The 113,240-nt window shown below is 62.0% G+C and carries 109 protein-coding genes and 2 tRNA genes (2 of these 111 running past the window's edge); 68 read left to right on the top strand and 43 right to left on the bottom strand.

Annotation, left to right across the window (positions count from 1 at the left end; translation table 11 throughout):
- On the top strand, positions 1–1,985 hold the 3' portion of the coding sequence (locus tag C5J24_RS05325) for an AsmA-like C-terminal domain-containing protein (protein ID WP_105416107.1). It extends 1,417 nt beyond the left edge of the window; only the last 1,985 of its 3,402 coding nucleotides appear in the window; its start codon lies beyond the left edge, outside the window; the stop codon is at positions 1,983–1,985.
- A 49-nt stretch (positions 1,986–2,034) separates the two neighbouring features.
- On the opposite strand, the gene tyrS is transcribed toward C5J24_RS05325, so the two are convergent.
- Entirely contained in the window at positions 2,035–3,288 is a 1,254-nt protein-coding gene (tyrS, locus tag C5J24_RS05320; RefSeq protein ID WP_105416105.1) for a tyrosine--tRNA ligase, read from the bottom strand.
- 267 nt (positions 3,289–3,555) lie between these two features.
- Between tyrS and C5J24_RS05315 the strand changes: the two genes are divergently transcribed.
- Positions 3,556–4,743: a diguanylate cyclase gene (locus C5J24_RS05315; protein WP_105416103.1), complete on the top strand. Its 1,188-nt coding sequence runs from the start codon at positions 3,556–3,558 to the stop codon at positions 4,741–4,743.
- A gap of 56 nt (positions 4,744–4,799) precedes the next feature.
- Here C5J24_RS05315 and C5J24_RS05310 read toward each other — a convergent pair whose 3' ends face one another.
- A complete protein-coding gene (locus tag C5J24_RS05310; RefSeq protein WP_105401381.1) occupies positions 4,800–5,477 on the bottom strand; it encodes an alpha/beta hydrolase in 678 nt (225 codons plus the stop codon).
- 242 nt (positions 5,478–5,719) lie between these two features.
- On the opposite strand from C5J24_RS05310, the gene C5J24_RS05305 reads away from it, so the two are divergent.
- The 7 genes from C5J24_RS05305 (at position 5,720) to sufA (ending at position 12,737) form a co-directional block, all read left to right on the top strand.
- Positions 5,720–6,886 (top strand): cysteine desulfurase family protein, encoded by a 1,167-nt coding sequence (locus C5J24_RS05305; RefSeq protein ID WP_105416101.1) that lies wholly within the window; start codon positions 5,720–5,722, stop codon positions 6,884–6,886.
- A 148-nt stretch (positions 6,887–7,034) separates the two neighbouring features.
- Entirely contained in the window at positions 7,035–8,504 is a 1,470-nt protein-coding gene (gene sufB, locus C5J24_RS05300) for a Fe-S cluster assembly protein SufB (RefSeq protein WP_105401464.1), read from the top strand.
- Positions 8,505–8,567: 63 nt separating this feature from the next.
- The gene (gene sufC / locus C5J24_RS05295) at positions 8,568–9,323 is read left to right on the top strand and encodes a Fe-S cluster assembly ATPase SufC (protein WP_105416098.1); all 756 of its coding nucleotides are present in this window, start codon (positions 8,568–8,570) and stop codon (positions 9,321–9,323) included.
- 25 nt (positions 9,324–9,348) lie between these two features.
- Complete coding sequence (sufD, locus tag C5J24_RS05290; RefSeq protein ID WP_105416096.1) at positions 9,349–10,623, top strand: Fe-S cluster assembly protein SufD; 1,275 nt, start codon at positions 9,349–9,351, stop codon at positions 10,621–10,623.
- Between the two features lie 13 nt (positions 10,624–10,636).
- Positions 10,637–11,878: a cysteine desulfurase gene (locus C5J24_RS05285; RefSeq protein ID WP_105416094.1), complete on the top strand. Its 1,242-nt coding sequence runs from the start codon at positions 10,637–10,639 to the stop codon at positions 11,876–11,878.
- Positions 11,879–11,889: 11 nt separating this feature from the next.
- Positions 11,890–12,270, top strand: a complete 381-nt coding sequence (locus tag C5J24_RS05280) for an SUF system Fe-S cluster assembly protein (RefSeq protein WP_038586774.1) — start codon at positions 11,890–11,892, stop codon at positions 12,268–12,270.
- Between the two features lie 77 nt (positions 12,271–12,347).
- Complete coding sequence (gene sufA / locus C5J24_RS05275; protein ID WP_105416092.1) at positions 12,348–12,737, top strand: Fe-S cluster assembly scaffold SufA; 390 nt, start codon at positions 12,348–12,350, stop codon at positions 12,735–12,737.
- A gap of 5 nt (positions 12,738–12,742) precedes the next feature.
- Here sufA and C5J24_RS05270 read toward each other — a convergent pair whose 3' ends face one another.
- The 4 genes from C5J24_RS05270 to C5J24_RS05255 all read right to left on the bottom strand — a co-directional run bounded on the left by C5J24_RS05270 (position 12,743) and on the right by C5J24_RS05255 (position 16,699).
- Positions 12,743–13,366 carry a GntR family transcriptional regulator gene (locus C5J24_RS05270; RefSeq protein WP_105416090.1) on the bottom strand — a complete coding sequence of 208 codons (624 nt, stop codon included), beginning with the start codon at positions 13,364–13,366 and terminating at the stop codon, positions 12,743–12,745.
- A 123-nt stretch (positions 13,367–13,489) separates the two neighbouring features.
- Complete coding sequence (locus C5J24_RS05265; protein WP_105416088.1) at positions 13,490–14,695, bottom strand: ABC transporter permease; 1,206 nt, start codon at positions 14,693–14,695, stop codon at positions 13,490–13,492.
- The gene (locus C5J24_RS05260; protein WP_105416086.1) at positions 14,685–15,401 is read right to left on the bottom strand and encodes an ABC transporter ATP-binding protein; all 717 of its coding nucleotides are present in this window, start codon (positions 15,399–15,401) and stop codon (positions 14,685–14,687) included. Before C5J24_RS05260 ends, C5J24_RS05265 begins: the two co-directional genes overlap by 11 nt.
- Positions 15,402–15,412: 11 nt before the next feature.
- Positions 15,413–16,699, bottom strand: coding sequence for an efflux RND transporter periplasmic adaptor subunit (locus tag C5J24_RS05255; RefSeq protein ID WP_371673736.1), 1,287 nt, complete (start codon positions 16,697–16,699; stop codon positions 15,413–15,415).
- A 503-nt stretch (positions 16,700–17,202) separates the two neighbouring features.
- Between C5J24_RS05255 and C5J24_RS05250 the strand changes: the two genes are divergently transcribed.
- Positions 17,203–17,463 carry a DUF2171 domain-containing protein gene (locus C5J24_RS05250; protein WP_046636368.1) on the top strand — a complete coding sequence of 87 codons (261 nt, stop codon included), beginning with the start codon at positions 17,203–17,205 and terminating at the stop codon, positions 17,461–17,463.
- Positions 17,464–17,545: 82 nt separating this feature from the next.
- On the opposite strand, the gene C5J24_RS05245 is transcribed toward C5J24_RS05250, so the two are convergent.
- The 4 genes from C5J24_RS05245 to C5J24_RS05230 all read right to left on the bottom strand — a co-directional run bounded on the left by C5J24_RS05245 (position 17,546) and on the right by C5J24_RS05230 (position 20,626).
- A complete protein-coding gene (locus C5J24_RS05245) occupies positions 17,546–17,725 on the bottom strand; it encodes a hypothetical protein (protein WP_105416084.1) in 180 nt (59 codons plus the stop codon).
- A gap of 67 nt (positions 17,726–17,792) precedes the next feature.
- A complete protein-coding gene (locus C5J24_RS32545) occupies positions 17,793–17,918 on the bottom strand; it encodes a hypothetical protein (RefSeq protein WP_255394352.1) in 126 nt (41 codons plus the stop codon).
- A 157-nt stretch (positions 17,919–18,075) separates the two neighbouring features.
- Positions 18,076–19,617 (bottom strand): DegQ family serine endoprotease, encoded by a 1,542-nt coding sequence (locus C5J24_RS05240; RefSeq protein ID WP_105416082.1) that lies wholly within the window; start codon positions 19,615–19,617, stop codon positions 18,076–18,078.
- A gap of 933 nt (positions 19,618–20,550) precedes the next feature.
- Positions 20,551–20,626 (bottom strand) — tRNA-Lys (locus C5J24_RS05230).
- Between the two features lie 204 nt (positions 20,627–20,830).
- Here C5J24_RS05230 and C5J24_RS05225 point away from each other — a divergent pair.
- Both C5J24_RS05225 and C5J24_RS05220 read left to right on the top strand, forming a co-directional pair.
- Positions 20,831–21,589 (top strand): cytochrome c biogenesis CcdA family protein, encoded by a 759-nt coding sequence (locus C5J24_RS05225; protein ID WP_105416078.1) that lies wholly within the window; start codon positions 20,831–20,833, stop codon positions 21,587–21,589.
- A 47-nt stretch (positions 21,590–21,636) separates the two neighbouring features.
- On the top strand, positions 21,637–22,599 hold the full coding sequence (locus C5J24_RS05220) for an AEC family transporter (RefSeq protein WP_105416076.1): 963 nt from the start codon (positions 21,637–21,639) through the stop codon (positions 22,597–22,599).
- Here the strand turns inward: C5J24_RS05220 and C5J24_RS05215 are convergent.
- Positions 22,576–23,778 carry a UbiH/UbiF family hydroxylase gene (locus tag C5J24_RS05215; protein WP_105416074.1) on the bottom strand — a complete coding sequence of 401 codons (1,203 nt, stop codon included), beginning with the start codon at positions 23,776–23,778 and terminating at the stop codon, positions 22,576–22,578. The two genes, C5J24_RS05220 and C5J24_RS05215, sit on opposite strands and share 24 nt — an antisense overlap.
- Before the next feature lie 186 nt (positions 23,779–23,964).
- Between C5J24_RS05215 and pcsA the strand changes: the two genes are divergently transcribed.
- The 5 genes from pcsA to C5J24_RS05190 all read left to right on the top strand — a co-directional run bounded on the left by pcsA (position 23,965) and on the right by C5J24_RS05190 (position 29,561).
- Entirely contained in the window at positions 23,965–24,693 is a 729-nt protein-coding gene (pcsA, locus tag C5J24_RS05210; protein ID WP_046667090.1) for a phosphatidylcholine synthase, read from the top strand.
- Between the two features lie 168 nt (positions 24,694–24,861).
- A complete protein-coding gene (locus C5J24_RS05205; protein ID WP_105416072.1) occupies positions 24,862–26,436 on the top strand; it encodes an ABC transporter ATP-binding protein in 1,575 nt (524 codons plus the stop codon).
- Positions 26,426–27,514, top strand: coding sequence for an ABC transporter permease (locus C5J24_RS05200; protein ID WP_105416070.1), 1,089 nt, complete (start codon positions 26,426–26,428; stop codon positions 27,512–27,514). The genes C5J24_RS05205 and C5J24_RS05200 overlap by 11 nt, the downstream gene beginning before the upstream one ends.
- Positions 27,514–28,440, top strand: coding sequence for an ABC transporter permease (locus C5J24_RS05195; protein ID WP_105416068.1), 927 nt, complete (start codon positions 27,514–27,516; stop codon positions 28,438–28,440). Before C5J24_RS05200 ends, C5J24_RS05195 begins: the two co-directional genes overlap by 1 nt.
- Before the next feature lie 47 nt (positions 28,441–28,487).
- The gene (locus tag C5J24_RS05190) at positions 28,488–29,561 is read left to right on the top strand and encodes a BMP family ABC transporter substrate-binding protein (RefSeq protein WP_105416066.1); all 1,074 of its coding nucleotides are present in this window, start codon (positions 28,488–28,490) and stop codon (positions 29,559–29,561) included.
- A 128-nt stretch (positions 29,562–29,689) separates the two neighbouring features.
- Here the strand turns inward: C5J24_RS05190 and C5J24_RS05185 are convergent, their stop codons facing one another.
- Positions 29,690–30,736, bottom strand: coding sequence for an NAD(P)-dependent alcohol dehydrogenase (locus C5J24_RS05185; protein WP_105416064.1), 1,047 nt, complete (start codon positions 30,734–30,736; stop codon positions 29,690–29,692).
- A gap of 188 nt (positions 30,737–30,924) precedes the next feature.
- Between C5J24_RS05185 and C5J24_RS05180 the strand changes: the two genes are divergently transcribed.
- Positions 30,925–31,827, top strand: a complete 903-nt coding sequence (locus C5J24_RS05180) for an AraC family transcriptional regulator (protein WP_046636353.1) — start codon at positions 30,925–30,927, stop codon at positions 31,825–31,827.
- Positions 31,828–31,849: 22 nt separating this feature from the next.
- On the opposite strand, the gene C5J24_RS05175 is transcribed toward C5J24_RS05180, so the two are convergent.
- Entirely contained in the window at positions 31,850–32,212 is a 363-nt protein-coding gene (locus C5J24_RS05175) for a DUF4087 domain-containing protein (RefSeq protein WP_105403458.1), read from the bottom strand.
- A 186-nt stretch (positions 32,213–32,398) separates the two neighbouring features.
- On the opposite strand from C5J24_RS05175, the gene C5J24_RS05170 reads away from it, so the two are divergent.
- Together C5J24_RS05170 and ilvC are read left to right on the top strand one after the other, a co-directional pair.
- The gene (locus tag C5J24_RS05170) at positions 32,399–33,037 is read left to right on the top strand and encodes a TetR/AcrR family transcriptional regulator (RefSeq protein ID WP_105403459.1); all 639 of its coding nucleotides are present in this window, start codon (positions 32,399–32,401) and stop codon (positions 33,035–33,037) included.
- A 40-nt stretch (positions 33,038–33,077) separates the two neighbouring features.
- Entirely contained in the window at positions 33,078–34,097 is a 1,020-nt protein-coding gene (gene ilvC, locus C5J24_RS05165; protein ID WP_037082110.1) for a ketol-acid reductoisomerase, read from the top strand.
- A 24-nt stretch (positions 34,098–34,121) separates the two neighbouring features.
- Here ilvC and C5J24_RS05160 read toward each other — a convergent pair whose 3' ends face one another.
- Entirely contained in the window at positions 34,122–34,508 is a 387-nt protein-coding gene (locus tag C5J24_RS05160) for a type II toxin-antitoxin system VapC family toxin (RefSeq protein WP_105416062.1), read from the bottom strand.
- Positions 34,508–34,717, bottom strand: a complete 210-nt coding sequence (locus tag C5J24_RS05155; protein WP_105403461.1) for an AbrB/MazE/SpoVT family DNA-binding domain-containing protein — start codon at positions 34,715–34,717, stop codon at positions 34,508–34,510. Before C5J24_RS05155 ends, C5J24_RS05160 begins: the two co-directional genes overlap by 1 nt.
- 167 nt (positions 34,718–34,884) lie before the next feature.
- On the opposite strand from C5J24_RS05155, the gene C5J24_RS05150 reads away from it, so the two are divergent.
- A complete protein-coding gene (locus tag C5J24_RS05150) occupies positions 34,885–36,111 on the top strand; it encodes a PLP-dependent aminotransferase family protein (RefSeq protein ID WP_105416060.1) in 1,227 nt (408 codons plus the stop codon).
- Between the two features lie 82 nt (positions 36,112–36,193).
- Here C5J24_RS05150 and C5J24_RS05145 read toward each other — a convergent pair whose 3' ends face one another.
- Positions 36,194–38,095: a hypothetical protein gene (locus C5J24_RS05145; protein WP_105403463.1), complete on the bottom strand. Its 1,902-nt coding sequence runs from the start codon at positions 38,093–38,095 to the stop codon at positions 36,194–36,196.
- A gap of 243 nt (positions 38,096–38,338) precedes the next feature.
- On the opposite strand from C5J24_RS05145, the gene C5J24_RS05140 reads away from it, so the two are divergent.
- The 9 genes from C5J24_RS05140 to C5J24_RS32260 all read left to right on the top strand — a co-directional run bounded on the left by C5J24_RS05140 (position 38,339) and on the right by C5J24_RS32260 (position 46,753).
- On the top strand, positions 38,339–39,322 hold the full coding sequence (locus C5J24_RS05140) for an ABC transporter substrate-binding protein (protein ID WP_046636347.1): 984 nt from the start codon (positions 38,339–38,341) through the stop codon (positions 39,320–39,322).
- A gap of 12 nt (positions 39,323–39,334) precedes the next feature.
- Positions 39,335–41,029: an iron ABC transporter permease gene (locus C5J24_RS05135; protein WP_105416058.1), complete on the top strand. Its 1,695-nt coding sequence runs from the start codon at positions 39,335–39,337 to the stop codon at positions 41,027–41,029.
- A complete protein-coding gene (locus tag C5J24_RS05130) occupies positions 41,017–42,045 on the top strand; it encodes an ABC transporter ATP-binding protein (RefSeq protein WP_105416056.1) in 1,029 nt (342 codons plus the stop codon). Before C5J24_RS05135 ends, C5J24_RS05130 begins: the two co-directional genes overlap by 13 nt.
- A gap of 49 nt (positions 42,046–42,094) precedes the next feature.
- Entirely contained in the window at positions 42,095–43,204 is a 1,110-nt protein-coding gene (locus tag C5J24_RS05125; RefSeq protein ID WP_105416054.1) for an endonuclease/exonuclease/phosphatase family protein, read from the top strand.
- On the top strand, positions 43,201–43,935 hold the full coding sequence (locus tag C5J24_RS05120) for a DNA mismatch repair protein MutT (protein WP_105416052.1): 735 nt from the start codon (positions 43,201–43,203) through the stop codon (positions 43,933–43,935). The genes C5J24_RS05125 and C5J24_RS05120 overlap by 4 nt, the downstream gene beginning before the upstream one ends.
- Positions 43,936–43,998: 63 nt before the next feature.
- Positions 43,999–44,928, top strand: a complete 930-nt coding sequence (locus tag C5J24_RS05115) for a PhzF family phenazine biosynthesis protein (protein ID WP_105403469.1) — start codon at positions 43,999–44,001, stop codon at positions 44,926–44,928.
- Between the two features lie 232 nt (positions 44,929–45,160).
- Positions 45,161–45,236, top strand: a tRNA-Lys gene (locus tag C5J24_RS05110).
- Between the two features lie 296 nt (positions 45,237–45,532).
- A complete protein-coding gene (locus tag C5J24_RS31745; protein WP_105425878.1) occupies positions 45,533–45,907 on the top strand; it encodes a VOC family protein in 375 nt (124 codons plus the stop codon).
- 69 nt (positions 45,908–45,976) lie between these two features.
- Positions 45,977–46,753 (top strand): BA14K family protein, encoded by a 777-nt coding sequence (locus tag C5J24_RS32260; RefSeq protein ID WP_105416671.1) that lies wholly within the window; start codon positions 45,977–45,979, stop codon positions 46,751–46,753.
- Between the two features lie 8 nt (positions 46,754–46,761).
- On the opposite strand, the gene C5J24_RS05095 is transcribed toward C5J24_RS32260, so the two are convergent.
- From C5J24_RS05095 to C5J24_RS05085, 3 genes are all read right to left on the bottom strand, one after another.
- Positions 46,762–47,703 (bottom strand): acetamidase/formamidase family protein, encoded by a 942-nt coding sequence (locus tag C5J24_RS05095; RefSeq protein ID WP_105416048.1) that lies wholly within the window; start codon positions 47,701–47,703, stop codon positions 46,762–46,764.
- Between the two features lie 124 nt (positions 47,704–47,827).
- A complete protein-coding gene (locus C5J24_RS05090) occupies positions 47,828–49,033 on the bottom strand; it encodes a CynX/NimT family MFS transporter (protein WP_172723847.1) in 1,206 nt (401 codons plus the stop codon).
- A 218-nt stretch (positions 49,034–49,251) separates the two neighbouring features.
- Positions 49,252–50,187 (bottom strand): LysR family transcriptional regulator, encoded by a 936-nt coding sequence (locus C5J24_RS05085; protein WP_105403474.1) that lies wholly within the window; start codon positions 50,185–50,187, stop codon positions 49,252–49,254.
- A gap of 157 nt (positions 50,188–50,344) precedes the next feature.
- Here C5J24_RS05085 and C5J24_RS05080 point away from each other — a divergent pair, with 157 nt between their 5' ends.
- From C5J24_RS05080 to C5J24_RS05070, 3 genes are all read left to right on the top strand, one after another.
- Complete coding sequence (locus C5J24_RS05080; protein WP_105416045.1) at positions 50,345–51,139, top strand: alpha/beta hydrolase fold domain-containing protein; 795 nt, start codon at positions 50,345–50,347, stop codon at positions 51,137–51,139.
- A 61-nt stretch (positions 51,140–51,200) separates the two neighbouring features.
- Positions 51,201–52,382 carry an efflux RND transporter periplasmic adaptor subunit gene (locus tag C5J24_RS05075; protein ID WP_105403476.1) on the top strand — a complete coding sequence of 394 codons (1,182 nt, stop codon included), beginning with the start codon at positions 51,201–51,203 and terminating at the stop codon, positions 52,380–52,382.
- Positions 52,383–52,512: 130 nt separating this feature from the next.
- Positions 52,513–55,692: an efflux RND transporter permease subunit gene (locus tag C5J24_RS05070; RefSeq protein WP_105403477.1), complete on the top strand. Its 3,180-nt coding sequence runs from the start codon at positions 52,513–52,515 to the stop codon at positions 55,690–55,692.
- A gap of 60 nt (positions 55,693–55,752) precedes the next feature.
- On the opposite strand, the gene C5J24_RS05065 is transcribed toward C5J24_RS05070, so the two are convergent.
- Entirely contained in the window at positions 55,753–56,523 is a 771-nt protein-coding gene (locus C5J24_RS05065) for an SDR family NAD(P)-dependent oxidoreductase (RefSeq protein WP_105416669.1), read from the bottom strand.
- A gap of 104 nt (positions 56,524–56,627) precedes the next feature.
- On the opposite strand from C5J24_RS05065, the gene C5J24_RS05060 reads away from it, so the two are divergent.
- Both C5J24_RS05060 and C5J24_RS05055 read left to right on the top strand, forming a co-directional pair.
- Positions 56,628–56,774 carry a hypothetical protein gene (locus C5J24_RS05060; RefSeq protein ID WP_172717028.1) on the top strand — a complete coding sequence of 49 codons (147 nt, stop codon included), beginning with the start codon at positions 56,628–56,630 and terminating at the stop codon, positions 56,772–56,774.
- A 118-nt stretch (positions 56,775–56,892) separates the two neighbouring features.
- Positions 56,893–57,573: an HAD family hydrolase gene (locus C5J24_RS05055; RefSeq protein ID WP_105416043.1), complete on the top strand. Its 681-nt coding sequence runs from the start codon at positions 56,893–56,895 to the stop codon at positions 57,571–57,573.
- A 3-nt stretch (positions 57,574–57,576) separates the two neighbouring features.
- Here C5J24_RS05055 and C5J24_RS05050 read toward each other — a convergent pair whose 3' ends face one another.
- Positions 57,577–58,938, bottom strand: coding sequence for an APC family permease (locus C5J24_RS05050; protein ID WP_105416041.1), 1,362 nt, complete (start codon positions 58,936–58,938; stop codon positions 57,577–57,579).
- Between the two features lie 312 nt (positions 58,939–59,250).
- Between C5J24_RS05050 and C5J24_RS05045 the strand changes: the two genes are divergently transcribed.
- Positions 59,251–59,916: a class I SAM-dependent methyltransferase gene (locus tag C5J24_RS05045; RefSeq protein WP_105416667.1), complete on the top strand. Its 666-nt coding sequence runs from the start codon at positions 59,251–59,253 to the stop codon at positions 59,914–59,916.
- A 15-nt stretch (positions 59,917–59,931) separates the two neighbouring features.
- Positions 59,932–60,558: a TetR family transcriptional regulator gene (locus tag C5J24_RS05040; RefSeq protein WP_046636332.1), complete on the top strand. Its 627-nt coding sequence runs from the start codon at positions 59,932–59,934 to the stop codon at positions 60,556–60,558.
- Here C5J24_RS05040 and C5J24_RS05035 read toward each other — a convergent pair whose 3' ends face one another.
- The 5 genes from C5J24_RS05035 to C5J24_RS05015 form a co-directional block, all read right to left on the bottom strand.
- Positions 60,559–60,996 (bottom strand): YqaA family protein, encoded by a 438-nt coding sequence (locus C5J24_RS05035; RefSeq protein ID WP_105416039.1) that lies wholly within the window; start codon positions 60,994–60,996, stop codon positions 60,559–60,561.
- A 73-nt stretch (positions 60,997–61,069) separates the two neighbouring features.
- Positions 61,070–63,607, bottom strand: a complete 2,538-nt coding sequence (gene secD / locus C5J24_RS05030) for a protein translocase subunit SecD (protein ID WP_105416036.1) — start codon at positions 63,605–63,607, stop codon at positions 61,070–61,072.
- An 88-nt stretch (positions 63,608–63,695) separates the two neighbouring features.
- Positions 63,696–64,103, bottom strand: coding sequence for a hypothetical protein (locus C5J24_RS05025; protein WP_105416034.1), 408 nt, complete (start codon positions 64,101–64,103; stop codon positions 63,696–63,698).
- 209 nt (positions 64,104–64,312) lie between these two features.
- Positions 64,313–64,822 (bottom strand): cupin domain-containing protein, encoded by a 510-nt coding sequence (locus C5J24_RS05020; RefSeq protein WP_245282787.1) that lies wholly within the window; start codon positions 64,820–64,822, stop codon positions 64,313–64,315.
- A 304-nt stretch (positions 64,823–65,126) separates the two neighbouring features.
- Positions 65,127–65,744: a YjbE family putative metal transport protein gene (locus C5J24_RS05015; RefSeq protein WP_105416665.1), complete on the bottom strand. Its 618-nt coding sequence runs from the start codon at positions 65,742–65,744 to the stop codon at positions 65,127–65,129.
- Positions 65,745–66,091: 347 nt separating this feature from the next.
- Here C5J24_RS05015 and C5J24_RS05010 point away from each other — a divergent pair, with 347 nt between their 5' ends.
- The 6 genes from C5J24_RS05010 (at position 66,092) to C5J24_RS04985 (ending at position 70,153) form a co-directional block, all read left to right on the top strand.
- Positions 66,092–66,457, top strand: a complete 366-nt coding sequence (locus tag C5J24_RS05010; protein WP_105403596.1) for a response regulator — start codon at positions 66,092–66,094, stop codon at positions 66,455–66,457.
- A 68-nt stretch (positions 66,458–66,525) separates the two neighbouring features.
- Positions 66,526–66,828, top strand: coding sequence for a hypothetical protein (locus C5J24_RS05005; RefSeq protein WP_105416032.1), 303 nt, complete (start codon positions 66,526–66,528; stop codon positions 66,826–66,828).
- Positions 66,829–66,976: 148 nt separating this feature from the next.
- Positions 66,977–68,362: an FAD/NAD(P)-binding protein gene (locus C5J24_RS05000; protein ID WP_105416029.1), complete on the top strand. Its 1,386-nt coding sequence runs from the start codon at positions 66,977–66,979 to the stop codon at positions 68,360–68,362.
- Positions 68,363–68,479: 117 nt separating this feature from the next.
- Positions 68,480–69,031, top strand: a complete 552-nt coding sequence (msuE, locus tag C5J24_RS04995) for an FMN reductase (RefSeq protein ID WP_105416027.1) — start codon at positions 68,480–68,482, stop codon at positions 69,029–69,031.
- Between the two features lie 61 nt (positions 69,032–69,092).
- Positions 69,093–69,584, top strand: coding sequence for a heme-degrading domain-containing protein (locus C5J24_RS04990; protein WP_105416025.1), 492 nt, complete (start codon positions 69,093–69,095; stop codon positions 69,582–69,584).
- An 11-nt stretch (positions 69,585–69,595) separates the two neighbouring features.
- Positions 69,596–70,153 (top strand): DUF924 family protein, encoded by a 558-nt coding sequence (locus tag C5J24_RS04985; protein ID WP_046667006.1) that lies wholly within the window; start codon positions 69,596–69,598, stop codon positions 70,151–70,153.
- 11 nt (positions 70,154–70,164) lie between these two features.
- Here the strand turns inward: C5J24_RS04985 and C5J24_RS04980 are convergent, their stop codons facing one another.
- Positions 70,165–70,416 (bottom strand): GlsB/YeaQ/YmgE family stress response membrane protein, encoded by a 252-nt coding sequence (locus C5J24_RS04980; protein WP_046599797.1) that lies wholly within the window; start codon positions 70,414–70,416, stop codon positions 70,165–70,167.
- Positions 70,417–70,580: 164 nt separating this feature from the next.
- Here C5J24_RS04980 and C5J24_RS04975 point away from each other — a divergent pair, with 164 nt between their 5' ends.
- From C5J24_RS04975 to C5J24_RS04960, 4 genes are all read left to right on the top strand, one after another.
- Positions 70,581–73,061: a mechanosensitive ion channel domain-containing protein gene (locus C5J24_RS04975; RefSeq protein ID WP_245446516.1), complete on the top strand. Its 2,481-nt coding sequence runs from the start codon at positions 70,581–70,583 to the stop codon at positions 73,059–73,061.
- Between the two features lie 154 nt (positions 73,062–73,215).
- Positions 73,216–75,729 (top strand): FAD-dependent oxidoreductase, encoded by a 2,514-nt coding sequence (locus C5J24_RS04970; RefSeq protein WP_105416023.1) that lies wholly within the window; start codon positions 73,216–73,218, stop codon positions 75,727–75,729.
- A gap of 158 nt (positions 75,730–75,887) precedes the next feature.
- Positions 75,888–76,736 (top strand): response regulator, encoded by an 849-nt coding sequence (locus C5J24_RS04965; protein ID WP_105403490.1) that lies wholly within the window; start codon positions 75,888–75,890, stop codon positions 76,734–76,736.
- A gap of 17 nt (positions 76,737–76,753) precedes the next feature.
- Complete coding sequence (locus tag C5J24_RS04960; RefSeq protein ID WP_105416021.1) at positions 76,754–77,362, top strand: GGDEF domain-containing protein; 609 nt, start codon at positions 76,754–76,756, stop codon at positions 77,360–77,362.
- 20 nt (positions 77,363–77,382) lie between these two features.
- Here the strand turns inward: C5J24_RS04960 and C5J24_RS04955 are convergent, their stop codons facing one another.
- Together C5J24_RS04955 and C5J24_RS04950 are read right to left on the bottom strand one after the other, a co-directional pair.
- On the bottom strand, positions 77,383–78,402 hold the full coding sequence (locus C5J24_RS04955) for a GlxA family transcriptional regulator (protein WP_046667158.1): 1,020 nt from the start codon (positions 78,400–78,402) through the stop codon (positions 77,383–77,385).
- 236 nt (positions 78,403–78,638) lie between these two features.
- Positions 78,639–78,848 (bottom strand): hypothetical protein, encoded by a 210-nt coding sequence (locus C5J24_RS04950; RefSeq protein WP_105403492.1) that lies wholly within the window; start codon positions 78,846–78,848, stop codon positions 78,639–78,641.
- Positions 78,849–79,061: 213 nt separating this feature from the next.
- Here C5J24_RS04950 and C5J24_RS04945 point away from each other — a divergent pair, with 213 nt between their 5' ends.
- Positions 79,062–79,958, top strand: coding sequence for a LysR family transcriptional regulator (locus tag C5J24_RS04945; protein WP_046611350.1), 897 nt, complete (start codon positions 79,062–79,064; stop codon positions 79,956–79,958).
- Between the two features lie 2 nt (positions 79,959–79,960).
- On the opposite strand, the gene C5J24_RS04940 is transcribed toward C5J24_RS04945, so the two are convergent.
- From C5J24_RS04940 to C5J24_RS04920, 5 genes are all read right to left on the bottom strand, one after another.
- Positions 79,961–81,997, bottom strand: coding sequence for an ASKHA domain-containing protein (locus C5J24_RS04940; RefSeq protein WP_105416019.1), 2,037 nt, complete (start codon positions 81,995–81,997; stop codon positions 79,961–79,963).
- 11 nt (positions 81,998–82,008) lie between these two features.
- Positions 82,009–82,971: a methyltetrahydrofolate cobalamin methyltransferase gene (locus C5J24_RS04935; protein WP_105416017.1), complete on the bottom strand. Its 963-nt coding sequence runs from the start codon at positions 82,969–82,971 to the stop codon at positions 82,009–82,011.
- 52 nt (positions 82,972–83,023) lie between these two features.
- Positions 83,024–83,326, bottom strand: coding sequence for a virulence factor (locus tag C5J24_RS04930; RefSeq protein ID WP_105416661.1), 303 nt, complete (start codon positions 83,324–83,326; stop codon positions 83,024–83,026).
- Positions 83,327–83,455: 129 nt separating this feature from the next.
- Positions 83,456–84,229, bottom strand: a complete 774-nt coding sequence (locus tag C5J24_RS04925) for a formyl transferase (protein WP_105416015.1) — start codon at positions 84,227–84,229, stop codon at positions 83,456–83,458.
- Positions 84,230–84,287: 58 nt separating this feature from the next.
- Positions 84,288–84,929 (bottom strand): DUF1638 domain-containing protein, encoded by a 642-nt coding sequence (locus C5J24_RS04920; protein WP_245446514.1) that lies wholly within the window; start codon positions 84,927–84,929, stop codon positions 84,288–84,290.
- A gap of 14 nt (positions 84,930–84,943) precedes the next feature.
- Between C5J24_RS04920 and C5J24_RS04915 the strand changes: the two genes are divergently transcribed.
- Positions 84,944–85,102 carry an entericidin A/B family lipoprotein gene (locus C5J24_RS04915; protein ID WP_105416011.1) on the top strand — a complete coding sequence of 53 codons (159 nt, stop codon included), beginning with the start codon at positions 84,944–84,946 and terminating at the stop codon, positions 85,100–85,102.
- A gap of 30 nt (positions 85,103–85,132) precedes the next feature.
- Here C5J24_RS04915 and C5J24_RS04910 read toward each other — a convergent pair whose 3' ends face one another.
- Positions 85,133–85,834 carry a B12-binding domain-containing protein gene (locus C5J24_RS04910; RefSeq protein WP_105416009.1) on the bottom strand — a complete coding sequence of 234 codons (702 nt, stop codon included), beginning with the start codon at positions 85,832–85,834 and terminating at the stop codon, positions 85,133–85,135.
- Positions 85,835–86,098: 264 nt separating this feature from the next.
- On the opposite strand from C5J24_RS04910, the gene C5J24_RS04905 reads away from it, so the two are divergent.
- From C5J24_RS04905 to C5J24_RS04890, 4 genes are all read left to right on the top strand, one after another.
- Positions 86,099–87,673 (top strand): trimethylamine methyltransferase family protein, encoded by a 1,575-nt coding sequence (locus tag C5J24_RS04905; RefSeq protein WP_105416007.1) that lies wholly within the window; start codon positions 86,099–86,101, stop codon positions 87,671–87,673.
- Positions 87,674–87,774: 101 nt separating this feature from the next.
- A complete protein-coding gene (locus tag C5J24_RS04900) occupies positions 87,775–88,452 on the top strand; it encodes a ferredoxin (RefSeq protein WP_105416005.1) in 678 nt (225 codons plus the stop codon).
- An 84-nt stretch (positions 88,453–88,536) separates the two neighbouring features.
- Positions 88,537–89,064: an RNA polymerase sigma factor gene (locus tag C5J24_RS04895; protein WP_105416003.1), complete on the top strand. Its 528-nt coding sequence runs from the start codon at positions 88,537–88,539 to the stop codon at positions 89,062–89,064.
- 2 nt (positions 89,065–89,066) lie between these two features.
- Complete coding sequence (locus C5J24_RS04890) at positions 89,067–91,145, top strand: von Willebrand factor type A domain-containing protein (RefSeq protein WP_371673716.1); 2,079 nt, start codon at positions 89,067–89,069, stop codon at positions 91,143–91,145.
- 7 nt (positions 91,146–91,152) lie between these two features.
- On the opposite strand, the gene C5J24_RS04885 is transcribed toward C5J24_RS04890, so the two are convergent.
- From C5J24_RS04885 to C5J24_RS04875, 3 genes are all read right to left on the bottom strand, one after another.
- Complete coding sequence (locus C5J24_RS04885) at positions 91,153–91,497, bottom strand: hypothetical protein (protein ID WP_105415999.1); 345 nt, start codon at positions 91,495–91,497, stop codon at positions 91,153–91,155.
- 23 nt (positions 91,498–91,520) lie between these two features.
- Complete coding sequence (gene bmt, locus C5J24_RS04880) at positions 91,521–92,534, bottom strand: betaine--homocysteine S-methyltransferase (protein ID WP_105415997.1); 1,014 nt, start codon at positions 92,532–92,534, stop codon at positions 91,521–91,523.
- Positions 92,535–92,652: 118 nt separating this feature from the next.
- Positions 92,653–93,648, bottom strand: coding sequence for an ABC transporter substrate-binding protein (locus C5J24_RS04875; protein WP_105415995.1), 996 nt, complete (start codon positions 93,646–93,648; stop codon positions 92,653–92,655).
- A 742-nt stretch (positions 93,649–94,390) separates the two neighbouring features.
- Here C5J24_RS04875 and cobU point away from each other — a divergent pair.
- Positions 94,391–94,912 (top strand): bifunctional adenosylcobinamide kinase/adenosylcobinamide-phosphate guanylyltransferase, encoded by a 522-nt coding sequence (cobU, locus tag C5J24_RS04870; protein ID WP_105415993.1) that lies wholly within the window; start codon positions 94,391–94,393, stop codon positions 94,910–94,912.
- Here cobU and C5J24_RS04865 read toward each other — a convergent pair.
- A complete protein-coding gene (locus tag C5J24_RS04865) occupies positions 94,909–95,694 on the bottom strand; it encodes a TSUP family transporter (RefSeq protein WP_172723846.1) in 786 nt (261 codons plus the stop codon). The genes cobU and C5J24_RS04865 overlap by 4 nt on opposite strands.
- A 178-nt stretch (positions 95,695–95,872) precedes the next feature.
- On the opposite strand from C5J24_RS04865, the gene C5J24_RS04860 reads away from it, so the two are divergent.
- The 8 genes from C5J24_RS04860 (at position 95,873) to C5J24_RS04825 (ending at position 103,201) form a co-directional block, all read left to right on the top strand.
- Complete coding sequence (locus C5J24_RS04860) at positions 95,873–96,844, top strand: nucleoside hydrolase (RefSeq protein WP_105415991.1); 972 nt, start codon at positions 95,873–95,875, stop codon at positions 96,842–96,844.
- Between the two features lie 117 nt (positions 96,845–96,961).
- Positions 96,962–97,246, top strand: a complete 285-nt coding sequence (locus C5J24_RS04855) for an acyl carrier protein (protein WP_092662234.1) — start codon at positions 96,962–96,964, stop codon at positions 97,244–97,246.
- A 31-nt stretch (positions 97,247–97,277) separates the two neighbouring features.
- Entirely contained in the window at positions 97,278–97,751 is a 474-nt protein-coding gene (locus C5J24_RS04850) for a 3-hydroxyacyl-ACP dehydratase FabZ family protein (RefSeq protein ID WP_037082199.1), read from the top strand.
- 39 nt (positions 97,752–97,790) lie between these two features.
- Positions 97,791–98,990 (top strand): beta-ketoacyl-ACP synthase, encoded by a 1,200-nt coding sequence (locus C5J24_RS04845; protein ID WP_105415989.1) that lies wholly within the window; start codon positions 97,791–97,793, stop codon positions 98,988–98,990.
- Positions 98,991–99,001: 11 nt separating this feature from the next.
- Positions 99,002–100,288, top strand: a complete 1,287-nt coding sequence (locus C5J24_RS04840; protein WP_105415987.1) for a beta-ketoacyl-ACP synthase — start codon at positions 99,002–99,004, stop codon at positions 100,286–100,288.
- Positions 100,289–100,347: 59 nt separating this feature from the next.
- Positions 100,348–101,376, top strand: coding sequence for a zinc-binding dehydrogenase (locus C5J24_RS04835; RefSeq protein WP_007760295.1), 1,029 nt, complete (start codon positions 100,348–100,350; stop codon positions 101,374–101,376).
- 10 nt (positions 101,377–101,386) lie between these two features.
- Positions 101,387–102,316 (top strand): lipid A biosynthesis lauroyl acyltransferase, encoded by a 930-nt coding sequence (locus C5J24_RS04830; RefSeq protein WP_105415985.1) that lies wholly within the window; start codon positions 101,387–101,389, stop codon positions 102,314–102,316.
- Positions 102,317–102,487: 171 nt separating this feature from the next.
- Complete coding sequence (locus C5J24_RS04825; RefSeq protein WP_105415983.1) at positions 102,488–103,201, top strand: PAS domain-containing protein; 714 nt, start codon at positions 102,488–102,490, stop codon at positions 103,199–103,201.
- A gap of 3 nt (positions 103,202–103,204) precedes the next feature.
- Here the strand turns inward: C5J24_RS04825 and C5J24_RS04820 are convergent, their stop codons facing one another.
- The 3 genes from C5J24_RS04820 to C5J24_RS04810 form a co-directional block, all read right to left on the bottom strand.
- Positions 103,205–103,561, bottom strand: coding sequence for a VOC family protein (locus C5J24_RS04820; RefSeq protein WP_105415981.1), 357 nt, complete (start codon positions 103,559–103,561; stop codon positions 103,205–103,207).
- A 9-nt stretch (positions 103,562–103,570) separates the two neighbouring features.
- Entirely contained in the window at positions 103,571–103,978 is a 408-nt protein-coding gene (locus tag C5J24_RS04815; RefSeq protein WP_105415979.1) for a polyketide cyclase, read from the bottom strand.
- A gap of 68 nt (positions 103,979–104,046) precedes the next feature.
- Positions 104,047–104,805, bottom strand: coding sequence for a helix-turn-helix domain-containing protein (locus C5J24_RS04810; protein WP_172723845.1), 759 nt, complete (start codon positions 104,803–104,805; stop codon positions 104,047–104,049).
- Between the two features lie 203 nt (positions 104,806–105,008).
- Between C5J24_RS04810 and gndA the strand changes: the two genes are divergently transcribed.
- Positions 105,009–106,442, top strand: coding sequence for an NADP-dependent phosphogluconate dehydrogenase (gene gndA / locus C5J24_RS04805; protein ID WP_105415975.1), 1,434 nt, complete (start codon positions 105,009–105,011; stop codon positions 106,440–106,442).
- A gap of 68 nt (positions 106,443–106,510) precedes the next feature.
- On the opposite strand, the gene C5J24_RS04800 is transcribed toward gndA, so the two are convergent.
- Entirely contained in the window at positions 106,511–107,563 is a 1,053-nt protein-coding gene (locus C5J24_RS04800; protein WP_105403514.1) for a LacI family transcriptional regulator, read from the bottom strand.
- A 417-nt stretch (positions 107,564–107,980) separates the two neighbouring features.
- Between C5J24_RS04800 and C5J24_RS04795 the strand changes: the two genes are divergently transcribed.
- The 5 genes from C5J24_RS04795 to C5J24_RS04775 all read left to right on the top strand — a co-directional run.
- Positions 107,981–109,216, top strand: a complete 1,236-nt coding sequence (locus C5J24_RS04795) for an ABC transporter substrate-binding protein (protein ID WP_105415973.1) — start codon at positions 107,981–107,983, stop codon at positions 109,214–109,216.
- Between the two features lie 99 nt (positions 109,217–109,315).
- Entirely contained in the window at positions 109,316–110,218 is a 903-nt protein-coding gene (locus tag C5J24_RS04790; protein WP_007760323.1) for a carbohydrate ABC transporter permease, read from the top strand.
- A gap of 10 nt (positions 110,219–110,228) precedes the next feature.
- Positions 110,229–111,170 carry a carbohydrate ABC transporter permease gene (locus C5J24_RS04785; protein ID WP_105416656.1) on the top strand — a complete coding sequence of 314 codons (942 nt, stop codon included), beginning with the start codon at positions 110,229–110,231 and terminating at the stop codon, positions 111,168–111,170.
- A gap of 5 nt (positions 111,171–111,175) precedes the next feature.
- The gene (locus C5J24_RS04780) at positions 111,176–112,288 is read left to right on the top strand and encodes an ABC transporter ATP-binding protein (protein ID WP_205836918.1); all 1,113 of its coding nucleotides are present in this window, start codon (positions 111,176–111,178) and stop codon (positions 112,286–112,288) included.
- Between the two features lie 250 nt (positions 112,289–112,538).
- Positions 112,539–113,240, top strand: partial view of a glycoside hydrolase family 2 protein gene (locus tag C5J24_RS04775; RefSeq protein WP_105415971.1) — the 5' portion only. 1,758 nt of this gene lie beyond the right edge of the window; the window shows 702 of its 2,460 coding nt (coding positions 1–702); the start codon lies at positions 112,539–112,541; its stop codon lies off the right edge, out of view.

The following is a 113,240-nucleotide window of genomic DNA, read 5'->3' as shown; positions in this document are numbered from 1 at the left end:
GGCCGTTCTGGATGGCGCGGAAACCGCGCGACTGGGTGATGGACAATATGTTCGGCGGCACCATTACCAACGGTTCGATCGCCGTCTTCATTCCGGCCGGCCGGATGAAGGGGCCTGGCATTCCGATGGAGCTCGACAAGAACGAGCTGCAGATCGGCTTTGATCTCGCCAATGCCCGGATCAACCTGCCAGGCGACGTGCCCCCGCTGCGCGATATCGACGGCCGCTTTGATTTGAAGGGCGAGGTGATGCAGGTCGATGTCGCGCGCGCCTCCTCCTTCTTCCCGTCCGGTCGTTTCGTCGCCGTCGAAGGCGGCCGGTTCTCGATCCCGTCCACCTATGCCAAGCCTTTGATGGCCGACCTTTCGCTCAAGATTGCCGGACCTGCCGACGCGATGACCGAGCTTGCGAATTTCCGGCCGATCAACGCGTTGAAGGGGACCGAATTCAAGCCGGAGGATTTTACCGGCCATGCGCGCGTCGATCTCAAGGCCCACATGGGGTTGATCCTGGCGCACAACCCGCCGAAGCCCACCTGGAACGCCCATGTCGCTCTCGAAGGCGTCGATCTCGGCCCGCAATTTTCAGGTCGCAAGATCGGCGATCTGGATGGCATGCTCGACATCGACAACCTGACGGCACGGCTCAGCGCCAAAGGAAAGATCGATGATGTGCCGGCCGATATCACGCTGGTCGAACCCGTCGGTCCGGGCTCTCCGACGAAGCGCGAGCGGATCATCAAGACCGTTCTCAACAACGATCAGCGAGAAAAACTCGCTCCCGGCCTCTCCGACGTCATTGATGGGACGGTGACGGCTCAGCTGACGCGGATCGACGAAAACCGTCAGACAGTCTCGCTCGATCTCAGCCGGGCGACGCTTTCCATCCCGTGGCTCGGCTGGACCAAGGGCGGCGGCATTCCAGCAAAGGCGCAGTTCGAGCTGTCTGACACCGGAGGGCGTTCCGATATCCGCAACTTCGAACTCTCCGGCGACGGTTTTGGCGCACGCGGCAGCTTCGTGCTCAATGGCGGGAGCCTGACGTCGGCGGACTTCTCGCATATGCAGCTCTCGCCGTCCGACAATTATGCGGTGAGCGTCAAACGCGCCAAGGGTAATTTCGACGTCTCGATCAGCGGCTCCGTCGTCGATATGCGACCTGTCGTCACCAAGATCCGCGGAGGCGGAAAGAGCGGCAGCGGCGCCAAGCGCGGTGACGACGATACGAGCAACGCCACCGTGCGCGGCAAGCTCGACCGCATGATCGGCTTCAACGACCAGACCCTCTCGAACGTGTCGTTCCTGTTTTCAAGCCGCGGCGGCAATATCTCGACGGCCGATTTTTCCGGCTCGACGGAAAGCGGTCAGGCGGTCGTCAGCGAGATGAATGCAGGCGACACGATCTCGATCACCAGCGGCGATGCGGGCGCTATCATCCGCTTCATGAACCTCTACGACAACATGCGCGGCGGGCTCCTGAACCTGCGCCTGAAGGCGCAGGGCGATGCCTGGACCGGTGCGATCGACCTGCGCAATTTCGCGCTGGTCAACGAAACCAAGCTCCAGTCTCTCGTGGCGACGCCGGATCAGGAAGGCCGCAGCCTGAATACGGCCACGAAAAAGAACATCGATGTCAATTCGGCAAAATTCCAACGCGGTTTTGCAAGCCTGCTTTATCGGAATGGCTCGTTCGCCATAGAAAACGGCGTGGTGCGCGGCGAGCAGATCGGTGCGACCTTCCAGGGCCTGGTGCGCGATTCCAAGGGCAATATGGAGATGACCGGGACGTTCATGCCGGCTTACGGCCTGAACCGACTTTTCGGCGAGCTGCCGCTGATCGGCGCCATTCTCGGCAACGGCCGCGATCGCGGCCTGCTCGGCATCACCTTCAAGCTCGAAGGCCCGTTCGAGAAGCCGAGGCTGACCGTCAACCCGCTGTCGCTGATCGCCCCCGGCATTTTCCGCCAGATCTTTGAATTCCAATGAAAAGGGCCGCGAAAGCGGCCCGTTTCAATTCATTGCCGAGGAGAGCGGTTCAGGCTGGGCGCACCAGGATGTGCTTCTTCTTGCCGAGCGAGAGCTTGATGACGCCGTCGCCGGTGATTTCGCCGGTGCCGATGGTCATGCGTTCGTCGCTGACGGCCTGGTCGTTGATGCGCACCGCGCCGCCCTGGACGTGACGGCGTGCTTCACCGTTCGAACCGGCAAGACCGGCGCGCACGATCAGCGACAGGAGGCCGATCCCGGCTTCGAGATCGGCAGTGGGAACCTCGACCGACGGCAGATTTTCGGAAAGCCCGCCTTCCTCGAACGTCTTGCGGGCGGTCTCCGCTGCTTCTTCCGCCGCCGGGCGACCGTGCAGGATGGCCGTGATCTCAGTTGCGAGGATCTTCTTGACCTCGTTGATCTCCGAGCCGCCGAGCGCTGAAAGCCGCGCGATCTCGTCCATCGGCAGCGTCGTGTAAAGCTTCAGGAAGCGCGGGACGTCGGCATCCTCGGTGTTGCGCCAGTACTGCCAGAAATCATAGGCCGACAGCATGTCCGGGTTGAGCCAGATGGCGCCAGTCGCCGACTTGCCCATCTTGGCGCCGGAAGACGTGGTCAGGAGCGGCGAAGTCAGCGCGAAAAGCTGCTGCGTCCCCATGCGGTGACCGAGGTCGATACCGTTGACGATATTGCCCCACTGGTCCGAGCCGCCCATCTGCAGCCGGCAGCCGGTCCGCTTGGCCAGTTCCACGAAGTCATAGGCTTGGAGGATCATGTAGTTGAATTCCAGGAAGGACAGCGACTGTTCGCGATCGAGGCGCGTCTTGACGCTCTCGAAAGACAGCATCCGGTTGACGGAGAAGTGCCGGCCGACGTCGCGCAGGAACTCGAGGTAGTTGAGGCTGCGCAGCCAGTCGGCATTGTTGATCATCAGCCCGTCCTTCGGACCTCCGCCATAGGCGAGATAGTTCGAGAAGACGCGCTTGATCGAAGCGATATTGCCTTCGATCGTGTCGATGGTCATCAGCTGGCGGGCTTCGTCCTTGAACGAGGGGTCGCCGACCATGCCGGTGCCGCCTCCCATCAGCGAGATCGGCCGGTGGCCGGTCTTCTGCATCCAGTGCAGCATCATGATCTGGATCAGGCTGCCGGCGTGCAGGCTCGGCGCCGTGGGGTCGAAGCCGATATAGCCGGTGACGATTTCCTTGGAAAACAGTTCGTCGAGCCCGGTCTCGTCGGAGACCTGGTGGATGAAACCGCGCTCGTCGAGCGTGCGGAGGAAATCGGACTTGAACCTGGACATGATCTAACTCTGGCAGGGTGGGGTTTTGGGATATGTGGCCGCGCCTCTAGCACTGTTTTTGCCGGTAATCACTTCAAAAGTGATGTTAGGTGTGATCAGCGCGACGAATGGGCGGCGGCCAGCAAGGGACCATGCAGTTCCCGAGACGCAATAGTGAGTGCAAGAAGGACAGGTTATGCATTAACGGTTTCTTGTTTCATAGGCTTTTAACATCTGGCCCGGACACGGTAACCGGGTGGTGTGCAGGTCTCCTGCACTGATGGGCTGATGAACGGGGCTGCCTTTTTCCTCGCGGTGAATTTTATCATCGCCATATGCTTCGGCGCGGTTTTCGTTGTGGTTTCCACGCGCAGCCGCTCGCGGACGGCCGCGCTCTGGTTTGCCGCCGCTTTTACCGTCGCCTCGCTCTCGTCCGTCTGCGAATTACTGGTCGCCTATGCGTATCTCACGAAATTCTGGGCAATCTGCGCCTTCGCATCGGTGCTCGCCGGCATGACCTTGCTCAGGATCGGTATCGGCACTCTCTACGGCGGGAAGATCGCGCCCGTCTGGGCGGGCTGTTTCCTGGCGGCGGGTATCTGCCTCGACCTGCTGATCTACGACCTGCCGCGCGGAACGGCCGCACATGCCTTTTCCTACCAGACACCGTTTGCATTGGCGCTCCTTTCGAGTGCGGCGGCCATTTTTTCATCGACCCGCCGGCTGGCAATCGATCGGGCGCTTGGTTATCTGCTGCTGGCGACCGGCCTGCATTTCTTCGCCAAGGCGAGCCTTGCGGTGATTGCGGGGGCGGGCACGACCGCCAAGGATTATATCGGCACCAACTACGCGCTGATCTCGCAAAGCTCGACGGCGGTGCTGATGGTCGCGGTCGGATTGACGCTGCTGTCGGTTCTGGTCCTGGAGATCATGGCGGACGAGCGCAGCAATTCGGAAAAGGATGCGCTTTCAGGTCTCGCCAATCGCCGCGGCTTCGAGAATGGCGTCAAGGCCGCGATGGCGCTGGCGCCGAAGGCCGCGCACGCGGTCATTATCTGCGATCTCGATCATTTCAAGCGCATCAACGACACCTATGGCCACCACGTCGGCGACCTGGTGATCCAGGCCTTCGGCGATCTGTTGCAGACAAGTGCTGCCAAGAATGCGGTGGTCGGCCGTATCGGGGGCGAAGAATTCGCGATCTTCCTGCCGAGCACGACGCTCGACATGGCGACACTGTCTGCGCAGGCGCTCAGGGGCGGGACGATGGAGATGGCTGTAAGCGGGCTTCCGCCTTCTTTCGCGGTAACCGCGAGTTTCGGCGTGGCGGAGCTTGCGCCGGGCGGCGATCTTGCAGGGGCGATGCGGGACGCCGATGCCGCTCTCTACGAAGCCAAGCGCTCCGGCCGCAACCGCGTCAGGCAGGCGCCGCATATCGGCTCTCCGCAGCCGAAATCGATCAAAGCCGTCAAATGAAAATGGCCGCCGAGGCGGCCATTCCGATAGGTTTTCCCAACAGTTCTGGAAAGCGATCACCGAATGCGCTTGGCCGCCGGTTCCGGCACCAGTTCGCCGTTGAGGCGGCGGTCGAGATAATCCTCGCATTCGGCCATCAGCGTGTCTACCTGAGCGTTGAAGAAGTGATTGGCGCCCTCGACCATCCGGTGCGTGATCAGAATGCCCTTCTGCGTCTTCAGCTTTTCCACGAGCCCGTTGACATCCTTCTCGGGCGCCACCTTGTCGCTGTCGCCGTTGATGATCAGGCCGGACGACGGGCAGGGGGCGAGGAACGAGAAGTCGTAGATGTTCGGCTGCGGCGCGATCGACATGAAGCCCTCGATCTCCGGCCGGCGCATCAGGAGCTGCATGCCAATCCAGGCGCCGAAGGAATAACCGGCGACCCAACAGCTCTTCGAATCGGGATGCAGGCTCTGCACCCAGTCGAGCGCGGAGGCCGCATCCGAAAGTTCGCCGGCGCCATGGTCGAATTCGCCCTGACTGCGCCCGATACCGCGGAAATTGAACCGCAGCGTCGTAAAACCGCGCTTCTGGAACATGTAAAAGAGCTGGTAGACGATCTGGTTGTTCATCGTGCCGCCAAACTGCGGATGCGGGTGCAGGATGATGGCGATCGGGGCGCTCTTTTCCCTGGATGGCTGGTAACGACCTTCAAGGCGGCCGGCTGGGCCGTTGAAAATGACTTCGGGCATCGGTACTCCGGTCAATATGTTCAGGTTCTAGACGAGTATCACGTCGAGTTGGACTTGACGAAGCCGCTCAGCTTTTCTAAAACTCAGTTTAGAACCATTCGAAACTTTGGGCTGCATGCTGGATGCGCGCCCGATGCGATGTCTCTTACGGCAAGGCCGACGGAAATTTCAAGGAAAATGCGGGTCCCCGTCCGCCCCATCTGTAATTCAACATCTATCTAGAAACGGAAGCCGATCAGGCAATGGCGCTGAACCGCACATATCTGGACTGGAATGCGACGGCGCCCTTGAGCGCGCCGGCTCGCGCCGCCATGCTGGATGCGCTGCAGTTGCCGGGAAATGCCTCGTCGGTTCACGGCGAGGGCAGGGCGGCACGCGCCGCAATTGACAAGGCGCGCCGGCAGGTGGCGGCGCTGGTCGGTGCAGAGCCTGCGCATGTGACGTTCGACAGCGGCGCGACGGAAGCGGCCAATCACGTCCTGACCCCGGATTTCCGCATGGGCCGGGCGCCTTTGGCGATGGGCCGCGTCTATGTCTCTGCGATCGAGCATCCGGCGATCCGCGAAGGCGGTCGCTTTGATCCGGCCCAGGTGACCGAAGTGCCGGTGACGCCGGCGGGTATCGTCGATCTTTCCGCACTTGAGGCGCTGCTGGCCGAACACGACGGCAGCACCGGCATGCCGATGGTCGCCGTGATGCTGGTCAACAACGAGACCGGCATCATCCAGCCCGTGCGGGAAGCGGCCGCGATCGCCCATGCCCATGGCGGCCTGATGGTGGTGGACGCCGTGCAGGCGGTCGGCCGCATTCCGGTGGACATCAATGCGCTGGATGCGGATTTCCTGATCCTGTCGTCGCACAAGATCGGCGGTCCGAAGGGCGTCGGCGCGCTCGTCTCGCGCGGCGAAGTGCTGATGCCGAAACCGCTGATCCGCGGCGGCGGCCAGGAAAAGGGCCATCGCTCCGGCACCGAGAATTTCCATGCCATCGTCGGGTTCGGCGCGGCTGCCCAGGCAATGCGCGAAAACCTTCATGACCGCAATGGCGCGATCGAAGAGTTGCGCAACCGGCTGGAAGCGGGAATGCGCCAGGCGGCGCCCGATGCGATCATCCATGGCGAGGGAGTTCTGCGCGTAGCGAATACCTGCTTTTTCACTTTGCCGGGGCTGAAGTCGGAGACCGGCCAGATCGCTTTCGATCTCGAAGGCATAGCTCTGTCCGCCGGCTCCGCCTGCTCGGCCGGAAAGGTTGGCGAAAGCCATGTTTTGACGGCGATGGGGCATGATCCGAAGCTCGGTGCTCTGCGGATTTCGCTCGGCGCCGACACGACGGAAGATGATATCGCGCGGGCGCTGGCCGCCTTCGCAAAGATTGCCGGCCGGCGAAAACCGGCGGGCGAGGCGGCGTGACCGCTTCCAAAATTGCGCATGCGCAAATTTCCGCTTGCCAAAAGGTGTGAAAACCGCCTTCTGGCGCCTACATAAGGGAGGCAATTGTCCCCCCGGATTGATGACAAGAATTGCCGGAATTTGAACCGGCAAGAATTGGAGTATGAACATGGCTGCCGTGCAGGAAACAATCGATCAGGTTCGCCTAATCGATGTGGACCAGTACAAATACGGTTTCGAAACCGTCATCGAAGTGGACAAGGCGCCAAAGGGTCTTTCGGAAGATATCATCCGTTTCATCTCGGCCAAGAAGCAGGAGCCGGAATGGATGCTGGAATGGCGTCTCGACGCCTATCGTCGCTGGCTGACCATGGAAGAGCCCACCTGGGCACGCGTCGAATATCCGAAGATCGACTTCAACGACCTTTACTATTACGCCGCGCCGAAAAGCAGCGCCGGCCCGAAGTCGCTCGAAGAAGTCGATCCGGAACTGTTGAGGGTCTACGAGAAGCTCGGGATTCCGCTGCGCGAACAGGAGATTCTGGCTGGCGTCGAGACGCCCCGGGTCGCCGTCGATGCCGTCTTCGACTCCGTCTCGGTCGTGACCACCTTCAAGAAGGAACTGCAGAAGGCCGGCGTGATCTTCATGTCGATCTCCGAGGCAATCCGCGAACATCCTGAGCTGATCAAGAAATACCTGGGTTCGGTCGTTCCGACTTCGGACAATTTCTATGCGACGCTGAACGCTGCCGTGTTCACCGACGGTTCCTTCGTGTTCGTGCCGAAGGGCGTGCGGTGCCCGATGGAGCTGTCCACCTATTTCCGCATCAACGAAAAGAACACCGGCCAGTTCGAGCGCACGCTGATCATCGCCGAGGAAGGCGCTTACGTTTCCTACCTCGAAGGCTGCACGGCTCCCCAGCGTGACGAGAACCAGCTCCACGCCGCCGTGGTCGAACTGATCGCCCTCGACGACGCAGAGATCAAGTATTCGACGGTGCAGAACTGGTATCCGGGCGATGCCCAGGGCAAGGGCGGCATCTACAACTTCGTCACCAAGCGTGGCGATTGCCGCGGCGCCCGGTCGAAGATTTCGTGGACGCAGGTGGAGACCGGTTCGGCGATCACCTGGAAATATCCGAGCTGCATTCTTCGCGGCGACGATAGCCGCGGCGAGTTCTATTCGATCGCCGTTTCCAACGGTTATCAGCAGATCGACAGCGGCACCAAGATGATCCATCTCGGCAAGAACACGTCGAGCCGCATCATCTCCAAGGGCATTTCCGCCGGCAATTCGAACAATACCTATCGTGGCCAGGTGTCGATCAACCGCCGGGCTTCCAATGCCCGCAACTTCACCAATTGCGATTCGCTCCTGATCGGTGACCAGTGCGGTGCTCATACCGTGCCCTATATCGACGTGAAGAACGCATCGGCACAGATCGAGCACGAAGCGACGACCTCGAAGATTTCCGAGGACCAGAAGTTCTACGTCATGCAGCGCGGCATTCCCGAAGAGGAAGCCATCGCCCTGATCGTCAACGGCTTCGTCAAGGACGTCATCCAGCAGTTGCCGATGGAATTCGCCGTCGAGGCCCAGAAGCTGATCGGCATTTCGCTCGAAGGCTCCGTGGGCTGATGGCCCGCTGTCCGAATATCGCGCATTGACGCGTCACCGAATAAATCCGGAAGGATAAGAAACATGCTTGAGATCAAGAACCTGCACGCCCGCATCGCCGAAGACGGCACCGAGATCATCCGCGGCCTGAACCTCACCGTGAAGGCCGGCGAAATCGCGGCCATCATGGGCCCGAACGGCTCCGGCAAGTCGACGCTCTCCTACATCCTGTCGGGTCGCCAGGATTACGAAGTCACCGAGGGCGATATCCTCTATAACGGCGAGAGCATTCTGGAACTCGACCCGGCCGAACGGGCCTCCAAGGGCATCTTCCTCGCCTTCCAGTACCCGCTCGAAATTCCGGGCGTCGCCACCATGCAGTTCCTGAAGGTTGCGATGAACGAGCAGCGTAAGGCGCGCGGCGAATCCGAACTGACGACGCCGGACTTCATCCGCCGCGTCAAGGAAGCCGCCGACAAGCTGAAGATCGACCAGGCCATGCTGCGCCGACCGCTGAACGTCGGTTTCTCCGGCGGCGAAAAGAAGCGCGCCGAAATTCTGCAGATGGCGCTGCTCGAGCCGAAGCTCTGCATCCTCGACGAGACCGACAGCGGTCTCGATATCGACGCGCTGAAGATCGTCGCAGACGGCGTCAACGCGCTCAAGTCGCCGGACCGCGCCACCATCGTCATCACCCATTACCAGCGCCTGCTCGACTACATCGTGCCGGACACGGTTCATGTGCTCTACAAGGGCCAGATCATCCGCTCCGGCGACAAGGCGCTTGCGCTTGAGCTGGAAGAGAACGGCTATGCCGATATCATCGGAGAAGCGGCTTAAGCGGCCCGAAGGGAAGGATGTTGTCATGAACATGCAGACGACAAGCCGCCTCACGGCTGCGGAAACCGCGCTGGTCGAAGCCTTCGGCGCGCAGATCGGCGACCTGCCGGGCAATGGCGCCGTGATCGGCACGCGGGACCGGCTTCTGGACGATCTCAAGAAGGCCGGCCTGCCGACCCGCCGCATCGAGGCCTGGCATTATACCGACCTCAAGAACCTGCTGCGCGTCCTCCCGGACGCCGCTACCGTTTCGGCAATCGATCCGGCCGCGCCTCTGGTCGAGGGCTCGAAGGTCCTTTCGATCCTGCAGGGCACTGCCGATGCGAAGGCCGCCGTTGACGGTGTCGAGATCGCGCTCTTCAGGGACAGGCTCGCCGACGGCTCAGCCGCGGCCGGCCTGACGGCGCTCGACAAGGACGACGCGATCGGCCGCATCAACGGCAGCTTCGTGCGCGATGGTTATGCGATTGCCGTTCCGGCCAATACTGAATTGGATGCGCCGATCGAACTGCAGGCCCTGCACGGCGCGGGCCAGGTCCATACGCGCTTCCCGGTCTCGTTCGGCGCTGCTTCGAAGGCGACGATCATCGAGCGTCACCGGTCGGTGGCGGAAGGTTCAGCGCTTGTGTCCTCGATCAGTGACATCGCACTGGAGGACGGCGCTGACATCACCTGGATCATCCTGCAGCAACAGGCCGCAGAGGACACCCATCTCGGCCAGATCCGCGTAAAGCTCGGCACCGATGCCAAGCTGCGCCTTTTCGTCATCAATGCCGGCGGAAAGCTGGTGCGCCAGGAACTGCGCATCGACGTGGCCGGCGAGGGTGCCGAACTGACGCTGCGCGGCGTCAACCTGCTCGGCGGCGAAAGCCACACCGACGTCACGCTGGTTCTCGGCCACAACGTGCCGAACACCAACTCGACGGAAATCATCCGCAATGTGGTGTTCGACCGCGCCAACGGCGTTTTCCAGGGCATGATCCGGGTTGCTCCGGATGCCCAGAAAACCGATGCCAAGATGTCCTGCAACACGCTTCTGTTGACCGATGATGGCGGGTTCTCGGCCAAGCCCGAGCTCGAAATCTTCGCCGACGACGTCGTCTGCGGCCATGGCGCGACGGTCGCCGATATCGAGAGCAGCCATCTCTTCTACCTGATGGCGCGCGGCGTTCCGGAGAACAAGGCGCGGGCCATGCTGGTCAACGCCTTCGTTGCCGAGATCGTCGAAGAACTCGAGGAAGAAAAGCTGGTCGAGGCGCTGGAAGGCGTCATCTCGGCCTGGCTTGAAAAACACGCCTGAGAAGGGGCCCGATATGGACCAGAGTGCACCCTCGACGACCTACGATGTGGAAGCGATCCGCCGGGACTTTCCAATCCTGTCGACGATGGTGCACGGCAAGCCGCTGGTCTATCTCGACAACGGCGCCTCGGCCCAGAAGCCGCAGGTGGTGATCGACGCGATCAGCCACGCCTATTCCAGCGAATATGCGAACGTCCATCGCGGCCTGCATTTTCTCTCGAATGCGGCGACGGAAGCCTATGAGGCGTCGCGCGAAAAGGTGCGCCGGTTCCTGAATGCCGGTTCGATCGACGAGATCGTCTTCACCAAGAATTCGACCGAGGCGATCAACACGGTCGCCTACGGCTGGGGCATGCCGAATATCGGTGCCGACGACGAGATCGTCGTGACGATCATGGAGCACCATTCCAATATCGTGCCCTGGCATTTCATCCGCGAGCGGCAGGGCGCCAAGCTCGTCTGGGTGCCGGTCGACGACGAGGGTGCCTTCCATATCGAGGATTTCGAAAAGTCTCTCACCGAAAAGACCAAGCTGGTCGCCATCACCCATATGTCGAACGCGCTCGGCACCGTGGTTCCGGTCAAGGAAGTCTGCCGCATCGCCCATGAGCGTGGCATTCCGGTTCTGATCGACGGCAGCCAGGGCGCCGTGCACATGCCGGTCGATGTCCGCGACATCGATTGCGACTGGTACGTGATGACCGGGCACAAGCTTTACGGTCCGTCCGGCATCGGCGTGCTTTACGGCAAATCGGACCGGCTGAGGGAGATGCGGCCGTTCCAGGGTGGCGGCGAGATGATCGTCGACGTCACCGAGGATATCGTCACGTATAACGATCCGCCGCATCGTTTCGAGGCGGGTACGCCACCGATCGTCCAGGCGATCGGGCTCGGTTACGCGCTCGACTACATGGACAAGATCGGCCGCGCCGCGATCGCCCGTCATGAAGCGGATCTTGCCGCTTACGCGGCGGAACGCCTGCGCGCCATCAACTCGCTGCGGATCATCGGCAATGCGCCGGGCAAGGGCGGCATCTTCTCCTTCGAGCTCGCGGGCATCCATGCCCATGACGTCTCGATGGTGATCGACCGTAAGGGTGTGGCGGTCCGTGCCGGCACCCATTGCGCCATGCCGCTCTTGAAGCGCTTCGGCGTCACCTCCACATGCAGGGCATCGTTCGGCATGTATAATACCCGTGCCGAAGTGGATGCGCTGGCCGATGCGCTCGACTACGCGCGAAATTTCTTTGCTTGAGGACTATTGCCATGGCCGCCGATGAAACGGAATTGAAGTGGGACGCCCGCGAAGGACTGATCCAATCCGCTATTCCGGCCGATGAGTTGGCGCGACTGAGCGACGACGTGATCGGAGCGCTGAAAACGGTTTATGATCCGGAAATCCCCGCCGACATCTTCGAACTTGGTCTGATCTACAAGATCGACATCGAGGACGACCGCATGGTGAAGATCATGATGACGCTGACTGCGCCAGGCTGCCCGGTCGCTGGCGAAATGCCGGGCTGGGTGGAAAACGCCGTCGGCGCCGTCGAAGGCGTGTCCGGTGTCGAAGTCGAGATGACCTTCGATCCGCCGTGGACGCCGGAGCGCATGTCCGAAGAAGCCCAGGTGGCTGTCGGCTGGTATTGATCGATTAATCGGTCGGTACTACATTTGAATCGTGAAACACCGGACCTTGAATCCGTGTGCGGAAGGAGAATGAGCCCATGGGCTTCGCCATTATGACCATGACCGATGCCGCCGCGACCCGCGTCAAGCAGCTCGTCGCCAGTTCCGAACCGGAGGCCAAGGGCTTGCGTGTCGGGATCAAGAAGGGCGGCTGCGCCGGCATGGAATACACGGTCGATCTCGTCACCGAGCCCAATGCCAAGGACGATATGATCGAATACGACGGCGCGAGCGTCTGGATCGAACCTTCCGCCGTGCTTTTTCTCCTCGGCACCCAGATGGATTTCGAAGTGACGCAGATGCGCTCAGGCTTCACCTTCGTCAATCCGAACCAGACGTCCGCCTGCGGTTGCGGCGAATCGGTCGAGCTGAAGCCTGCGGATCTCGCTGCGCTCGCAAAGCAGCGCGAAGCCGAAGTCCACGCCTGATTACCTCATGAATTCGTCAGATAGCCGAGGAGCGTATCCATCGCTCTTCGTGCCGCTTCGACGTCGCCCGCCCGGATGGCGCGGATGACTGCGACATGCTGGGTCACGGCCTGATCCAGCCGTTCGATAGAGGCCGTCGAAAACCACCGCCGCCTGGAATGGGTCTGGAGCGGCGCCAGCGCCGAGGTCAGGAACCGGTTGGGGCAGGCCTCCTCAAGGGCCTCGTCGAAACGCTTGTCGGCATCCAGGAAGCCGTGAATGTCACCGGTCGCCGCAGCGGCACCCATTGCCTTGGCGCAGTCGAGCAGGGCGCTGCGTTGCCCGTCGCTGGCATGTTCCGCCACCAAGGCTGCTGCAACCGGTTCAAGCTGGCGCCGCACCTGCATGATGCTGTCATGGTCGCTCTCGATGATCTCGGTGACCTGCAGCCCGACGCGCGGGCGCACCCGCATCAATCCCTGCCATTCGAGTTTCTGGATCGCTTCGCGCACCGGCGTGCGACCTTGTCCAGCAAGGCCGATGAGCTGCTTTTCCGTAACCAGCGCACCGGGCGGCAGCTTCATGGTGACGATCAGAGTTTCAAGCCGGCGATAGGCCTGTCTGCTGAGCGGTTCTGCTTCGGCTGCCATGGTGATCCTCTCTGATATATCAGAAGGTGACATGTCGCATTTGGAATGGCAAGCCGAGTTGATATATCAGTCTGCGGTATACGGTCGTTCGTCGGCGCCCCTGGCGGCCAGAGGCCGCTTTGCTCATTCGTGGCGGAGCGCTTCGATCGGATTGAGCTGCGCCGCACGCCGGGCGGGGAAATAGCCGAACACCATGCCGATCGCCGCCGAGAAGGCAAAGGCAAGCAGGATGATCGTCGGGCTGGCGACGAAGGGCACGCCGAGGAAGCTCACGACGCCATACGCAAGTGCAAGGCCGGCAACGATGCCGCTGACGCCGCCGAAGATCGACAGCATCACCGCCTCGACGAGGAACTGGGTCAGCACCTGCCGCTCAAGCGCACCGATCGCGAGGCGAATGCCGATCTCGCGGGTGCGTTCGGTGACCGAAACCAGCATGATGTTCATGATGCCGATGCCGCCGACCAGCAGGCTCACGGCCGCGACAGCGCCGAGCAGGCCGGTCAGCAGCACCGTCGTGCCGGTCATTGCGGCGGCGATCTGCGACATGTCGTTGACAGAGAAATCGTCCTCGCGGCCGATCGCGATCCTGCGCCGCTCGCGCAGCAGGCTTTCGACGTCCGACTGGACCTTTGTGGTCGCCACGCCGTCCTGTGCCGACAGGATGATGCTGCTGATCGTCGTCGTGCCGCCGATCCGCCGCTGGTGCAGTTTCAACGGCATGATGACCGTGTCGTCCTGGTCGTCGCCCATGCCGGACTGGCCCTTGACGGCGAGCACGCCGACCACCGGGCAGGCGACATTGCTGACGCGGATGTTCTGCCCCACCGGATTGGCCGCGCCAAAGAGTTCCTTGCGCACCGTCTCGCCGATGATGCAGGCAGCCTGGCTGCCGCGGTCCTCGTTGGCGAGGAATGACCGGCCGAGCGACAGATCCCAGTCCTGGGCGATCAGATAATCGTTGTTGGTGCCGATCACGCTGGATGAATGGTTGGCGCCGCCGGCAATCACGGTCGCCGTGCCGCGGTTGACGGGCGCCACGGCGCGAAGCCCGGCCACCTGTTCCTGGATCGCCAGGACATCCTTGTCGTTGAAGCGCTTGGCCTCGCTGCTGGCACGTCCAGGTCCCCATTGACCCGGGCGGACGAACAGCGTGTTCGTGCCGAGGCGGGAAAGTTCGGCCTGCACCTTCGCCGTCGTGCCGTTGCCGACCGTCACCATGGCGATGACCGCCGCAACGCCGATGACCACGCCGAGCACGGTGAGGAAGGAACGCAGCATGTTACGGCTGATCGCACGCCAGGCCAATTTCGCCGTCTCAAAGAACATGGTCGTGCTCCTTCACCTGCGCCTGATCCGAAGCGAGATGACCGTCGATGAAGCGCAGCAGCCGCTTGCCATAGGCGGCGATGTCCTCCTCGTGGGTGACCATGATCACGGTAATGCCGTTGTCGCGGTTGAGCCGGGTGATCAGCTCCATGATCTCTGCGCTGGTCCTGGTGTCGAGATTGCCGGTCGGCTCGTCGGCGAGCAGCACTGCGGGATCGGTGACGATGGCGCGAGCGATCGCCACGCGCTGCTGCTGGCCGCCCGACAGTTCCTGCGTCGTATGGCCCTCGCGCCCCTTGAGGCCCACCTGTTCCAGCGCGACGAGCGCACGTTTGCGCCGCTCGCGGTGATCCATGCCCCGATAGACGAGAGGCAGTTCGACATTTTCGACGGCGGATGTGCGGGCGAGCAGGTTGAACCCCTGGAACACGAAGCCCAGCATGTGACGCCGCAGCAGTGTCAGCTGGGCGCGGTCGAAGCCGCTCGTCGGAATGCCCTGGAACAGATATTCACCGGAGGTGGGCACGTCGAGCCCGCCGATGATGTTCATCGCTGTGGATTTGCCGGAACCGGACGGACCCATGATCGATACGAACTCGCCCGCCGTGATCGACAGGTCGATATGATCGAGCGCACGGATCGTCGCTTCGCCGTGCCCGTAGAACTTCGAGACCTGCCTGAAGGTGATGATGGGAGGGAGCGTCATCAAAACCCTCCTCAGCTCGCGCGGGCGACGGCGTCCGTGATCAGCAGATCGCCTTGCTTGACCTCGCCGGATTTCAGCACCGTGAACTGCCCGTCGGTCGGGCCGGTCTCGACCTGAACCCGTGTCGGCACGCCAGCGCGCAGGACCCAGACGGCACGGCCTGCACTCGAGGCATTGTCGCCACCGCGATTGCCGCGCGGCCGGGGCGGTGCGAAGAGCCGGGTGAGGAAATTGCCGCGGCTGCGCGCCGTCGTCGGCGGCGAGTAGCGCAGCGCCACGTTCGGCACGAGGAGCGCATCGGTCACCGATTGCACGGTGATGTCCGCAGTTGCCGTCATGCCGGGACGCAGCAGCAGGTCGGCGTTGTCGACAGTCAGGATCGCCTTGTAGGTGACGACGTTGGAGACGGTTTCGGATGCAAAGCGCACCGCCTGGATGGTGGCCGGAAAGTTGCGATCGGGATAGGCGTCGACCGAGAATTTCGCCGACTGGCCTTCCTGGACATGGCCGACATCCGCCTCGTCGACGGCGACCTGCAGTTCCATGCGCTTCAGGTCGCCGGCGATGGTGAAGAGCACTGGCGCATTCAGCGAGGAGGCGACGGTCGCGCCCGGATCCACGTCGCGGGTCAGCACGATTCCATCGATCGGCGAAACGATCTTGAGCTTCAGAAGGTTGAGCTCCGAGAGCCGCAGATTGGCTTCGGCGGAAAGAACCGATGCCTCGTTGACGGCCTTGGTGGCGAGCGCCGAATCATACGTGAATTTCGCCGCGTCCAGCTCCTGCTGGGTCGAAATGCGGTTGCTGACGAGGCCGGTCAGGCGGTCGAGCGAATTTTTGGCCGAGGCAGCTTCCGCTTCGGCCTTCAGCACGTTGGCCCTTGCTGAAGCCAACTGGGCGCGGGCGCTCTGGACATCCGCCTCCTGCTTGTTGGTGTCGAGTTCGGCGAGCACGTCGCCCTGTTTCACCGCGCTGTTGTAGCTGACATTGACCTTGCGGACAGTGCCGGACAATTCGCTCGATATGTCCACCTGATCGGTCGGCTGGACCGAGCCGGTCGCCGTGACGATGACCGAGAGGTCGCCGCGCTTTGACGGCTGGGTGGTGTAGTCGTAGCGCGGGCCGCTGCTGCCGAAATAGCTGTAGGCGCCTACCGCGGCGGCAACGACAACGACAAGGACCGTCGGCCAGACCCAGCGGCGCTTCTTGCGCTGGTTTCCCGAAGTGGCCAGGATCGCGGCGAGATCGGGCGTGCCGCTGGTCTTTGTTGCCGGGTCGGGGCTGTTCTGCACGTTCAACGGTCTGTCCTTTGCTGGGTAGCGATACAACCGGGACTAAATCTCCCGCTGCGCCGTCCTGCGGCGCAAGTCCGCCGGAAGCGTGGTCGCCGGAGGGAATTCTTCTGCTCTCTCAATGACATGAAACCGGAGATGATAAAACTTAAATATCGGTAATCTATGGAAGCTAAAGAATAACTTCAGTTCTTCCCGCTATGTAAGCTTGAAAATTGTAATGGCGCTTAAAAATGCGGGTTTACTGACAGTATTATGGCTGTAAAATTCTCTGTGTTGGCCTGCGCCTTTGCAGCTATTCTGATCGCCCCGGGCGTCTGCTACGCTGGCCATGATCTTGTTCTCACCCTGACCAATAAAACCAAAGGTACACTCGACCGGAAAGCGTGGACAGCAGTTCCGAACGTTCTCCGCGAGTGGCCTGTTTTGTGAAAGCCTCTCAATTTCGAAGAGCATGCATCGATATCCCCATTCATGCGTTGTCGAAACGCAGAAAAAGGAGATTTCCCATGATCGATGCTGCAAGAATCAAGGAACACGCCGAAGTCATCGGCGCGGATGGCGCCCATGTTGGAACGGTCGACCGCGTCGAAGGCAGCCGTATCAAGCTGACGAAGAAGGACAGCGGTGAGGGCGGCCATCGAGGCCACCATCACTTCATTCCGCTGGAATTGGTCGCCGATATCGAAGGGGACAGAGTTCGTCTTTCGGCAGACGGCGATGTCGCTGTGACATTCGAAGAAGAAGAGGGCGGCAAGGCCGTTCATTGATTGGTTGGACATAAAAAGGCCGGCGCCTGGAAAGAGGCGCCGGCCTTTTCGTATTTCAGATCCTAATTTTACCGCGTCGCGATCAGTGTGCTGAACCTGGAACGCCGAAGCGTTCCGGCAGGAAGGCCGTCTCTGCCGGAGGGCCGCTCAGGCGATCCGATTTCGTGCTGGCGGTCGGTCCGGCCGGATGCATGAGAAGGGCGACGACAAGGCCACCCGCAATGGCGGACCCCAAGGCAATCAGGACATTCTGGGCGCTCATGACTACGGCTCCTCCATAGCCTGACAACCCCCGGAAAACAGGAAGGTTCCGGCCGCACGCCATGGTGTCAGTTTTGGGCTGAGAGTTCCGTGGGTGAAGCCATGATGTCGCCACCGCCAAGCGACTGGTCGGCATATTTGAATGCCAGTATGCTGAGCACCGAAACGATCATGACCACGAATATAATGCGCATAAGGACGCTCCTTCGGCCGGGCAAACGTCTTCTGCCTGCGAAGGTTCCGGTGATGCGGAACCCGTCGCCGCGTTGGAGGGGAGTGTGGGCCTGACCAAACGACCGCCGCCCGGTCGCGACAACCGGGCGGCGCCGAGAAGATAGGGCGAGGCCGGGTTCAGCCGATCGAAAAGGGAACCGCGACGAAGGTCTGGTTCTCGCCGCGCTGGATGAGGAGCAGGACGGACTTGCGCCCGGATTTGCCGGCTTCCGCGACCGCCGCCTTGGCTTCCTTCGCCGATTTCACGGGCTGCTGGTTGATCGAGACGATGATATCTCCGGCCTGCAGGCCGGCGTCGGCAGCCGGCTTGTCGGGGGCGACGCTTTCGATCACGGCGCCGTTTTCCCGACGCGGCAGGTTGAGCGCCTCGCGGATATCCGGCGTGAGGTCGGCAAGACCGATGCCGATGGTCGGAAGGCGCTGGGCGCCCTGCATGGACTTGTTGCCATTGTCGGCGGAAGCCTGCTGCTGGTCGGGCTCGTTGCCGCCAACCGTGATGCTGAGATTGCGGCTTTGACCCTGACGCCAGACAGCCAGGCCCTCCTTGGCGCCGGGCGTCAGGTCGGCGACCATGCGCGACAGATCCCGCGGCGACTTGATCTGCTGGCCGCCGAGCGCGGTGATGACGTCGCCGGTCCGGATACCCGCCTTGGCTGCCGGCGTGTCATCATTGACATTGGCGACCAGCGCGCCTTCCGGCTTGTCGAGGCCTATGGCGCTCGCCACATCCGCCGTCACCGGCTGGATCTGCACCCCGATGAAGCCATGCTCGATCGAGCCGTCCTTCATCAGCTTGGCGACGACCTTTTGGGCCTGGTCGGACGGGATGGCAAAGCCGACACCGACACTGCCGCCGTTGGGGGAATAGATTGCCGTGTTGATACCGACGACCTTGCCTTCGAGATCGACCAGCGGGCCGCCCGAATTGCCGTGGTTGATCGGTGCATCGATCTGGATGAAATCGTCATACGGGCCGCTGTGGAGATCGCGGCCGCGGGCCGAAACGATACCGGCCGTCACCGTCGTGCCGATGCCGAATGGATTGCCGATCGCCAGGATCTGGTCGCCGGCATTGAGCTTGTCCGAATCGCCCCAGGCGATGGTGGCCAAGGGCTTCGGCGCGTTGATCTTGATGACCGCGAGGTCGGATTTAGGATCGGTGCCGATCAGCTTGGCGGGTACTTCCGTGCCGTCGTCGAGTGTCACCTTGATGTCGATCGCATTGTCGATCACGTGGTTGTTGGTGACGATGTAGCCGTCCGCCGTCACGACGAAACCGGAACCGAGAGCCTCGGCCCGCGGAGCCTGGCGCTGCTGCGGCATTTGGCGCGGCACGGGAATGCCCTGCTGGCCGAAGAACTGTCGAAACTGCTCGTCGAACGGGGAATTGTCGCCGAAGGGCGAGCTGTCGTCCGAGGCGACGTTCTGGGCCTTCATCGTGGTGATGATGGTGACGACCGCCGGCTTGTCGGCCGAAACGATCGGCGCGAACGAGCCCCCCGGAGCGACAATGCCGGAAACGGAGCCGGCAGCAGTTGTTGCCGTGGTTGCCGCATGCGCCGCATTGGAGCCGAGAATGACCGGCACGGAGAGCGGGACCGCAACGATGGCGGCGCCAAGAAGTGCCGCGATCCGATGTCTGCGAAGGATATTTGACATGGAGGTCTTCCTTTCAATCTGCAGCCCTTGCGACGGGAGGCGGCGCATTGGGGCGAAGAGGATCGAAGCCGCGCGAGCGATCGCGGCCGATCGGTTGGGGTTCTGGAGATTTGCGAAGTTGAAAAGCCAGCTTTGCGGGCAAGCCGTTGCATCGGAAAACCGGTTCACGGGAAGGCGGGTGAAGCGGCTTCGAGCGCCTGGCTATCGAAGTCGATCACCGGGCGGTCCGGTGAGGTGCATGACCGGGCAGGGAGCCGGCGACACGGGGGAAGGCTGGTTTATCGGGACGAGCGAGCGCATATCTGAGCTCCATCTTCGGCAAACGGTTGTGAAACTGGCTCAGCCTCTCCGGCCGTCGGCAGCATTCAGTCTTGAAGACAGAATTACGCCCCGAAGCCTCGAAGGTCAGCTTAATAATAAATAAGGTTTGGAAGGCCTCATCTGCCGAAATTTAGGCCAAATGCTCCGCTCCGGAGAGGTCCTTGATCTCGCGAAATAAGATATTTCAAGGGTTTGACGCTGCACCCGGAGTTTTCGCCCGCCCGCGGTTTGCAGCCGCAAACGTGACCTGACTGTAATGAATGGCATCCGCTCTGAAGATGAGCAAATTGTAATGGGTGAGGCGGGGCTTTTTCGATGCGTTTGAGCGTCCCCGATCCAGGACCGGATTTAAGAAAGGACGGCCGACGTGATCTCGTGGCAGCGACGTGACGTCAATCGGTCGCCCGACCCCGTTCTAAAGTTAACGGCAGTCGCGTCCTGATCGGCTTGTGACAGACCGGCCGGACTTCGTCCACCCACATTGTGACGAAGCAGTGCGCAGCGATTCTATCCGCCACGGCGAACGAGACGGCGCACGGAGCCTTTGCCCAAGCGCACCAAACCACTGCAATCGCATTGGTGTCCGTTTAAGTGTATGACTTAATTTGAGTATGGTGAGAGCGTCGGGGTTCGAACCCGAGACCTACTGATTAAAAGTCAGTTGCTCTACCAGCTGAGCTACGCTCTCCCGCGGCCGCGGATGAGCGCGTCCTTGAAAGTGCGCGGAACATAGGCAGGTGCCCCCTTGCGGTCAACCCGCAAAAGCAGCAAAAATGCGGCTATCTGACGCTTTTCCGTCGCGCTGCGAAAAGGTGATTGGCATTCGCCGCGTTCGGCCATTACCTCAAGCGTAAGACGCGGGCTCCCGGAAGCCCGCCATCCGGAGCCGCACGTGTCGATTGCCGAAATATCCCTGCTGAGCGCGCTTCTTGCCGGCGCCCTATCGTTTCTCTCTCCTTGCGTGCTGCCGCTCGTGCCGCCCTATCTCTGTTATATGGCGGGCATTTCGGTCGAGCAGTTTCGCGGTGGCGGCGGAGCGGCGGTTATCGATTCGGGGAGCGGAACACGGCGGGCGGTGCTCAAGTCGGCATTGTTCTTCACCCTCGGGTTCGCCACCGTCTTCGTGGCGCTCGGGGCCGGCGCCTCGACGATCGGCGTGCTCTTGCGTCAGCATCTCGATCTCCTGTCGAAGCTCGGCGGCCTGATCATCATCATCATGGGGCTGAATTTTCTGGGTGTTTTCCGGATAGGCCTTCTCGCCCGCGAGGCACGCTTCCAGGGCGGCGGCCAGCCGGCGACGCTCTCCGGCGCCTATGTCATGGGACTTGCCTTCGCTTTCGGCTGGACGCCCTGCATCGGCCCGGTGCTCGGCGCCATCCTCGGCGTAGCCGCATCCCGCGATACGGTCGGCGAGGGAGCGGCATTGCTTGCCATCTATTCGCTGGGCCTGGCCGTGCCGTTCTGGATCGCCGCCGGCTTCTCCGGTGCCTTCATGCGGTTCCTCACCCGGTTCCGCCGCCATCTCGGCATGGTCGAGAAGGTCATGGGGGTCTTCCTGATTCTGACCGGGCTCGCTTTCATCTTCGGTTTCGTCACTTCGGCCGCAATCTGGTTCCAGCAGACCTTTCCAATCCTGATGCAAATCGGCTAACGGAAAAGCGTCTTCCAATACGGCCCGCTCGTTCGGGCAGGGAACCGATGGCCGATATCATTGCATTGCTGTTGCCCTTCTTCGGCCTGATCTTCATCGGTTATCTGGCCGCGAGGGTGACGAGGCAGCCGGCCGAAGCGCTCGGCTGGATGAATACGTTCATCATCTACGCGGCTCTGCCGGCGCTGTTCTTCAAGCTCGTTTCCCGCACCCCGGTCGAGCAGTTGACCCGAGCCGACTTCATCTTCGGTGAGATCGGTGCGACCTACCTGGTCTTCTTCGTTCTCTTCCTGATCGGCTTCTTTTTGCGTCGCAATTCGTTCGCCGATTGCACCATCCAGTCGTTTGCCGGCGCCTACGGCAATATCGGTTATATGGGGCCCGGCCTGGCGCTGCTGGCTTTCGGTGAGGCGGCAGCGGTGCCGGTGGCGCTGATCGTCTGTTTCGAGAACGCCGCGCATTTCATTGTCGCACCTGCGATGATGGCGGTGGTCGGCGGCGACAAACGCCCCGTCAGCCACGTGGTCGGCGATATCGTCCGCAAAGTTGTGCTGCACCCATTCATCATCTCGACGGCGCTCGGATTCTGCTTCGCGGCATTTGCCGTGCAGCCGCCTGCTGCCTTCCAGCGGCTTATCGACTACCTCGCTCAGGCGGCGGCCCCTTGCGCGCTGTTTGCCATGGGGGTGACGCTGGCGCTTCGGCCGATCAAGCGCGTGCCGGTGGAGATCAGCTATATTGCGGTCTCCAAGCTGATCGTGCTGCCGATGACCACCTACGCGGTTCTGTCGCTGATCGGCAATTTCGATCCCGTGTGGATCTATTCCGCGACTTTGCTTTCGGCGCTGCCGACGGCGACCAACGTTTTTGTCATCAGCCAGCAATACGGCGTCTGGCAGGAGAGGGCGTCGGCGAGCATCCTGATCATTACCGTCGCATCGGTGGCAACGCTGCCGGTGCTGCTTTACCTCATCAATTCAGGCGCGTTACCGCCGGATCTCTTTCCGTAAGGCATCGACGACGGCACGCAGGCCACGACCCGGTTCGATACCTTCCCGCATCAGCAGATTGCGAAGCGGCGGCGCGTAGCTGAGGATGTGCAGGCCGGCGGCGCGCAGCATCTGGACGGGCAGGAAATCCGACAGCAGCGAACGGTTGAGGAGATCGACGCCGACCGTGCGGCTGACGATATCCGGGCCGCGGCGCCGGTTGAAGCGATCGCCTGCATCCGCAGGCACCGGACGGTCGCCGGTTGCGGCGAGCAGGTCCGAAAGCGCGATGATGTCGCGCAGCGACAGGTTGAGGCCCTGCGCTCCGATCGGCGGAAAGGCATGCGCGGCCTCGCCGATCAGCGCCAGCCGGCCCTTGCCGAACCGCTCCGCCATCAGGCTGGAGAGTGGCCATGCCTGTGCCTTGCCTTCGACCTTTACCTTGCCGAGCATCGACTGCATGCGGTCTTCGACCAGCCGCGACAGTTCCTCGGTCGGAAGTTCGACGAGACGGCGGGCTTCATCCGGCTTCACCACCCAGACGAGGCTGGAGCGCAGGCCGGGCAGGGGAACCTGGGTGAACGGTCCGCTTTCCGTATGGACTTCGGTCGAGACATTGCCGTGCGGCAGGCTGTGGGCGAAGTTCAGTACCACCGCCGACTGGGGATAGGACCAGCGGCGCACGCCGATGCCGGCCGTGTCCCGCGCTTTCGACTGGCGGCCATCCGCACCCACGACGAAATCGGCGCTGGCAATCGTGCCGTCCGACAGCGTCAGCATCACTCTCTCGGCCGAGAAATCGAAAGTCTCGACGGTCTGGGCGACGTTGGTAATATTGCGTTCTGCTGCAACCGCCGCATCCAGCGTTTCCGACAGCGCCCGGTTCGGTATGTTGTAGCCGAAGGCGTAGAGGCCGACATCCTGCGCCCGGAACTGCGCCGTCGGCGCGCGCAGCAGCCGCTTGGTGCCGTCGACGATCTGCATGACCGAAAGCGGCGCGGCGGAAGGTGCTATGTCCTCCCAGACGCCAAGTCGTTCAAGAAAGCGAATGGAGTGGTCCATCAGAGCGGTCGTGCGCTCGTCGGTTTTCTCGGAGGAGGGTGCGATCATCGCCACCTTGCGGCCGGCACGCGCGAGCGCCAGTGCGGCAACCGATCCGGCCAGTCCCCCGCCCACCACTGCGATCTCGAAATGCTGCATGTCCGTCGTCCTGCTCTGCAAAATGTACTCTCGATATCTAGAGCTTCGTGGCGGGCATATCCATGGGGCACGGCAGCGCAGCATGGAAAAAGCAATGCTCCATGTCTTTGGGCGCGGCCAAGCCGGTTGCAATGCGCGGTGATTGGCCGCATATCTCGCCGGATAAGGGAAAGGCGGGACTGACGCGTGATTAGACGAATCTTCAATTACAAAAAAGTTCCGTATGCCGAAATCCGCGCCTTCTCGGTTCATCTGCTGACGGCGTCCGGTTCGTTCCTGGCTTTCCTCGGGGTCGTCGCGGCAGCCGAGCATCGCTTCGTCGACATGTTCTGGTGGCTGGGGCTGGCACTCCTCGTCGACGGCATCGACGGACCGATCGCCCGCAAGGTGCGGGTCAAGGAAGTCCTGCCCAACTGGTCCGGCGATACGCTCGACAACATCATCGACTACGTGACCTACGTGCTGTTGCCGGCGTTTGCGCTTTACCAGAGCGGCATGATCGGCGAGCCGTGGTCCTTCGTGGCCGCCGGTGCGATCGTCGTCTCGAGCGCTGTTTATTATGCCGACATGGGCATGAAGACGGACGAGTACTTTTTTTCCGGCTTTCCGGTCGTCTGGAACATGGTCGTGTTTACGCTATTCGTCATAGATGCAAGCGCCACGGCCGCTCTGGTCGTGGTCTCCGTATCGGTTGTCCTCACCTTCCTGCCGATCAACTTTCTGCATCCCGTCCGCGTCAAGCGGCTCCGCCCGCTCAATATGGCCGTCGGCCTCATCTGGTGCGCGCTCGGCGGCTATTCGCTGCTCCTGCATTTCGATACACCCGACTGGGTCGTCTACGGCGTCGTATTGAGCGGCATCTACCTCTATTGCATTGGCGGCGTTCTGCAGCTTTTCCCCAGTCTCGGAAAATAGTTGGGCGTTCCGGAAACGCCCTTTTCTTTAGTGTTGTGCGAAGCAACAAAAACGGTATCAATATCAGTCGAATGTCCGGAGGGATCGCCGGATGTCGTCAAAGTCAATACGTCGCGTTGCCCTGAAAAACCTCGAAGAAGGTAGGTACGCGGTGAACGAGGGGGTTCAGTGACGTTATCCGAGGGTCCGGCGACCGTTCCGCTTCTGTCGGTTCGAGGTTTGACCAAGCTTTTCGGCAGCTTCGCGGCTTGCAACGCGATCGATTTGGATATCGCTCCCGGCGAAATCCACGCATTGCTCGGTGAAAACGGCGCCGGCAAATCGACGCTGGTAAAAATGCTCTTCGGTGTGCTGCAGCCAAGCGCCGGCGAGATCCTCTGGCAGGGCGCGCCGGTGACAATCGCCTCGCCGGGCGAGGCCCGCCAACTGGGCATAGGCATGGTCTTCCAGCATTTCTCGCTGTTCGAGGCACTGACGGTCGCGGAAAACATTGCGCTGTCGCTCGACCCGAAGATTTCGCTCGCCAGGATCTCGGACGAAGCGGCGTCGCTTTCCAAGGCATATGGCCTGCCGCTCGACCCCCAGGCGCATGTGGCGGACCTGTCCGTCGGCGAACGCCAGCGCATCGAGATCGTCCGCGCGCTGCTTCAGAACCCCAAGCTGATCATCCTCGACGAGCCGACTTCGGTCCTGACCCCGCAGGAGGCCGACCGGCTGTTCGAGACGCTGTTCAAGCTGAAGGCCGAGGGCCGGTCGGTCCTTTATATCAGCCACAGGCTGGAGGAAGTGCGCCGCATCTGCGATCGCGCCACGGTCCTGCGCCATGGCAAGGTCACCGGTGCCTGCGATCCGAGCCAGGAAACACCGGCCTCGCTCGCCCGCATGATGGTCGGCTCCGACGTCGCCGAAGTCCATCGGGACAATGCGGCGGCACTCGGCGATATCCGCATCGAGGTCAGCAATCTTTCGGTGCCGGCGCGCACGCCTTTTGCGGTCTCCCTGAAGAACATCGCCATGAAGGTCCGCGCGGGTGAAGTGCTGGCGATCGCCGGCGTTGCGGGCAACGGCCAGGGCGAACTCTTCGATGCGCTCTCGGGTGAATATCCGGTTGCCGAAGACGAGGCGATCCACATCCGGGGCAAGGCGGTCGGCCGCACCGGCATCAACGGCCGCCGCCTGCTTGGGGCCGGCTTCGTGCCGGAAGAACGCCACGGCCACGCCGCCGTCTCCGCCATGGCGCTTTCGGACAATCTCCTGCTCGCTCGCAGCCAGTCGGACAAGAAGGCTTTTCTTTCGGGCGGCGCTTTCTCCGTCATCCGCTTCGACGCGATCCGGTCCGCCACGCGCCGCATCTGCGAGGCGATGGATGTGCGCAAGAGCGGCGAGGATCCGCAGGCAGGCTCGCTCTCCGGCGGCAATCTCCAGAAATTCATCGTCGGGCGCGAGCTTGACCGGCAGCCCTCCGTGCTCGTCGTCAACCAGCCGACCTGGGGCGTCGATGCCGGTGCCGCAAGCCGCATCCGCCAGGCGCTGCTCGATCTCGCCCGGTCGGGCTCGGCGGTCGTGGTGATCAGCCAGGATCTCGACGAGATTTTCGAGGTGGCGACGAATATAGCCGTCATCTCCGAAGGCAGTCTCTCCAAGGCCTATCCGGCCGGCACGCTGACCTTGGAACGCATCGGTCTGCTGATGGGCGGTATCCACGAAAGCCATCCCATTCCGGAGACGGCGCATGCGCATTGAGCTCCAGAAGCGCGCCCGCGTCTCGACGCTTTTCTCGGTCCTCTCGCCGCTGCTGGCGCTCGCGCTGACGCTGCTTTTCGGCGCCATCATGTTCTGGCTGCTCGGCAAGAACCCGGGGAGCGCTCTCTACAGCTTCTTCATCGAGCCGCTGCTGGAAGTGTGGTCGCTGCACGAACTGGCGATCAAGGCGGCGCCGCTGATCCTGATCGCGGTCGGCCTGTCGGTTTGCTACCGGTCCAACAACTGGAATATCGGCGCCGAAGGCCAGTTCACCATCGGCGCGATCACCGGTTCGATCCTGCCGGTCATGTATCCCGCCTGGCACTCGCCGATGATCCTGCCGCTGATGCTGATCCTCGGCATGGTCGGCGGCGCGCTTTATGCCGGCATACCAGCGCTGCTGAAAACCCGCTTCAACACCAACGAAATCCTGACCAGCCTGATGCTGGTCTATATCGCCCAGCTTTATCTCGACTGGCTGGTCCGCGGACCATGGCGTGATCCGCAGGGCAATAATTTCCCGATCACGAAGACTTTCCAGATCGAAGCAGTGCTGCCGGAGATCCTGTCGTCCGGCCGCGCCCACTGGGCCTTCATCTTCGCGATCGTCGCCGCCGTGGCGCTCTGGTTCATGATGCGCTTCATGCTGAAGGGCTTCGAGGTCTCGGTGCTTGGCCAGTCGGAGCGGGCAGGGCGCTTTGCGGGCTTCTCCGCCCGCCGCATGGTGTGGTTCTCGATGCTGCTGTCGGGCGCGCTGGCCGGCCTTGCCGGCATTTCGGAGGTCTCCGGCTCGATCGGTCATGTCCAGCCGGTCATCTCGCCGGGCTACGGTTTCACCGCGATCATCGTCGCCTTCCTCGGGCGGCTCAATCCGCTCGGGATCATCGCTTCAGGGCTCGTGCTGGCGCTGACCTATCTCGGCGGCGAGGCGGCGCAGTTGTCGATCGGCATTTCGGACAAGGTCAGCCGCGTCTTTCAAGGGTTGCTGCTCTTCTTCGTGCTCTCCTGCGATACGCTGATCCACTACAGGATCCGGCTGATCTTTGCGGGTGCCAAAACGGTGGAGGTGAAGGGCTGATGTTCGAAGCGATCCTTCTCACCGTCATCACCGCATCGACCCCGCTGGTTCTCGCAGCACTCGGCGAGCTGGTCACCGAGCGCTCCGGTGTGCTGAACCTCGGCGTCGAGGGCATGATGATCATGGGGGCCGCCTGCGCCTTCGTGGCCGCGCAAGTGACGGGCTCACCCTATATCGGCATCCTCGCCGGCATTCTGGGCGGCGGGATATTCTCGCTGCTCTTCGGTTTCCTGACGCTGACGCTGGTGGCCAACCAGGTCGCCACCGGCCTTGCGCTCACCATCCTCGGTCTCGGGCTTTCCGGCCAGATCGGCGAGGCCTTCGTCGGCCAGCCGGGCATCAAGCTGCAGCCGATCGTCTTTCCGTTCCTTTCGGATATCCCGTTTTTCGGTCGCGTCCTCTTTCGCCAGGACCTGATCTTCTATGTATCGATCGCGCTTGTCGTCGGCATCAACTGGTTCCTGTTCAGGAGCCGGACTGGATTGAAGTTGCGGGCAATCGGCGACAGCCATGCCTCTGCCCATGCGCTCGGCATCAACGTCATCCGCACCCGCTACCTGGCGGTGATGTTCGGCGGCGCCTGTGCCGGACTTGCCGGCGCTCAGCTTTCGCTTGTCTACACGCCGCAATGGGTGGAGAACATGTCGGCCGGCCGCGGCTGGATCGCGCTCGCGCTCGTCGTGTTCGCCTCCTGGCGGCCATGGCGGGTCCTGGCCGGCGGGTACCTCTTCGGCGCCGTCGGGATCGGCCAGCTGCACGCGCAGATCGTGGCGCAGAACCTCGGCATCGTCATCCCGTCGCAGTTCCTGTCCGCACTTCCTTATGCGGCGACTATTGTCGTGCTGATCATCATTTCGCATAATCGTCGCACGACGCTCATCAATACGCCGGCCTCGCTCGGGAAACCCTTTGTCCCCGACCGGTGACCGCGGAACCAAAAACAAAACGTCTTCAAGCCAATAGAGGTTAGGAAATGAAGAAACTGATTATCGCCCTTGCCGCATCGGCCGCCCTGATGGGCGGTTTTTCGACCGGCGCCGTGGCTCAGGAGAAGAAGAAGGTCTGCTTCATCTACGTCGGATCTAAGACGGATGGTGGCTGGACCCAGGCCCATGACCTCGGTCGCCAGCAGCTCGACAAGGCACTCGGCGCCAAGGTCGAAACGCCCTTCCTCGAAAACGTGCCGGAAGGCCCGGATGCGGAACGCGCGATCGAGCGCATGGCCCGTTCCGGCTGCTCGCTGGTCTTCACGACGTCCTTCGGCTTCATGGATGCCACCGTCAAGGTCGCTGCGAAATTTCCCGATGTGAAGTTCGAACATGCGACCGGCTTCAAGGCTGGGCCGAACCTTGCGACCTACAATTCGCGCTTCTACGAAGGCCGTTATATCCAGGGCCAGATCGCCGCGAAGATGTCGAAGAAGGGCGTCGCCGGCTACATCGCCTCCTTCCCGATTCCGGAAGTGGTGATGGGCATCAACGCCTTCGAACTGGGCGCCAGGTCGATCAATCCGAACTTCAAGCTGAAGGTCGTCTGGGCCAATACCTGGTTCGACCCCGGCAAGGAAGCCGATGCCGCCAAGGCGCTGATCGACCAGGGCGTCGACATCCTGACCCAGCACACCGATACGACCGCTCCGATGCAGGTCGCCTCCGAGCGCGGCATCCTCGCCTTCGGCCAGGCCTCCGACATGATCGCGGCCGGCCCGAAGACGCAGCTGACCGCCATCGTCGACACCTGGGGCGCCTATTACATCAAGCGCGCCCAGGCGCTGCTCGACGGCACCTGGAAGTCCGAGCAGATCTGGGATGGCCTGAAGGACGGCATCCTGACCATGGCGCCCTATACCAACATGCCGGACGACGTGAAGGCGATGGCCGAAGAGACGGAAGCCAAGATCAAGTCGGGCGAACTGCATCCGTTCACCGGCCCGATCAACAAGCAGGACGGCACCGCGTGGCTGCCTGCCGGCGAAAAGGCGCAGGACGGCGTCCTGCTCGGCATGAATTTCTACGTCGAAGGCGTGGATGACAAGCTGCCGAAGTAGGGAAAAGCGGCCGGAAACGATCACGGTATAGTTTCGAACGGCGTGCTGATCTCAGCGACCGGCAATGGTCGGCATAAGAAAAAAGGGCGGTCCGCGGACCGCCCTTTCTGTTTCGACCTTTTGGGCTGTCAGGCAGCCAGCGAGGCGATGTCGATGACGAAGCGGTAGCGCACGTCGCTCTTGATGACGCGTTCATAGGCTTCGTTGATATCCTGGATATTGATCTTCTCGATCTCGGACGTGATGCCGTGCTCGCCGCAGAAATCCAGCATTTCCTGGGTTTCCTTGATGGAGCCGATCATCGAGCCCGAAAGGCTCTTGCGACCGCCGATGACCGAGAAGGCGTGGACCGGGACCGCATGTTCCGGGACGCCGACCAGCACCATCGAGCCGTCGAATTTCAAGAGGCCGAGATAGGCATTCCAGTCGATCGCCGTACCGACCGTGCAGATGATCAGGTCGAACGTGCCGGCGAGCTTGGTGAAGGTCTCGGCGTCGCTGGTGGCGTAATAGTCCTTGGCGCCGAGCCTCATGCCGTCTTCCTTTTTCGACAGCGTCTGGCTGAGCACGGTGATGTCGGCGCCCATGGCCGAACCGAGCTTGACGCCCATGTGGCCGAGGCCGCCCATGCCGACGATCGCGACCTTCATGCCGGGACCGGCCTTCCAGTGGCGCAGCGGCGAGTAGAGCGTGATACCGGCGCAAAGCAGCGGGGCGCCGGCGTCGAGCGGGATATTGTCCGGGAAGGAGAGGACATAACCTTCCTTGACGACGATCGAATCCGAATAACCGCCATAGGTCGGCGTCGTGCCATCAGCCTCGACGTCGTTATAGGTCTGGGTGAGGCCCGGCAGGAAGTGTTCGTAGTCGAGATCGCGGGTGGCGCAGCCGATGCAGGAATTCACGAAGCAGCCGACACCGACACGGTCGCCGACCTTGAACTTGGTGACCTTGGAGCCGACGGCCGAAACGACGCCGGCCACTTCATGACCCGGCACCATCGGAAAACGGGAATTGCCCCATTCGTTGCGGGCCTGGTGGATGTCCGAATGGCAGACGCCGCAATACTGCACCGAGATGACGACGTCGTCGTCATTGGGTTCGCGGCGCTCGAAGGTGAAAGGCGTCAATGGTTTCGACGCGTCGGTCGCGGCATAGCCTTTTGCAATAGCCATGGGAGCTCCATTCATCTGTTGGGGTTGGGAGGGAATTGGACGCGCGGACTATGCCTCCGGACCTCGCAACGGCGTTAGAGCGATCCTGCGAGCTTTTTGCACGATCCTGCAAAAGTGATCGCCCGCCTGTTGGTTTCAGGAGCAAGTCGGCATAGGAAAAGCGGTCACCTGCTCATTCCGGAGGCTCCATGACACTGCCCTTCAATCCCTATCACGAGGCGGCCTCGATTGCCGCGCGGCACGTTCAGAAGGATGGGGAAGTGTTCACAGCCGTTGGAAATCTGATGCTCAGCCGGCGGACGGTCCCAACCGCACCGCTCTATATGGACTACCGACCCTGCCTTGGTTTGGTCCTGCAAGGCACCAAGAGCGTCAAGCTGGGGGACGAGACGATCGCCTACGGCGTCGGCGATTATCTTCTCACCTCGATCGAATTGCCGGTGACCTCGCGCGTCACTGTCGCAAGCCCGGAGGTGCCGCACTTATGTTTCGCGCTTGCCATCGATACGGACCGCCTGTCCGCGCTGCTGGAGCGGGTAGACGTTCCACGGCCTGGTTCCGACACGGATGCCATGCGCGGCATCGTCTCCAACGTCGCGCCTCCGGAATTGCTCGATGCAGCCACGCGGCTGCTTCGCCTCCTGGACCGGCCGGCTGACATAGCCGCCATGGCGCCGCTCATCGAGCAGGAAATCCTCTATCGCGTGCTTTGCGGGCCTGACGGCGCACGGCTTGTTCATATCGCGACCGCCGAAAGCCGCAGCAACCGCATCGCCCGCGCCGTCGCCTGGCTGCGCGCCAATTTCCACCGCACGCTGCGGATCGAGGACCTTGCGGACCATGTCGGCATGAGCCCGTCCTCGCTGCACCATCATTTCAAGTCGGTGACGGCGATGACGCCGGTGCAGTTCCAGAAGAAGCTGCGCCTGCACGAGGCGCGGCGGCTGATGCTGCTGGAGGGCCTCGATGTCGGCAGCGCCGGCCACCGGGTCGGCTACCAGAGCCCGTCGCAGTTCAGCCGCGAATACAGCCGGCTCTACGGCATATCACCGCTGCGTGACGTGGGTGCGATCCTGGCCGCCGCGGAATAGCGAGGCTTAAAACCCTTGGTGATCAACCAGGGAATTTCAGCGCCTTGTCGTTGCGGCACTGGGCAAGTTTGAGCTGCTTGAACGAATAGATTTTGGTGATCTGTCCGTCGCCGCCCGTATCGACCTTCATGCAGGCGCAGGCGTAACCGTAGCTGCCGTTGGTGCGGACATAGTCGCGTTCCGAAATGTCCGGGATGAGATCCATGCCTTCGGGCTCGTCTTCGCTTCCCTGGGTGCGAATCGTCCAGGTGTCCTCGGCGTCGTCCAGCCACCAGTTGCCGGGCGTCGGATTCTGGATCCAGCCGCAACGGTTGTCGGCGGCATGGGCAACAGCGGCAAGGGCAAGAAAAGCGAAGGCGGCGATGGCGCAGTATACCCGGTTCATGAATGTCCTCCTGATCGTTCGGGCGATTGTATCGGCTCCGGGAACGTCTAGCTTAAAAACCTTCATCGTTGATGATCGGACCTTGAAAGAACGGACTTGACGGCGGCGGCGGATGCTTTATACGGGCAGAACCGTACCGTACGGTACGCAAAAGGATTTAAAACCGTGAGAGCCGATACCTCCGACATGCCCGAATTTTCGCCGCGCCAGAACGCCGTTCTGGAACAGGCGCTTCGGCTGCTCGTGGAAGGCGGCGAGAAGGCGCTGACCACGTCTGGTCTTGCCCGCGCCGCCAATTGCTCCAAGGAAAGCCTCTACAAGTGGTTCGGCGACCGCGAAGGCCTGCTGGCGGCGATGATCGCCCATCAGGCGAGCAAGGTGCGCACCTTCGAACGTTCCGGCGAACGGCTGACCGCCGATCTCCTGCGTGACCATCTCGAACTTTTTGCCCGCGATCTGCTGGTCGTCCTGGCCGGCGACGTTTCGCTGGCGCTGAACCGGCTGGCGATCGGCCAGGCGACCCGTGAAGGATCGAAGCTCGGGAAGCTTCTGCTCGAACACGGCCGCCGGCAGATCGACCGCCGCGCCATGGCGCTGATCGACCAGGGGAAAAGGGCAGGGCTGCTGCGCTTCGACAACGCGGATGCCGCCTATCACACGCTTTACGGCCTGATCGTTTCCGACCTGCATGTGCGCATGCTGCTCGGCGAGCCCGGCCTCAAGGACAATGCGCGCCAGGCGGAGAGGGCGGTCGCAGCCTTTCTCACGCTGCACGGCACGCAGAAACAATCGGCGGACGCGCTCGGCGTCTCCGCTGGACGATGACAATCATCAACAGACCTCACGCATAGGGAAGGAAAAATCGATGCGCGTTTATTATGATCGGGATGCCGATATCAACCTCATCAAGTCCAAGAACGTCGCCATCATCGGCTACGGTAGCCAGGGTCGCGCACATGCGCTGAACCTCAAGGACTCGGGCGCCAAGAACGTCGTGATCGCACTCAAGGCCGGTTCCGGAACGATCAAGAAGGCGGAAGCCGACGGCTTCAAGGTGATGACCGTTGCCGAGGCCGCCAAGTGGGCCGACCTGATGATGATGGCGACCCCGGACGAACTCCAGGCCGACATCTACAAGGCCGAAATTGCCGGCAACATCCGCGACGGCGCCGCAATCGCCTTTGCGCACGGCCTCAACATCCATTTCGGCCTGATCGAGCCGAAGACCTCGGTCGACGTGGTCATGATCGCGCCGAAGGGCCCGGGCCACACGGTTCGCGGCGAATACCAGAAGGGCGGCGGCGTTCCTTGCCTCGTTGCCGTTCACCAGAACGCTTCCGGCAACGCGCTTGAACTCGCTCTCTCCTACGCCTGCGGCGTCGGCGGCGGCCGTTCGGGCATCATCGAAACCAACTTCCGCGAAGAATGCGAAACCGATCTCTTCGGCGAACAGGTCGTTCTCTGCGGCGGTCTCGTCGAGCTGATCCGCGCTGGTTTCGAAACCCTGACCGAAGCCGGCTATGCGCCGGAAATGGCCTATTTCGAATGCCTGCACGAAGTGAAGCTGATCGTCGACCTGATCTATGAAGGCGGCATCGCCAACATGAACTACTCGATCTCCAACACGGCCGAGTGGGGCGAATACGTCACCGGTCCGCGCATCATCACCGAAGAAACCAAGGCCGAGATGAAGCGGGTCCTGAAGGACATTCAGACCGGCAAGTTCACCTCGGACTGGATGCAGGAATACCGTGCCGGCGGCTCGCGCTTCAAGGGCATCCGCCGCATGAACGACAGCCACCAGATCGAGGAAGTCGGCGCCAAGCTGCGCGGCATGATGCCCTGGATCGGCAAGAACAAGTTGGTCGACAAGAGCGTCAACTAAGCTTTTCAAGCTCGGGGGTGGAGCCTAGCGTTCCGCCCCCGGTTTCTGAACATAGGTGACATGCGGCAGGTGTTCGAAATGCCGGTCGCAGGTCAGAAGATCGGCATCGACGAACCTAGCGGTCGCGTAGATGATGGCATCGGCGGTCGAAAGCTGAAAACGGCGGGAAACTTCGGCCGCATCCAAGGCAATTTCGGTGCCGAGTTCAACAACGAGGCATTCGGTTGTATAAGAAATGAAGCGGTCGGCAGATTCCTCGCCCTTCTCCCGCATCAGCCATTTGCACATTTCCATTTGAATGATCGTAGGCACGATTAATTCATGCGTTTCAGGAATCTCGCCTGCCAGGCGAGAAGCCAGAGGACTGTCGATCAGCCATTCGATCCATGCCGAGCTGTCGACGACGCGCATCAGTACCGATCGTCCCTGTCCCGGTAATTGCTCGTGTCGGCGCCCTTTGCTATTCCTCGCAATTCGTCTCGTGTCGGCACAGGGACGAGAACGACACTCTTTCCTTTTGGAATGAAAGCAAATTGCTGCCCAGCTTGCCAATTATGCCTTTCGCGGATTTCCTTGGGTATGGAAATCTGGAATTTGGACGACAAGGTCGCAACTGCCATGATCTTACCTATGGTGCATCGATCGCTTGTTGGTAAGATATGCCGGTTCGTGGTAAAGCACAATGGTCCAAAAAAAATCGCAGCAACCTCGATAGGTCAGTCTTGCTGACCTATCGGTCTTTGTATAAAGTTCGGACAAAGAAAATTGAAATAAGAGGAAACATCCCGTGCTTGATTGGGAACAAATCTTTGCGACGCGCTCCAGCCGCATGCGCGCCTCTGAAATCCGCGAGCTGCTGAAGCTGCTCGACCAGCCCGATATCATCTCTTTCGCAGGCGGCATTCCCGATCCGGCGCTGTTTCCGGACGTAGCTTTCAAGGAAGCCTATTCGGACATTTTTTCCAGTGCCCAGGTGGGGGCAGCGCTGCAGTATTCGGTCAGCGAAGGCTATAAGCCGCTGCGCGAATGGCTCGCTCGCGACGTCGCGAAGATCGGTATCGACTGCACGCCCGATAACGTCTTCATAACCTCCGGATCGCAGCAGGCGCTCGATTATCTCGGCAAGCTGTTCCTGTCGCCGAACGACACGGCGCTGGTCACCTGGCCGACCTATCTCGGCGCGCTTTCGGCCTTCAATGCCTACGAGCCGAATTACGACCAGCTGTCGCTGAACGGCAACCGCACGCCGGAGGCCTACCGCGACACCGCGGCCAAGACCGGCGGCGCCGTCAAGTTCGCTTACCTTTCGGCAGACTTCTCCAATCCGACCGGCGAGACGGTTGACCTGGCCGGCCGCGAAAAGCTGCTGGCACTTGCCGACGAACTCGATATCGCAATCCTCGAGGACGCCGCCTATCAGCACCTGCGCTATGACGGCGAAGCCATTCCGCCGATCATGGCGCTCGACATCGCCCGCCGGGGCGGTATCGAAAACACCCGCACGATCTACAGCGGCAGCTTCTCGAAGACCTTGGCGCCGGGCCTGCGCGTCGGCTTCGTAGTTGCGGCGATGCCGGTTATCCGCAAGCTGGTACTGATGAAGCAGGCGGCCGACCTGCATTCCTCGACGATCAACCAGATCGCCATCGAGCACGTCGCCTCGCGCGGCTTCGATGCCCAGGTCGCCAAGATCAGGTCCGTCTACAGCAAGCGGCGCGATGCGATGTTGGCGGCACTCGACAAATACATGCCGAAGAATGCCACCTGGACGCGCCCGGAAGGCGGCATGTTCGTGTGGGTGACCTTGCCGGAAGGCATGGACGGTGCCGAGCTGCTGGCAAAATCGATCGCCACGGAAAAAGTCGCCTTCGTTCCGGGGAGGGCGTTCTACGCGGACGGCAGCAATGCCAATACGCTGCGCATGAGCTTCTCCTGCGCTGACGAGGCAATGATCGACGAGGGTATCAAGCGGCTCGGCCGCCTGATCTCCAACGCCATCCGTGCCGCTGCCTGAGCCTTCTAAGCTTTCTCAACGGAAAAAGCCTGCCGCAGAACGGCAGGCTTTTTTGTTGGTGCATATGCTTTCCGCTGTCCGGCTAGTCGGCGGCAAGCACGATCAGCATGTCGCTGTCCGAATAGGTGGTCACCTCGGACCGGGGCGGATTGACCACCACGCCGCCGAGATTCCTGAGGTCGGCGTCGCCTGGCCGCTGACGGCGGTGGCCGATGGCAATTTCGCCGCGGCGAAGGGCCGCGAGCGCCACCGTGAAGAAATTCACCGGCTTCGAGATGTCGACATAGTCGCTCATCGGCCGCATGTAGATCTCGGAGCCGGCCTCATCCAGAAGTTCGTTGAAGATTGCCGCCATGGATTCGTTTTCGGATGCCTGGGCAAGCATCAGGCTGACCAGCTTATTGCTGACGACGAAATCCTCGGCGCGGGTCACTTCCGCCAGCTCGCGGTTGCGCACGTCGATCATCTCGCTGACCACGCTGATATGCTTGCCGGCCTTTTCGCCGATCTTGCGGAGCTGCAGCAGGGTGATCAGCGTGCGGGTGTCGGCCGATTGCGCCATCATGCTGTCGCTGTAGCCGAGAACCAGGACGTGGTCGTAGGACGGGATATCGAGTGCATCGAGTGCCGAACGGCTGCTGGTGTCAATCACCCGATGATCGACGGCAAGCAGTGCCTTGTCGAGGTGAAGTGCTGCAATCTCGTCTTCGAATTCCGGCGTGTCTGCGGCGATCATCAGCCGCGAGCCGGCGGCCACGTAACGGACGAGTTCGGTCGCGATGATCGGGCCACGGCGGTTCCAGCCAAGGATCAGCGTGCGCTCGGCAGTCTTGCCGCGTTTGACGATGGCCTTGATGGCATTCTTGTCGATGCCCATGTCGCCGGACCAGGTTTTGATTGAGTCGTCGTCCTCTGCGATGATGACTGCGCGATCACCGGCGACGATCACCTGGTTCGGGTCCGGGTTGAGGCGGATTGCGCCGTCTTTGTCGCAGAGGCCGATCAGCGTGCTGTTCTCGTAAGCGAGCACCGCATTGCCGAAGGACTTTCCGACGAGGCCTGGCTGTTCGAGCGTGTAGATTTCGCAGCCGTCGAAATCGAGCAGCTCGGAATAGACCGCGCTCAGACCCGCCTGCCGGCTGGTATGGACGACGATGCGGGCGATCAGATCGTCGGCCAGCACCAGCTGCATTTCGCCGCCGCCGACGATCCTTGCCACTTCGGCATTGTCGGCGTCGCGGATTTCCGCAGCGATCATGTATTTCTCGGGCCGCCGGTTGGGGTCGTTGACCAGTGCAAGCACCGTCTTGATAACCTGCGGGTCCGCGTCCTCACCTTCCGGTGACAGCACGATGATCGACCGCGACGTCTGCGGGTTGACGATACCGAGATCGTAGAGGTCGGTCGGATCACCGCTGCGGCAGATGATCTTGGTGTTCTTGCGATCGACGACCTTGGTGGCGATCTCGTCTTCCATCTCCACCTTGTCCTTGTTCGCCATGATGACGATGCGAGGATTGCGGCGGCTCTGGTTGGCTATGATGAGTTCCGAGATGACGTCGAAGATCGAGGGCGACCAGTTGAGAATGATCGTGTGTTCTGTTTCGAGTACCCGCGAGCGCCCCTTGCGCAGCTCGTCGAGCTTTTCCTCGAGGCCGGACGAGATGACGCCGATCAACGCCGAGAAGACGAAGATGCCGGCGAGCGTGACCAGCAGCATGATGATGCGGAAACTCCAGCCCTGGTCGGCGCCCATGGTGCCGGCATCGAAGGTGCGCATCAGCGATTCCCACGTGCCTTCGATGAAGCCGAGCGATTCTGCGCCTTCCGGCGCGATGCCGGTTACGGCGAGTATCGCGCCGGCGATCATGATCACGATCAGCGATATCAGCGCCAGCCAGCCGATCAGCGCGATCGCGCCGCCCGCCATGCTCTTGTCGAACCCATAGCGCAGTCGTGCGCCCCAGTTGTCCCGGCTTTTCATTCTGTGCCCCCGAAATATACCCTGGAGCACGAGATGGCAGGATTTGGTTGCGAAACAATTGAAGTAGCGGGGTCCGGCAGTGCCGTTGTGCCGGAATGATCGAATAACAGTAAATTTAGTCTTCGTATTTCGGTCGCCGCTGGTAAAACATGCTGGAAGATCGGCGTTGCCCCCAGCCTGTCACATGGCTGTCAAGCAGGAATGCTTATCGTCCGCAGCTTATGTTCGAACAGGGACGCTCCGATGAAGAACCTTCTTTCCGCTTTCACCGCCCTCGTGGCTTTCGGCATGATTGCCGGCGCCGCTGAGGCCGCCGATCTCGTGCTCTATACCAGCCAGCCGAACGAGGACGCCCAGGCGACCGTCGACGGTTTCAAGGCTGCCAATCCGGGGCTCGACGTGCAGTGGGTGCGTGACGGGACGCCGCAGATCATGGCCAAGCTCAATGCCGAGATCCAGGCCGGCAATCCGGCGGCCGACGTTCTCCTGATCGCCGACACGGTGACGCTCGAGCGCATGAAGCAGGCAGGCCAGCTGATGGCCTACAAGTCGCCGGAAGCCGCCAATTACGACAAGGCCCTCTATGACGCCGACGGCTTCTACCATTCGACCAAGCTGATCACCACCGGCATCATCTACAACACCCAGGCCGCGATGAAGCCGACCAGCTGGGCAGACCTTGCCAAGCCGGAAGCCAAAGGTCTCGTCACCATGCCGAGCCCGCTCGCCTCGGGTGCCGCCCTCATCCACGCACAGACGCTTTCCGGCATCCCCGGCCTCGGCTGGGACTATTACAAGAACCTCAAGGCAAACGGCGCGATTGCAGCCGGCGGCAACGGCGCGATCCTGAAGTCCGTCGCTTCGGGCGAAAAGGCCTACGGCTTCGTCGTCGACTACCTGCCGATCCGCGAAAAGGCGAAGGGCGCTCCCGTCGAGTTCGTCTTCCCGAAGGAAGGCGTGTCCGCGGTGACCGAGCCGGCAGCGATCCTTGCCTCCACCAAACATGCGGACAATGCCAAGAAGTTCATCGACTACGTGCTCTCGCAGAAGGGCCAGGAAGGCTTCCTGAAGCTCGGCTACATCCCGGCCCGCAACGGCATGGCCGTACCGGCCGGCTTCCCGGCGCGCGAGACGATCAAGGTCCTGCCGATCAATGCTCCCGAGGCGCTCAAGAACTCGGAGAAGGACGTCAAGGGCTTCGCGGATATCTTCGGCATCAAAGGCTGATATAAGCGCCATATGACGCGACCTCAGAAACAGGGAAACAGCCAGCCACGCTGGCTGTTTCCTTTTGTCGTAACCGTGATCTTCTGCCTGAGCGTGCTGCCGCTCGGTCGGCTTGCCGCGACCGGAATCATGTCCGCCCTTCGCGGCGGGGCGAGCGAACTTCTGTCCGATCCGGGCCTGTGGCGGTCGGTCTATGACACGCTGTCCACCTCCTTTTTCGGCATGATCGCAGCCGTCGTTCTGGGGGGCGGCTTCGCGCTGCTGCTGACGCTGTTTGACATCCGGGGCAAGGCTCTCCTCGGTTTCCTCTTCATGCTGCCAACGATGATCCCGCCGCAGGTGACGGCGCTTGCCTGGATCGGCATGACCGGGCCTTCCAGCGCGCTCCTGAAGGCGCTGGGGCTCGCGCCGCCGCTCGGTTCACCGCAGCCGCTCTATTCGATCGGCGGCATCGCGCTGCTCTACGGCGTCCAGAATGCGGCCCTCGTCTACCTCTCGCTCCGGGCCGGGCTGCTGGCGCTGCCGCGCGATGCAGTGGAGGCGGCGAGGCTTTCCGGCGCATCGTCCTTTCAGGTGCTGAAGGACGTCATCCTGCCTTTGTCGCTGCCGGGTCTCGCGGCAGGCGCGGCGATTGCCTTCGTTTCCTGCATCGGCAATTTCGGCATTCCGGCAATCCTCGGCATTCCCGCCGGGATCTATACGCTGCCGACCCTCATCTATTCAAAATTCGCGGCTTTCGGTCCCCGCACGTTCGCGGACATCTCGGTCCTGTCCGGCCTGATTGCGATCCTGTCGGTGATCGGGCTGATGGTCGAGGCACGGGTGTTGCGCGGCCGCGATTATCGCGTCATCGGCCTGTCGGGGCAGGTCGCCGTGTTCCGGCTCGGCACCTGGCGCCGGTTTGCCGAACTCCTGCTCTGGTTGACGATCTTCCTGATCCTCGCCATGCCGCTCATCGCTCTTGTCGCGAGCTCGCTGGCGCCTGCCTACGGCGTGCCGCTCAACCCGGCGACCGTCACCATCAAGGCCTATGAGGAAATCCTGTACCGCCAGGCCGCGACGCGCATTGCGTTCACCAATTCCCTCTCGCTGTCGCTCGCCACCGCCTTCGGTCTCCTGGTGGTGACGGTGCTGACCGGCTATTTCCTGGTGCGCAGCAAGAGCCGCTTCGTGGGCCTCATTTCGGCGCTCGCGGAAATCCCCTATGCGCTGCCGGGCATCGTGCTGGCTGTCGCCTTCATCCTGCTGTTCGCGGCGCCCATTCCGGTGATCGGCATCTCGATCTATGGGACGATCTGGATCATCCTGATCGCCTATTTCTCGAGTTTCTTCGCCGTCAGCCTGAAGCCCGTAGTTAGCGCCTTCCGTCAGCTCGATCCGTCGCTCGAGGAGGCGGCGCGGCTTTCCGGAGCAGGGTTCGCGCGCCGGCTCGTCGATATTCTCGTGCCCCTGGTGGCACCGGCCGCAGGCGCCTCGGTGATCCTGGTGTTCCTGATCGCCTGCAACGAACTGACAGTCTCGGCGCTCCTCTGGTCGGCTGGCACCCAGACCCTTGGCGTGCTGATCTACAATCTCGATGACAGCGGCAGCTTCAACATCGCTGCTGCACTCTCCGTCCTCGTCGTCATCATGGTGATAGCGATGATGGTGGTGCTGGAACTGATGGCGAAACGACTGCCGAAAGGTGTGGTACCGTGGCGAAGCTGATCCTCAACCGCCTCTCCAAGACGTTCGACACCGGCGGCCGTGCGGCCGTCAACGACGTGTCGCTGACGGTACGCGAAGGCGGCTTCCTGGCGCTGCTCGGGCCTTCCGGCTGCGGCAAGACGACGGTGCTCAGGATGATCGCCGGTTTCGAACAGCCGAGCGACGGCTCGATCCTGCTTGGCGAGCGCGTTCTGGCGGACGCAGCCGAGATGGTGTCGCCCGAACATCGCAACATGGCGATGGTCTTCCAGTCCTATGCGCTCTGGCCGCATATGAGCGTCGCGGAAAATGTCGGCTACCCTTTGAAGGTGCGCGGCGTTTCGGGCGAGAAACGTGCACGCAAGGTGAGGGAGGCGCTTGCCGCCGTCCGCCTCGAGGCCTACGCGGACCGCCGTCCGGCGGATCTTTCCGGCGGCCAGCGGCAGCGCGTTGCGCTCGCCCGCTGCCTTGTCACCGAGCCGGACGTCGTGCTGCTCGATGAGCCGCTCGCCAATCTGGACCGGCACTTGCGCCAGGAGATGGAAGAGACGTTTCGCGAGTTCCATGCCCGATCCGGTGCGACGATGATCTATGTCACCCATGACCAGTCGGAAGCGATGGCGCTTGCGACCGACGTTGCGGTGATGTCCGAGGGCCGGCTGCTGCAGGTGGCGACGCCGGAGGAAATCTATACGCGGCCGGAGGGCCGGTTGGTCGGCGGTCTCGTGGGGCAGGGGGCGATCCTCTCGCTACCGTCACCGTTCGGTGATAGGCGGCTTTTCGACTGGCCCGCCATGCAGGAGATCCTCGCCGGGCCGGCGCAGGAGCCGCGTGCCGACATCCTCGTCCGTCCGCAGGACGTCGAAATTGCGGCGGAAGGACAGATGGCCACCGTCCTCTCGGTGCTGTTCGAGGGCGAGCGTTATGCGCTGCGTCTCGCTCTACCGGACGGACAGGCATTGCGCGCCTTCAGCCGCCAGCCGGTCAAGGTTGGCGATCGCCTGTCGATCGTGATCCGCGCGGCCTGGAGATTGTAGCCAGGCGTCGCCGTGGTTATGGTGTTCGCCAAGAAAAGGAATCCCTCTCATGTCGCTGCGTCTCGGCACCTTCAATATTGAAAACCTGATGACGCGCTTCGATTTCTCCGGCTGGCGTAATCAGCTCCGGCAGGACCGGGTGCTTCGGCTCTACGACGTGCAGGACAAGGCGGTCTACCAGCAGCTCGAGCAGGCCCGGATGATCGCCGAGACCGACGATACGCGACAGCTTTCGGCGCTGGCGATCGCGGACGCGGACGCCGACATCCTCTGCCTGCAGGAGGTCGACAGCATGCCGGCCCTGCAGGCCTTCGAATACGGGTATCTCTACCGAATGGTCGGCAACGGCTATCGCCAGAAATATCTTGTCGAGGGCAATGATTCGCGCGGCATCGACGTTGCCGTATTGATGCGCGAGGAGACCCGCAGCGGCGAGAAGATCGAGGTGCAGGACGTGCGCAGCCATGCCATGCTGACCTATCAGGACCTCGGCCTCTTCAACGACGAGCTGGCGCTCAGCAACCAGGCCCATGACAAGATCTTCAAGCGCGACTGCCTTGAACTGGAGCTGACGATCGGGTCCAAGCCGTTCTCGCTGTTCGTCGTGCACTTCAAATCCATGGGCAATGCCCGCGACGGCCAGGACGGTCGCACCGGCACGATGGCGATCCGTGTGGCGGAGGCGAAAGCGGTGCGCCAGATCGTCGAGCGCCGTTTCGGCGAGGGGCGGACGGCGGACAAGAACTTCGCCATCTGCGGCGACATGAACGATTATCAGGAAAAGGTGCAGGTGATCGGCACCCGCCGCGAAGGATACCGGTTCGAGCCGCGGCGCGAAGAGGTGAGTGCGTTGAACGTCTTCACCGACGACGGCTTCGTGGTAAACCCGACTACGCGCCGCGACGTGATGGATCGCTGGACGCTCTACCACGCGCGCGGGCCGGAGGAGCAGCACCTCTGCCAGCTCGACTATATCTGGCTGTCGCCGGCGCTCGCCGAGCACAACGCCGACAGCGTGCCGGAAATCATCCGCGGCGGCCAACCCTATCGCACCGTCTTTCCGCCGGGACAGGAAGTGGAACGGTTTCCGCGCATCGGCTGGGATCGGCCGAAGGCATCGGACCACTGCCCCGTCGTGATGTCGCTGGAGCTTCGATGACCATCCAGACGATTAGCGGCTGGCCGCCTGAAAATACCGTCTTCGAGGTCGAGGCTTTCGATCTTTCGGTGCTGCCCGGAGCACATCCCGTCTATGTCGCGCACCGGGACGAGATCGAGGAGAACTGGGCGGGGGAAGCGGCGGCCAATCCGCATCTCTTCAACGGCCAGATGGTGCTGCAGAACAGACTTTCGTTCCGCGATGGCGTGATTATCGGCGAGGCGCATGTCATCCCCTATTCGACGCTCTTATGGTGGCGGAGACAGCCTGATCCGACCGGCGCCTTTCACCTCTTCGGCTTCGCCGTGCCCGTCTCGTCCGATGGGGCGATCATCGCCGTCCGGATGAGCGAAAGGACCGCAAATCCCGGCCAGGTCTATTGCGCTGCCGGTTCGCTCGATCTTCTGGACATCGTCGACGGCAAGCTGGATCTCGAGGCCAATATGCGCCGTGAAGTGCGGGAAGAAACCGGCCTCGATCTCGCCGAAGCAGCGGCCGACCGGCGGCTCTTCGCCTGCTACGGCGGACACCGGGTCGTCGGCTTCCGCTTCTATCGCTTCGACCTTACGGCGCAGGAGATGCTGGCGCGCATTGCCGACCATATGGTCCATGACGAGGAAAAGGAGATTGCCGGAGCCGTGGCGATCCGCTCGGCCGATCGCGGCGCGCATCCCTACAGCCCGTTGATGTTCCCGATTCTCGACCTGTTTTTCGGCCAGCCGATGCCCTGAACAGGGTTGCTTTGAGCCGACCGGTCGGGCAGTTTGGCGCCATCGAAACACGGGGAGGTGTGGTTGGCCCGTCGCTACAGCATCTATGACGTCTTCACCGACAGACGACTTGCCGGCAATCCGCTGGCGGTGATTCTCGACGGAGACGACCTTGCCGACGACAAAATGCAGGCGATCGCCAGGGAGATGAATCTCTCCGAGACGGTGTTCGTCCAGTCTTCCGCGAATGCAGCCTATGCAGCCCGCCTGCGCATCTTCACGCCGGGCCGGGAATTGCCTTTTGCGGGGCATCCGACCATCGGAACGGCGGTGGCGCTCGCCGAACTCAATCATAGGTCCGGACACGGCGCCGGTCAGCCCGACATGGATCTTGTCTGCGTGCTGGAGGAAAATGTCGGCCCGGTGCGCTGCGCCGTAAGGCTTCGGGCCGGCGAGGCTGGATTTGCCGAATTCGACCTGCCGAGAAAGCCGGTGCAGATCGAGCTTCCGCTCGACCGGCAGGGGCTTGCCGATGCGCTGAGCGTCAAATCGACGGATATCGGTTTCGAAAACCATGTTGCCTCCATCTGGAGCGCCGGCGTACCCTTCCTGATGATTCCGCTGCACAATCTGGCGACGGTGCAGAACCTCGAATTCGACACGGCATTGTGGGAAAAGTCAGCGCCGTTCGTCGAGGGCGCGCTTGCATCGGCATACGTCTATTGCCGCAGCGGCGTGAACCATCAGGCAAAATTCCACGCCCGGATGTTCTCGCCGGACATGGGGATTTCCGAGGATCCGGCCACGGGCGCTGCCGTTGCCGCACTCTCCGGCGCGATCCGACATTTCGATGCGCTCCCGGACGGCCATCACCCGGTGCTGGTAGAGCAGGGGGTGGAGATGGGGCGTCCGTCCCTGATCCATCTGCATATCGACGTGAAGGAGGGAGAGATCGCCAGGGCCCGCATCGGCGGCCAGGCGATCAAGGTTGCGGAAGGCACGCTCTATCTTTGAATTTCTTCGCTTGTCGATGATTGCGATATTGTGACGCAGTAAGACTTTGAAATTTTTCGTTTTTGCGTCGCTATTGAGCTGCGGAGAGGTTTCCATCAGGCACAAAATCAGACCAGATGGATTTTTTGCCCGGTCAGGCGAATAATTTTCACCGAGCCGCTGGACAAGCCGAAAGATCCCCTTTATACGCCCCTCACACCGCTGGCGAGCACGCCTCGCACAGATGGTTCTTGGGTGATTAGCTCAGTTGGTAGAGCAGCTGACTCTTAATCAGCGGGTCGTAGGTTCGAGCCCTACATCACCCACCACTATTTCCTTGGCCAATATGGCCTCCAGCGATTTTCAGATTTTTTGTCTGATATTTCATCCGACTTTTCCGACCGAAAAAGTCGGATGGCGGACGCTCGACCCATTCGCGTTCGATCAGGATATCACCAACGCCAGTCATTGCCGATACTGTGAAGGTCTCTATATCACAATTCCGCTTATGTTCGCCGACGGAGACGCGGCAGCTCGTGATTTTTGCTATTACTGCCGGCAGTCGGCGTGGCGCGGTCGCCGAACGCGTCTGCAATCACCGGCCCAACAATTCTTGAATGGCTCCATGGCAAGGCTGAAAGAAATAGTCATTGATTGCGACGTTCCCTCGCGTGTCGCCCGGTTCTGGGCGGAGGCACTCGATGGCTACGAGGTGATGCCCTACGACGACGAGGAACTGGCCCGCCTTGCCGCTCTCGGATTGACACCCGAGACCGACCCTACCGTGATGGTCGAAGGTCCGGGAACCCGCCTTTGCTTCCAACTTCGCCAAGGGGAACGCCCCGCCCGCAACCGACTTCATCTCGATATCGCCACCCCCGATAGGGCGAGCGAAGTGCAACGCCTTTTGTCCCTCGGCGCGACTTTCGTCCGGGAGGCGGATGGATATACGGTCTTGAACGACCCCGAAGGCAACAATTTCTGCGTAGTGTCTGAATAGTCCGCGTTGGGGCGGGAACTCCGGCGCCTGATCGGCATTTGGTCTGAAAGACGAAATGGGAGCGCGGTCATGAAGCCAATCCTTTTGCTTTTGGGCAGCCTTGTCCTGCTCGTTCTGGTGTTCCTGAGCGGCGTGATCATCACCGCAAACGTGATCGCCGTGCCCGAACCCCATAAGTTCGCCAATATGGATACGCCGGACCTGTGGACCTCAAAACCGAAGGCCGTGGACACCGCCGGCCAGGAATATAAGCGCCTGCCCACCGCGACGCCTCCGGCTTCGGTTGCAGCCGACACGCGGGAAACGCCCGCCGTCCAGCAGACCGCCGCGGGGGTAGTCGTCGACAATACAGTGACCGGGTCCATCAATCCGCAGCAGCCGGCCTCCGTGCCGCAGCCGCAGGCCACCTTGCCGCAGCCGCAGGAAGAGCGCAAAGCCATGGTCGACCCCGCGCAGGCGGACTGGTGCTTCGCGCGATACAGGTCCTATCGCATCGAAGACAACAGCTACCAGCCCTTGAGCGGCGGCCCCCGGCGGCAGTGCCGGGCACCAGGCGCTGCCGCGACGGGGACTGTTGCCGCCGCACCGGTGCCTAGCCGGCCGCAAGCCCCGCCGATGCAGGACGAATTGCAGCCGCTTCCGGAGATGCCGGCTGCCCGCGCCAACCAGCGAGCCGACGACGACGCGGCAGGCTATGCACAGACGCAGGCGATCGATGCCGACGTTCCGGCCGGATCCCATGAGGAATGGTGTTTTGCCCGTTACCGGTCCTATCAGGCCGAGGACAACAGCTATCAGCCCTTCGCCGGCGGCCCGCGCCGCCAATGCCAATCGCCTTTCGGCTGATCACCAGCTCAGGCGGCGCGTTGGACGAGGTTCTTCGCCATCATCATATGCACGCCCTTGCAGCCGTTGACGGTCTGGGTGATGCGCAGGTCGCCGGCGAGGCTGCAGAGCGTATAGGCATCTTCCCGCGACAGGCCGCCTTTTTCGCCGAGCAGCACGATCATGTCGCGCAGCGCCATGACGGCGCATTGGTCGAGATCCGGATCCATGCCCATGGTGATGTAGTGCGTCGGCGTTTCAGCCCGTGGATAGACGAAATCGAGATCGTCGCGCACGGTAAGCTGGAAGGTGCCGCGCAGTGCCGTCTCGATCGCGGTGATGCAGACCTCGCCGTCGCCCTGCGCACCATGACCGTCCCCACAGGAAAACAGCGCGCCCTCGTTGAAGATCGGCAGATAGAGCGTGGTGCCGGCGACCAGTTCCTTGTTGTCGATATTGCCGGCGTGCGAACGCGGCATGATCGAGGTGATGCGGCCCCAGTTTGGCGGCGGAGCGACCCCCATGACCCCGAAGAAGGGCGCCAGCGGCAGGTCGAGACCCCAGGGCAGGCGGCCGACATTCCTCTGCTTGTCGAGCGGGATGGTGATCATCCGCGGCGTCTCGAAATCATAAGGGAGCGTGCCGGCAAGCGGGCGGATGACGTTATAGCCCCAATCCTGGCGTAGCTCGACATCGAGGATCTTCACCTCCAGCACCTGGCCGGGCTTGGCGCCGCGCACGGCGATCGGGCCGGTCAGGATATGGCCCTGCATGATCGGCCGGCAGTTTTCGTGAATTTCGAGATGTTCGGGAAGGATGGTGAACCCTTCCTTGGGTAGAACTTCCCCAGGCCCGGAGACCGTGTCGATCACCACCGTGTCGCCGCTGTCGATCGTCAGTACCGAATCCCGGGCGGCGTCGAAATACCCCCAGGCGCAGGTTTTGGAGGAGGCGGAGACGTGATGTTGCATGGCCGGGCTCGCTTGTCTGATCCGGGGAGAGACTAGCCGATTTTACTTGGCACGCCAGTCCGCAAATCGAACCCGGCTCCCTCTCCGCGCTTTGGCGCATGAGCCGTTCTCGAACCCTTCTCGCTCACATCGTTCCGGCGGTTTCCGGCCTCGTCGCTGCGATGCGGCGTTCGGTCTGGCGCAGGAAGAGCGCCAGGACTAGGCCGAGGCCCGTTGCCGCGGCAATGTAGAACGGCGCGCCCTGCCAGCCGGATGCCGCAACGATCGAGGCGAGCAGCATCGGTCCGAAGACCTGGCCGATATTGGACCCCTGCATGACGAAGCCGCTGAATGTCCCGACGAGGTCGCGGCGCGGCGCATAGACGGGCAGCGAGCCCATGATGGTCGCCGGCAGGACACCGCCCGACACCGCGTAGAGGACCGAGGCTCCGTAGCGCATCCAGAGGGGAAAACCATGGCCGAAGACGACGAAGGCGGTCAGTGTCAGCATCACGCAGGGGCCGGCGATCAGCACCCAGCGCGGGGCGCCCCAACGGGCGAAGATGCCGCCGACCACGTTGCCGACGCCGTTCGCGAGCACTGCGAGTGCGGTCATGATGGATGCAGCCGTCAGGCCTGTTCCCATTTCCTCGATCAGCAGTGTCGGAAGGAAACCGAAGACGGACATGAAGCTGGCGCTGTAAGCGGCAAAAATACCCGACAGTATCCAGGACATCGGTCGGGAGGCCGTGAGGCTGACGGCCGTCAGCAGCGAGGTTGCAGGATGTCCCGTAGCCTGCGGTTTCGGCACCTTCATCGTCAGCAGCGCAACCATCGGGATGACGCTGAGCATGGCGGCAAAAATCCACGAACCCTGCCAGCCGAAGCTTGGCAGCAGGAAGGGCGAGATCATCATCATCACCGCGACGCCGACCGGCATCCAGATACCCCAGACCGCAAAGGCAAGGCCGGTATCGCGTAGCGCGACTGAAGCAGCAATCAGGCCGGGGGCGGCAACCGAGACCATGATGAGACCGACGCTTTCGAGCACGCGGCTGGCGAAGATGACGGTTTCCGACTGGGTGAGGGCGCCGATCAGGCTGCCGGCGATCAGCAGGGTAAGACCGAGGATCATGGCGCGGCGATGGGTCAGGTAATCGGTGAAACGGCCGATCAGGATGCCGCAGGCGGCGCCGAGGGCGCTTGAAAGCCCCATCAGCCAGCCGGCGGCCACGAGGTCGATGCCGAGCTCGGAGCGCAGCAGCGGGATGGCGGGCGGCACCTTGCCCACATGCAGGGCAGCGGCGATACCTGCCAGAACAGCGATTGTGACATGTCCCCAACGAGTCATGCGGTCGGTATTCCATTCATCGAACAAACGTCCGGGCGCTTTATCATCCCCGTACGTTCCGAGGCATAAATTCCTTCGCGGAGGGCATGATTTCTCGGCTTGCGCAGTGGACGATGAAAGGGCTCGCCTTCTCGGGCGACGCCTCGCCGGGACGGTGATACTCAGTCGCAAGACGCCGGCCGCCAGTCAGGCCGCCGTCGCCGCATCATAAGTAAAGCCTAACTCGCCTTGCGCATCTGCTCGCGGCTTTCCTCGACCTTGAGGTTCTGAACCAGCTTGGCGAGCCAGTCGACGAAGACCCGCACCTTGTTGGAGAGGTGGCGGGTCTGCGGATAGACGATGTAGAGGGGCAGGGATCCGCAGCGCCAGTCGGAGAGCACTTCGACAAGGTCGCCCTTCTCCACCGCCTCCCTGACCATGAAGCGCGGCGATTGCACGATGCCCATGCCGGATATGGCCGCGTTTACGTAGGTCCGGGCATCGTTGACAGAGACCACGTAACGGGGGGTGATTTCCACGTTTTCGTCGTCGCGGTGGAATTCCATGGATCTCACCCGGCCGGACTGGGCACTCAGGTAGCCGACGGCCAAATGGTCTTCCTGCAGGTCCTGCGGGCGTTCGGGCGCCCCGAATTTGTGGATGTAGAGCGGTGCCGCATAGGCGGACATGCTGATCTCGCCGACCTTGCGGGCAATCAGCGACTGGTCGGTCGGGGTGCCGGCGCGCAACGCGCAATCGACGTTTTCGGCGATATAATCGACCAGCCGGTCGCCGACGCCGATATCGAGCCTGATCTGCGGAAACCGCGTATGGAAATCGCATAAATTCGGAATGACCAGCAGATCGGCAAAGGCGCCGGCCATTTCCACCCGCAGCCGCCCGGACGGCTGCCTCTGCGAATTCGAGATGCTGCCGTCGAGTTCGTCGAGCTCGGAGATGATCTGCATCGCCCGCTCGTAATAGAGCGCGCCGTCGGTCGTCACCATCACCTTGCGGGTCGTCCGGTTGAGCAGCGTCGTGCGCAGATGGCTCTCGAGGCTCTGGACGAGATTGGTCACCGTCGTTTTGGGCATATTGAGGGTCGCCGCAGCCCGGGTAAAATTACCGGTTTCCACGACGCGAACGAATACGCGCATTGCCGAAAGCTGATCCATTGTGCTGATTCCTGCTGCGCCGCAACATTGTTCCGAAATATGGAATAGTGTTGTCGAATGCCGTGAGCTTGTGTGTTTGCACCCGAATAATAATATCAGGTTCAAGATTGACGGCAAGTACCCCGCTTTTACTAGGGGTTTGTCGGAGGATTTTTCAATGACCGCGCAGTGGGAAAACATCGCATTTGAGAAGTCGGCCATGCCGGCTGTGCCGATGCGTGTCTATGAAGGAGCCGCGAAGGCCAAGGCTCCGCCGCTGGTTCTATATCTGCGAGGTGGGGCGTTTCTCAATGAGCAACGCGGCGAAAACGAACGTCCGGTTGCAAAAGCACTGGCCGAGTCCGGGGCCGTGGTACTCGAAGCCGATTACAGCAGCGTCTCGCAGAACATGTTTCCGCAGGCGATGGAATGCGCTTTTGCGGCGCTTCAGTGCATGGCCGGCCGGCGCAAGCAGTTCGGCAGCGCGAAGTCCCTGCTTTTCGTTGCGGGTGACGAGGCTGGCGGCAATGTCGCGGCCGGCGTGGCGCTGAAGGCGCGCGATCTGATGCCGGGCGAACTGAGCGGCCAGATCCTGCTGTCGCCGATGATCGACCCGATGATGACGACGCAATCCTTCCGCAAGGCGGACGAGATCGGCATGGGCGAACGCTGGGCCGAGGGCTGGAGCCATTATCTCGGCTCCCATTGCGGGTTCCAGCATCCTTATGCGGCACCCTGCCTCTGTTCGCGGCTTTCGGGTGTCGCGCCGGCTCTCATCGTGACATCGGAAGACGATCCGTTGCGCGATGAAACGCTCGGTTATGCGGCGCGCCTGAGTGAGGCCGGCGTTTCGGTCAGGCGGAAGGTTTTCCCGGCCAGCTGCGGCTGGACGGGCATTTACAGAGAAGGCGACGGTGAGTGGATGACAGCGCTTTGTGCCGAATTCACGGGCTTCGCCAAAGAGTTAAGTTAGTAGCATGATTTATTTTGAAGGCAAATAACGGCCCATTCCCAAGGCCGTAAGGAGACTACCAATGACCTCGAAGATCAAAAGCTGGGCCCTGTGGGGCACTGGACTGAGCACGGCTGCACTGATTGCCGGTGCTTCGGTTTATCTCGATCTGCCGCAGGGCGCCCATGCCGCGCCTGCGACGGCTGCTGCTGCTCCGGCCGTCCCCGTGACGGTCGCCACCGTCGAGCCGCGCAACGTTTCCACCTGGCAGGAATTTTCCGGCCGGTTTGAAGCTGTCGACCGCGTCCAGATCCGGCCGCGCGTCACCGGCGCCATCCAGTCGGTGCATTTCCGCGAAGGCGGACTGGTGAAGCAGGGCGACCTGCTCGTCAGCATCGATCCGGAGCCCTACCAGGCGGCGGTCGCTCAGGCCGAAGGCCAGGTGGCCTCGGCGCAGGCGAGGGTGGAACTTGCCAACACGGAACTGGAGCGTGGCAAGAACCTCGTCTCCAAGAGCACCATCTCCCAGAGCGATCTCGCCCAGCGCCAGAGCGCCCAGAGTGAGGCGCTGGCCAATCTCCAGTCCGCCAAGGCGGCGTTGAAGACGGCGCAGCTCAATCTCGACTATACCGAGATCCGGGCACCGATCGCCGGCCGGGTCGGCAAGTTGGAAATCACGGTGGGCAACCTGGTGGCGGCAGGTTCCGCCTCCGCCCCGCTGACGACGCTGGTTTCCTCCGATCCGATCTATGCGAGCTTCGATGCCGGTGAAGAGCTGGTGTCCCGCACGCTCGCCGACCTTCCGCTCGTCGACGGCGTACCGGCGATCGAACAGGTGCCGGTCGAGGTGAGCACGCTCGCTACCAACGGCACGCCGATCCGCGGCAAGCTGCAGTTGATCGACAACGAGGTGAATGCCTCGAGCGGCACGATCCGTGTGCGCGCCGTCTTCGACAATCCGGGCGGTAAGCTGATCCCGGGCCAGTTCGTGCGGGTCCGCATGGGCCAGCCGAAGGCGCAGGATCACCTGATGGTCAGCGAAAAGGCCGTCGGCACCGATCAGGACAAGAAGTTCGTCTTCGTGGTCGATGCGGCCAATACCGTTGCGTACCGGCAGGTGGAGCTGGGCACGGCGGTCGATGGCATGCGGATCGTCGAGAAGGGCCTCAATCCGGGCGACCGGATTGTCGTCAACGGCCTGCAGCGCATTCGTCCGGGCGCGGTTGTCCAGCCCCAGGAAGAGGCGAAAGTCGCCAACAAGTAATGCTCTGAGCGGCGGTTAGTCCGCCGCTCTCCAACACTCATCCAGTTCCGGTTCGTGGAGCTTGCGGCCTTGTTGGCCGCGAGCCGGGGCCGTTTCGCCTCTTGTTCAACCCCGGAGAGAGGGCTTTGACATGAATATTTCCAGGTTTTTCATCGACAGACCGGTCTTTGCGGCCGTGCTGTCGATCCTCATCGTGGTCGCAGGCCTGATCGGCATGCGGTCCCTGCCGATTTCCGAATATCCGGAAGTCGTGCCGCCATCGATCGTCGTGCGTGCCACTTATCCAGGCGCCAACCCGACCGTCATCGCCGAGACCGTCGCAACACCGCTCGAGGAGCAGGTGAACGGCGTTGAGGACATGCTCTACATGTCGAGCCAGGCGACGTCTGACGGCGTGCTGACCCTGACTGTGACGTTCAAGCTGGGAACCGACCCCGACAAGGCGCAGCAGCTGGTCCAGAACCGCGTCAGTCAGGCGGAACCGCGCCTGCCGGCGGAAGTGCGTGCGCTCGGTGTCACGACCGTCAAGAGCTCGCCCGACTTCATCATGGTCGTCAATCTCGTCTCCGACCGGTATGACATCACCTATCTGCGCAACTATGCGACGCTGAACGTCAAGGACAGGCTTACCCGCATTCAGGGTGTCGGTCAGGTTCAGGTGTTCGGCGCCGGCGACTATTCGATGCGCGTCTGGATCGACCCGCAGAAGGCAGCCGAACATTCGCTCGCTGCAAGCGACATCTCGAACGCGATCCGTAGCCAAAACGTTCAGGCGGCCGCCGGCATTATCGGCGCATCGCCCAGCCGGCCGGGTGTCGATCTGCAGCTCAACGTGAATGCCCAGGGGCGCCTGCGCACCCCGGAGGAGTTCGGCAACATCATCGTCAAGAGCGGCGAAAACGGCGAGATCACGCGGTTGCGCGACGTCGCCCGTATCGAGCTCGGCGCGGCGGATTATACCCTGCGCTCGCTGCTTGACGGCCAGCCGGCCGTCGCCGTCGCCGTTCTTCAGGCACCCGGTTCCAACGCGATCGAAATCGCCGATAACGTCCGTTCGACGATGGACGAACTCCAGAAGGTGATGCCGGAAGGTGTCAAATACGAGATCGTCTACGACACGACCAAGTTCGTGCGCGCTTCGATCGAGAAGGTCATCGAGACCTTGCTTGAAGCGATCGCGCTCGTCGTGCTAGTCGTCATCCTCTTCCTGCAGACCTGGCGGGCGTCGATCATCCCGCTGATTGCCGTTCCCGTCTCGATCATCGGCACGTTTGCGGTCATGTACGCCTTCGGTTTCTCGATCAACGCGCTGACGCTGTTCGGGTTGGTGCTGGCGATCGGTATCGTCGTCGACGATGCGATCGTGGTGGTCGAAAACGTCGAGCGCAATATCGAGAACGGCCTCAGTCCGCGTGATGCGACCTATAAGGCCATGAAGGAAGTCTCCGGCCCGATCATTGCGATCGCGCTCGTGCTGGTCGCGGTCTTCGTGCCGCTCGCCTTCATCAGCGGCCTGTCCGGCCAGTTCTACCGGCAGTTCGCGCTGACGATCGCCATTTCGACCGTCATCTCGGCGATCAACTCGCTCACCCTGTCGCCGGCGCTGGCAGCCCTTCTGCTGAAGGACCATCACGCCAAGAAGGACTGGCTGACGCGGTTCATGGACGCGATCCTGGGCTGGTTCTTCCGTGGCTTCAACCGCGCATTCGGGGCCGCCTCGAACGGCTACGGCCGCACGGTCGGCGGCCTGCTTTCCCGCAAGAGCCTGGTGATGATCATCTACTTCGCGCTTGTGGCGATGACCTACAGCATGTTCAACGCGGTGCCGGGCGGTTTCGTGCCGGCGCAGGACAAGCAGTACCTGATCGGTTTCGCTCAGCTTCCGGACGGCGCAACCCTCGACCGTACGGAAGAGGTGATCAAGCGGATGAGCGACATCGCCCTGGAGCAGCCCGGCGTCGAGCACGCCATCGCGTTCCCGGGCCTGTCGATCAACGGCTTCACGATCGGCTCGAACGCCGGCATCGTCTTCGCGGTGCTCGACGATTTCGAGAAGCGCGAGACGCCGGAGCTTTCGGGTGGTGCCATCGCCATGGCGCTGAACCAGAAATACTCTGGCATCCAGGATGCGTTCATCGCCATGTTCCCGCCGCCGCCGGTCAACGGCCTCGGTCAGACGGGCGGTTTCAAGCTGCAGATCGAGGATCGTGCCGGCCTGGGCAATCAGGCTCTGGACGAGGCGGCCAAGGCGGTCATCGCCAAGGCCTACCAGGCGCCGGAACTTGCCGGCATCTTCTCGAGCTTCCAGATCAACGTGCCGCAGCTCTACGCCGATCTCGACCGCGCCAAGGCCGAACAGCTTGGAGTATCGGTGACCGACGTCTTCGAAACGCTGCAGGTCTATTTGGGCTCGCTCTATGTCAACGACTTCAATGCCTTCGGCCGCACCTACAGCGTCCGGGTTCAGGCGGATGCGCAATTCCGCGCCAAGCCGGAAGATATCGGCCAGTTGAAGGTTCGTTCGCAGTCCGGCCAGATGATCCCGCTTTCGGCCCTCCTGAAGGTGGACGCGCAGACCGGTCCGGAACGCACGACCCGCTACAACGGCTTCCTCTCCGCCGATGTCAACGGCGGTCCGGCACCGGGCTTCTCGTCGGGCCAGGCTCAGGCCGCGATCGAAAAGATCGTCGCGGAGACGCTGCCTTCCGGGATCGACTACGAATGGACGGACCTGACCTACCAGCAGATCCTCGCCGGCAATTCCAGCATCGTGGTCTTTCCGCTGGCGCTGCTGCTCGTCTATCTCGTGCTCGCAGCCCAGTATGAAAGCCTGACGCTGCCGATCGCGATCATCATGATCGTGCCGATGGGTGTGCTTGCAGCCTTGAGCGGCGTCTGGCTCACCGGTGGAGACAACAACATCTTCACCCAGATCGGGCTCGTGGTCCTTGTGGGTCTCTCGGCGAAGAACGCGATCCTGATCGTGGAATTCGCCCGAGAACTGGAGTTCCAGGGTCGGACGCCGTTCCAGGCGGCAGTCGAGGCAAGCCGGCTCCGTCTGCGTCCGATCCTGATGACGTCCATGGCCTTCATCATGGGTGTCGTGCCGCTGGTCGTCTCGACCGGTGCGGGTGCTGAAATGCGCTCCGCGATGGGTATCGCGGTGTTCTCCGGCATGATCGGAGTGACGTTCTTCGGCATCTTCATGACACCGGTCTTCTACATGCTGGCACGTTTGCTTACCGGCAGCCGCCCTCTGCGGCAGCACGGTACGGAGGAGGCGGCTCCCGCTCTCTCTCCAGCGGAGTAAGGTCTACCTCCGGCGCCGCGCGGGTTCTTTCCACCGGGAACCCGCGCGGTATTTTTATGTCTAGAGAGCACCGCCGTCGACAATGATTGTCTGGGCCGTCATGGCGGCGGAGGCATTCGACGCGAGGAACAGGCAGGGGCCGACAAGGTCTTCAGCCACCAGCACCCGCTTCAAGGACTGGCGCGCGACCATCGCCGTGATGCTGTCGTCATTCAGCCAGAGTTTCTTCTGCCGTTCGGTGACGATCATGCCCGGCAGGATGGCGTTGACGCGGATGTTTTCCGGTCCGAGCTTTCCGGCGAGGCTCTTGGTCAGGCCGATGATCCCGGCCTTGGCGGTCGCATAGGCGGGCAGCCCGCCCATGTTGAGCAGATAGGCGATCGAGGAAAAATTGACGATCGCGCCGCTGCCGGCCTTGCGCAGGTGCGGGACCGCCGCCTGCGAGACGAAGAACATCTGCTTGAGGTTGATCGCCTGGGCGTTGTCCCAATATTCCTCGGTGACCATCTCGAATTCGTGGCGGTCGTCCCAGCCGGCATTGTTGACCAGCACCGACAGCGATCCGAGTTCCTGCGCAGCCTTGTCGACGGCGGCTTTCGTTTCCGCGACGTTGCGCAGATCGGCTTTCAGGTAGAGGACCGGATGCCGGACGGTCTGGGACAGACGTTCGACCAGTTCGCGGCTCGGCTCGTCCGCAATATCGATGAACGCGACCTTGGCGCCCTGTGCCGCAAAACCTTCCACCAGCGCGGCGCCGATGCCGGAACCGCCACCGGTGATCAACACGCCGCGATCTGCCAGGTCCGCATGCCGTACAGAAATATTGGCCAAAACACCCTCCTTGTCCGGCTTGGTCGCCAAGTTCTATCGCTTCGATGCGGGAAGACAAGGATGCACGACAAACTCTCGCCATCTGGGCGCGCAATGGTCTGGCGATGACCATTGCGACAGGAATAGCCGTCGGCGTCGGGCTGGGCACGGTGCTCGGGACAGCCGTTTTCGACAATATCGGCATCGGTGTTGCCGTGGGCATCGCGATCGGCGTTGCCCTGTCTCAATTCCTGCGTTCGCGATCGAAATAGCCCGAACGAGATTGCGGTTCCTTGCCGGCAATTGCCTTTCGACATCATTGCATTTACTCGGAATGCGGCAGTTCCGGCCATATCCCCGAGTCGGAATCCGACGCTAAAGGAACTTTCCGTGCCTCTTCCCGCCGCCGACCTCTCCCTTCCCGAAAAAACCTATGCTGCTTTCCTGTTCGACATGGACGGCACGATTCTGAATTCGATCGCGTCCGCCGAACGCGTCTGGGGACGCTGGGCGGCGAAGATGGGTTTCGACGTGGAGGCATTCCTGCCGACCATGCATGGCAAGCGCGGGATCGACACGATCAGCGCACTGAACCTGCCGGGCGTTGATCCGGTCGCTGAGGCCGAGGGCATCCTGCGCGGCGAGATCGAGGATGTCGAAGGGGTCGTGCCGATCCCAGGTGCCGTGGAATTCCTCTCCGCGCTGCCTCCGGAGCGCTGGGCGATCGTCACGTCGTCGCCGATCGAACTCGCCAAGGTCCGGCTTGCCGCCGCCGGCATTCCGCAGCCGCGCTACATGGTGACTGCCGAAGACGTCACCGTCGGCAAGCCCAATCCACAAGGTTATATTCTGGGTGCGGAACGTCTCGGCGTCAGCCCGTCGGACGTGCTGGTATTCGAGGACGTGCCTGCCGGCATCCAGGCGGGCGAGGCGGCAGGGGCCGACGTCATGGTCATCACGGCCACCCATTCCCATCCGCTCGAAACCGGGCATTCGAAAATACCCGGCTATCTCGATGTGGTGCCGCATATCGGTGAGGACGGCCGGCTTTCGGTCTGCCGCAAGGACTGAGTCTCAGGCGGGCTGGGCCGACGCCCGCATGATGCTGATCGTCGCGAGCCAGAGCACGACGCCGAGACCGAGCAGGCAGGCAGCGATCAGATATTGAACCGGATCCCGGCCCGTCCATGGGCCGGCGAGGAAGGCACAGGAGATCGCACCGAATACCGGCAGGATGGTCGGCGTGCGAAAATGCCTGTGCTCGACGGTGTCCTTGCGCAGCACCAGCACTGCGACGTTGACGATCGCAAAGACGCAGAGAAGCAGCAGCGCCGTCGTGCCGCCGAGCGCCGGAACGCCGCCGGCAAACAGGATCAGCGCGACCGCCAGCAGCGAGGTGAAACCGATCGCGATATAGGGCGTGCGACGGCCCGGATGGACCTTGCCGAGCACCTGCGGCAGAACCCCTTCGCGGCTCATGCCGTAGATCAGGCGGCTCGCCATCATCATGTTGATCAGCGCGGAATTTGCCACCGCGAACATGGTGATGACCGCGAAGATTCCGATCGGAAAGCCGGGGGCACCGGCCTGCACGACCTTCAGCAGCGGCGTTTCGCCCTGTCCGAGTTCATCGGCCGGTACCAGCGTGATCGCCGAGATCGCCACCAGGACGTAGATCAGGCCGGTTACCGCCAGGCCGGTCAGCAGCACCTTCGGAAACATCCGGCTCGGCTCCTTGCATTCCTCGGCCATGTTGACCGAGTCCTCGAAGCCGACCATGGCGAAAAAGGCGAGGGTGGTCGCCGCGATCACCGGCCAGAAGACACCGCCATTGTTGGGCGCCGCAAACGTCCAGGCGCGGGAAACGTCACCCTGGCCGCCAGCGATCGCCCAGAAGCCGATGCCGATGATGATCAGCAGGCCGGTCAGTTCGACCACGGTCAGCAGCACGTTCATCTTGACGCTTTCCCCGACGCCCCGAAAATTGATGGCGGCAACCAGGGCGATGAAACCGACCGCGATCAACGGTACGCCCCAGGCCCCGAGATCGAGGCTGAGCGAGGTCGCGAAGTTGGAGGCGAAGGCACGTGATGCGGTCGCCGCCGAGGTAATGCCCGACGACATCACCGCAAAGGCCACCAGGAAGGTGACGAAGTGGATGCCGAAGGCCTTGTGGGTATAGAGCGCGGCGCCGGCCGCGCGCGGATATTTGGTGACCAATTCGAGATAGCTGAAGGCGGTAAGGAGGGCGACGACGAAGGCGATCAGAAAGGGCAGCCAGACCACCCCTCCGACCTGCTTGGCCACCTGGCCAGTCAGGGCATAGATGCCCGTCCCGAGAATATCCCCGACGATGAACAGCAGCAGCAATCCGGGTCCCATCACCCGTTGGAGTTCCGTCTTCTGTTCGCCCAATTCAGTGACCGGCTTTTTCATAAACTCCTCCTGATGTTATCGATTCCCTCCGGGAGATTGTTCAATGGGAACAAGCCCCGGTTGTTCCAGAAAAAATATAGAGGTTTCAGGCCGTTCCGTCTCCAGGCCGAAAACCCAATTTATTCTCGTTGAAATCTTGCACTCGGTGCAAATATCTCTTAAATGTGACGGTGTAGGCGCTGCACTGCACAATTCTGCGGCCGATATGGGTATTTTTCTTGAACGGAGGTTCCGATGCCTTGGAATTGCCATGCGGGCTGTCAAGGTCGGCGGAATACTCGATTGCATTTTCAAACCGGTGAGTCTCTGACCATGACAGCAGATGCCGCATTCTCCGATTTCCTGCATTTCTTCCGTTCGTGGATCAGCAATCCATTGCGGGTTGCGGCAGTGGCGCCTTCGGGGGATTCGCTCGCGCGGCTGATGACCCAGGAGATCGCTCCCCTCGACGGTCCGGTCATCGAACTCGGTCCGGGCACCGGCGTGTTCACTCGTGCGCTTCTGGCCCGCGGCGTTGCCCAATCCGACCTTACCCTGATCGAATACGGTCCGGAATTCGTTCCCGGCCTGCAGCGGCGGTTTCCGGAAGCGCGGGTTCTGCAGATGGACGCGGCAAAGCTCGCCCATGAAGATATTTTCGAGGGTGAACCGGTCGGCGCGGTCATCAGCGGCCTGCCGCTGCTTTCCATGTCACCGCGCAAGATTACCGCGATCCTCGGCGGCGCCTTTACCTATATCCGTCCGGGCGGTTCCTTCTATCAGTTCACCTACGGCCCGCGCTGCCCGGTGCCGCGGCCGATCCTCGACCGGCTGGGTCTGAAGGCCGTGCATATCGGCCACACCGTGCGCAACCTGCCGCCGGCCGCCGTCTACCGGATTTGCCGCCGCAAACCGCTGGACCTGACGCGGGAGCGTTCCAGACATCGCGCCGAGGCAGAGGCTAGTCCGGTCCACAATGCCGACGAAGCGGGCGGCTGAACAAAATCGGATGCAATGACCAGGACGACTGATGGCGCCAAGGAGGGCCGGCGGGAAATCAAGCGCCGGCAGACCCGCGAACGCATCGAGGAAGCGGCGATGAGCCTGTTCCTCGAGCGCGGTTTCGACGCCACGACGATCGAGGAAATTGCCGAACGCGCCGAGGTCTCGAAACGCAGTTTCTTCGACTATTTTCCGTCCAAGGAAGAGGTCGTGTTCGCCTGGCAGGACGGTTTTGCCGATCACCTGATGGCGGCGATCGCGTCCAGGCCAGCGGACGAGCCGGCGGTAAAGGCCGTGCAGCACGGCCTCGTCAGCGCCATCGTCTCGGCGGCCGACGAAAGAGCGATGGCGCTCGGAGAACTGATCCGGCGCACGCCGGCGCTGAAGGCCCGCGACCAGCTCAAATATGCCAAGCTCGAGCTGAAGCTCACGGAAGCGCTGAAGGCTCGCAGCCGGAGCGACGAGGAGCGGCTGCGCGTGCGCCTGCTCGCCGCTGTGGTCATAGGCGCCTTGCGGGCGGCCGGGGAACTCTGGAACGAACAGCCGCCGGGCACCTCGCTCGAAACCTTCGCGCACCAGTTCTTCGGCGATTTCTGGAAGACGCTGGCCGATTTCGGCAACGAGGGGCAGGGGCGCTGATTAGATCACGCTGAGCGTCGCCGCGGCGAGCACCACGTAGCGCAGCGCCTTGCCGATGAACACCAGGATCAGGAAGGTCGGCAGCGGTTCCTTGAGCACGCCGGCCGCAACCGTGATCGCGTCACCGCCGATCGGCAGCCAGCTCAGCAACAGCGACCATTTTCCGTATTTCTGGTACCAGGCCTGCGCCTTGTCCAGCTTGTCCTCGCTGACCGGAAACCAGCGGCTGTCGCGAAACCGCTCGACGCCCCGCCCGAGCAGCCAGTTGACTGCAGCGCCCGCCGTATTGCCGACCGAAGCAACCAGCAGCAAACCGACGAGCGAATACCGGTCGGCCAGGATAAGCCCGACCAGAATCGCTTCCGACTGCATCGGAAAGATCGTGGCGGCGATGAAGGCGGCGGAGAACAGGCCTGCATAGGCGGCGAAATCGAACATGATGGAGCTATAGCCGAGCCGAATGAAAAAGGGCGGATGAAAATCCGCCCTTCTGCTTTCATACCAAGGAGGCTCAGGCCTGGCTGGGACGCTCGCCGTCGCCGACGGCCTTTTCGCCGGCGGATTCGGTCTGCGCCTTGTGGCGGGTGCGCCAGTCGCCAAGGAAGAGCAGGATCGGCGCCGCGATGAAGACGGACGAAAGCGCTGCGACGGCGATACCGAAGACCATCGGCACCGCGAAGCTTTCCACAGCGCTACCACCCCAGATCGCCATCGGCAGCAGGGCCAGGAAGGCGGTTGCCGAAGTATAGAGGCTTCGGGCGAGCGTTTCGTTGATCGACAGGTCGATCACGTCGCGCAGCGACATCTTCTTGTAGAGCCGCATGTTTTCACGCATGCGGTCGTAGACCACGACCTTGTCGTTGACGGAATAACCGACCAGCGTCAGCAACGCCGCGATGGCCGTCAGGTTGAAGTCGAGACCGGTCAGCGCGAAGAAGCCGATCGTCTTCGTCACGTCGAGCACGAGCGTCGCGATCGCGCCGACGGCGAACGGCCATTCGAACCGCGCCCAGATGTAGATCATCATGGCGATCGAGGCGAGACCGACCGACAGGAAGCCGGCGGTGGCAAGCTCGCCGCTGACCTTCGGGCCGACGACTTCGGTGCGTTCCACCTTGGCGGTCTGGTCGATCTTGGTGATCTCCGCCTTCAGCTTCTCGACGGCGACCGTCTGGGCCTGCTCGCCGCCGGGCTGGCGCTCGACGCGGACAAGTACGCGGTTGTTGCCGCCGAATTCCTGCAGGGCCACTTCGCCCAGGCCGAGCTCTCCGAGGCCGGAGCGGAAGGCTGCAAGGTCGGTCTGCTGCGTGGTGGTGACTTCCATCTGAATGCCGCCGCGGAAGTCGACGCCGTAGTTGAGGCCCGGCGTGAAGAACAGCACGACCGAGGCGATCGACAGGATGACCGAGACGCCGATGCCGAGGAAGCGGCCCTTCATGAAGTGGATATGGGTGCCGTCCGGAACGAGCTTGATCGGCAGCAGGGGCCTGATGTCGATCTTCTTCAGCTTCCTGCGGGCGGTGATGAACACCATCGCGACGCGAACGACCGACACGGCCGTGAACATCGAGATCATGATGCCGAGGCCCATGGTGACGGCGAAACCGCGCACCGGACCGGAGCCGAACCAGAAGAGCAGGACCGTGGCGATCAAGCTGGTGACGTTACTGTCGACGATGGTCGAATAGGCGCGCTTGAAGCCCGCGTCGATCGCCGCAAAGGCGCTGCGACCCTTGCGCGACTCTTCCTTGATGCGTTCGTTGATGAGGACGTTGGCGTCCACCGCCAGGCCGATGCCGAGCACGACGCCGGCGATGCCGGGCAAGGTCAGTGTCGAGCCGATCAGCGTCAGGCCGGCGAAGGTCAGGATGACGTTGATGAACAGCGCCACGTTCGCGAGAATGCCCCAGGTGCCGTAGAGAAACAGCATGAAGGCGACGACCAGGCCGAAGCCGATGAGGCCGGTGAAAATGCCCATTTCGATGGCATCGGCGCCGAGGTCGGCACCGACGGTGCGTTCCTCGATGACGGTCAGCTTGGCGGGCAGGGCGCCGGCGCGCAGCAGCGCAGACAGCGTGTTGGCTTCCGAAACCGAGAAGCCGCCGGAGATCTGGCCCGAACCGCCGGTGATCGGCGTGCGGATGACCGGCGCGCTGAGCACCTTGTTGTCGAGCACGATCGCGAAGGGACGGCCGACATTCTGCTGGGTGATCTGCGCGAAGCGGTTGGCGCCGGCGCTGTCGAAGCGGAAGTTGACGACGGGTTCGTTGGTCTGCTGGTCGAAGGCGGCGCGGGCATCCGTCAGGCGGTCGCCGGACAGTTCAACGCGGTCGAGGACCGGATACTGGTTGCCGCCCTCGTCGGCGAGCATGGTGACGCCGGCCTCGCCCTGCTGGCCGAGCAGATGGAAACTCATCTTGGCGGTCGAGCCGAGGAGCTGGCGAAGGCGGGACGGATCCTGCTCGCCCGGAAGCTGCACGAGGACGCGGTCCGATCCGACCCGCTGGATGGTCGGCTCGGCGACGCCGACCTGGTCGACGCGCTGGCGGATGATTTCAAGGCTCTGCTCGACAGCTGCGGTGATGTGCGAGTTGATGCCGGCTTCCGTCTGGGCGATCAAGATCGTGTTGTCGGTCGGCGTGGTGATCGCGAGATCGCTGCCGCCGACGCTCGTGCCGAGGCCGATCGGGTTGGCGAGCGTCTGGAGTTCCGTCACGGCTGCAGCGCGCTGGGCCGCGTCGCGCACCGCAACGGTGATCGTATCGCCGGACCGGCGGATCGCCGAAGTGTTGATGTTCTTGTCGCGCAGCACGCGGCGGGCGTCCTGCAGCAGGCTCTGGACGCGTTCGTTGATCAGGTCGGGACGGTCCACCTCGAGCACGAGATGCGAGCCGCCACGCAGGTCGAGGCCGAGTGCCACGCGGCTATGCGGCAGCCACGACGGCATGCGGTCGAGCGCCGACTGGGGTATCACGTTCGGTAGAGCGACCAGAATACCGAGAATGATGATGACGGCATAGCTCGCCACCAACCATGGGGAATTTCTCATATGTTTAATCCTGCTGAGCCCGAGCCACGCTCTGTCGAGCGGTTAGGGCAGAATGCTGATGTCGTTCAAGCGCTTGGCGCGCGATATCTCAGACGCGGGCCGGCGGCGCGCGCGCCAGCGAACCATGCCAGAACGGGGAGTCCGCCGGATGGGAAGACGGCTTCGAGGCGAAGGCCGGGACGAAAATCGGGAAAGCGATCTCGATGGCGCGGGCTTCCAGCGCACCGCCGCCCGCGGGCCAATGGGCGCCCGTTCCGTCCTTGCGGTCCATGGCTGCCAGTGCGCGCAAAGGTTCGCGCTTGCTCAGGTGCGGAGTGTCGCTGGTCCTGTCGGCCGAAAGAATGCCGCGGGGGAATTGCACGTCCTTGACGACACTCGACAGCAGGCCGAACAGCGCAGCGATCAGCAGAGCGGCGGCAAAGACTGGCCAGCGCGACAGGTGGCTTTCCTGTTCGCGTCCGTTTCTCGTCCGCTTGTCCTGCGGAAACAGCGCCATCCGCATCAGCTCCGGAGCGTTAAAAATCCCGAAGTCTTTGCTTCGGAACGGAATGCCGCCTTCTAAAGGAGAGGTGGGAGGCGGTCAATCTCCAGTAGGCCGGGAGCGTAACGGCAGATTGCGGCGGCATTTGCGCCGATCACGGCATTGCGGGTCGGAATCCGGCGCTTTTGCCGATCTGCCTGCATGAGACCATGAAGACGCCGCCTCTATTTGTGGATCGGGTCCTTCCACAGGACTTCTTCCGGCTTCTCGATGGGTTCGATATCGAGATTGACGACGACAGGATCCTGGCCGGAGCGGCAAAGCACGCATTCCAGCGTTTCGTCCGGACTGGCATTGATCTCCTGGTGCGGCACATAGGGCGGCACGTAGATGAAATCGCCGGGGCCGGCCTCCGCCACGAATTCCAGGTTGTCGCCCCAGCGCATCCGCGCTTTTCCCTTCAGCACGTAGATGATGCTTTCGAGATCGCCGTGGTGATGGGCGCCGGTCTTGGCGTTGGCATGGATCGTCACCGTGCCCGCCCAGATCTTCTCGGCGCCCGCGCGGGCGTTGTTGATCGCGGTCGCGCGGTTCATGCCGGGAGTCTGGGCGGTGTTGGGGTCGAGCGAATTGCCGGGAATGACTTTCACGCCGTGCTCGCGCCAATCGACGTTGGAATGACCGTCATGGTCATCGTCATGAGGGTGGTGATGATCGTCGTGGCTATGGCTCAAGATCGTTCTCATTGACTAGGACGGGGCTCACCAACTCTTGCGAGTAGGGGGTCCGCGAGCCCCTGACCGGCGTCATGCCGGCTGGAGGCCACGTAGCTTTGCTCGAGGAACATGATCAATGGGAACATCCCAAATGTCAAAGACTTGGTAAGGAAAGAATAACTTTCCTGTTTCAAATCAACGCACTGTCACGCGCCGATAGCCCCTTTGGCCTCTCCAGCGCGAACGGCAGATCGAACCGCCGCTTGCCGGTTGCATCGTGGATCGCGTCGCGAACACGGCGGGGTTCGTGGGTGAAGGCGGCTCAAACGCCCTGGATGAGCGGCAGGACTTCAATCGAGCCCTGGTAGATCATGTCGAGGGCCACATAGACGATGACGGCCAGGCCGACATAGGCGATCCAGCGGAAGCGGGACAGGAGTTTGGCGACGAAGTTGGCCGCCACGCCCATCAGCGCGATCGAGATGATCAGGCCGACGATCAGCACTATGGAATGTTCCTTGGCGGCACCGGCGACGGCAAGCACATTGTCGAGCGACATCGAGATGTCGGCGACGACGATCTGGGTGGCGGCCTGGAAAAAGGTCTTGTTGGCGGCCTTTTCCTTCGCGGTGGCGGCATGTGCATCGTCGCTGTGGCCTTCGCGCAGTTCGCTCCACATTTTCCAGCAGACCCAGCCGAGTAGCAGGCCGCCCGCAAGCTGGAGCCCCTTGATCGCCAGAAGATAGGTGGCGACGACCGCAAACACGAGGCGCAGCACGGTGGCGGCGGAAATGCCGAAGATGATCGCTTTCTTGCGGAGTGCGGCTGGAAGACCGGCGGCAGCAAGGCCGATGACGATGGCGTTGTCGCCGGAAAGAACGAGGTTGATGGCAATGACCTCGAGAAGCGCCGCAAGGCCGCCTGCGGTGAAGAGTTCCATCATGAAGCGTGAACCTGAACCGGGAATAGATCGAGGGTGTGAGGCTATGCTGATCTTCTAGTCATGCTTTTATGCGGACTGGTACAGAATATTTCCAAGCGCTTGGCAAGCGCATTTTGCGTTTTGTCAAACGGCATCATCCGCCACGGCAGCGGATTTCCCACCGGGAAGAAGGCAGACGATCCGAGCAGCAGCTTTTCACGCGCTCTACCTCCACTTGCCGCGACTCACCTGCCCCCTATATGGCCTCACGGCGGAGCAGGTCCCCAACCTGCCACTCACGGCGCGGAGTTTTTTCGCCTCGGGAAGCTGAGGGGGCAAGCGTTCAAGGGATGAAGGAGACGTTGATGGCACAGAAGGCCGTTGTGCTTGTCGTCGAGGATGAACCGCTGATCCGCTTTACCACGCTCGATGCGCTGGAAGAGGTCGGGCATTACGTATTGGAAGCCGGCAATGCCGACGAGGCGATGGTGCTGTTCCGCAACCGCGACGATATCGACATTGTCTTCACCGACGTCAACATGGCCGGGTCCATGGATGGCATTCAGCTTGCTCAGCGTATCCGCGCCATCCGCCCGAGCATCGGCATCATCATCACGTCGGGCGTTGTCAGCCTCGATCCGATGCTTCTGCCGACCAATACGGTGTTCCTGCCGAAACCCTATCAGCACGACCTGCTGCTGTCCTCGATCCACGAGATGATGCCGGGCTGAAGACGGGCCGCCGGAACCAAGTGGCATGGCTTCCGGTTACCTCCTTCGATCAACCGGAGGAATTTCAGATGCTGAAGAGGTTCATCGCGTTTTCCGCCCTTTCGCTGTCGCTTGCGGCACCCGTCCTGGCCCAGACATCCGGCCCTGGCGCAACTCCCGCCTTGCCCGGCACGACAGCGACCACACCCGATGCCAATTCCGGCGCCTCGAGGGTCACGACGCTTCCCGGCGTTACCGATCCGACGACGACCAACAGCACGACCGGCACCGTCGATCACGAAGATCACTGCCAGCCGCCGGGGACGCCGACCAATACCAATCCAAGCGCCGAAGCCCTGACGCTGCCGCGGCCTGAACAGGCGTGCAACTGATAGAGACGCGAAAACGCCTTTACTCTTCGTCAATCTCTATTAAGTTGGTAGACATTGAAGCGGCCACGGAAGCGGATCCAAAACCGACTTCCGGTGGTCCCCAAGACAGCCTTTCGCCCAGAACAACCAAGGACGAGGAGTGTGCTTGATGACTTATGATGTCGCCGTCGTCGGTTCCGGTTTTTCCGCAATCGCCCTTACCATCAATCTCCTTCGCTTCCTGCCGGCCTCAGCCTCGATTGCCGTGGTCGGCGACGATCCCGGCTTCGGGCGGGGCACCGCCTACCGCACCGAATTTTACCTGCACCGCCTCAATGTGCCGGCGGCGCGGATGAGCGTGTTTCCGGATCGGCCGGACGATTTCGTCGAATGGCTGCGCCGCCAGGGCAGGGCGGCCTTTCCTGAGGATTTCGCCTCTCGCGGCGACTACGGCCTCTACCTGCGCGACACGCTGGCCTCGCTGCTGAGGCCCCGCGAGCGGCGCGCGCATGTGGATTTCATCCGGGCCAAGGCCACCGCCTGCGTCCACTGCGAACAGGACGGGCTCGTTTTCCATCTCGACAATGGCGGCGAATTGCGCGCCCGTACCGTTATCCTGGCACTCGGCGTCGGCAATGCCGACCTGCCTCTGCCGAAGGATCGCATCGATTCGGCCGTCGGCGCCCGAACCATCGACAATCCCTGGCGACTGGGGTGGCTTTCGCGTGTAGGCCGCACCGACGAACTCTGTATCTTCGGCTCCGGGCTGACGATGATCGACCAGGTCCTGTCGCTGCGGGCCCAGGGCCATCGCGGCCGCATCCATGTCCTGTCGCGGCGCGGACTGGTGCCGCACCCGCATCCGGCCCGACGCGCCGCTCCGGTCACGCCGGACCTGCCCGATACCCGGGAGATCAGCGCGCTGCTTCACGCTTTGCGCCGGCAGGTGGAGAACGGCGCCGACTGGCGGGGCGTCGTCGATGGCCTGCGACCGCAGACCCAGGCTTTGTGGCAGAGCCTCAATGCCGATCAGCGTTCCCGTTTCCTTCGGCACGCCTTGGCCTGGTGGAATGTCCACCGCCATCGTATCGCGCCGGAGGTGTTTGCGCGCTTCGACGCGCTTCTGAAGGATGGCACGGTGACTGTGCATGCAGGCTTCCTCCGCTTGATCGACAGGGATGGCGAAGGTGCGAACGTCCGGTTCAGGCAACGCGGCACGCCTGACATCGTCTCCCTCCGTGCCGACTGGATCGTCAACTGCACAGGCATGGAGCGCGCAGGCATCGGCCATTCGCCGCTGCTGAGCGAGATGCGCAATCGACAGATGATCTCCATGGACGAACTCGGACTTGGCATTTCCGTCGATCGGCAGTCTCGGGTTCTCGACCCGGACGGCCGGCCGCAGCCGGGCCTGTTTGCAGCCGGAGCGCTGACGGCCGGCCAGTTCTGGGAGATCACGGCTGTGCCGGATATCCGTGTCCAGGCAAAGGCGCTTGCCGAAGAGATCACGACCCAGATCGCCCGCGCTGCGCCGCGGACGGCCCGCATCGCGTGATCAAGCATTCTCTGAGCATGATTTTCTCCTGACTGGGTATCTGCGGCAGATTCCTTGCTTTCATGCTGCGGTACCCACGCTAATCTGGAGAAAGTCATTGCGCAGAGAGGAATTTCCATGGCCCTGAAACTCGTCGGTCTTGCGGGTAGCTACAACCGCCCATCCAAGACCTTTGCGCTGGTCGAACACATCGCCTCCGTCGCAGCCGAACGTTATGGATTCGACGTCCGGCTTCACGACCTTACCGATGTCGGGCCGTCTCTCGGTCAGGCACAACGCCAGGGCGATCTCGACGAAGCAGCCGCCAGGGTGCTCGCCGATGTCGTGGAGGCCGATTTCCTGATCGTCGGTTCGCCGACCTACAAGGGCAGCTATCCCGGCCTGTTCAAACATTTCATCGACCTGATCGATCCGGAACAACTGCGCGCCAAGCCGATCCTGATCACCGCAACCGGCGGCGGCGACCGGCACGCACTGATGGTCGAACATCAGCTTCGGCCGCTGTTCGGCTTCTTCATGGCCCATACATTGCCGACGGCTGTCTACGCCTCCGATCGCGATTTCGCCGATTATCGGATCGTTTCGGAGTCCCTGCAGCAACGGATCGGCTTTGCCGTCGACGAGCTTGCCGCCTTCTTCCCCGTCCGGGGACTCGCTGCCGCCGAGTAACTTTACTTTCGCCGGATTTGTCGTCATCAATCCCCGCCATCGCAATCCGGAGGGGAACGCAATGACGATCGAAGAAGACATGGCGAAGATCGCGGAGCAGGAGAAGGCGCTCGTCTTCGACCGGTTCGACCTGACCACTGCCTGGGACCTCGGATCGTTGCTTCGCCATATGGCCGTCGAACGGGGCCTGAGCGTCGTCATCGACGTGCGGCTGCATTCGATGTCGGCCTTCTACACGGCATTGCCGGGCACCACCGCAGACAACGAAAACTGGGTGCGCCGCAAGCGCAATCTGGTGTTCCGCTTTTTCCAGTCGAGTTATGCAATCGGGCGGAAGCTCGAGCTCCAGGGCGATACGGTGGAAAGCCGATATGGTATTCCCGCAGCGGACCATGCGCCGCATGGCGGCAGCTTTCCGATCAAGGTCGCCGGTGTCGGCTGCATCGGGGCGGTGACGGTGTCGGGCCTGCCGCAGCGCGAGGATCATAACATGGTCGTCGAAGCCCTTGCCCGGATGACCGGCAAGGATATCTCCACACTCCGTCTCGGCTAAGGAGATATGCGATGGCGCAGGCCGACGTAAAAACCCCCGGGGAAGTTTTCACCTTCTGGTTCAAGGAGCTGACCCGCAAGGACTGGTTCGAGAAGAATGAGGCGCTCGACGAGGCAATGCGCCGGCATTTCGCGGCCACTCATCTTTCGCTTGCCCGCGGCGACCTCGACGCCTGGCGGACGTCGCCGGAAAACCGGCTGGCGGCGGTGATCGTGCTCGACCAGCTTTCCCGCAACCTCTATCGCGGCACCCCGCTTGCCTTCGCAACGGATTGGCTGGCCTTGCGGGAGGCCAGGCTGGCGATCGAGGCTGGCGCGGATATGGCGGTCCTGCCCGAGCAGCGCGGCTTCTTCTATCTTCCCTTCGAGCATTCGGAGACGCTCGCCGATCAGGATCGGTCGGTTGAACTCTTCGCCTTGCTGGGTGATGCGGAATATCTGGACTATGCGGAACGTCACCGTGCGGTGATCCGCGAATTTGGTCGTTTCCCGCATCGCAATGCGCTGCTCGGCCGGGAATCGACCGCCGCCGAACTCGAATATCTTGCCAAGCCCGGCGCCGGTTTCTGATCTCGAAGTAATTATCGGCGGAACATGCGTGCGACGGCAATCAGGATGCATGCACCGATGAAGCCGGCGATCAGGTAGCCGATCCAGCCGCCGAGCACGACGCCGAAGACGCCGAGAATGGCATTGGCGATGATGGCGCCGACAATGCCCAGGATGATGTTCATGATCAAGCCCATGTCGCTTTTCATGAACTTTTCGGCGAGCCAGCCGGCAATGCCGCCGATGATGATGGCTGCGATCCAGCCGATACCTGCCTGTTCCATGACTTACCCTCAATGATTGTTGGGACGGGGAAACGCGAAGAAATGTTCCAGGTTCCAGGAATTGGAACAATTCCTGGAACCTGGACTACAGCATTCCTTTTCTTCGCCCAGAAGTCACTCTATTTTCGCCGACGAATCCGATCGAAAGACAAAAGAGCAGACATTTGACAGAACTTCCCACGACCGGCCCTTCAACCGTTCAGCGCATAACCCGCGTGCTGTTCGCCGCACTCATGATCGCCGCCGTCCAGCTGGGCTCGTCGTCGCATGTGTTTGCCCAGACGCAACAGCAGGCGCAGGGACAGCGCCAGGAGCAGGTGCCACCCGACGTCACCCTCGATTCGATCAATTCGGACATGAAGGGCAAGATAGACACGATCCGTCAGCGGCTCGATAGCTTCCGCAACCGGATCCAAAGCGACGCCGATGACGATGCGCGCCTTGCGGAACTCAGGGTTCAGGCGGAAACGATCGTCGGCGAAATGCGCTCGGCCTCGGATGCCATGCGCACTCGCGTCGAACAGATCCAGGCCCGGCTTAAGAGCCTCGGCGAGCCGCCTGCGGCCGGCCAGCCTCCGGAAGCGCCCGCGGTCGTTGAAGAGCGCAATCGGCTGTTGAACGAGCGCTCCGAGCTCAATCTGATCGTCGACGACGCCGGCCAGCTTTCCAACAGCGCGACCCAGGTCGCCAACACGATCACCAATCTGCGCCGCACGCTGTTTACTCAGACGCTGTTCCGCCACACCGAGCTGTCGGGCGAATTGTTCGCCGATGCCGGCCACGCGTTCGTCGCCGAGGTCAGGAACTTCGGCTCTACCTTCAGCGGCTGGATCAGTTTCGTCTGGAAATTCAAGAAGCTGCAGCTGCTGGGCGCTCTGGCGCTGTCGCTCGGCGCGGCAATGCTCTTCCTGTCCGGAGGATACCGGCTGTTCGGGCGTTTCATCCGGCGAAACGACCACGAACATCCCTCCTATATAAGGAGATTGTCGGTGGCGTTCTGGTCGACGGTGATCCAGACCGTGGCGCTGGCGGCCTTTCTGCTCGCTTCCTTCCTGTTCCTCGACGGCTTCAACGTGCTGCGGACGGATATCACGCCGATCGTGGTGACCTTCTTCGGCTTCGTCTGGTTCGTTAATTTCGTCTGGAAGCTCACCTATGGCGTATTGGCGCCGGGCGAGCCGGAGTGGCGGCTCGTCCGCATCACCAATCGCGGTGCCCGCCTGCTGACGCTCGCCGTACTCGCCATGGCGATCGTCAACGGGCTCGACTATCTGCTCGGCGCGATCAGCGAGGCGCTGAATTCGCCGCTGGTTCTGACCATCGTCAAAAGCCTGCTCGCTTCGGTGATCATCGGCCTGATCCTGATTGCCATCTCCTTCGTCCAGCCGCGGCTTGTCGAGGGCGAGGATCCCGATGGGCCGGGACATCGGTGGCCGCGGTACTTTCCGCTGTTCCTCCGTGTCATGGGTCTGCTCCTGATCCTGTCGGTGCTGACGGGATATGTGGGGCTTGCCCGGTTCGCTTCGACCCAGATCGTGCTGACCGGTGCGGTGATCGTGCTGATCTATATCGGGCTCCTGTCGGGCAGGGCGGTTTCGAAACAGGGATCGTTCACGGATACGGCGGTCGGCCGCCGGCTCGCCGAAAGCTTCAATTTCGGCGAGGTCTCCCTCGACCAGGCAGGGCTCGTTGCTGGACTTGGCATCTACGCCTTTGCGCTGATCCTCGGCATTCCCCTCATCCTGCTGACCTGGGGCTTCCAGATCGCCGATATCGAAGCCTGGATCTACAGTTTCTTCACGCAGATCCGGATCGGCAACATCTCGATCTCGATCGTCGGCATTCTGGGCGGCATTCTGCTCTTCGGCCTCGGTTTCGTGGTCACCCGCTGGGTGCAGAAGTGGATCGACGGCAATGTGCTGGCGCGCAGCCAGGTGGATCTCGGCGTCCGCAACTCGGTCAAGACCGGTATCGGTTACCTCGGCATCGGGCTTGCGGTGATCGTCGGCGTCTCGGCCGCGGGCATCGATCTCTCGAGCTTCGCGCTGGTGGCATCCGCGCTGTCGGTCGGCATCGGTTTCGGTCTCCAGAATATCGTCTCGAACTTCGTCTCCGGTCTGATCCTGCTCGTCGAGCGGCCCTTCAAGGTCGGCGACCATGTGGTGACCGGGGCGACGGAAGGCATCGTCAAGCGCATCTCGGTGCGCGCCACGGAGATCGAAACGTTCCGCAAGCAGTCGATCATCGTGCCGAATTCCGACCTCATCAACTCGCCGGTCGGCAACTGGACGCATCGCAACAAGATCGGGCGTTCCGAGGTGCCGGTCGCGGTGAGCCACCACACCGATCCGCAAAAGGTGATGGATATCCTTCTGGAACTGGTCGATCAGGTGCCGGAAGTGCTGCGCAATCCGGAACCGCACGTGGAGTTTTTGAGCTTCGGGCCCTCCTCGCTCAATTTCGAACTGAGGTTCCATCTGGCCGACATGGGCGAGGGCTTGAGAATCCGCAACAATCTGCGGATCGCCATCCTCAGGCGGTTCAAGGAGGAGGGGATCGATATCCCGTTCCCGCAGCAGGAAATCATCTTTCATCGGGGCAGGCCGATCCCGCAGGAGGAGAATGATGCAAGAGGGGGCGCTTGACCGTCCCTCCGCTCGAGCCCCGCGCGGCCATTCTGAGGATCGTCGCGGGCTGGCTCCCGGCATGTCGTAAACAGGCGTTTGGCCCGCCTGTCGGAATTGCATAGTCCCTGCAGTTTGCGAAAAGGCCGCACGAGGCCGAAGAGGGGTTTTTTCCATGAAGACACATGCACGGGCGGTGGTGATCGGCGGCGGCGTGGTCGGTGTTTCGACGCTTTATCATCTGGCGAAAAAGGGCTGGAGCGATGCTGTCCTGATCGAACGCAAGGAATTGACCTCCGGTTCGACCTGGCATGCGGCGGGTCTTCTGCCGCTTTTCAATCTCTCCTATTCGGTCGGCCAGCTGCACAAATATTCGGTGCGTTTCTATCAGGAACTGCAGGAAGAGACCGGCATGAATGTCGGTTTCTCGAAAGTCTCGAACATCCGTCTCGCCCGCACCAGGGACCGCTGGGAAGAGTACATGTATTATGCCGGGATCGCCGAGACGATCGGCGTCACGGTCAACGTCCTGACGCCCGAACAGGTGAAGGAAATCTGGCCGCTCTGCGAGATGGATGGAATCCTCGGCGCCATCCAGCATCCGGACGACGGCTATATCCAGCCGGCCGACCTCACGCAGGCGCTTGCCAAGGGCGCGCGTGACCTCGGCGCCACAATCTATCGCAACACGACCGTCACCGCCATCGAACAACAGCCGGACGGGCTCTGGAAGGTGACGACCGACAAGGGCGAGATCACCGCCGAGCACGTCATTTCCTGCACCGGCAACTTTGCCCGCAAGACCGGCGAGATGGTCGGCATCAACATTCCGGTCATTCCGGTCGAACACCAGTACATCGTCACCGAGCCGCATCCGGCGATCCAGGAGCGCAAGGCCAAGGGCCTACCGGAAATGGGGGTCCTACGCGAATCGGACTCGTCCTGGTACATGCGCGAGGAGAATGGCGGCCTGCTGCTCGGGCCTTACGAGGTCGGAGCACCCGTCTGTTACGTCGACGGTCCGTCCGACGAGAGCGAATACGAGCTCTTCAACGAGGAACTCGACCGGTTGATGCCCTATATCGAGACCGCCATCGTGCGCGTGCCGGCCTTCGGCGAAGTGGGCATCAAGAAGGTCTACAATGGCGCGATCGCCTATACGCCGGACGGCTCGCCGATCGTCGGTCCCGCGCCCGGCCTCAAGAACTTCTGGCTGAACGAGGGCCATTCCTTCGGCATCACCGCCGCTGGCGGCGCCGGCTGGCAGCTGGCGGAATGGATCGTCGATGGCGAACCCACCGTCGACATGATGGGCGTCGATCCGCGCCGCTTCGGCCCTTACGCAACGGAAGGCTACCTCATCGAGAAGAACGAAGAGGCCTATGCCAATGTTTTCACGATGCATTATCCTGACGAAGAGCGTTCTGCCGCGCGTCCGTTGAAGACGACGCCGGTCTATGACCGGCTGAAGAAGATGGGTGCCGTGTTCGGCTCCGTCTACGGTTGGGAGCGCGCCAACTGGTTCGCGCCTGAAGGTTATGAAGTGCCTGCGGAAGACCTCGGCGTCGGCGTCGACGTGCTGACCGGCCACAATCATGCGCCGGCACTGGAAGATGGCCGGATCGTCGAAAAATGGTCTTTCCGCCGCTCGAACTATTTCGACCACGTCGGCAACGAGGTCAAGAATGTCCACGAGAATGTCGGCGTGCTCGACATGTCGGCCTTCGCCAAGATGGAAGTGTCCGGCCCGGGTGCGCGCGCTTTCCTCGACTCTATCTTTGCCAATGCGATCCCGAAGAAGCGCGGCCGCATCGCGCTCTGCCACCTTCTGACCAAACAGGGTGGGGTGCGTTCCGAGTTCACGGTCTACGAATGGGCACCGGATCGTTTCTATCTCGTGTCGGCGGGCGCCTATGAGGCGCATGACCAGGATTACCTGCGTAAGCTCGCCCCGACAGATGGCTCGGTCAAACTGACCCAGATCACCCAGAGGCTCGGCGTGCTGGTTCTGGCAGGCCCGAAGTCCCGCCAGGTTCTGAAGAAGCTCACCCGCACCAGCCTCGACAACAAGGATTTCCCCTGGCTGTCCGGCAAGGAGATTTCCGTCGGCATGGCCTCCGCCCATGCGCTTCGCGTCAACTTCGTCGGCGAGCTTGGCTGGGAACTGCATCACCCGATCGAGATGCAGAACTATATCTTCGACAAGCTGATGGAAGCCGGCGCCGAATTCGGTATCAAGCCTTTCGGCATCCGAGCCATGCTCTCGATGTCGGTCGAGAAATCCTACCGGCTCATCCCGCGCGAAATGTCGATCGAGTACAATGCCTACGAGTCCGGCCTCGACCGGTTCATCAAGACCGACAAGGAATTTCTCGGCAAGCAAGGCCTGCTTTCCTACAAGGAAAAGGGGCTGCGGTGGAATTTCTGCACGCTGGTCATCGAAGGCGCCAATGATGTCGATGCCCGCGGTTCGGAGGCGATCTACAACGAAGACGGCGAATTGATCGGCCGCGCCACCAACGGCGCCTACGGCTGGCGTATCGGCAAGTCGTTGGCGCTTGCGATGGTCAAACCGGGCTATGCAGAGACCGGCACCAGGCTCAAGATCAAGATTCTCGGCAGCCTCTACAACGCCAGTGTTGTGCCGGAAAGTCCGTTCGACATGGACAACACTGCGCTACGGGCCTGAAAACCGCCTAAAAGTAAGAAGTCGTTGACGTTAGCGGGCGGTCTTCGGGCCGCCCGTACCGTTTTGATACCGTAGTGCGGCTCCGATTAACGGTTCTGCAAAGCGTTTCCACTAGGGATGTTATCAGAGGGGATAATATCTTATTCGATAGGGGCACCATGACATTCCTCGGCATCTCCGGGATGCAGTATTCCGGCCAATCACTGGCAAACTCCCGCATCCTGCTTGCGGAGGATTCGAACGTCTTTACGTCGATGATCGGGACCCGGCTCAGGGAGCTGTTCGGCATCGAGGTCGAAATCTGCCGCAACTTCGAGGAATTGCAGTTCGCCTATGACCGCTCCGCCGAGCCGGTGATGCTGGCGATTTCCAATATCAATCTGCCAGGCGCGGAAAACGGGGAAGCGCTGGAGTATCTCGTCGATCTGTCGATCCCGACCATCGTCTTTACCGGGACCTTCCATGAAGAAACCCGCGACAAGCTGCTGACCAAGGACATCGTCGACTATATCCTCAAGGACAATGTCTTCGCGGTTGAAATGCTGGCCGAATCGGTCTGCCGGTTCCTTACCAATCATCGCCACCACGTCCTGATCGTAGACGACAGCCCGACCGCACGAGCGCTGCTCTCGAGCCGCCTGAAGCGCTACAATTTCCGGGTCAGCGTTGCCGAGAACGGTGCCAAGGCCTTGGATATTCTCAAGAAGAACCCGGATATCGGCCTCGTCGTCACGGACTACAACATGCCCGATATCGACGGCTTCGAACTCACCCGCCGCATCCGTTCGGTGCGCGGCTCGCACGAACTTAGGATCATCGGCGTTTCGTCCTCTTCGAACCGGCTGCTTTCGGCCCGCTTCCTGAAGGCCGGCGGCAATGATTTCATGCTGCGCCCCTTCATCGACGAAGAATTTTACTGCCGCGTCAACCAGAACCTGGATACGCTCATCCAGATCCGGTCGATGCAGGCAAGACGCCAGGAAACGGCGGTGAAGAACGTCGCCTGATCCCCGAGGAACTCCGTATGCCGTACCTTCTAAGCCAGCATTTCCGGGAGAAGGAGCGCTTGACCCACGGTTTGGCGGCGCCGTTGCCGATCCAGATGGAGGCGGTCCGTCCGATTGCCGATCCGTTGACCGGTTTTGCCAACCTGAAGGAATTTTACCGGCTTGGCGAACCGGTGGTGAGGGAATGTCTTTCCGAGGGGATATCCTGCGCCGTCGCGATCGTGAGCATCGACCATTTCCGGCGGTTGAACGCTGTCCATTGCGAAGAAACCGTCGCCCAAGTCGTCAAGACCACCGCCGCCAGGCTTGGTTCCGCGTGTCGCGGCAGCCGTCATTTTCTTGCGCGGCTGGGTGACGAGGAATTCGGCATGCTGCTGGTCGGTCTCGACGTAGCCGCTGCGACGGAATTCTGCGAGAATCTGAGGCTTGAGGTCGCCGGCATCAGGATCATGTCCGGCGATATCGATTTTTCGATGACCGTTTCGATCGGACTGGCGGAGGTCTGCGGTCCGGAAACGTTCGACAATTACCTCAACGCCGCAGAACAATTCCTGTTCATGGCGAAAAGCCATGGCCGCAACAGAGTGTTTTCCGACTATACGATCGCGCTGCAGGCGGCGGACTGACCCGCCGCAATCCCCAGGGCTCAGGCCACGACCCCGGTGCGCGACGTATTCATGTTGAGCTTGCGCTCGGCCCGTTCCTGCTGCGGCGAACGATTATAGACCTCCCGATAACATTTCGAGAAATGCGACGCGGACACGAACCCGCAGGCAACCGCCACCTCGACCACGGGCATCGAGGATTGCACGAGCAGGTGCCTTGCCCGGTCGAGCCGGATTTCCAGATAATAGCGCGCCGGCGAGCGGCCCATTTCCTGACGGAACAGGCGTTCGATCTGGCGCCGGGAGAGGCCGGCGTCGTCGGCGATCTCGACCAGCGACAGCGGCTCGGAGAGATTGTTTTCCATAACCTCGATGATCGTCAGAACCTTGGCGTTCTGGACGCCGAGGCGGGCGCGCAGCGGCAGGCGCTGGCGGTCATGCGGGTTGCGGACGCGGTCCGTCAACTGCTGCTCGCAGACGCGGTTGACGAGGTTCTCGCCGAAATCCTGGCTGATCAGGTTCAGCATCATGTCGAGCGAGGCGGTGCCGCCGGCGCAGGTATAGAGGTTCGAATCGACCTCGTAGAGATCCGCATAGACTTCCGCCTGCGGGAATGCCTCGGCAAAGCCTGGCAGGTTCTCCCAGTGGATCGCACAGCGCTTGCCGTTCAGCAGCCCGGCCTGGGCGAGGACATGCGCTCCGGTGCAGAGGCTTCCAACGGCAATGCCGCGGTTATAGGTCTCGCGCAGCCAGGCGTTGACCGACTTGTTGTTGAATTCCTCCACGTAGACGCCCGAGCAGACCAGAACCATGTTCGGACGGTTTTCACCGGAGAGGTTGCGACGTTCGTCGGCGAGAGAGGAGTTTACTTCGATCCCGATGCCGCTCGAGGAATAGACCTTTTCGCCGTCGGCGGAACAGAGCCGCCAGGTATAGGCCGAGTATCCGAGCATGCGATTGGCGATTCGCAGCGTCTCCACCGCTGCAGCAAAAGGCAGCATGGTGAAATGGGGAACAAGAAAAAAGACGAGAGAGCGCTTTGCTGCCGGGTTTTTGGTCATCACATTCATGCCGTCATTCCCCTTGTTCGTGGCCGTACATTGCGGCCCGCTTTTCTTCAAAAGCGACATTGGCACGGGGAAAGGCGGCGGAGAAGGGCTTTGGACGACAGGCTGATAACATTTTTGCGACATAAGCGGGTCGCAGACGTAATTGCCAAAGGCGATAGGCTCAAAGCGTGTCTCAGATTACATGGCCCGCTTCGCTGTTCGCGTCGGCGGGCCATGGAGCGGGAGGGTTATCGGCGATGCGGTGCGGCATTGGTCGTCGGCCATCCGATGTCCTTGCGGATTTCTGCCGGCAGACCTTCCAGCATTCTTTCGGTCTGGCGACGACGCCATTGATCGCGAAGGCTGATAACCGCGTCCAGGGCAGGGCGGATGAGCGAGGCGAACGATGACGGCCGGGACCGGGAGCGATCGCTCTCCTGATAGGTGATCATAGTCATGTCAGTTCTCCTTGAGTGTCTCATGGGACAACGCTCAGTCGGGACAATGAACGCCATCAATCCATCAATCAATCGGATGCAAGTTATGCGTCTCATGAAATTCTGTTTTGTATCGACGCTTGCTTCCGATGTTTTTGAGTATGCCGCCGGTTTGACATTCAATCAAACGAAATGATATGGTGCTTAAGTTCAGAATTATTGATAGAGGCTGACATGACTGTCCCATTCCGCCCGCCGCTTCCGCTGCTCGATAATGACGTATTGCGCACGTTCGTGGCGATTGCCGAAACCGGCAATTTCTCGACCGCGGCCGATGCAGTTCTGCGTACGCCGTCAGCGGTCTCGATGCAGATCAAGAAACTGGAAGAGCAGTTGAAGACGACGCTCTTCCTGCGCGACGCTCGCTCGGTGTCGCTGACGCAGCATGGCGAGATGCTGCTTTCCTATGCGCGGCGCATGCTGGCGCTCTCCAACGAGGCAGTGTCACGTTTCGTCATGCCGGAACTCTCCGGCGTGGTGCGTCTCGGCGCGCCGGACGATATCGCCGAACGCCTTCTGCCGAAGGTTCTCAAGGACTTCGGCGAAAGCTTTCCGGGCATCATGGTCGATGTCACGGTCGACATGAGCCTGGCGCTCAAGAAGCGCATGGACGAGCAGCGGCTGGACCTGGCGCTGATCAACTGTGCGACCCGGCCTTTCTCGACGGCCGGAGAGATGATTCACACGGAAAGACTGGTCTGGGCCGGCGCCAAATGCGGCACGGCCTATCTGCGCGATCCGCTGCCGATTTCCGTCTGGGAAGACGGGTGCGTGTGGCGACATGATGCAATTTCTCAGCTCGAGAAGCACAAGCGGAGCTATCGCATCGCCTATGCCAGCGCCCATACGATGGCGCAGCGCGCCGCCGTGCTGTCCGATCTGGCGATCGCGCCGTTCCCGCGCTCCTACGTCACCGACGACATGCAGATACTCGGGGCGAAAGAGGGCCTGCCGGAGCTTATCAACTTCGATATCCGCCTGTTGACGGCACCGCAGCTTTCCGTGCCCGGCAAGGCCGTGGCCGAAAGCATCCGCGAAGCTTTCGGCTCCCTGGTCGCCGCTGCTGCCTGATCCTACTCGCGGCCGCGGCGACGTCTGCGGCCGCCTTCTCCCGAAGCCTCGGCTGGTACCTTTCGCTCCGGCAGGGTGATGACTGCCGCCAGGTGCGGGAAGGCATCGACCTTGTTCGGCAGGGCCATGGCATAGACGAAATGCTCCTGGAATTTCGGCTCCAGCGCCGTCTCGATCTTCTCGATCCTGCTCACGGTTTCCTCGATCTCGCGGCGGTAGCCGCGGTTCAGCAGGCACATCCGTGCGCCCGTGCCGGCGGCATTGCCGACCGATTTGACGCGGCCCAGATCGCAATCCGGGATGAGACCCAGCACCATCGCGTATTTCGGATCGATGAACGTGCCGAAGGCGCCGGCAAGGCCGATCCGGTCGACATGGTCGACACCCTGCTTGTCCATCAACAGCTTGACGCCGGCATAAAGCGCCGCCTTGGCGAGCTGGATGGAGCGCACGTCGTTCTGGGTCACGGTGATGCGCTGCTCGCCGTCATGCACCAGATAGGAGAAGGTCCGGCCGTTCTGGAGGATGCGCGGGCTGCGCTCCGCCATCGCGCCGTCCACCACGCCGTCTTCCGAAATCAGCCCGGCAAGATACATTTCGGCAATCACTTCGATGATCGCAGAGCCGCAGATGCCGGTGATGCCGGTCGCAGCGGCGGCATCGGCAAAACCCGGCTCGTCCGACCAGGGCTCGACGCCGATCACCCGGAAGCGCGGCTCAAGGGTTTCGGCGTCGATGCGGATCCGCTCGATGGCGCCGGGTGCTGCCCGCTGGCCCGACGAGATTTCGGCACCTTCGAAGGCCGGACCGGTCGGCGAGGAGGCCGCGACGACACGGGTCGAATTTCCGAGCACGATTTCCGCATTGGTGCCGATGTCGACCAGCAGCATCATCTCCTCCTGCCGGTGCGGACCTTCCGACAGGGTTGCCGCCGCGGCATCGGCACCGACATGGCCGGCAATGCAGGGCAGGAGATAGGTGCGGGTGCCGTCGTTCATCGGCAGGCCGATCTCGGAAGATCTGACCTTTACCGCTCCGGAAACGGCAAGCGCAAAGGGAGCTCCGCCAAGTTCTGTGGGATCGATCCCGAGGAACAGATGGTGCATGATCGGATTACCGACAAAGACGCTGTCGAGAATGTCGGCGCGGGACACGCCGCCGTCGGCGCAGACCTTGTCGATCAGTCCGTTCAGCGCCTCGCGCACGGCTAATGTCATCGCCTCGCGCCCGTCCGGGTTCATCATCACATAGGAAACGCGGCTCATCAGATCCTCGCCAAAGCGGATCTGCGGGTTCGATGTGCCCGCCGAGGCAACGGTACGGCCCGACAGCAGCGACGACAGATGCATGGCGATCGTCGTCGAGCCGATATCGCAGGCAATCCCGTAGGCCTCGTTCTTCAGGCCGGGATAGAGCGCGACGAGGCGGGCGCGGTCGTCGTCCCGGTCCTTGTGGATTGCCGCCGTGACCTTCCATTCGCCCTTGCGCAGAATCTGCTGCACTTTCGGAATCAGGTGGAAATCGACATCCAGATCGTCGAAATGCCACTCGGCGGCAAGCGCGGCCTTCAGGCGGTCGAGATCGCCGAGCGGTTTTTCCATGTCGGGCTCTTCCACCTCGACATAACACATGCGGATCGCCGGATTGCGGTCGAAGACACGCTCGTCGGCGGCCTTGCGCACCACCTGCGCGTTGATCACCGTATCCTGCGGCACGTCGACGACAAGATCGCCGAGGATTTGGGTCGAGCAGGAGAGGCGGCGTCCCTCGGGAAGCCCGCGCACGCGGTCGTAGCGCTCCTCCTTGGGACCGATCGGCGACAGGTGGTCGTTCGCCGAGGTAATGCCGTGCTTGGCGAAATGTCCTTCCTGGACCGAGACCTGGCAGCGCCCGCAGGTCGCCCGCCCGCCGCAGACGCTCTCCACGTAGACGCCAAGTTGGCGCGCGGCATCGAGCACCGGCGTGCCGACCGGAAACCGGCCGCGCTTGCCGGACGGCATGAAGAGGACGAGGGGATCTCTCTTGGAAATATCCGCCATGATACCTGTACTTACTCCATGCTTGCTCCGGCGCCAGCCCGTGCGGCCCGGCCGCCGCGTCGGCCGCTGGCGGCCGAAGGTGCAGCCGTCGCAGCAGTTCCACCGCCTTCGACCGGCTTATAGTCCCGATAGGTCATGATCCAGTTACCGCAGTTCTGATCCGTGCCGTTCAGCACGTTGGCTGCGCGCACCGCTTCCATTTCCTGCGGCCGGCAGGGGTTCATGATCGCCGACGTCATTCCGGCGCCGATCACCATCGGGATGAAGCCGGCATTGATGCCATGGCGGTGCGGCAGGCCGAAGGAAATGTTGGAAAGCCCGCAGGTCGTATTGACCTTCAGCTCCTCGCGCAGGCGCCGCAGCAGCGCAAAGACCTGCAGGCCCGCGGTTCCGAGCGCGCCGATCGGCATGACCAGCGGATCGACCACGATGTCATGCGGCTTGATACCGTAGTCGGCGGCGCGTTCAACGATCTTCTTGGCGACCGCGAAACGGACGTCCGGATCCATCGAAATGCCGGTCTCGTCGTTGGAGATCGCCACCACCGGTACGTCGTATTTCTTGCAGAGCGGCAGAATGGCTTCGAGCTTTTCCTCTTCGCCGGTCACCGAATTGACCAGTGGCCGGCCTTTGGCGACTTTCAGCGCCGCCTCGATGGCGGCTGTCACCGAACTGTCGATCGACAGCGGCACGTCGACGAGGCCCTGGACGATCTCCAGCGTCCGCACGAGCAGGCCAGGTTCGGTCTCGTTGGGATTGACCGAGGTGACCCCTGCATTGACGTCGAGCATGGTGGCACCCGCCGCCACCTGTTCCAGCGCATCCCTGATGACCGTGTCGAAATTGCCCTCGATCATCTCGGCCGCGAGCTTCTTGCGGCCCGTCGGGTTGATGCGTTCGCCGATCACGCAAAAGGGCTGGTCGAAGCCGATCACGATCTCCCGGGTTGCGGATGCGACGATGGTGCGGGTCATTTCTTCCTCCAGGCGCGCGATGCGGCGCAGAAACGATGTGATTGTCTGAACGTCAGGCGACTTCGCGACCGCCGGTCTTCACCAGCGCGACGAGTTTTTCCCTGTCATAAGCTGCTTCGAGCTCGGCTGCCGCCCTGTCGGCTTCGGCTTCAAGGTCGTCGGAAACGGCGATCGGTTCGGCCTTGCGCCATTCTGCGAGATAGTCGTCGGTGCCGGCGGCGCCGCTGCGCATCGCGCACATGTCGATCGCCTCGGTGAAGCGCAGCGACAGTTCCCGCTTGGCGGTCTGGCGGCCCTTCTTGATGATCACCTGCGCCGGAATATCCCGCCAGAAGACGACGATGCGGTCGGCCATGAATTCCTCCGTGTTGAGATGCAGCATGCACGGGTGCGGGCGACAAGACTGCGCTTGCGACGACGTCGCACCCAGCAAAATACGACGCGGCGATGGGATTGCCTTGCGGGATGCCGGGCCGGATGCCGGTTACCAGATCTTCCGGGTCAGCCCGTGATAGAGCCAGGTCCAGATCGGCGGTGGAAAACGCAGTGCGGAGGGGCCTTGCGGCTGGTACGGCTTCAGCGTTCCGTCGATGGCATCCTGAAGTGCGCGGACGCTGATATCGACGGAAGAGGCGGTCATCAGCAGCGGATAGGTGGCGAGCGAATCCGAGCCCGCCGGCTCCACCCGCTTCTCGTAGAGCGTCCCGCCGGTATCGATGCCGTTGTCGACCAGATGCACGGTGGCGCCAAAGTTCTTCTCGTCGCCTTCGACGCGCGACCAGTAACCGCCCATCTGGCCGCGATACATCGGGTTGATCCCGGCGTGGAAGTTGATGACCGGGCAGGAGATAGCGGCAAGCGTCTCCGGCGACAGGATGCGGCAGGATATGGTGAAGATCGCGGCGGGCTTCAGGGCTGTCACCGCTGAGTGACAGGCCGGATCGTTGAGGGAGGGCACGTGCGTCACGGGGATCGCCGGGTTCGGTTCGGCGGAATGGCCGTAGTCGCGGATGATCTCGGCGGAGCGCCTTGCCGCCACGCTCTTGGTCAGCCTTGAGGCGATCATCGTCGCCAGTTGGCCAAGCGCTGTGAACCAGCCGAACCGCCGGGCGCGGCGTTTCAGCAGCGTGCCCTTCGATTCCGGCTGTTCTTCGACGACATGCAGGTCGGGAAAATGTTTTGCCAATGCATTGATCATCACCTGCGGGTTCACCCCGCCCGATGTCATCACCACGATCCGAGAATTCCCGTCCTGCATCGATCCCCCCGCAAAAAGCGCAGGGCCGCACTCTTCCGCCGAAGGCCCGAAGAAACGGTTAAACCGAGCGTAACGCCTGCGTGAGGTCGCCGTAACCGGTGAAGCGGTATTCGTATTCCAGGCCGAGATAATCGGCGGCCCCGCGCGCCTTTTCTTGAAGGACCTTGTCTTCCTCCTGGCTCAAATAGACGAGTTTTCGGTAGTTGCCGAAATACATGTCCTTCAGCTGCGGGTGGCGGTCCAGGCCGAGCGGTTCGATGACGAAGGCCTCGAACTGGCGGGCGAGAAAGTCGGTCAGGAAGAACGAGAACAGGTCTTCGTCCGCTTTTGCGGCAAAAGCGTCGTTTCCGGCGAAGAAGGAATAACAGTGCGGGCCTTCGATGCGGGCGATGCCCTCGCGTGCGCAGAGACGGTCGATGTCGCCGCCGGTTCCGCAATCAGCATAGGCGAAAAAGATGTTTTCGAAACCCGCTTCCCGCGCCTCGGCGACGGCTTTTTCGAGACCCGGAACGATCTTCTGCGGATAGGCGTGCCAGATCGCCGGCAGGCAATTGAGATCGATGTGACCGAGGCCCTGCTGCCTGGAAACAGCGAGGATTTCCCGCGCGATCGCTCCGCACGCGATCACGTGAACTTTTTCGCGAGTTGAACGTTCCTCTGCCGGAAATTCCATTTCCGCCACGATTTCATCTCTCTCCATCGGAGTATTCTAACATGACGGCCAAGACAGTCACGGTGATCGCCGCTCTTTTCGCGACGATGGTTTCCCTCACTTCCTGCGGCAATACCATTCGCGGCATGGGCCAGGATACGGCCAATACCGTTAATGCCACGCAGGATGCGGGACGCCGGGTCGATCGCGCTGCGCGCTAAGGCGTCGCCGTCAGCAAGCCGTTCGGCGCCTCAGGCGTCGGCGGCAAGGCTGTTGTGCTTGCGGCGGATGTATTCCTTTGCCGTTTCGACAGCGACCGCCGCATCGCGGCAATAGGCATCGGCACCGACCGCCTTGCCGAATTCCTCGTTGAGCGGCGCGCCGCCGACAAGCACGATATAGTCGTCGCGCATGCCCTTTTCCTTCAGGGTGTCGATGACGACCTTCATATAGGGCATGGTCGTGGTCAAAAGCGCCGACATTCCGAGAATATCCGGCTGTTCCCGCTCGATCGCATCGAGATAGTTCTCGACGGGGTTGTTGATGCCAAGATCGACCACGTCGAAGCCCGCTCCCTCCATCATCATGCCGACAAGGTTCTTGCCGATGTCGTGGATGTCGCCCTTGACGGTGCCGATCACCATCTTGCCGAGTTTCGGAGCGCCGGTCTCGACCAGAAGCGGCCGCAGGATGAACATGCCCGCCTTCATGGCACTCGCCGATAGCAGCACTTCCGGCACGAAAAGAATGCCGTCGCGGAAGTCGATGCCGACGATGCGCATGCCCTCGACCAAGGCCTTTGTGAGGACGTCATAGGGCGTCCAGCCGCGCGCGAGCAGGATGTTGGTCGCCTCCTCGATCTCCTCCTTCAAGCCGTCGTAAAGATCGTCGTGCATCTGCTGCACGAGTTCCTCGTCGGAAAGTTCCGCCAGGATGATTTCGTCGTCGGACATGCAATGCTTCCCTTCGTTCGAGGGGCCGGCTCGAAGGCCGGCAAATCAGACGTTTACCGTCCCGACTATCTGTACCTTTAATTTGCTTGGCAATTTCTTTCGTATGCGACAGCGGCGCGTCGGAAAAACGACGGAAGATCACGGCGTGATGTCTGTCCTGTACAAACCCGTGACGCAGAAAGGCGGGGCTCGGCTTGCGCATGAGCCTAGCATGGCGCATCAAAAAGGCTTGAGGCGCTTTTCAAAGCGGAGGCGAGGAACATCATGGACGATTTGACCCCAGAGACGGAACCGGCAGGCAGCGGGGCCAGACGCGGCCGCGGCGAGCGGGGAGCGGCAGGCCGCCGCGCAGCCCGCGCAGGCAACGGTCCCGGCCTTTCCTTGCCCTACATCACCCGCAAGATCGGTGTCTACGAGGTGCTGGACGAGGAGGGTCTTGCTCTCGTCGAGCGCAATGCGGATCTCATCCTCGAAGAGATCGGCATCGAATTCCGCGAGGACGAGGAAGCGCTCGAACTCTGGGCGCAGGCGGGTGCCGACGTCCGGGGCCACCGGGTGCATTTCCCCAAGGGCCTCTGCCGCGAACTGCTGAAGACCGCACCGAGCGAATTCACCTGGCATGCGCGCAATCCGGAGCGCAATGTCCAGATCGGCGGCAAGGCGACCGTGTTCGCGCCGGTCTACGGACCTCCCTTCGTGCGCGACCTCGATGGCAAGCGCCGTTACGCGACGATCGAGGATTTCCGCAATTTCGTGAAGCTCGCCTACATGGCGCCACCGATGCATTCGTCGGGCGGCACGGTTTGCGAGCCGGTCGACGTGCCGGTCAACAAGCGGCATCTCGATATGATCTACAGCCATATCAAATATTCCGACAAGCCGTTCATGGGGTCGGTCACCGCGCCGGAACGCGCCGAAGACACCGTCGCCATGGCGAAGCTGGTCTTCGGCGACGAGTTCGTCGAGAACAATTGCGTCACCCTGAACCTCATCAATGCCAACTCTCCGATGGTGTTCGACGGGACCATGCTTGGGGCGCTGAAAGTCTATGCGCGGCATAACCAGGCGTCGGTCGTGTCGCCATTCATTCTCTCGGGCGCGATGAGCCCGGTAACGGTGACCGGCACGCTGACGCAGATCCTTGCCGAGGTGCTGGCCGGTGCTGCACTGACGCAGCTGATCCGCAAGGGCTCGCCGGTGCTGTTCGGAACGTTCGCGGCGTCGATCTCGATGCAGTCCGGCGCGCCGACCTTCGGGACCCCGGAACCGTCGCTGGTCTCTTACGGTGCGGCGCAGCTTGCCCGCCGCCTCGGCCTGCCGTTCCGCACCGGCGGTTCGCTCTGCGGCTCGAAAGTGCCCGATGCCCAGGCGGCGCACGAATCGGCCAATACGCTGAACACGACGCTGCTCGCCGGCACCAACTTCGTGCTGCATGCCGCCGGCTGGCTGGAAGGCGGCCTGGTGTCGTCCTACGAGAAATTCATGATCGACCAGGACCAGCTCGGCATGATGCAGAAGATGGCGCAGGGTGTCGATTTGTCCGAAGAAGGCCAGGCCCTCGACGCAATCCGCGAAGTCGGCCCCGGCAGCCATTATCTCGGCTGCGCCCATACCCAGGCGCATTTCCAGACGGCCTTCTACCGTTCGGCGCTGATGGACAACAATTCCTTCGAACAGTGGGAGATCGAGGGCGAGAAGCGGATCGAGCAGCGCGCCAACGCGCTCTGCCGTTCCTGGCTCGACAGCTACGAAGCACCGCCGCTCGATCCTGCGATCGACGAGGCGCTGCTGGCGTTCATCAAGGACCGAAAGGATTCGATGCCCGACGCCTTCACCTGAAGAGAGCCCGATGCCGCCAGGGAGCAAGGCGGTGCCAGGCTGGTCGCCGATTTCATCCAGGAGGGTGTCTGGCGACCGCACTACCGATACCAGGGGCCTCGGTGAGGCCGCCTTCACCAGTTCTCGACGAGATTGCCGCGGGGCTCGAACCCCACGGCATCCTGATCCGCGGGGTGGTGAATTTCGGAACGGGCGAGGGGCCGTTGCTGGGTGACGGCGCACTTGCCAGGTCCGTCGTATTGCTCGGCAATGTCGGCGGTTCGATCTGGCCGTCGTTCACGGAATGGCGAAAAGGCCGTGACGGTCCCGATCCCCTCGATACGTGGTCGAAGTCCCTGATCCGGCCGCTCGCCGAACAGCTCGGAGCCGCTGCCTATTTCCCGTCTGATCCGCCCTGGCAGCCGTTCCAGCAATGGGCGATGAAGGCCGAAGGTCTGAAGTCGTCGCCGCTCGGCATCCTCATCCATCCGCAGTTCGGGCTCTGGCACGGTTATCGCGGCGCTCTCGGTTTTCCGTTTGCGATCGAGAATTCGCCTGGTGCAGCCGAGCATCCTTGCGAGAGTTGCGCCGAAAAACCCTGCCTGTCGGCCTGTCCCGTCAATGCGGTCGGCCTGTCGGGCTTCGACATTCCCCGATGCAGCGCCTATCTTGCAAGCGATGCGGGCAAGGTGACCTGCATGGTCTCCGGCTGTGCTGCCCGCAATTCCTGTCCGGTCGGTATGCAACATCGCTACCCGCCGGGGCAGCTCCGGTTCCATATGGAAGCGCTGGTGCGGTGAGCGAAAAAAGTTTTTCCTGGGTACCCAAGGAATTTCCCGAGCGAAACGTCTAAGCTCTTGAGCGACGGAAAAGCGGGCGGATAAGTGAGCGCGGAAATCCTCGATAAGGCATGCCAAGGCGACCGCAAAGCGTTTTCAGCGCTCGTCGCGGCGCATTACGATTTCATTCATGCCGTCGCCTGGCGCTGGTGCGGCTCGCAAAGCGATGCGGAAGACATCGCCCAGGATGTCTGTATCCGCCTGGGCAAGGCGATCCGCAGCTTCAAGGGGCAGTCGGCGTTCCGCACCTGGCTCTACACGCTGACACTGAATGCGGTGCGCGACCATCAGCGCCAGTCCTCCCGCCGGCGACGGGACCAGGACCGGCTTGCAAACGACCCGATCTTCTTTTCGCATCTGGAGCCGGAGGAAGACGATCGCGGCAACTGGCTGTGGGCCGCGGTGCGCCGCCTGCCGGAAAAGCAGCGGGATGCGGTCCTGCTGGTTCATGGCGAAGGGCTCTCACATGCGGCTGCGGCGGGTGTTCTCGACTGCAGCGAAAACACGGTCTCCTGGCATCTGCACGAGGCTCGCAAACGATTGAAGGACCTTCTGAAGAAGGAGGCGGTTTGACCATGACGGACGAATTCGACCAGCTCGGCAACCTCGCGCCGGCGCCCCGCGCTTCCGATGCGGCACGCGCCCGTGCGCTTGCCGCCGCCATGCAGGCGTTCGACGAGACGGAAAAAAATGCCGCACGCGGCAAAGGAAGTTCCTGGTGGCAGCGTCAAAGCTCCGTTCTCAACCGGATCTGGAGCACTCGCATGGTCACCCAACACCGTTATCTCGCCGGCTCTGCGCTTGCGACGATGCTGATCATTCCCACAGCCGTACTGCTGACATTCGAACTGACGCGCGGAAACCTGCCGAACTCAGGCCAGGTCGCCCTGCCGCAAGTCCTGGACGCGCCGAAGCCCACTGTGGAAAGAGGTCCGGTGCCGCCAGTCGCGAAGCCGAGTGAGCCGCGGCAGCAGGAAGCGGTACGGGAGAGTGACGCTGCACAATCGGCTCAACCCTCCAGGCAAAGCGATTTTTCCGCTTCGGATATCGCCGGGCTGCTGAACAAGCGGGAGGCCAGCGGTGGCGCGGCCAAAGGAAGCGTGGCGCCCGCTCAAGCGGTTACGCCCGCTCCCGTGGCACCGCCGCCGGTCATGGCTGAGCGCGCGGTACCATTGGCCGCCGCTCCCCGTTATGCGCCAACCGAGCGCGAAATCCTGCCGACACTCGAAGAAAGCCGCGACCGTTTCGCCAATGCGAACACCAATCCGGTAAAGAGCGTCGCGACCGATCCGGTTTCGACCTTCTCCGTCGACGTCGATGCCGCGTCCTACGCCTTCGTCCGACGCTCGCTGCTGGAGGGACATCTGCCTGATCCCGACAGTGTGCGTGTCGAGGAGATGATCAATTATTTCCCCTATGACTGGCCACGGCCGCAGACGGTCGACGAACCGTTCCGCACCACCGTCACCGTCACGCCGACGCCGTGGAATAGCGGCACGAGGCTGATGCATGTTGCGATCAAGGGCCTCGAGACCGCGCCGGCCGCGCAGCCTGCCGCCAATCTCGTTTTCCTGATCGACGTCTCGGGCTCGATGAACGCGCCGGACAAGCTGCCGCTCTTGAAAAGCGCTTTCCGGCTGCTGGTCGGCAAGCTGAAACCGGAGGACAAGGTCTCGATCGTCACCTATGCAGGCAATGCCGGGACGGTGCTTGAGCCGACGTCCGCCCGTGAGCGGGACAAGATTCTCGCTGCAATCGACAATCTGCGGCCCGGCGGCTCGACGGCCGGCGCCGAAGGCATCGATGCGGCCTATCGCCTGGCCCGCCAGGCCTTCATCCAGGGCGGCGTCAACCGGGTGATGCTGGCGACCGACGGCGATTTCAACGTGGGCGTTTCGAGCGACGAAGAGCTCAAGCGGATCATCGAGCAGCGCCGCAAGGACGGCATCTTCCTGTCGGTTCTCGGTTTCGGAAAGGGCAATCTCAACGACAGCCTGATGCAGACGCTCGCTCAGAACGGCAATGGCACGGCCGCCTATATCGATACGCTCGCCGAGGCGCAGAAGGCGCTTGTCGACGAGGCCGGTTCGACGCTTTTCCCGATCGCCAAGGACGTCAAGATCCAGGTGGAGTTCAATCCGCAACAGATCGACGAATATCGTCTGGTCGGTTACGAGACCCGGGCGCTGAAGCGCGAGGATTTCAACAACGACCGGGTGGATGCCGGCGATATCGGCTCCGGCCATGCGGTGACGGCGATTTACGAGGTGACGCCGAAAGGCAGTGCCTCGGCGCTCAACGACCCGCTCCGTTACGGCCCGGCCGCGGCGTCGGCGCCAATCCCGGTCTCCGATGAAATGGCCTTCGTCAAAATCCGCTACAAGCAGCCGGATGGCGACACCAGCAAGCTGATCACCACTGTTGTCACGGAGATGAATGCGGTACGCGACTTCTCGGCGGCGCCTCAGGATGTGCGCTTCGCCACGGCCGTCGCCGCCTTCGGTCAGAAACTGCGCGGCACCGATGCCCTCGACGCCTATCCCTACCGCTTGATCCTCGACATGGCTCGCAATGCCCGCGGCGAGGATGCGTTCGGATATCGAGCCGGGTTCCTCGACCTGGTGCGGCTCGCCGAAACCCTGGACCGTCGTTAGGCGGCACTCAAACCTTGGGGTATGCCCGCTCCAGCCCACCGGAGCGGGCGAGCCCGTCGCGAAACGCTGAATAGGCCGGGTGCTGGCTGGATTTCGCCGCCTCCATCAGCCGGATCTGCAGCCGGGCAGGGGCGATGTCGCCGATCCACTCGCCGCACTTCTGCAGCTTCAGCGAATTCAGGAACTTCGCTTCCGACGCGTTATGCAGGTAGAGGTGCAAACCATCGAGCAGCAGGTCGTCGGACGTCGGATTGTCCATCAGCAGCATCAGCCAGGACTGATTTTCGACCGAGAAAGTGGAAAGGCTCTCCGCTACCGTTTCCCGGCTGCCGATCGGGGATATGTTTGCCATGTCTGTGTCCTTCAGCCCAACGGTCAGCCGCGGCGGCGGCGTCTTTCCCGGCCGGAATCTCCGCCCGATTCACTGGCTGTCTTATTGCGCAGCGGGCCGATCTTGTCGACGATTTCCTCGATCGTCGGTCGCGGCCGAGGGGTATAATCGTCGAGTGCGGCGCGCATGGCGGCCAGGTGTTCGCAGGACGTGCCGCAGCATCCGCCGATGATCCTTGCGCCGGCATCGCGGGCGAGCCTCGCATATTCGGCCATCAGCGGCGGCGTGCCCGAATAGAAAATCTCGGCGCCGCGAAATTCCGGAATGCCGCAATTGCCCTTGACGATGGTGACGGCGTCAGGATCGGCGGCGGTGATGTCGAGCAGGCTCGACAGGATATCGGAGGCGCCGACGCCGCAATTGGCACCGGCCGCGACTGGGCCTTCGCCGACATCCTTCGCCACGCCGTGGATCTGCTTGGGATCGAGGCCCATCATCGTCCTGCCGGCCGTGTCGAAAGAGCCGGTATAGGTATAGGGCAACCCGGCCCTGACGGCAGCTTCGGCCGCCGCGCGGATTTCTTCCGGCGCGGACATCGTCTCGATCCAGGCGATATCGGCGCCGCCGGCCTTCAGGCCCTCGATCTGTTCCGCGAAGGCGGCGACCGCATCCTCGTGGGTCAGGGCGCCGAGCGGAACGAACAATTCGCCGGTCGGTCCGACTGAACCCGCGACGATCACCTTGCGGCCCGCTCCGTCAGCCACCTTGCGGGCAATCTCGGCCGCAAGCCGGTTGAGTTCGTGCACCCGGCCTTCAGCCTTGTGCAGCTTCAGCCGCTGGCGCGTGCCGCCGAAGGAATTGGTGAGGATGATGTCGGCGCCCGCATCGACGAAATCCTGATGCAGCTTCTCGATCTTTTCAGGCGCGGCCTCATTCCACAGTTCCGGCGCTTCGCCGGCTTCCAGGCCCATGGCGAAGAGATTGGTGCCGGTCGCGCCGTCGGCCAGCAGCACGCCCTTTTCGGCCAGAAGTTCGGTCAGTGCGTTGGCGGTCGGCATGGCGGCGCTCCTTGCAATGGAAATATCATATAAAGAAACCTTTATATGATTGCAACTCGCAGCCACATGCCTCTTCGCGACGCCGGCGGCTTCAGCAGCGCCGGTTCAGACAATCGCGTCAGAGCGCTGCCTTGATCTTGTCGGCGACGTCCGGAGCGACCCACTTGGTCCAGATATCCGGACTGCTTTGCAGAAAATGTTTGGCGGCGGCTTCGTTGGTGCTCTTGTTCGCTTCCTGCCAGGCGAGCACGCTGTTGACCGTCGTATTGGTCCACTTGCGCCTCTTGATATAGTCCATCGCCACCTCGGCCTTCTGGGCGAATTGTTTGGTGACCAGAGTGAAGGCCTGGGACGTCGGATAGGAGTTGACCTTCGGATTCGGGCAGTTCGGCACGGCGGTGCAGGCGTCCCAATCGGCCTTGTCGTGCGGAACGTTGAAGGAGAGCTTCACCATCTCGTATTTGCCGAGGAAGGCGGTCGGCGCCCAGTAGTAGCCGAGCCAGCCGGTCTTTTTCTCGAAGGCGTTGGTGATCGAACCGTCAAGGCCGGCGGCAGTGCCGGTATCGATCAGATCAAATTTCTTTTCCTCGGCGCCAAGCGCCCGGAAAAGGTTGGCGGTCGAAACCTGGCAGCTCCAGCCAGACGGGCAGTTATAGATGGCACCCCTTCCGGGCTTCTGGGTTGCCGGGAAAAGATCCGGATGCGTCAGTGCCTGCTGCACGGTCTTGATATCGGGATGGGCGTCGGCCAAGAATTTCGGGATCCACCAGCCTTCGACGGCCCCGTCGGAGAGGATCTCCGCGCCGACGATCATGCGGCCCTCGGCAACGGCCTTGTCGAGTGTGGTGCGCACCGAGTTGATCCAGAACTCCGGTGCCAGATCCGGCTGGCCTCTTTCGTTCATGGACGTGAAGGTCGGAAGCGTGTCGCCCGGGACGAGCTGGACCGTGCAGCCGAAACCTTGTTCGAGGATGATCTTGTCGAGATTGGCCGCAATGCCGGCCGAAGCCCAGTTCATTTCGGCGATCGAGACTGAACCACAATCAGCTTGTGCCGAACCTGCAAAAGCATAGAGACCGCCGGCGAAGACCATGGAAGCGAGGATTTTTTTCATTTTGGGACCTCCCGGTCTTTCCTTTCACTGTTCACTTCAATCGAGCGCGAGGTGGTGCACACTGTTGGATTCAGTCCGAGCAGGCCGATGAGAGTATAGGTCTCGTTCGCATCTGCGACAGCTTTCCACGGATACTGTGCATTTATTATGTCAGTTCAAATCACGGTACGTCTTCCTCCTCAGAAATCAAGATTCGCAGACCCGCGAGCGCGAAACAGTGTCGTGTCAGGCTGGGCCTTTTTCCAGTAGCCGCCGCTATTCACGTCGTCATTCTTGCGGAAAGAACAGAAAATTGAGAAAAACGCGCGACTTACGGAGTTCACTAACCATCCGGTAAGAATGTCGCGTTATTGCTTTTCATGCGGGCGGTTAGCTCGCGCTTGGCGCCGGATCAGGTAGTGCGTACCGGTCGCCCTTGCCGTCCGATGGCAGGCCCGTTCTGTTGGCCCGCGGACACTTCATCTTCTGATCGTTGTCAAATTCACGATTGTCAAATACGGGGCCACGGCCTCCTTTGCCAAATGCGCGGATTTGTGGCCGAAATCGGCTGGCCGGACCCGGCCAGCCGTGGCTGCCTGCGGCGACGAAGTCGAGCGACGGCAAAGCGGGTGTTGGTTGACACTTCGCGTATATAGCTGCACCATTTGACCGTAATGCGAATCCAGAGACATCATCACCAACAGGGCCGGACGCCTCCTGTCTACGAATCGTCCGGTCCCCTCTGGTTCAGGCCATTTTCTCCATGACACGCACCGGTCACGTCACCCTTGTCCTCGGCGGCGCCCGCTCGGGCAAATCCGGGTTTTCGGAAAGGCTTGCCAAGGAGAGCGGCCTGGAACGGCACTACGTTGCCACCGGTCGTGCCTACGACGACGAGATGCGCGAGCGCATCGCCCGGCATCGTGTCGATCGCGGAGAAGGCTGGACCACGCATGAAGTGCCGCTCGATCTGGTGGAGACCCTGACCGACATCGATGCGCGGGGGAGGGTCATCCTTGTCGATTGCCTGACGCTCTGGCTCACCAACCTGATGATGGACGAGCGCGATATCGACACTGCCGCCGCCGCATTCGTGCGCCGGTTCGAAAGCCTCTCGGCGAAACTGATCGTCGTCTCCAACGAGGTCGGCCTCGGCATCGTGCCGGACAACAGAATGGCGAGGGAGTTCAGGGACCATGCCGGAAGGCTGCATCAGCGGATCGCGGCATCTGCCGAAGAGGTCTTCTTCGTCGCCGCCGGTCTGCCGCTCAGGATGAAGGGCTAGAAGCCGAGCCAGACGCGGACGGGATGGGTCGGGTCGGCGAGCAGCTTCAGGGCGAGCGCCAGGCAGGAGATGACGAGCAGCGGCTTGATCAGCTTCGCGCCGTTCTTCATGGCCAGCCGTGAGCCGACCTGGGCGCCGAGGAACTGGCCGACGCCCATGATCAGGCCAATCTTCCAAAGCACGGACCCGGTTGCCGCAAAGACCAGGAACGAGCCGAAATTCGAGCCGAGATTGATGAGCTTGGTATGGGCGGTCGCCTTCAGCATGCCAAAGCCGGCGAGCAGCACGAAACCGAGCATGTAGAACGAGCCGGCGCCAGGCCCGAATATGCCGTCATACAGGCCGACCAACGGAACGATCGTCACCCCGAACACGAAGGGTGTCACCCGACGGTGACTGTCGATATCGTTGAGATTGGGCTTGATGGCGAAGAACAGCGCGATGGCGATCAGCAGGAACGGGATTACCGCGGCAAGCCAACCTGCCGGCACCAGCGACGCGAGCACGGCACCGACGGCCCCGCCGACCATCGACATGGCCGCCATCGGCAACTGGCTTTTCAAGTTCACATGGCCACGGCGCGCATAGGCGATCGTCGCGGATGCCGACCCGAACTGCGACTGCAGTTTGTTCGTAGCAAGCGATTCGAGCGGCGGGATGCCGGCGATCAGCATGACCGGAATGGTGATGAGCCCGCCACCGCCGGCGATCGAATCGACGAAACCGGCAAAAATCGCAGCAAGAAACAGCAGGAAGAGGAGTTGGAATGCAAGGTCGGTCAAGGGAAGGAGACTCTGTCGGCGAAAGCGCATCCGGACGGGTGCGGCGTGCTTCTCGCATCGAACCGTCGCGACTGCAACCGCCTCCAGCGGGACCCCAGCCATGTTGCTTCCGGGATTGCGCATCATCGGTTTGGCGCTATTGTGCGCGGCTTTCGAAGAGCCGAACGAGGAAAAGCTTATGCACAAGGTCATTTTCGATACGGACCCCGGCGTTGACGATGCGATGGCGCTGCTCTTTCTGCACCGGCACCCGGAAATCGATCTTCTCGGCGTGACGACCGTTTTCGGCAATGTGTCCCTCGATCTCACCACCCGTAATGCGCAGTTCCTGCATCAGGAATGGGAAATCTCCGCGCCGATCGCCAGAGGCGCCGACAGAACGATCGATCCGCTGCGAAGCGACGATCGCGCCGCTTCCGTCGTGCACGGTCTGGACGGTCTCGGCAATATCGGCCTGCCTGAGACGATCGACTGGCCGCTCGATCCGCGTCCCGCCTACCAGTTCATCATCGATACCGTCCGCGACAATCCGGGCGAGGTGACGCTGATCGCCGTCGGCCGCATGACAAACCTGGCGCTGGCGCTGCAGGCCGATCCGGATTTTGCCGGCCTCGTCAAGGAAGTCGTCGTAATGGGCGGCGCCTTCGATGTGAACGGCAACGTCACGCCGGCAGCGGAAGCCAATATCCATGGCGATCCGGAAGCCGCCGACATCATCTTCACCACGCCGTGGAAGGTCACCATCGTCGGGCTCGACGTGACGCTGAAGACGATCATGACCGGGGAGTATCTTGCCGACATGGCCAAGTCGGGCGAAAAGGCGGTGCAGCTGCTATCCGACCTGTCGCAATATTACATCGAGTTCTACAAGAGCCGGGTCGGCATCGCCGGCATGGCGGTGCATGACAGCACGGCCTGCGTCTATCTGGTACGGCCGGACCTCTTCATTCTCCGCAGCGGCGCGGTGCGAGTCGTCTGCGGCGGCATTGCCGACGGCGAAACGATACAGGCCCCCGACAGCGGCCGCAAATTTATTGGCACGGCCTGGGACGGCCAGCCGAGCCAGTGGGTCTGCACCGACGTCCGATCGGGCGAGGTACTGGAGGTGATCCGGGCTGCGCTGGTCGAGAGCAGGGCCTCCGGCGCCTAGGCGATTGCTGTTTAGGCAACAGTTCCGATGCAAATTTTCATGCGGGAAGACGAAGCCATTGGCATTTGTGATCGATTTCCCTATGTGGAACCTTGATTTTGATATTCGACAAAGGACATGGGCGTGACAGCTACATTCGATAAAGTTGCCGACATCATCGCTGAGACCAGCGAAATCGATCGCGAGACGATCACGCCGGAAAGCCACACGATCGACGACCTGGGCATCGACAGCCTGGATTTCCTGGATATCGTGTTCGCCATCGACAAGGAATTCGGGATCAAGATTCCGCTGGAACAGTGGACCCAGGAAGTTAACGAGGGCAAGGTTTCGACCGAAGAGTACTTCGTGCTGAAGAACCTGTGTGCCAAGATCGACGAGCTGAAGGCGGCCAAGGGCTGATCGTCACTGATCATCCCGGGCCGGCAAACTCATGCTGCTCGAATATTTCCAGATGATCGACCGCGTCGAAGCGGTCGATCTTGGGGCCAAAGTGTTGAAGGCGCGGTCTGTCGTGCCTTCCAAAAGCCCTGTCTTCGAAGGCCATTTTCCCGGAATGCCGCTGGTGCCGGGCGTGCTCCTGATCGAGACCATGGCGCAGGCCTCCGGTTTCCTGGTGCTTGCCGCCACCGATTTCGCCGCCATGCCGTTCCTGATGTCGGTCGACGGCGCCAAGATGCGCGCCTTTGTGGAGCCTGACGCGGTTCTCGACATCGAGGCGTTTCTGGAGCATGAGGGGTCCGGTTACGCGGTGACCAAGGCAAAGATCACGTGTAACGGCAAGAAGGTCTGCGATGCACAGCTCAAACTGCGCACCATGCCGTTCAGCGAAATCCCGCTGGCGCCGGTCATCCGCAAGCGTGCGGAAGAGGTCGGCCTGATGGATGCGATTGCCGCAAGCGCATAAAAGCCCGCCCGTTCAGTCCGGTGGGTCAAAGAGGACATTATGAAGTCTGACAATGATGTCGTGATCACTGGTATCGGGATCGTCACCAGCCAGGGCGTGGGCAAGGAGCCGCATATCGCGCTCCTGTCGTCGCCGGAAGCGGGTGCCCCGAAAGTCGAGACCGATCGTTTCGCGCCGTATCCGGTGCATCCGATGCCGGAGATCGACTGGTCGGCGCAGATCGCCAAGCGCGGCGACCAGCGCCAGATGGAGAACTGGCAGCGGCTCGGCGTGTTTTCCGCAGGCCTTGCGCTCGACGACGCCGGCCTGAAGACCGATGCGGACGCCTGCGCCTCCATGGACATGATCGTGGCCGCCGGTGGCGGCGAGCGCGACATCAAGGTCGATTCGCTGATCGTCGACGAAGCGCTGAAGCGCAACGACCGCGAAATGCTCTTGAACGAGAAGCTGACCACCGAGCTCCGCCCGACGCTGTTTCTGGCCCAGCTTTCCAACCTGGTCGCCGGCAATATCTCGATCGTCCACAAGGTCACCGGTTCGTCGCGCACGTTCATGGGCGAAGAAGCGGCCGGCATTTCGGCCGTCGAGACCGCCTTCCACCGCATCAAGGCAGGCCAATCCACCCACAGCCTCGTCGGCGGCGCCTTCGTCGCCGAACGGGCCGACATCATTCTTCTGGTCGAAGGCATCCAGGCGCATGCGACGGGCGGCTGGCATCCGCTCTGGTCACGCTCGGCCGACAATGGCGGCGGCATGATCATGGGTACGGTCGGGGCCTTCCTGGTGCTCGAATCGCGCGCCCATGCGCAAGCGCGCGGCGCCCATATCTACGCCGTCATCGACGCGATCGAGGGCGATCGCGGCAATCGTGACGAGGGCCGCCTCGAAAAGCGCATCACCCGTCTCGCCGGCCACGCTTCGGGTATTTCGAAGGCCGATACGATCGTGTTTTCGGGCGCAAGCGGCGTCGTCGATCTCTCGACGCGGGAGAAAGCGCTACTGGAGACCGAACTCCCCGGCGCCGCGATCCGCGGATTTGGCGGTATCACCGGCCACGGCATGGAGGCGCAGTTCCCATTGGGTCTGGCGCTTGCGGCACTGACCTTGGACGGCGCAGCCACAGTGCCCACATTCGATACCCAGAACGAAAAGCCGATGACGGCGCCTGCGAAACACGCAGTGGTGACGACCGTCGGTTATACGCGCGGCGAGGGCCTTGCGGTCCTCTCGGCCGCGTAAAGGAGATTTTGATGAGCGACAACCGCTTCAAGGATCATCTCGGCCGGCCGATCATCGCGATTACCGGCATGGGTGTCATCACCTCGCTCGGCCAGGGCCTCGCCGACAACTGGGCGGCGCTGACGTCTGGCACCTCCGGCATCCACAAGGTGACCCGCTTCCCGACCGAGGGCCTGTCCACCCGGATCAGCGGCACGGTGGATTTCATCGCCGTTCCGGCTGAAAACTCTGTCGAGCGTTCCTTCGCCTTTGCCCGCGAGACAACCACCGAGGCGCTCGCCCAGTCGGGTCTTTCCGGCGATTTCGACGGGCCGCTCTTTCTTGCGGCACCGCCGGTAGAGCCGGAATGGAGCGATCGTTTCGCGCTTGCCGACCGCGCTCCGCCGTCGAAGGCCGAAGGCGATGCCTATGACCGGTTCCTAGCCGCAATGCGCGAACGTGCCGACCCGGTCTTCCTCGAAGCCGTGCAGTTCGGCTCGATCTCCGAACGCCTTGCCGACAAGTTCGGCACCCGCGGACTGCCCGTGACCCTCTCGACGGCCTGCGCCTCCGGTGTCACGGCCATCCAGCTCGGCGTCGAAGCGATCCGCCAGGGCCGTACCGACCGTTCGTTGGTTGTCGCGACCGACGGCTCGGTCAGCGCCGAGGCACTGATCCGTTTCTCGCTCCTTTCCGCACTCTCCACCCAGAACGACCCGCCGGAAAAGGCTTCCAAGCCGTTCAGCAAGGATCGCGACGGGTTCGTCATCGCCGAAGGGGCGGCGACGCTGGTGCTCGAATCGCTCGAATCGGCAATCGCCCGCGGTGCCAAGGTGCTCGGCATCATGAAGGGCTGCGGCGAAAAGGCCGACCATTTCCACCGCACCCGTTCCTCGCCGGACGGCGGCCCGGCGATTGCGACGATCCGCGCGGCGTTGGCAGACGCGGGCATGGACGAGGGTAGCATCGGCTATATCAACGCGCACGGCACCTCGACGCCGGAAAACGACAAGATGGAATATGGCGCGATGCTCGCCGTCTTCGGCGATCGGCTGAAGGAAATCCCTGTTTCCTCCAACAAGTCGATGATCGGCCATACGCTGACTGCGGCCGGCGCCGTCGAAGCCGTCTTCTCGATCCAGACGATGCTGACCGGTACGCTGCCGCCGACCATCAACTACACCAACCCCGATCCGACGATCGTGCTCGATGTCGTGCCGAACAAAAAGCGGGATGGACAGCCGACGGCGGTCCTTTCCAACTCATTCGGCTTCGGCGGACAGAACGCCAGCCTTGTCATGGCGCTGGAACCGGCTTAGAGACCGTCGCCAATCACGTTTGACGAATTGGGACGCCTCCGGGCGAAGGAAGACCTATTATGCGCGCTCTGCAACTGATCGATGACCGGAAGCTCGAAGCGGTGGACATTCCCGAGCCCGAGGCCCCTGGCCCAGGCGAGGTAACGCTGCGGGTCAAGGCCGTCGCGCTCAACCATATCGACGTCTGGGGCTGGCGCGGCATGGCGTTCGCCAAGCGCAAGATGCCGCTGACGATCGGAGCGGAAGCCTCCGGCGTCGTCGAGGCGATCGGGCCAGGCGTTTCGAACGTCCTGCCGGGCCAGCTCGTGTCGATCTACGGCGCGCGCACCTGCGGCCTCTGCAAGCCCTGCCGCGAGAAGCGCGACAATCTCTGCGAACACGTGTCCGGCGTGCACGGCTTCCACCTCGACGGTTTCGCGCAGGAAAAAGCCAACCTGCCGGCCCGCCTGCTCGTGCCTGCACCTCCGGGCGTCGATGCGGTTGCCGCAGCGCTTGCACCGGTCACCTTCGGGACCGTCGAGCACATGCTGTTCGACAATGCCAAGCTGCAGCCGGGTGAAACCATTCTGGTCCATGCCGGCGGCTCGGGCATCGGCACCGCGGCCATCCAGCTCGCCAAGAAGATCGGCTGCACGGTGATCACCACGGTCGGTTCGGACGACAAGATCGAACGGGCCAAGGCGCTCGGCGCCGATCACGTCATCAACTACCGCACCGACCGGTTTGAAGGCGTGGTGCGCAAGCTCACCAAGAAAAAGGGCGTCGACGTCGTCTTCGAACATGTCGGCAAGGACACCTGGGCCGGCTCGATGCTGTGCATGAAGCGCGGCGGGCGGCTCGTCACCTGCGGCTCCACGTCAGGCGTTTCGACCGACATGAACCTGATGATGCTGTTCCAGCAGCAGCTGAAGCTGTTCGGCTCGTTCGGCTGCCGCATGGAGAACATGGCGAATGCCATGCAGAAGATGGCGCAAGGCATCGTTCATCCGGTCATCGACACGGAAGTCACCTTCGCCGAGATCGATAAGGCGCTGGAACGGATGGAAACCCGCCAGGTGTTCGGCAAGATCGTGCTCCGGATGGACTGAGGCGTCCCCCGTGAAGATGTTCCTTACCCGGATCGCTCTGGCGCTACTCCACTTCCAGCAATGGCTGGTGGCGCAGAGCGCGTTCGGGCTCCTGAATTTCCTGAAGATTTTTCCCGCGGATCCGGGCATCCGGTTCGCCGACCGGATGGCACGTCGCATCGGGCCGAAGCTCGGCCGCCACAAGCTGATGCTCGTCAACCTGCGCAACGCCTATCCGGAAAAGACAGACGAGGAGCTTGAGGAGATCGCCATAGCGAGCTGGGGCCATATGGGCCGGCTCGCCGCCGAATACGTCTTCCTCGACCGGCTGTTCGATTTCGATCCGGAACAGGACAAGCCGGGCAGGGTGGAAGTCTCCGGCATTCCGATCTTCGCTGACCTGCGCGACAATCCGCGGCCGTTCATCGTTTTCACGGCCCACACGGGCAATTTCGAACTGCTGCCGGTCGCCGGCAATGCGTTCGGCCTCGAAGTGACGGTTCTCTTCCGGCCGCCGAACAATCCTTATATCGCCGACAAGGTCTTCGCCTTCCGCAGCGCCCGCATGGGCCAGCTCGTGCCTTCGCATGCCGGCTCGTCCTTTGCGCTGGCGCGCAAGCTCGAAACCGGCGGCGGTGTCGGCGTCCTGGTGGATCAGAAATTCCGCAAGGGCCTCAAGACCAGCTTTTTCGGTCAGCCCGTCCAGACGAGCCCATTGCTCGCAAAGCTGGTTCGGCAGTTCGATGCCGAAGTCTATCCGGCTCGCTGCATCCGACTGCCGGGCAATCGTTTCCGGCTCGAGATCGAACCGAAGGTAGAACTGCCGCGGGACGCCAACGGCAAACTAGATCTCCAGGCGACTGGGCAGCTCCTCAACGACAAGGTGGAGAGCTGGGTTCGCGAATATCCCGAACAATGGCTCTGGTACCACGACCGGTGGCATATCAAGCGCTATCTATAAGCAGATTTTGAGACTTTTCGGGCCGCGTTGCTGCGGTTTCTGCTTTAAGTCACCGGCCAAAAATTGGGTTTGCTTTTGAGGGATAAATTAATCTGAATCGCATTGAATATTGGGAGGCGCCGATCTTGGGGAAGAATCGGCGATAATCTCCGGCACGAGGGGGAGGGCATTTTGGAAGCATTGATCGATCTGTTCTGGTCAAAATATGCCGATCTGCGGCAGGCCGTCGAACGCAACGACGATGATGCAACCGCCTCGCTCGATCGTGACCTCGATCCGCTTCTGCTCGCCGTGTTTTCGAGCCAGAGCAAGGATCCGGTCAGCATCCAGGCACAATTCCGCTTCGCACTCGATCTCCTGAACGAAGAGGCCGACGATCGCGGCTGCGTCCGTCGCAACGGACATCTGCTGCAGATGCTGGTGGAACGCTACGTCGTTCCTGAGACCGGCCTGTCGGCCAATCGCCGTCCGAAGCCGGAACCGCACGAGCACGCGGTGATCGCCGATGCGACGGCAGACGGTTTTCTCGACGACGCCCTGCTCAACCGGATCTCCGACCGTATCGTGGTGATCGCGCCGGGCTATCGGATATTCTACTCCAACGAGACCAACGCACGCCGTCTCGATCTCGATCGCGACGCACTGATCGGCCGGCATTTCGCGGAGTTCGTCGGCCTCCACCGTTTCAAGAACGACTTCAAGCCGAATCTCGATCGCTGCTTTGCGGGCGAGAGCATATCGTTGACTTACGCCGATCAGACCGACGGCCAGACGGTCGTCGTCCGTTGCCGCATGTCGCCCTGCGTTTCTGGATCGTCACAGCTAATCGGCGCGCTTCTGGTGATGCAGGAAACTGCCGACCGACGCCGGCGCCCCGCGGCCTGACCTTTACTTGTCCGACCAGATGGCCAACTCGTAGCCTTCCGGATCGGCAAAGTGGAAACGCCGTCCGCCAGGAAATGAGAAGATCGGCTTGACGATGCTGCCGCCGGCTTTTTCGGTCCGCCGAAGGGCGTCTTCCAGATCGTCCGCGAAGAGAATGACGAGTGGGCCGCCCTTGGCTGTTACATCCGCCGATTTCGCAAATCCACCCGTCAGCCTTCCGTCCTGGAACTCGCAGTAATCCGGTCCGTAGTCCGTGAAAGTCCAGCCGAAGGCCGAGCCGTAAAAGGCCTTGGCAGCTTCGACGTCCTTCACATTGAATTCGATATAGTCGATCTTGCGATCCGCTCCCTTGGTTCCCATGGGATCCTCCTATTTCCTTTCTTCCAGCAGGTTCTTCAGCGTCCTGAGATCCTTCCGCACATGGGCGGCATCTGCCTCGAAAGCCGAGTCGTCAAGGTCCGGGCGCTGGAACAGCGTGAACATGACTTCCGCGCCATCGCCGTTCGCCACCACGCGTAGGGGGGTTTCGACGACGAGGCCGTCTTCCATCGTCACCGTGTGGTCGAGGATGCCGAATGGATTGTCGGGCGAGAACCGCACGCGCACCAGGCCGACCGGTCCGCCGTCGCCGATCCAGTCGTCACCGTCCTGGGTAAGCCCGGCGGCAAGGCCGGATGCCCAGAGCGGCATATTTTTAGGCTGGCTCGCGAAGGCGTAGACGTGCTGCCAAGGTCTCTCGATGCCGATATGAATGATACGGGCGGGCAGGGTGGTCATGGCGGAATCCTCGTTTTCTCCCTCGGTCTAGCCGATGAGAAACAGCGGTTCTTGAACAAAACGGACAATCAGCTGCAAAGTTGCCCGCGAATTTCTCTCGGCGTCAAAGTCGTCAGCTCCTTCACGTCCCGCGTCATATGCGCCTGATCGGAATAGCCGGCTTCAAGCGCGAGAAGAGCGAGGTTCCCGGATGCGGGCTGGCGCACCATGCGAAGAAAGCGCTGGAGGCGAAGGATGCGTTCAAGCGTTTTCGGCCCATACCCGAAGTGATCGTGGCTCCGGCGGCGCAAGGTGCGTTCGCCGAGCGCCTGCTTCGCCGACATGCCCTGCAGCGCGCCGCTGCCGAGCTCATCGAAGAGCGTTCCCATCAAGTTCTGGGGGTCGGCGGCCAGTGATGCCTCTCCTGCCGCCCAACCATCAAACAGCCGTCGCCTTTCCATTGCACAATCCTCTTCGGCCAGCCGTTCTTCCATCGTCCGGACGTCGTCCCGGAGTTCGCGGAGCGGCACGACTCGTCCGACCAGCTCCCGGAGCGGCACGTCGAGCCAGTGCAGGGCCGCACCCGGCCTGAAGCGCAGGCCGAGGATGGTTTCACCGGGGGTAAGTGTAGGAAAGGCGGCTGTGCGGTCGGGGCCGATCACCATCAGTTGACCGCCGGCCCAGATCAGGTCCGCGCAGCCGTCCGGCACCACCGCAATCTGGCCCTCGAAACCCTGCGGCAGGCGGTGCGACCAGACACGGAAAAACAGCCTCGAAAGCGGCCCGTGCGCCGGTCGCTCTCGGTAAGTGCCGGCGCGCATTGCCAGTATCGGCGTATCCTTGCGCATATCTTTGGCCGTATTCATACTTCCTTGTGGCATCCGAATTTGGCAGCCGCAAGACGCCGTCCGCCTCTGAGAAAACAGGTCGCTGCGTCGCCGTGGCGAAGACGGAGTGTCATGGAAATTTAATCGTTTAGCGTCGCCATCGCCTTGCCGTTTCCCTATATGAATGCGACAACACCCTCGAATCTCATTATGGAGGCACATCCGTGGAACAGGCAGAAATCGGCCTTATCGGGCTCGGCGTCATGGGCTCAAACCTCTCGCTCAACATTGCCGAAAAAGGCAACAAGATCGCCGTCTTCAACCGGTCTCCGGAAGCGACCCGCAAGTTCTACGCCGAGGCCGGCGAACTGCAGGGCCAGCTTGTCCCCTGCGAGACGCTCGAGGAATTCGTCGCCGCCATCCGCCCGCCGCGGCCGATCATCATCATGATCAAGGCCGGTGATCCGGTCGATCAGCAGATGGAGCTTCTGAAGCCTTACCTTTCGGCCGGCGACATCATGATCGATGCCGGCAATGCCAATTTCCGCGACACGATGCGCCGCTTCGACAATCTGAAGGACAGCGGCCTGACCTTCATCGGCATGGGCGTCTCCGGTGGTGAAGAAGGTGCGCGCCACGGGCCGTCGATCATGGTCGGCGGCACCGAGGACAGCTGGAAGCGCGTCGAGAAGGTACTGACCTCGATCTCGGCAAAATTCAACGACGAGCCCTGCGTCGCCTGGCTCGGCGAAAACGGCGCCGGCCATTTTGTCAAGACCATCCATAACGGTATCGAATATGCCGACATGCAGATGATCGCCGAAATCTACGGCATCCTGCGCGATGGCCTCGGCATGAGCGCCACCGAAATCGGCGACGTGTTCGGCAAGTGGAACGAGGGTCGCCTCAATTCCTATCTGATCGAGATCAGCCAGACGGTCCTGACCGCCGCCGATCCGATTTCCAGCAAGCCGATGGTCGATGTCATCGTCGATGCCGCCGGTCAGAAGGGCACCGGCAAGTGGTCGGTCATCGAGGCCCAGAACATGGGTGTCGCCGCGACCGCCATCGAAGCTGCCGTCGCCGGCCGTGTCCTCTCGTCCCAGAGAACCGAACGCCTGGCTGCCGAAAAGATCTTCGGCCTCCCGAAGGTCGCGGAAGCGCCGAAGGATAAGGCTGCCTTCATCGCCGACCTCGAAAGCGCGCTGCTCGCTGCCAAGATCGCCGCCTATGCGCAGGGTTTCGCCGTCATGTCGGCAGCGTCCGCCGAATACAACTGGAACCTGCCGATGCCGACCATCGCCAAGATCTGGCGCGCCGGCTGCATCATCCGCTCGGCCTTCCTCGACGAGATCACGTCGGCCTTCACCAAGGATCCGCATGTGGCGAACCTGATCGTCACGCCGGCCTTCGCGCAGATGGTCAAGGATACCGACGCCCCGCTGCGTCGCGTCGTGTCCTACGCCGCTCTCTCCGGCCTGCCGGTTCCGGCGCTTTCCTCGGCGCTCTCCTATTTCGACGCCTATCGTCGCGGCCGCGGCACGGCTAACCTCATCCAGGCGCAGCGCGACTTCTTCGGCGCCCATGGCTTCGACCGCCTCGACGGCGTCGACAAGCATCACGGCCCGTGGGGCAGCGGCCTTAGCGAATTTGCCTGATCGTTGATCCACGCAACGCAAAAACGCCCGCCGGATCCGGCGGGCGTTTTTGTTTTGGTCCCTAGTGCTTAGTCCTTGGGCGCCATCTTCGACCAGACGGGGCTGGCGACGCTCTGCAGCAGTTCTGGCCCGACGCCGTCGATGCGCGCCATCAGGGCCTTGGCGAGTTCCCGCCCGGCCTGGCGGATATCCTCGCTCACCGTATAGATCTCCGGCCGAATCCAGTTGAGGAAATCGGCTGACTGCTTCGATACCATGTCGACGTCGTGGCCCAGTTTCTTGCCCGCCGCCTCGAGTCCGGCCACCAGCGCGATCGTCGCCGATCCGCTGATCGAGATGATGCCGTCCGGAGGCTCGGCAGCGCGCATCATGCGTTCCGCATAGGCGCGGGTTTCTTCAAGCGGCGTCTCGCTGGTCACCCGGCCCATAGGCACTTCGGTTGCACCGAAATCGGCAAGCCCGCGTTCGAAGCCCACGCGGCTGTGGACGTAGAAGGAGAAGCGGCTTCCCGGCGACAGGAACGCGATCCTCCGGCGGCCTTTTTCTACAAGTTTCTGGACGGCCTTATAGGCATAAGCCTCGTTGTCATAGTCGTGGTAGGGATGGATTATTCCCATGTCGGTGCGGCCGTGGGTGACGAAGGGCAGGTTCCGCTCCGTCATCAGCCGTACCCGCGCGTCGTCGGGCTCGATCCGCGAGATGATCACTCCGTCCGCCGAGCCAGTGTCGAGGATATAGCGTACCGGCACCATCGGGTCCTTCTGGAAGGAATGCGGCGTCACCACGAGGTGATATTGCGTGCCGCCCAGCACCTCCGAAATGCCATGCACCATCTGGCTGGTGAAGCCCATCAGCTCCTCATCGATGCTGAGCACCAGGGCGATGACATTGGTCTTGCCGGTTCTAAGGCGCACGCCGGCGCGGTTCGGCTGGTAGCCGAGCTGGTTGGCGACGAGGCGAACGCGCTCCTTGGTGTCGGCCCCGATATCCGGCGCATCCTTCAGCGCCCGCGAAACGGTGGTGATGCCGAGGCCCGTCATATAGGCGATCGTTTTCAAGGTAGGACGTTCACGTACCGCCGTCTGCGTTCCGCCCGTCCTTGGTCTTCCGCTGTCATCCATGATTTGCCGTCGCTGCCCCCGAGTCAGGTGGCCACTATAAAGGGCCGAAGCTTGCCCGGAAACGTCGCGACACCTCCCTGTCCTCCAATACGAAATCAATAACTGAAACGATACAGGTAAAATGTCGAGAGGAATTTTGCCGAGGGGGAAACTCCCATTCCTGTTAGTTGTACAACGCAGATGCGAAATAACTTTTTGCAGATGCGAAAATCAGACTTCCTGATATTGCCCGTTAGTCTCCTGTATCCTGCCTTTTTAACCTCCCTGAGAGGCGAATGAATAAGCCAGCAAATTTCCCGCACATCCTCTTAAGGTTGTATTTTCTCGACTCGCGAATTTTTTCGGACAAAACCGGTTGCGTCATATCGGTGATTGCCTTACGTTTTTACGGCAACGTTTCAGTGAGGGAGGAGACTCATGAATATTCGTTCTATGGCGGCTGTTCTTGCCGCAACCGTGATGCTGCCGTTAGGCGCGGCTCATGCCACAGATCTCGAAGTCACCCATTGGTGGACATCCGGAGGCGAAGCTGCCGCAGTCGCGGAACTCGCCAAGGCTTTCAACGCCACCGGCAACAAGTGGGTTGACGGCGCGATTGCAGGTTCCGGCGGCACCGCCCGTCCGATCATGATCAGCCGTATCACCGGCGGCGATCCGATGTCGGCCACCCAGTTCAACCATGGCCGTCAGGCCGAGGAACTGGTCCAGGCAGGCCTGATGCGCGATTTCACCGATCTCGCCAAAAAGGAAGGCTGGGACAAGATCGTTCGCCCCGCCGGCCTGCTGAAATCCTGCACTTTCGAGGGCAAGATCTACTGCGTGCCGCTCAACATCCATTCCTGGCAGTGGCTGTGGCTTTCCAACGATGCCTTCAAGAAGGCGGGCGTAGCGGTTCCGAAGAACTGGGACGAATATGTCGCAGCGGCTCCGGCGCTTGAAAAGGCTGGCATCGTGCCGCTCGCCGTCGGCGGCCAGGCCTGGCAGTCGACCGGCTTGTTCGCCGTTCTGACGGTCGCGATCGGCGGCAAGGACATCTACCAGAAGGTCTATGGCGACAAGGACGCAAAGGTCGCGGCCGGTCCAGAAATGGCCAAGGTCTTCAAGGCAGCCGACGATGCCCGCAAGATGTCGAAGGGCACCAATGTCCAGGACTGGAATCAGGCGACCAACATGGTGATCACCGGTAAGGCCGGCGGTCAGATCATGGGTGACTGGGCGCAGGGCGAATTCCAGCTTGCCGGCAAGAAGGCCGGCGTGGACTATACCTGCCTGCCTGGCCTTGGCGTGAACGAGGTGATCTCGACGGCCGGCGACGCCTTCTACTTCCCGGTCCTCAAGGACGCGGCGAAGACGAAAGCACAGGAAGCGCTCGCTTCGTCGCTTCTCGACGCCAAGACACAGGTCGCCTTCAACCTCAAGAAGGGCTCGCTGCCGGTGCGTGGCGACGTCGATCTTGCGGCCGCCAACGACTGCATGAAGAAGGGTCTCGAGATCCTCGCCAAGGGCAATGTCGTCACCAGCACCGACCAGCTCATCACGCAGGATACGCAGAAGCAGCTGGAAGACCTGATGTCGCAGTTCTTCGCCAACACGTCGATCACTGCCGAGGAAGCCCAGAAGCGCTTCGTGGCTATTTTCTCCAAGGCCGGTTGATCCGACAGACAGCGATCCAACAGCCGGCTCCGCGTCCGAGAGGGGCGGGGCCGGTGGTGGCTTGCTTCCTGCAGCCTTTGCTATCCAGAGGAGTTGACCATGGCGGCGCACACTCAGCCCGGCCGACCCAACCAGTTATTCCGCAATCTCAATTCGAAGATTGCCTCGATCCCGATGATGCTGACAGCCGTGGTGATTTTCCTCGGCGGCACGATCTGGACCGTCGTTTATTCCTTCACCAATTCCAAGCTCCTGCCGCGCCTGTCCTTCGTCGGTCTGGAACAGTATGAGCGGCTCTGGGATACGCCGCGCTGGATCGTCTCGATCCAGAATCTGGCGACCTACGGATGCCTGTCGCTGATTTTCAGCCTGACGATCGGTTTCCTGCTGGCGGCCCTGATGGACCAGAAGATCCGTTTCGAAAACACGTTCCGGACGATCTTCCTCTATCCGTTCGCGCTGTCCTTCATCGTCACCGGCCTTGTCTGGCAATGGATCCTGAATCCCGAATTCGGCGTGCAGTCCGTCGTCCGCTCGCTCGGCTGGACGAGCTTCACCTTCGATCCACTCTACAATTCCGACATCGTCATCTACGGCATCCTGATCGCCGCGCTCTGGCAGGGGACGGGGCTCGTCATGTGCCTGATGCTCGCCGGCCTTCGCGGCATCGACGAGGACATCTGGAAGGCCGCGCGCGTCGACGGCATCCCGATGTGGAAGACCTATCTCTTCATCATCATCCCGATGATGCGGCCGGTCTTCGTCACCACGCTCGTCATCATCGCCAGCGGCATCGTCAGGATCTACGACCTTGTCGTGGCGCAGACGAGCGGCGGCCCCGGCATCGCCTCCGATGTGCCTGCCAAATACGTCTACGACTATATGTTCTTCGCCCAGAACCTCGGCCAGGGCTTTGCGGCATCCACCATGATGCTGCTCGCCGTCGCCATCATCATCGTTCCCTGGGCCTATCTCGAATTCGGAGGACGCAAGCGTGGATAAATCGCTCACGATGCCCGTTTCTGGGCCCGTTTCTGGGCCCGGCATTTCCGCTCCGGCCGGTTCTCGGCTGGAAACCGGGCCGCAGGGAAAACGCCCTCGCAAGGTGCTTTCGTCGCGCAATATCATCGTCTACGGCGCGCTCGGCCTTGCGGCAGTTTATTACCTTATTCCTCTCTATGTGATGGTCGTCACCTCGCTGAAGGGAATGCCGGAAATCCGTCTCGGCAATATCTTTTCGCCGCCGATGGAGATCACCTTCGAGCCCTGGGTGAAGGCCTGGGCGGAGGCCTGCACGGGCCTCAACTGCGACGGCCTTTCGCGCGGCTTCTGGAATTCGGTCCGGATCACCGTGCCGTCGGTGATCGTGTCGATCGCAATCGCTTCGGTGAACGGTTATGCGCTCGCCAATTGGCGGTTCAAGGGCTCGGAGATCTTCTTCACGATCCTGATCGTCGGTGCCTTCATCCCCTATCAGGTGATGATCTATCCGATCGTTATCATACTGCGCGAAATGGGCCTCTACGGCTCGCTCTACGGCCTCATCCTGGTGCATTCGATTTTCGGCATGCCGATCCAGACACTGCTGTTCCGCAACTATTTCGTCTCGCTGCCGGAGGAACTGTTCAAGGCGGCCCGCATCGACGGGGCGGGGTTCTGGCAGATCTATTTCCGGATCATGCTGCCCATGTCGCTGCCGATCTTCGTCGTCTCGATGATCCTGCAGACCACCGGCATCTGGAACGACTTCCTGTTCGGCGTGGTGTTCACCCGGCCGGATACCTATCCGATGACCGTTCAGCTCAACAACATCGTCAATTCCGTCCAGGGCGTGAAGGAATACAACGTCAACATGGCGGCGACGCTGTTGACGGGTGCGGTTCCGCTGATCGTCTATTTCGTTTCCGGCCGGCTTTTCGTCCGCGGTATCGCGGCCGGCGCAGTCAAAGGGTAAGCCTGATGCTCAACAATGTTTCCGCGCGCATTCAGAGCAGCGTTTCCATCCGCGAACTGTCGCTGTCCTTCGGCTCGGTGACGGTGCTCGAAAATCTCAACCTCGACATCCATGACGGCGAATTCCTGGTCCTTCTCGGCTCGTCCGGCTGCGGCAAGTCCACTCTGCTGAACTGCATTGCAGGACTTCTCGAGCCGACCGAAGGCCAGATCTTCATCAAGGACAAGAACGTCACCTGGGAAGAACCAAAGGACCGCGGCATCGGCATGGTGTTCCAGTCCTACGCGCTCTATCCGCAGATGACAGTCGAGAAGAACCTCTCGTTCGGCCTTCGCGTCGCCAAGGTTCCGAAGGACGAGATCGATCGCCGCGTGGCACGCGCATCCGGCATCCTGCAGATCGAACCGCTCTTGAAGCGCAAGCCCTCGGAACTCTCCGGCGGCCAGCGCCAGCGCGTCGCGATCGGCCGGGCGCTGGTGCGCGATGTCGACGTCTTCCTGTTCGACGAGCCCTTGTCGAACCTCGACGCAAAACTGCGCTCCGAACTGCGCGTCGAGATCAAGCGCCTTCATCAGGCGCTCAAGAACACGATGATCTACGTCACCCACGACCAGATTGAGGCGCTGACGCTGGCCGACCGCATCGCCATCATGAAGAGCGGCGTCATCCAGCAGCTCGACGATCCGGTGACGATCTACAATCGCCCGAAGAACCGCTTCGTTGCGGGTTTCATCGGTTCGCCATCCATGAATTTCCTGACCGGCGAACTCGTGGATGAGGGTGGCCATACCGTCTTCAAGACCAATGGCGTCAGCTTCTCGCTCGACGGTTACGATGCTTACGAGCCGCTGAAGGGCGGGCGCAAGGTCATTCTCGGCGTCCGTCCGGAGCACATCAAGGTGGACGGCGATATCGCCGGCGGCGAAGTGCATGAGGCGGTGGTCGATATCGAGGAACCGATGGGCGCCGACAACCTGCTCTGGCTGAAACATGCGGGCCACGTGATGTCGGTTCGCATCGGCGGCGCACGGCGTTATGCCGTCGGTGCCAAGGTGCGCCTCGCCTTCGACATGACCATGGCTTCGCTGTTCGACGCGGGAACGGAAGAGCGGATCTGATGTTTGCGTGCAGCCAGTTTCGGGTGGGCCTATTCGCTTTGAGCCTGAGCCAGGAGGCACCCCCCTCTGGCCTGCCGGCCATCTCCCCCACAAGGGGGGAGATCGACTCGCTGCAACGTCTCGCCGTCCCCGGCGCTTATAGTGGGACTGATGAGCAGGCCCCTAGCCAATCTCCCCACCTGTGGGGGAGATGTCCGGCAGGACAGAGGGGGGCTGGCACGGCACGCCATGAATTTTTTGGGCGGGCATCATAGTGGATATCGACCTATCCGGCCCCTGGCAGCTCGCATCTGCCGACGGAACGCATCGCACGCAGATGCCGATCCCGGGCGACGTTCACACTGCGCTGAAGACGACCGGCATCATTCCCGACCCGTATTTCGGGCGCAACGAGAACGACGTGCAATGGGTCGCAAATGCAGACTGGACGATCGAGAGGCGCTTCGCGCTCGATGATCCCACGGGCTCCTGGTATCTCGATATCACCTATCTCGATACGGTCGCGACCGTGTTCGTCAACGGTGTTCCGGTGCTTCAGGCAGACAACTGTTTCCGCCGCTACCGGCCGGACGTGTCGAAGGCGCTGAAGGCGGGCGAAAACACGATCCGCATCCTTTTCCATTCCAGCATCGCCGAAGGTGCGGAGCGGCAGGCGCGGCAACCCTTCTACATTCCCTATTCCACGACCAATTCGCCGATCCCGAACGGCAATATGCTGCGCAAACCGCAATGCCATTTCGGCTGGGACTGGAATGTCGCGCTGGCACCGCTCGGCCTCTACGGCGAAATCGCGCTGAAGCGGCTCGAAACCGCCCGTATCGAACACATCGTCACCAGCCAGAGACATGAGGCGGGCGCGGTCGATCTCATCGTAACGGTGACGCTTTACGCCGAAGGGCAGGGTGTCCTGCCGGTCTTCCTTTCGCTCGGCGAAGAACGGGTTCGGCTCGAT

This window comes from Neorhizobium sp. T25_27 (genome assembly GCF_002968565.1).
GTDB lineage: Bacteria > Pseudomonadota > Alphaproteobacteria > Rhizobiales > Rhizobiaceae > Neorhizobium > Neorhizobium tomejilense.
Note: the sequence above shows the minus strand (reverse complement) of the source record. Positions and strands in the feature narration are given on the sequence as shown.

Bases quoted from the DNA above. Each gene is read 5' to 3' on its own strand.
- C5J24_RS04800 (WP_105403514.1), bottom strand. From the start codon at position 107,563: ATGGATGACAGCGGAAGACCAAGGACGGGCGGAACGCAGACGGCGGTA.
- C5J24_RS05280 (WP_038586774.1), top strand. From the start codon at position 11,890: ATGGCCGCCGATGAAACGGAATTGAAGTGGGACGCCCGCGAAGGACTG.
- C5J24_RS04885 (WP_105415999.1), bottom strand. From the start codon at position 91,497: ATGGCAAACATATCCCCGATCGGCAGCCGGGAAACGGTAGCGGAGAGC.
- C5J24_RS05270 (WP_105416090.1), bottom strand. From the start codon at position 13,366: ATGGCAGCCGAAGCAGAACCGCTCAGCAGACAGGCCTATCGCCGGCTT.
- C5J24_RS04875 (WP_105415995.1), bottom strand. From the start codon at position 93,648: ATGAAAAAAATCCTCGCTTCCATGGTCTTCGCCGGCGGTCTCTATGCT.
- C5J24_RS04840 (WP_105415987.1), top strand. From the start codon at position 99,002: ATGAGCGACAACCGCTTCAAGGATCATCTCGGCCGGCCGATCATCGCG.
- C5J24_RS04955 (WP_046667158.1), bottom strand. From the start codon at position 78,402: ATGACCAAAAACCCGGCAGCAAAGCGCTCTCTCGTCTTTTTTCTTGTT.
- C5J24_RS05125 (WP_105416054.1), top strand. From the start codon at position 42,095: ATGTCGCTGCGTCTCGGCACCTTCAATATTGAAAACCTGATGACGCGC.
- C5J24_RS04855 (WP_092662234.1), top strand. From the start codon at position 96,962: ATGGGCGTGACAGCTACATTCGATAAAGTTGCCGACATCATCGCTGAG.
- C5J24_RS04980 (WP_046599797.1), bottom strand. From the start codon at position 70,416: ATGGAACAGGCAGGTATCGGCTGGATCGCAGCCATCATCATCGGCGGC.
- C5J24_RS32545 (WP_255394352.1), bottom strand. From the start codon at position 17,918: ATGCGCATTATATTCGTGGTCATGATCGTTTCGGTGCTCAGCATACTG.
- C5J24_RS05010 (WP_105403596.1), top strand. From the start codon at position 66,092: ATGGCACAGAAGGCCGTTGTGCTTGTCGTCGAGGATGAACCGCTGATC.
- C5J24_RS05195 (WP_105416068.1), top strand. From the start codon at position 27,514: ATGTTCGAAGCGATCCTTCTCACCGTCATCACCGCATCGACCCCGCTG.
- C5J24_RS05015 (WP_105416665.1), bottom strand. From the start codon at position 65,744: ATGGAACTCTTCACCGCAGGCGGCCTTGCGGCGCTTCTCGAGGTCATT.
- C5J24_RS05160 (WP_105416062.1), bottom strand. From the start codon at position 34,508: ATGCGCGTCGTCGACAGCTCGGCATGGATCGAATGGCTGATCGACAGT.
- C5J24_RS05075 (WP_105403476.1), top strand. From the start codon at position 51,201: ATGACCTCGAAGATCAAAAGCTGGGCCCTGTGGGGCACTGGACTGAGC.
- C5J24_RS04815 (WP_105415979.1), bottom strand. From the start codon at position 103,978: ATGACCACCCTGCCCGCCCGTATCATTCATATCGGCATCGAGAGACCT.
- C5J24_RS05120 (WP_105416052.1), top strand. From the start codon at position 43,201: ATGACCATCCAGACGATTAGCGGCTGGCCGCCTGAAAATACCGTCTTC.
- C5J24_RS05175 (WP_105403458.1), bottom strand. From the start codon at position 32,212: ATGAACCGGGTATACTGCGCCATCGCCGCCTTCGCTTTTCTTGCCCTT.
- C5J24_RS04930 (WP_105416661.1), bottom strand. From the start codon at position 83,326: ATGGCCGACCGCATCGTCGTCTTCTGGCGGGATATTCCGGCGCAGGTG.
- C5J24_RS04950 (WP_105403492.1), bottom strand. From the start codon at position 78,848: ATGACTATGATCACCTATCAGGAGAGCGATCGCTCCCGGTCCCGGCCG.
- C5J24_RS05310 (WP_105401381.1), bottom strand. From the start codon at position 5,477: ATGCCCGAAGTCATTTTCAACGGCCCAGCCGGCCGCCTTGAAGGTCGT.
- C5J24_RS05185 (WP_105416064.1), bottom strand. From the start codon at position 30,736: ATGGCTATTGCAAAAGGCTATGCCGCGACCGACGCGTCGAAACCATTG.
- C5J24_RS04965 (WP_105403490.1), top strand. From the start codon at position 75,888: ATGACATTCCTCGGCATCTCCGGGATGCAGTATTCCGGCCAATCACTG.
- C5J24_RS04970 (WP_105416023.1), top strand. From the start codon at position 73,216: ATGAAGACACATGCACGGGCGGTGGTGATCGGCGGCGGCGTGGTCGGT.
- C5J24_RS05025 (WP_105416034.1), bottom strand. From the start codon at position 64,103: ATGGCGCTGTTTCCGCAGGACAAGCGGACGAGAAACGGACGCGAACAG.
- C5J24_RS32260 (WP_105416671.1), top strand. From the start codon at position 45,977: ATGAAGCCAATCCTTTTGCTTTTGGGCAGCCTTGTCCTGCTCGTTCTG.
- C5J24_RS04960 (WP_105416021.1), top strand. From the start codon at position 76,754: ATGCCGTACCTTCTAAGCCAGCATTTCCGGGAGAAGGAGCGCTTGACC.
- C5J24_RS05005 (WP_105416032.1), top strand. From the start codon at position 66,526: ATGCTGAAGAGGTTCATCGCGTTTTCCGCCCTTTCGCTGTCGCTTGCG.
- C5J24_RS04780 (WP_205836918.1), top strand. From the start codon at position 111,176: ATGCTCAACAATGTTTCCGCGCGCATTCAGAGCAGCGTTTCCATCCGC.
- C5J24_RS05060 (WP_172717028.1), top strand. From the start codon at position 56,628: ATGACCATTGCGACAGGAATAGCCGTCGGCGTCGGGCTGGGCACGGTG.
- C5J24_RS05145 (WP_105403463.1), bottom strand. From the start codon at position 38,095: ATGAAAAGCCGGGACAACTGGGGCGCACGACTGCGCTATGGGTTCGAC.
- cobU (WP_105415993.1), top strand. From the start codon at position 94,391: ATGACACGCACCGGTCACGTCACCCTTGTCCTCGGCGGCGCCCGCTCG.
- C5J24_RS05140 (WP_046636347.1), top strand. From the start codon at position 38,339: ATGAAGAACCTTCTTTCCGCTTTCACCGCCCTCGTGGCTTTCGGCATG.
- C5J24_RS04860 (WP_105415991.1), top strand. From the start codon at position 95,873: ATGCACAAGGTCATTTTCGATACGGACCCCGGCGTTGACGATGCGATG.
- C5J24_RS05220 (WP_105416076.1), top strand. From the start codon at position 21,637: ATGGCCGATATCATTGCATTGCTGTTGCCCTTCTTCGGCCTGATCTTC.
- C5J24_RS05215 (WP_105416074.1), bottom strand. From the start codon at position 23,778: ATGCAGCATTTCGAGATCGCAGTGGTGGGCGGGGGACTGGCCGGATCG.
- C5J24_RS05245 (WP_105416084.1), bottom strand. From the start codon at position 17,725: ATGAGCGCCCAGAATGTCCTGATTGCCTTGGGGTCCGCCATTGCGGGT.
- C5J24_RS04905 (WP_105416007.1), top strand. From the start codon at position 86,099: ATGGACGATTTGACCCCAGAGACGGAACCGGCAGGCAGCGGGGCCAGA.
- C5J24_RS04910 (WP_105416009.1), bottom strand. From the start codon at position 85,834: ATGTCCGACGACGAAATCATCCTGGCGGAACTTTCCGACGAGGAACTC.
- C5J24_RS05250 (WP_046636368.1), top strand. From the start codon at position 17,203: ATGATCGATGCTGCAAGAATCAAGGAACACGCCGAAGTCATCGGCGCG.
- C5J24_RS05170 (WP_105403459.1), top strand. From the start codon at position 32,399: ATGCCCGAATTTTCGCCGCGCCAGAACGCCGTTCTGGAACAGGCGCTT.
- C5J24_RS05265 (WP_105416088.1), bottom strand. From the start codon at position 14,695: ATGTTCTTTGAGACGGCGAAATTGGCCTGGCGTGCGATCAGCCGTAAC.
- sufD (WP_105416096.1), top strand. From the start codon at position 9,349: ATGAACATGCAGACGACAAGCCGCCTCACGGCTGCGGAAACCGCGCTG.
- ilvC (WP_037082110.1), top strand. From the start codon at position 33,078: ATGCGCGTTTATTATGATCGGGATGCCGATATCAACCTCATCAAGTCC.
- C5J24_RS04790 (WP_007760323.1), top strand. From the start codon at position 109,316: ATGGCGGCGCACACTCAGCCCGGCCGACCCAACCAGTTATTCCGCAAT.
- sufB (WP_105401464.1), top strand. From the start codon at position 7,035: ATGGCTGCCGTGCAGGAAACAATCGATCAGGTTCGCCTAATCGATGTG.
- C5J24_RS04785 (WP_105416656.1), top strand. From the start codon at position 110,229: ATGCCCGTTTCTGGGCCCGTTTCTGGGCCCGGCATTTCCGCTCCGGCC.
- sufA (WP_105416092.1), top strand. From the start codon at position 12,348: ATGGGCTTCGCCATTATGACCATGACCGATGCCGCCGCGACCCGCGTC.
- C5J24_RS04820 (WP_105415981.1), bottom strand. From the start codon at position 103,561: ATGGGAACCAAGGGAGCGGATCGCAAGATCGACTATATCGAATTCAAT.
- C5J24_RS05070 (WP_105403477.1), top strand. From the start codon at position 52,513: ATGAATATTTCCAGGTTTTTCATCGACAGACCGGTCTTTGCGGCCGTG.
- C5J24_RS05095 (WP_105416048.1), bottom strand. From the start codon at position 47,703: ATGCAACATCACGTCTCCGCCTCCTCCAAAACCTGCGCCTGGGGGTAT.
- C5J24_RS04990 (WP_105416025.1), top strand. From the start codon at position 69,093: ATGACGATCGAAGAAGACATGGCGAAGATCGCGGAGCAGGAGAAGGCG.
- C5J24_RS04945 (WP_046611350.1), top strand. From the start codon at position 79,062: ATGACTGTCCCATTCCGCCCGCCGCTTCCGCTGCTCGATAATGACGTA.
- C5J24_RS05080 (WP_105416045.1), top strand. From the start codon at position 50,345: ATGACCGCGCAGTGGGAAAACATCGCATTTGAGAAGTCGGCCATGCCG.
- C5J24_RS04835 (WP_007760295.1), top strand. From the start codon at position 100,348: ATGCGCGCTCTGCAACTGATCGATGACCGGAAGCTCGAAGCGGTGGAC.
- C5J24_RS04915 (WP_105416011.1), top strand. From the start codon at position 84,944: ATGACGGCCAAGACAGTCACGGTGATCGCCGCTCTTTTCGCGACGATG.
- C5J24_RS05200 (WP_105416070.1), top strand. From the start codon at position 26,426: ATGCGCATTGAGCTCCAGAAGCGCGCCCGCGTCTCGACGCTTTTCTCG.
- C5J24_RS04890 (WP_371673716.1), top strand. From the start codon at position 89,067: ATGACGGACGAATTCGACCAGCTCGGCAACCTCGCGCCGGCGCCCCGC.
- sufC (WP_105416098.1), top strand. From the start codon at position 8,568: ATGCTTGAGATCAAGAACCTGCACGCCCGCATCGCCGAAGACGGCACC.
- C5J24_RS05260 (WP_105416086.1), bottom strand. From the start codon at position 15,401: ATGACGCTCCCTCCCATCATCACCTTCAGGCAGGTCTCGAAGTTCTAC.
- C5J24_RS04920 (WP_245446514.1), bottom strand. From the start codon at position 84,929: ATGGAGAGAGATGAAATCGTGGCGGAAATGGAATTTCCGGCAGAGGAA.
- C5J24_RS05180 (WP_046636353.1), top strand. From the start codon at position 30,925: ATGACACTGCCCTTCAATCCCTATCACGAGGCGGCCTCGATTGCCGCG.
- C5J24_RS31745 (WP_105425878.1), top strand. From the start codon at position 45,533: ATGGCAAGGCTGAAAGAAATAGTCATTGATTGCGACGTTCCCTCGCGT.
- C5J24_RS05085 (WP_105403474.1), bottom strand. From the start codon at position 50,187: ATGGATCAGCTTTCGGCAATGCGCGTATTCGTTCGCGTCGTGGAAACC.
- C5J24_RS04810 (WP_172723845.1), bottom strand. From the start codon at position 104,805: ATGCGCAAGGATACGCCGATACTGGCAATGCGCGCCGGCACTTACCGA.
- C5J24_RS04845 (WP_105415989.1), top strand. From the start codon at position 97,791: ATGAAGTCTGACAATGATGTCGTGATCACTGGTATCGGGATCGTCACC.
- C5J24_RS05050 (WP_105416041.1), bottom strand. From the start codon at position 58,938: ATGAAAAAGCCGGTCACTGAATTGGGCGAACAGAAGACGGAACTCCAA.
- C5J24_RS04985 (WP_046667006.1), top strand. From the start codon at position 69,596: ATGGCGCAGGCCGACGTAAAAACCCCCGGGGAAGTTTTCACCTTCTGG.
- C5J24_RS05045 (WP_105416667.1), top strand. From the start codon at position 59,251: ATGACAGCAGATGCCGCATTCTCCGATTTCCTGCATTTCTTCCGTTCG.
- C5J24_RS05035 (WP_105416039.1), bottom strand. From the start codon at position 60,996: ATGTTCGATTTCGCCGCCTATGCAGGCCTGTTCTCCGCCGCCTTCATC.
- C5J24_RS05315 (WP_105416103.1), top strand. From the start codon at position 3,556: ATGAACGGGGCTGCCTTTTTCCTCGCGGTGAATTTTATCATCGCCATA.
- C5J24_RS05285 (WP_105416094.1), top strand. From the start codon at position 10,637: ATGGACCAGAGTGCACCCTCGACGACCTACGATGTGGAAGCGATCCGC.
- C5J24_RS04850 (WP_037082199.1), top strand. From the start codon at position 97,278: ATGCTGCTCGAATATTTCCAGATGATCGACCGCGTCGAAGCGGTCGAT.
- C5J24_RS04940 (WP_105416019.1), bottom strand. From the start codon at position 81,997: ATGGCGGATATTTCCAAGAGAGATCCCCTCGTCCTCTTCATGCCGTCC.
- C5J24_RS05305 (WP_105416101.1), top strand. From the start codon at position 5,720: ATGGCGCTGAACCGCACATATCTGGACTGGAATGCGACGGCGCCCTTG.
- secD (WP_105416036.1), bottom strand. From the start codon at position 63,607: ATGAGAAATTCCCCATGGTTGGTGGCGAGCTATGCCGTCATCATCATT.
- C5J24_RS05190 (WP_105416066.1), top strand. From the start codon at position 28,488: ATGAAGAAACTGATTATCGCCCTTGCCGCATCGGCCGCCCTGATGGGC.
- C5J24_RS05090 (WP_172723847.1), bottom strand. From the start codon at position 49,033: ATGACTCGTTGGGGACATGTCACAATCGCTGTTCTGGCAGGTATCGCC.
- C5J24_RS04925 (WP_105416015.1), bottom strand. From the start codon at position 84,229: ATGCAGGACGGGAATTCTCGGATCGTGGTGATGACATCGGGCGGGGTG.
- C5J24_RS04935 (WP_105416017.1), bottom strand. From the start codon at position 82,971: ATGACCCGCACCATCGTCGCATCCGCAACCCGGGAGATCGTGATCGGC.
- bmt (WP_105415997.1), bottom strand. From the start codon at position 92,534: ATGCCGACCGCCAACGCACTGACCGAACTTCTGGCCGAAAAGGGCGTG.
- C5J24_RS04795 (WP_105415973.1), top strand. From the start codon at position 107,981: ATGAATATTCGTTCTATGGCGGCTGTTCTTGCCGCAACCGTGATGCTG.
- C5J24_RS05000 (WP_105416029.1), top strand. From the start codon at position 66,977: ATGACTTATGATGTCGCCGTCGTCGGTTCCGGTTTTTCCGCAATCGCC.
- msuE (WP_105416027.1), top strand. From the start codon at position 68,480: ATGGCCCTGAAACTCGTCGGTCTTGCGGGTAGCTACAACCGCCCATCC.
- C5J24_RS05135 (WP_105416058.1), top strand. From the start codon at position 39,335: ATGACGCGACCTCAGAAACAGGGAAACAGCCAGCCACGCTGGCTGTTT.
- C5J24_RS05040 (WP_046636332.1), top strand. From the start codon at position 59,932: ATGACCAGGACGACTGATGGCGCCAAGGAGGGCCGGCGGGAAATCAAG.
- tyrS (WP_105416105.1), bottom strand. From the start codon at position 3,288: ATGTCCAGGTTCAAGTCCGATTTCCTCCGCACGCTCGACGAGCGCGGT.
- C5J24_RS05155 (WP_105403461.1), bottom strand. From the start codon at position 34,717: ATGGCAGTTGCGACCTTGTCGTCCAAATTCCAGATTTCCATACCCAAG.
- C5J24_RS05240 (WP_105416082.1), bottom strand. From the start codon at position 19,617: ATGTCAAATATCCTTCGCAGACATCGGATCGCGGCACTTCTTGGCGCC.